The following is a 108782-nucleotide window of genomic DNA, read 5'->3' as shown; positions in this document are numbered from 1 at the left end:
TACGGTAACCCGCCCCGAACACGGCACCAGCGCGTAGGGTGGATGACGCTCTTTTCATCCACCTGCGATAACCACGGTGGATGGCTACGGCCATCCACCCTACGGCACTGGCATCCGCACCCTGTAAGGCGCCTGTCGCACCAGCTTTGCCGGGCACACGAAAAAACGCGACCGAAGCCGCGTTAAAGATCACTCACCGACGCACTGGAGCGGGCGCGCCGGGGCCGACAACCGGGTGCAAGAGCCTGCTCAAGGTCTAGCGAGCTAGAGACCTACAAGGCAGAAATAGGCGAGAAAGCGGAGTGTACTGTTGTACATGAGCATTTCGAGCCTGTTTCTAACGCAGTAGGGCCGACGCGCAGCAGACCTTGAGCGAGCGCTTAGAAGAAGCCCAGCGGATTGATGTCGTAGCTCACCAGCAGGTTCTTGGTCTGCTGGTAGTGGTCGAGCATCATCTTGTGGGTTTCGCGGCCGACGCCGGACTTCTTGTAGCCACCGAACGCGGCGTGGGCCGGGTACAGGTGGTAGCAGTTGGTCCATACGCGGCCGGCCTTGATCGCCCGGCCCATGCGGTAGGCGATGTTCATGTCGCGGCTCCACACCCCGGCGCCGAGGCCGAATTCGGTGTCGTTGGCAATCGCCAGGGCTTCGGCTTCGTCCTTGAAGGTGGTCACGCCGATCACCGGGCCGAAGATTTCCTCCTGGAACACGCGCATTTCATTGGTGCCCTTGAGCAGGGTCGGCTGGATGTAGTAACCGCTGGCCAGGTCGCCTTCCAGCTGCTCCGCCGCGCCGCCGGTGAGCAGCTGGGCGCCTTCCTGCTGGGCGATCTCCAGGTAGCTCAGGATCTTGTCGAACTGCTGCTGCGAGGCCTGGGCGCCGACCATGGTTTCGCTGTCCAGCGGATTACCGCGCTTGATCTGCTTGATCTTCTTCATCACCTCGGCCATGAACGGCTCGTAGATGGATTCCTGCACCAGGGCGCGGGACGGGCAGGTGCACACCTCACCCTGGTTGAAGAAGCCCAGCACCAGGCCCTCGGCGGCCTTCTCGATGAACGCCGGCTCGGCGCGCATGATGTCTTCGAAGAAGATGTTCGGCGACTTGCCGCCCAGCTCCACGGTGCTCGGGATGATGTTCTCGGCGGCGCATTTCAGAATATGCGAGCCCACCGGGGTGGAGCCGGTGAAGGCGATCTTGGCGATGCGCTTGCTGGTGGCCAGGGCCTCGCCGGCTTCGCGGCCGAAACCCTGAACCACGTTGAGCACGCCTGGTGGCAGCAGGTCGCCGATGATTTCCAGCAGCAGGGTGATGGACAGCGGGGTCTGCTCGGCCGGTTTGAGCACGATGGCGTTGCCGGCGGCCAGGGCCGGGGCCAGTTTCCAGGCGCCCATCAGCAGCGGGAAGTTCCACGGGATGATCTGCCCGACCACGCCCAGGGGCTCGTGGAAGTGATAGGCCACGGTGCCGTCGTTGATCTCGGCGGTGCTGCCTTCCTGGGCGCGGATGCAGCCGGCGTAGTAGCGGAAGTGGTCGGCGGACAGCGGCACGTCGGCATTCAGGGTTTCGCGCACGGCCTTGCCGTTGTCCCAGGTCTCGGCCACGGCCAGCAGTTCCAGGTTGGCTTCGATGCGGTCGGCAATCTTCAGCAGGATATGCGAGCGCTCCTGCACGCTGGTGCGGCCCCAGGCATCGGCGGCGGCATGGGCGGCGTCCAGGGCCAGCTCGATATCGGCGGCAGTGGAACGGGGGAATTCGGCGATCAGCGAGCCATCCACCGGGCTGGTATTGCTGAAATACTGGCCACCCAGCGGCTCGACGAACTGGCCATTGATGTAGTTGCCGTAACGTGGTTTGAGGTTGACGACTGAGCCTGGGGTACCGGGTTTGGCGTAGATCATGATGCAGCCCTCTAGTGTTGTCGGAGCCTGCCCCCTTGGGTGGAACAGGTCATGACTCGATCTTAGGAAGGGCTTGGCGGCGCCGGTATGCACCAATGGCACAGGTCGACTCGTTATTTGGTAGTAGAGAAATCTGTAGGGGGCGCCGTGCGCAGGGCAGCATCGCCGGTTGGGTAAAGCCCGACGAGCGGTGGATGGGTAAAGCGCCATCCACCCTACGGGCTGCCATCAGTGCAACGTTTTGCGTAGGGTGGATGACGCCCTTTTCATCCACCATTGCGGTTACTTGCCCCACCCAAGCCACAGACAGCACAAAGCCGGCACGCGGCCGGCTTTGTGTTCAGGCGCAGGGGATCAGCGCTTGGCGACCAGATCCTTGGGCAGTTTGAAGGTCCAGAGCATGCCGCCCTGGTTGAAGTTTTTGACCCGCTTGGCCACCTCGCCGCCCCACAGCGGTACCGCGCCGCCCCAGCCGGACAGCACCGAGACATACTGCTCGCCGTCCATCTCCCAGGTCACGGGCGAGCCGATCACGCCCGAGCCAGTCTGGAATTCCCAGACCTTGTCGCCGGTCTTGGCGTTGAAGGCCTGCAGGTAGCCCTCAGGCGTGCCGGTAAACACCAGGTTGCCCTTGGTGGTCAGCACCCCGCCCCACAGCGGCGCGTAGTTCTTGTGGCGCCAGACTTCCTTGCCGGTCTTCGGGTCGATGGCGCGCAGCACACCGATATAGTCCTCGTTGAGCGGCTTGATGGTGAAGCCGGCGCCCAGGTAGGCGGCGCCCTTCTTGTAGGCGATGTCCTCGTTCCAGATATCCATGCCCCACTCGTTGGAGGGCACATAGAACAGGCCGGTGTCCTGGCTGTAGGCCATGGGCATCCAGTTCTTCGCGCCGAGGAAGGCCGGCGCGGCGAACACGCTCTTGCCCTTCTCGCTGGCACTGGGGGCGCCGGGACGGTTGCTGTCGTCGAAGATCGGCCGGCCGTTCTTGTCCAGCCCCTTGGCCCAGGTGATCTTGTCGACGAAGGGGAAGCCACGGATAAACTTGCCGTTGGTGCGATCCAGCACATAGAAGAAGCCGTTGCGGTCGGCGGTGGCCGCCGCCTTCACGGTCTTGCCGCCTTCCTGGTAGTCGAAGGAGATCAGCTCATTGACCCCGTCGAAGTCCCAGCCATCGTTGGGCGTGGTCTGGAAGTGCCACTGGATGCTGCCGTCATCCGGGTTCAGGGCCAGGCGCGAGGACGAGTAGAGGTTGTCGCCAGGGCGCAGGTGCGAGTTCCAGGGTGCCGGGTTGCCGGTGCCGAAGAACAGCAGGTTGGTGTCGGCGTCGTAGTAGCCGCCCAGCCAGGGCGCGGCGCCGCCGGTCTGCCACAGGTCGCCCGGCCAGGTCTTGCCGGCCTCACCGCCGCTGATGCCGTTCTCGACTTTCTTGCCGTCCTTGTAGACGTAGCCCATATGGCCTTCCACGGTGGGACGGGTCCACAGCAGTTCGCCATTCTTCGGGTCGTAGGCTTCGATCTTGCCCACCACGCCGAACTCGCCGCCGGACACCCCGGTGATCAGCTTGCCGTTCACCACCAGCGGCGCGGCGGTGATGGAGTAGCCGGCCTTGTGGTCGGCCACGCTCTTGCGCCACACCACCTTGCCGGTGTCCTTGTGCAGGGCCACCAGCTTGGCGTCCAGGGTGCCGAAGATCACCAGGTCGCCATACAGGGCCACACCGCGGTTGATCACGTCACAGCAGGGGCGGATATCCTCGGGCAGACGTGCATCGTACTGCCACAGCTCCTTGCCGGTGCGTGCATCCACGGCGAATACCCGCGAGTAGGAGGCGGTGACATACATCACACCGTCCTTGATCAGCGGCTGGGCCTGCTGGCCGCGCTGCTTCTCGCCACCGAAGGACATGGTCCAGACCGGGCGCAGCTCCTTGACGTTATCCACGTTGAGGGTGCTCAGCGGGCTGTAACGCTGGCCCTGCAGGCCGAGGCCGTTGGTGACGATCTCGTCGGTGGTGCTGGCATCGGCCAGGATTTCCTTGTCGCTGACAGCCCAGGCGCTGGCGCCGGCCGAGAGCATGGCGGCGCACAGGGCGCTGAGAAGAAGGGGCTTGCATGGACCAGAGTGTTTCATTGCGGCTACCTCTGTGGGTTCATTGTTATCGCCGGGAACTTTTCCCGATCTAGCGCCGATTCTTCGGTGCCGGCCCCTGCGCAACAATTGCACGCAGTGCCGATTTCCCTAGTTCCTTGGTAGCAATACCGCCCCCTGCCACGGCCCGACAGGGCCTGCGCCGTTGCCCGCCAGCGCCACCCAAGTAGCACCCAGGCGCCACCAAAAGCCCATACCGCCGCAACGCCCCAGTCCGTAGAAAGGCACTCCCCTACCTTTCAAGGAGAATGCCCATGCCCCGCGCCCTGTTTGCCCTGCTGCTGGCCGCCCTGCTCGGCCAGGCCCAGGCCGAGAGCCTGAAGATCGGCCTCAACTATCCGCGCACCGGCAATGCCAAGGATGAAGGCCTGGAGCTGCGCCGTGGCGCCCTGCTGGCGGTGGAGACGATCAACCAGGATGGCGGTCTGCTTGGCCGGCGCCTGGAGCTGCTCAGCGCCAACACCGACTCCAGCGCCGCCCAGGCCGCGGCCAATGTCGAGCACTTTGCCCGCCAGGGCGTGCGCATGGTGTTCGGCGGCACCAGCAGCGAGGAAGCCATGGCCGCCGGTCAACAGGCCCGCGCCCACGGCCTGCTGTACTTCGCCACCCTGAGCTACGCCAACGAGGTCACCGGCCAGGCCGGCCAGCGTTACCTGTTCCGCGAATCCAGCAGCGCCTGGATGAGCGCCCGGGTACTCGGTGAATACCTGGCCTGGCACCTGCCGCGCCAGCGCTATTACTACATCCTCAGCGACGATACCTGGGGCCGCAGCCTGGAGCAGGCCCTGCGCCTGGCCACCGGCAGCAGCGACCGCGCCCGCCATGGTCGCAGCGTGCTGCCCCGCGGCCCGTTGCGCCGCGAGCAGTACCGCGCCGCGCTGGACAAGGCCGCGGCCAGCGGCGCCGATATTCTGGTGCTGGCCCTGCTCGGCGACAACCTGCAACACAGCATGCGCCTGGCCCATAACCTGGGCCTCAAGCAGCGCCTGCAAGTGATAGTGCCGAATCTGAGTAAAAGCCTGGTGCAGCAGACCGGCCCACTGGTGATGGAGGATGTGATCGGCACCGAGACCTGGACCTGGGACATGCCGCGCCAGGAAGACAGCGCGGCAGGCCTGCTCTTCGTCGAGCGCTATATTGCCGCTCACCAGGAGTATCCCGGCAGCACCGCCGCCTCGGCCTACACCATCGTCCAGCAGTGGGCCGACGCCGTGCGACGCACCGGCAGCAGCGACAGCGAGACGCTGATCAGTACCCTGGAAGATCACAGCTACCAGCTACTCAAGGACCGACAGCAGTGGCGCGGCTTCGACCACCAGAACCTGCAGAGCATCTACGCGGTGCGGGTACGCAAGCGTGAACAAGTGATGCGCGACCCGTTCAAACAGCACTACTTCGAGATCATCCACCGCATGAGCGGCGAACAGGCCGCCCCCAGCCATGATGAGTGGATTCAGGAGCGCGGCGAGGTCCTGACGCTGCAGTGAGTGCCAGGGCCGTTCTGAACGTCACTCACGCGCAGGCGGAAACCCAGAGAGTTCGCCGGCTCTGGACTCCAAAGACGACTTTTTCTGAGTTTCCCTACTGATCGATGCGCTGCAGCACGCTGTGCTCATAGCGCGGATACAGATGACTGACCGAGCGGATCAGCTCATAGCGGCTCAGGCTGATGGTGGCGAAGCGCTCGGGAATCGGCGTGCGGATCAGCTCATTCATCTCCGCGCCCCGCTCGGCGCCGCTGCGCATCACTTGGTCGAGCCAGCCCAGGTAGTCGCGCATCTGCACGAAGGGCGCGGCATCGCGGGTAATGGGCCCATGCCCTGGGACGATCTGCTGCCAGGGCAGCGCCTGCAGGCGCGCAAGATCCTCCAGCCACACGTCCAGCCCCGGCGTGCCCGGGGTGGTCAGGGCGCGCTGATGGAACAGCAGGTCGCCGGCGAACAGCACGCCGCTGCGCTCATCGAAGATCGCCAGGTCGGCACCGCTATGACCGCTCAGCGCCAACAGCCGCAGACGCCGCTCGCCGATATCCAGCTCACCGGCCTCCAGGGTCTGGGTCGGCAGCCGCACTTCGGTGCCACGCATCCAGTCGCCCACCAGGCGGTACATGTTCTCCGCCATGGCCTCGCCCTGCTCGGCCAGCAGGCGCCGGGTGCCTTCAAGGGCGGCGATGGGTACATCGCTGAAGGCCTGGTTGCCCAGGGCATGGTCGGGGTGATGGTGGGTGAGGATCAGCAGAATCGGCGGTTTGTCGGTGACCCGCGCGATGGCCGCCCGCAGCGCCTCGCCAAAGCGCTTCGACGGGCCGCTGTCGATCACCAGTACGCCATACTCGGTGACGATAAAGCCGGTATTGAGGATAAAGCCGCCATTGTCGCGGCCAAAGTTGTCGGTACTGCCCTCCACCAGCCAGACATCCTCGGCGATCTGCCGCGGCTCCAGTTGGTAGGTCAGCTCGGCCTGGGCCGATCCGGCCAATAGGGCCAGGCACAAGATCATCCAACGCATTCCATCCCCCTAGTAATGGCCGATGGTGCGCATGGCGCACCCTGGACTGGCTTAAAACGCCGCCTGAAACTCGTTGCCGTTGTTGTCACGCAGCCACAGCTCGGCGCCCTGCGCCTCGCGCAGCTCGAAACTCAGGGTGGGGTTCTCGCTGACCGAGGGAAACAGCTCCAGGCTGGCCAGGCGCTGGCCGCTGGCATCGCGCAGCTCGGCCTGTTCGATAAAGAACTCGGGAATGCCGCCCACCAGGCCGTTATCCATGGGATGGGCCACCTGCAGACGCAGCCGGTCGCTGTCCTCAAGACGAAAACGCCGGCCCAGCACCTGGCCAAAGCGCTCTTCCCAGCCGGCCTCGGCGCGCACCACGCTGGGCGCCGTGCAACCCCCGCCGGCGGCGTCCACCCGGGCCGAACCCACGTGCCAGAGGCCGTCTTCCGTCAGCACCGCGGCGCGGATCGGCGTGGCCTGCTCGACGCGGATACGCAAGGCGAGAAAGGGCAACACCTGCTCGCCCGGTTGAAAATCCACCACCTGGGCGATGGGATTGAGCTCGGCCCAGACCAGCAGCCGCTTGACCCTGGCCCCCAGGCTGCGGGCATCGATCTGAATCGGCACCTGGCGCGCATCCTCGGCAAAAGGCGGCACCAGCACCTGCACCCGCTTATCGAAGGTAAAGGCGGCACTGTCCAGCAGACGCTGGTGGTAGTAGTCCCACATCACCGAGCTGACCGGGTCGCTCTGCTCTGCGGCCCGTGCCTCCCAGCCCCAGGCAAACAACGCCAGGCACAGCAGTCCACGCCAGTCCATCGCTTATCCCCTCTACTGATACTGCTCCGGTTTCTCGAAACGCAGGCCGTAGCGCGCATACAGGCGCTGCAGGGAGCCATCGAGGATCATCGCGTCGACCTGCTCTTCCAGGGCATAGGCCAGCTGCCGGTTGCTTTCGTGCACCGCCATGCCGATCTCCCAGATCTGCCGCCCCATCTCCGGGTAGGCATTGTCGGCCAACACCAGGTTGGGGTCGGCGGCCTGCTGCAACAGCCAGTCGACCTCGCCGCGCATGGCCATCACCGCATCCACCTCGGCGCCCTGCAGGCCGGCGAAGGCCGCCGCCACGCTGGGGTAATGACGCAGTTGCTGGCGCAGCATGCCCTGCATAAACAGCGACAGGTAAAAGGACGGCACCCCGTCTACCTCGACGCCAATGGGGTGTTGACGCAACACCGCCAGACTCGGCAGCGCCGGCAAGCGGCGACGGTCGAAGGCCAGCTGCCAGCGCTCACGCTGATAGGGGCCGAACAGCACCACCAACTCGTTGACCAGCTCGCCCAGTTCGTTGCGCTTGTAGGCGAAATCGCGGTCATAGGGCACCCGCAGCATCACATCGGCCAGCTCGCCGGGCTGGGTCAGGCGCCCGCGCCAGATATAGTCACGCAGGTCGGCATCGAGGTTTTCCCCCGGCGGCGCCCAGATCACCTGCAGCTCAAGGCCCAGCCCCTCGGCCAACTGCCTGGCCAGCTCATAGTCGACGCCACGGGGCTGGCCCTGCTGGCGGAAACTGTAGGGGGCGAAGTCGTCATACAGCGCCACCCGCAGCACCCCGGACGCAACCATGGTGTCGAAGTCGCGCACCTGGGCCTGGGCCGTGTTCAGGCCCAGCACCAGCAGGCACAGCAGGAGCAGCCGCGACATGGCGTTACTCCTCGATGGCCACGCTTTCCAGGTAGCTGCGCACCGCCCACAGGGCTTCCTGGCTGAGGTAGTCGGCCATCTTCGGCATATACACCCGGCCATCACGCACCGCACCGTTGATCACCCGCTCCTTGTACCACTCATCGCCCATGGCGCCGGTTTCCAGCAGGCGCAGATCCGGGGCGATACCGCCGGACTTGGCCTCCAGGCCATGGCAGGCGGCGCAGTTCTGGTTATAGGCCGAGGCGCCGATCTCGATGGCGCGGGGGTTATCGCGGTAGGGGTTCTCCTCCAGCCACTCCTCGCCCAGGGGCTCCAAGCCATCAGTCTTCACGGCCTGGGGCACCACATCGCCGTGGGCCCAGAGTTGGGTGGATGCGCCGAGCAGCAGCATGGCCAGGGTGGCATTGAGTTTCTTGTTCATGGCTAGGACCTCATCGAGTGCACGCAAACAGCCCGTTCAGAGCTTGAGGCGTTCATCTTAGAAAGGCCGCAGCAAGGGCCGAATGCTGCTTTGGTGGCCGCGCCCTAGTCCCTTGGTAGTAGAGCTTGCGAGGGAGCCGCCCCGCTGCTTTGGCAGCAAGGCCAATTAAGCCCGGAACTGGGCAATCTTCCCGGCAAGCGCGGGAGTTTTTCCGTAGGCGGGAAACGAGGCGGGTTTCACCATCGAACTGCCACGGTAGGGCATCTCTAAAAACGTCGGCGAGGCAGTCAGCGCAAGGCGAGAACAGGCGAAGAAGCGCAGTTTACGAATTGTAAATGAGCATTCTGAGCCTGTTTTTAACGCAGCGATGACAACGCAGACAGTTTTTAGAGGTGCCCTGCGGCGACCTACCACCTCCAACGGGAAGCACAACGATGACAACAACAGCCTTCACCCCGCGTCCCCTGACGCTTGCACTGCTGATGGCCAGCGCGCTGGGCCTGAGCCAGGGCCTCCAGGCCAAACCAGTGACCTGGGACGATATCGCCAACGACCACCTCAGCACCCACAACGTGCTGCAATACGGCATGGGCACCAACGCCCAGCGCTGGAGCCCGCTGGCCCAGGTCAACGCCGACAACGTATTCAAGCTGACGCCGGCCTGGAGCTACTCCTTTGGCGACGAGAAGCAGCGCGGCCAGGAATCCCAGGCCATCATCCACGACGGGGTGGTCTACGTGACCGGCTCCTACTCGCGGGTGTTCGCCCTCGACGCCAAGACCGGCAAGCGCCTGTGGACCTACAGCCATCGCCTGCCCGACAACATCCGTCCGTGCTGTGATGTGGTCAACCGCGGCGCCGCCATCTATGGCGACAAGATCTACTTCGGCACCCTCGATGCCCGCGTCGTGGCGCTGAACAAGGACACCGGCAAGGTGGTGTGGAACAAGAAGTTCGGCGATCACGCCGCCGGTTACACCATGACCGGCGCGCCGACCATCGTCAAAGATGGCAAGAGCGGCAAGGTGCTGCTGATCCATGGCAGCTCCGGCGACGAGTTCGGCGTGGTCGGCAAGCTGTTCGCCCGCGACCCGGACAGCGGCGAGGAAGTCTGGATGCGCCCGTTCGTCGAAGGCCATATGGGCCGCCTGAACGGCAAGGAGAGCACCCCGACCGGCGATATCAAGGCGCCGAGCTGGCCGGATGACCCCAACCACCCGACCGGCAAGAAGGAAGCCTGGAGCCAGGGCGGCGGCGCCCCGTGGCAGAGCGCCAGTTTCGATGCCGAGACCAACACCATCATCATCGGTGCCGGCAACCCGGCGCCGTGGAACGGCTGGGCGCGCACCTCAGACGGCGGTGATCCCAAGGACTACGACAGCCTGTACACCTCAGGGCAAGTCGGCGTCGACCCCACCACCGGCGAAGTCAAGTGGTTCTACCAGCACACCCCCAACGATGCCTGGGACTTCTCCGGCAACAACGAGCTGGTGCTGTTCGACTACAAGGACAAGAACGGCAAGGTCACCAAGGCCACCGCCCACGCCGACCGCAACGGCTTCTTCTATGTGGTCGACCGCGCCAACGGCAAGCTGAAGAACGCCTTCCCCTTCGTCGACAAGATCACCTGGGCCAGTCATATCGATCTGGAAACCGGTCGCCCGGTGGAAGTCGAAGGCCAGCGCCCACCAAAGCCCAAGCCCGGCGAAAGCAAGGGCGCGTCGGTTGAGGTCTCGCCACCCTTCCTCGGCGGCAAGAACTGGAACCCCATGGCCTACAGCCAGGACACCGGCCTGTTCTACGTGCCGGCCAACCACTGGAAGGAGGACTACTGGGCCGAGGAAGCGCAGTACAAGAAGGGCTCCGCCTACCTGGGCATGGGTTTCCGGATCAAGCGCCTGTATGACGACCACGTCGGCATCCTGAGGGCGATGAACCCCACCACCGGCAAGATCGCCTGGGAGCACAAGGAGCGTCTACCGCTATGGGCCGGGGTACTGGCGACCAAGGGCAACCTGGTGTTCACCGGCACCGGCGACGGCTACTTCAAGGCCTTCGACGCCAAGAACGGCAAGGAGCTGTGGAAGTTCCAGGTCGGCACCGGGATCATCTCCCCGCCCGTCACCTGGGAGCAGGACGGTGAGCAGTACATCGGCGTAACGGCCGGCTACGGCGGCGCCGTACCGCTGTGGGGCGGCGATATGGCCGAGCTGACCAAGCCGGTGGCCCAGGGCGGCTCCTTCTGGGTGTTCAAGCTGCCGAGCTGGGACAAGGCCAGCGCCCAGCGCTAAAGGCCAAGCCCCATGGCGCACCCACCCGGCTGCGCCATGGGGCTTTTTGTAGGAGCGGCTTTAGCCGCGAACCCCACGAATCCCACGCCCCCACGAATCAGGCCATCACTGCCCGAGGACTCACCATGAACTATCTGCCCCTGCTTATCCCGGTCCTGCTGCTGGTCATCGGCAGCCACGCCATCGGCGCCGAGAGCGACGGCGTGCCACAGATCAACGGCTGCCGCATCGAACCCGACAGCCAATGCGCCAACGCCAACCTGCGCGGCGCCGACCTGCGCAACCTGGACATGCGCCGTATGAATCTCACCGGCGCCGACCTGTCCGGCGCTGACCTGCGTCACGTCAACCTCGACCTGGCCCAGCTGGAAAAGGCCAAGCTGCGCGGCGCCAACCTGACCCGCGCCAGCCTGCAACAGAGCAACCTGCGCGGCGCCGACCTGTCCGGCGCCAGCCTGGTGGCCATCAGCGGCTGGGGGCTGTTCGCCCAGGCTGCGCAATTCGAAGGCGCCGACATGCGCGCCGCCAATCTGGAGTTCGCCCGCCTCTCCGGCGCCAAGCTGCACAATGCCCAGCTGCAGGCCGCCAACCTGGAAATGACCTGGCTGAGCAAGGCCGACCTCAAGGGCGCGCACCTCGCCGATGCCAACCTGCAGGAAGTGAAACTGGGTGGCGCCAACCTGGAAAACGCCAACCTCAGCGGCGCGCGGGTGCGCTTCGGCAATTTCCAGGGTGCCAATATGCCGGGCTGTATGGAATGTCCGAAGGGCTGGGATTGAGGACTCTGGTTCGCGGCTAAAGCCGCTCCTACAGGTTCAACACGATCCGTAGGAGCGGCTTTAGCCGCGAACCACCTCACAGGCTCACAACCAAACCGCATCCCACAGCGGATAATCCCCAACCCGCCTCACCAACCCCGCCCGCAACGGATTGGCCACCACATAACGCGCCACCGCCTGCACATCCTCTTCGCGGCGCAGGGCATGGTCGTGATAACCCGACTGCCATAAGGCTCCCTCGCGCCACAGTTGCCGATTGATCGTCCGTGCACTGCGGCCTTTCACCCGCCGCAGCAGCGCCGCCAGAGGTTGCTCTCGCAACTCGACCAGCCAATGGAAGTGATCCGGCATCACGACCCAGGCCAGGGAGTTCACCCAGCCCGCCTCGACCGCCGAGCGCAGTTCGGCCACCAGCAAACGCCCTACCGCAAAATCACCGAAGAGCGGTGCGCGATCACGGACGACGACGGTCAATAAATAGATACGACCTGGCTCGGAGCAGCGGCCCAGGCGCAGGGAGCGTCCGTGGTAAGAAGTGGGAACAGGCATTCCATTGCCTCGATAAATAGGATGTTAGGGATATAGCACAGGGAGCGCGGTTGGTTACCCCAGAGCCTGCACGGCTTGGTTGTGCCCCTACGGCCCGTTCGCGGCTAAAGCCGCTCCTACAGGATATGAGTGCTGTGTAGGAGCGGCTTTAGCCGCGAACCCGCTTCCATTCAGGCGCTCTCCAAGCCCACCCGCACCACGCCACTGTCGATGGCCAGATGCACCAGCTCGGCCTGGGAGCTGATCTGCAGTTTGTTCTTGATCAGGGTCTGGTAGTTGGACAGGGTCTTGGAACTGATGCACAGCTTCTCGGCAATCTGCCGCGGTGGCAGGCCGCGGGCGAACATGACGAAGATCTCGAATTCGCGCTGGGTCAGTTCGCGCAGGCGCGGGTCGGGCCCACCGCTGCCCGGGTTACAGGCCAGTTGGGTGGCCAGGGACTGCTCGATATAGGCATGACCGGATGCGGTACGGCGCACCGCCTCAACCAGTACATCCGGAGACGAACTCTTGGTCAGGTAGCCGATGGCGCCAGCCTCCAGCGCCTGGCGCACCAGGGGCAGCTCGTCGTGCATGCTGAAGAACAGGATGCGCAGCTGCGGCAGGCGCTGACGCAGGCGACGGGTGGTTTCCAGGCCACTGATGCCGGGCAGGCCGATATCCATGATCACCAAATTCGGTATCTCTTCCTGCACTCGCTGCAAGGCCTGCTCGCCATCGCAGGCCTCGCGCAGCTGCACCTCCGGCAACAGGGCGCGCAGCAGGCTGGCGTAGCCCTGACGCACCACCGCGTGATCGTCCACCAGTAGCACCTTCATGGCATCGTCTCCAGAGGAATGTTCAGGCACAGCGCCCAGCCCGCTTGCGGCCGACTGTGCAGGCGCAGCTCGCCGCCCAGGCTGCGGCTGCGTTCGCGCATCGAGCGCAGGCCAATACCGGGGCGTAATGGCAGTGCCGTGCCACGGCCGTTGTCACGCACCAGCAGACGCAAGCCGCGGCCACGGCGCTGCAGACGAATGCGCACTTCGCTGGCATCGGCGTGGCGGGCCACATTGGTCAGCGCCTCCTGCACCAGGCGGTAGAGATGGGCCTTGCTGGCCAGCGGCAGATCCGGCAGCCGCTGGCCCAGTTGCAGGCGGCAACGAATGCCTTGCGCCTGCTGCCAGTCGGCGGCCAGCTGCTGCAGCGCAGGCCCTAGTTGCAAACGTTCCAGCACCACCGGATAGAGTTCGCGGATCAGGCGACGAAAGCCCTGCTGCAGGCGCTCGCAGTTGTCGTCCAGCAGGCATGCGGTGTCCTGCACCTGCTGCGGTCGGTCGGCGATCACCTTGAGCAGGCAGGCCTGGGCACGGATGCCGCTGAGGTACTGGCCCAGGTCATCATGCAGGGTCTGGCCCAGGCGTGTGCGCTCGCGCTCCTGCAACTCCAGCAGCGCTTGAGTCAGCTCGGCATTGTCCGCCTGCACCTGCTGCAGGGTGGTGGCCATGGCGTTGAAGTGCCCGGCCAGGCGCTGCGCCTCAGCCAGGCCGTGGTGTTGCAGGCGGGTGTCGAAATGGCCGGCGCCGACCTGATTCAGGGCGGCCAACAGCTCGTCGAGCACGCGCAGCCCACGGCGCACGGCAAAGCGAATGGTCAGCAGGCTCAGGGCCAGGGCGAAGGCACTGAGCAGCAGCAGCTGTAAGAGAGAGTCCTGGACTTCCTCGATCTCGTCATAGGGATCGAGGGCAATCTGCAACTGGCGACCATCCTCCAGCGTCCAGCTGCGCACCCGCAACAGATCAGGTGCCAGTAACTGGGCGGCGAGCCAGTACTCAAGGCCACTGGCTGCCGGCGCCGCGGAAGACTCGCCGGCCCCCAGCCAGCGCACGCGAATATGCCGCAGGTTATCGGTCAGCTCCGGGCGCAGACTGGCCGGGTTACGCTGCACCACTTCCCCCAGGTACTGCACCACTGCCTCGGCGGCCAGCAACTCACGGCGTACATCGTGGCTTGCCTGGCGCGCCAGCAGCAACAGCCCCAGCAGGGTTACCAGGGCGAACAGCAGGCTGACCCCCAGGTTGATACGCCCCAGGGCGCTCATTTACTTGACCACAAAGTGGCCGAGCATGCCCTTGTTCTCCAGGCCCTTGGCATAGAAGCGGTACTTGCCCGGTTTGACCGGGAGGAAGAAGATCTCGGCCTCGCCGGCATCCTCGAACTCCAGCTCGGTCAGGGTCACCGCCTTGATCTCCACGCCGCCGGCCTCGACCTTGCGCAGGTAGATGGCGGTGGCGAATTCCGGGGCCTGGAAGGCGTACTCCTTCTGCCCGCTGGCGATGATCTTGAGCTGATAGGCCTGGCCGGTTTCCAGTTGGTACTCGCGCTGCGACATGGCGTAGTCGCTGTCGTCGCTGCCCAGTAGCAGATCCGGCAGGGCCACTGGGCGGCGGGTCATGTCACCGGCGGCGTGCAGGTTGTCGAAGCCAGCCAGGCTGCCGAGCAGAATCAGGCCAAGGCCCAGGTGTTTGAAGGTGTGCATGGGGATGTCCTCTTGTTGTTCTGGCACGACTGCCATCCTAGAGCCCCAGCCTGCCCAACCCGCTACTACCTTGGTGGTGCCGAGCTGCTACTTTGGGCCCCACCCGGCAGACCGAGCTTGCCAATACAGGCCAACGCCCTGCCGGGTTTACGGCCCTTTCGCGGCTAAAGCCGCTCCTGCGCCAAACGTGGAGCCCATGCAGGAGCGGCTTTAGCCGCGAGCCTGCACCGCCGCATTACCAAGGCAAAACTACGACCTTGGTACTGACCGACCGCGACCAAGGGCATATTTTCCCGGCCATGCCCCCTTCCTATGCTGGCAGCACCCGTACAGGAGTTGCTGCCCATGCGCCCGATCCGTCGCCTTCTGCTGCCCTGCCTGCTGATCTGCCTGGGCGCCTCTGCCGCCTGCCTGGCCGCGGCGCCTGCCGCCGAACTGCAGGTGCGCATCGGCTACCTGGCCTATATCCCCGCGACCGGGCCGCTGCTGTCCAATGTCATCCCCGAGCCCACGGACGCCGGCCTGCGCGGCGCCGAACTGGCGATTGCCGACAGCAACAGCACCGGGCGTTTTCTCAAGCACAACTACAGCCTGGAAGTCAGCCAGCAACACGACAGCAACGCCCTGCTGCAGGCGGCGACCGACCTGCACCAGCAGGGTGTGCGCCTGTTTGTGGTCAATGCCCCCGCCGCGACCCTGCGTCAGCTCAGCGAGCAGCTGAAAGACAGCCTGCTGCTCAATGCCGGCAGTGCCGATGACGCCCTGCGCAGCCAGCAGTGCCTGCCCAACGTGCTGCACACCCTGCCCAGCCGCGCCATGCTGGCCGACGCCCTGGCGCAGTTTCTGACCCTGCGCAAATGGACGCGCTGGCTGCTGATCACCGGCCCCACCGAGGACGATCAGGCCTACGCCTCGGCGCTGCGCCGGGCGGCCAAGCGCTTCGGCCACCGGATCGTCGCCGAGAAGCCCTGGAGCTTCGACAACGACCAGCGCCGCAGCGCCCAGGCGGAGATGCCGCTGTTTACCCAGACCAGCGAGTACGACGTGGTGCTGGTGGCCGACGAGCGTGGCGACTTTGGTGAATACCTGCCCTACAACACCTGGTATCCGCGCCCGGTGGCCGGCACCCAGGGCCTGACCCCGACGGCCTGGCACAAGACGGTAGAAACCTTCGGCGCCGCGCAGCTGCAGAAGCGCTTCGAGGCCCATGCCGGGCGCTGGATGAACGACCGCGACTTCGCCGCCTGGATGGCCGTGCGCAGCCTGGCCACGGCGGTCACCAAGCAGCGCGCCAGCGACCCCATGACCACGCGCCACCTGCTGTTAAACGAACAACTGCCGCTGGATGGCTTCAAGGGCCGCAAGCTGAGCTTTCGCACCTGGAACGGCCAGCTGCGTCAGCCCATTCCCCTGGTGCATCCGCGCGCCCTGGTCAGCACCTCGCCCCAGGACGGCTTCCTCCATCCACACAACGAGATGGACAGCCTGGGTTACGACCGCCCCGAGGTGAGCTGCGACCTGGCTGGCAGCAGCAATTGATGGTGCGCACGGCGCACCCTACCCCGCCCGTAGGGTGCGCCGTGCGCACCGGCAAAACCGAGCCCGTAGGGTGGATGGCCGCAGCCATCCACCACCCACCGATAACAACAAGAGGATCGACCCCATGCGCCTTAGCCACCTCGCCTGCGCCATCACCCTGGGCCTGGCCTGCCACACGGCCCTGGCCGCTACCGCCTATGTATCCAACGAAAAGGACGACAGCATCAGCGTGATCGATCTGGATACGCTGCAGGTCACCGATACCCTGGCCGTCGGCATGCGCCCCCGGGGCCTGCTGCTGTCCAACGACAACAGGCTGCTGTACATCTGCGCCAGTGACTCCGATCGGGTTCAGGTGATGGACCTGGCCACCCGCCAGATCATCAAGGAGCTGCCCTCCGGCGCCGACCCCGAGCAGTTTGCCCTGCACCCCAATGACCGCTGGCTGTATATCTCCAACGAAGACGATGCCCTGGTCACCGTGGTCGACACCCAGACCGACGAGGTGCTGGCGCAGATCGATGTCGGCGTGGAGCCCGAAGGCATGGCGGTCAGCCCCGATGGCAAGTGGGCGGTCAATACCAGCGAAACCACCAACATGCTGCACTGGATCGACACCAGCACCCAGCAGCTGGTGGACAACACCCTGGTCGACCAGCGCCCGCGCCATGTCGAGTTCGACAAGGACGGCCAGCGCCTGTGGGCCTCGGCCGAGATCGGCGGCACGGTCACGGTGATGGACGTCGAGGCGCGGGAGATCCTCAAGGTGCTGCGCTTCGAGATCAAGGGCGTACACCCGGACAAGGTTCAGCCGGTGGGGGTCAAGCTGACCGATGACGGCAAGTACGCCTTTGTCGCCCTGGGCCCGGCCAACCATGTGGCGGTGGTCGACGCCAAGACCTACGAGGTACTCGACTACCTGCTGGTGGGCCGGCGCGTCTGGCATATGGCCTTTACCCCGGACCAGAAACGCCTGCTGACCACCAACGGGGTCAGCGGCGATGTCTCGGTGATCGACGTGGCCAGCCTCAAGGTGAGCAAATCGATCAAGGTCGGCCGCTACCCCTGGGGCGTGGTGGTCACCCCATGAACGCCCTGGAGGTGAGCGAACTGGCCTTTGCCTATGGCCCACGCCAGGCCCTCGATGAGCTGGCGTTCAGCCTGAGGCCGGGGCGCTTTGCCGCCCTGCTGGGCCCCAACGGCGCCGGCAAATCTACCCTGATCGCCCTGCTTACCCGTCTCTATGATCTGCAGGCCGGCGATATCCGCATCTTCGGCCACAGCCTGCGCCGCGCGCCGCGCCAGGCCCTGCGCCAGCTCGGGGTGGTGTTCCAGCAAAGCACCCTGGACTTGGACCTGTCGGTGCAGCAGAACCTGGCCTACCACGCCGCCCTGCACGGCCTGCCAAGGCGCGAGGCGCAAGCACGCATCGAGCTGGAACTGGCCCGCCAGCAGCTTGGCGAGCGCCGCCACGACAAGGTGCGCGAACTCAATGGCGGCCACCGCCGCCGGGTGGAAATCGCCCGTGCCCTGCTGCATCGCCCACGTCTGTTGCTGCTCGATGAAGCCAGCGCCGGCCTCGACCCGGCCAGCCGCCTGGCCCTGGGCCGGCATGTCCGCCACCTGTGCCAGGAGCATCAGCTCACGGTGCTGTGGACCACCCACCTGCTCGATGAAGTGCAGGCCGGCGACCAGTTGCTGATGCTCAGGCAGGGCCGCCTGGTGGCCGAGGGCCGCGCCGATCAGTTTGGCGATGACCTGGGCGCCAGCTTCGAGCGCCTGACCGCGGCGGCCCCATGCCAGCCGTAGGGTGCGCCGTGCGCACCGATGCCTGTGCCCCCAAAAAACCGGTGCGCACGGCGCACCCTACGCGGGAGTCTCGCCCATGATCGTCTACTGGGAATGCCTGCGCGGTATCGTGCTGCGCGAGTGGCTGCGCTTTGTCCTGCAGCGTTCGCGTTTTCTCAGCGCCCTGGTGCGCCCGCTGCTGTGGCTGCTGGTATTCGCCGCCGGTTTTCGCGCCGCATTGGGCATCGCCATCATCGCCCCCTACGACACCTATATCACCTACGAGACCTATATCGTGCCGGGCCTGGCCTGCATGATCCTGCTGTTCAACGGCATGCAGGGTTCCCTGGCCATGGTCTACGACCGCGAGATGGGCAGCATGCGCGTGCTGCTCACCAGCCCGCTGCCACGGGCCTTTCTGCTGGCCAGCAAGCTGCTGGCCACGGCGCTGATCTCGCTGCTGCAGGTCTATGCCTTTCTCGCCATCGCCTGGGTCTATGGCGTACAGCCGCCGCCCTGGGGCTTGCTCAGCGCCCTGCCGGCGCTGCTGCTGGTGGCCCTGCTGCTCTGCGCCCTGGGCCTGCTGCTCTCCAACGGCATCCGCCAGCTGGAAAACTTCGCCGGGGTGATGAATTTCGTCATCTTCCCGCTGTTCTTCCTGTCCTCGGCGCTTTATCCCTTGTGGAAGATGCGCGAGGCCAGCGAATGGCTGTACTGGCTGTGCGCCCTCAACCCCTTCAGCCATGCCGTGGAGCTGGTGCGCTTTGCCCTCTACCAGCGCCTGAACCTGTCCGCCCTGCTGGTGTGCCTGGGCCTGACCGCGCTGTTCGCCCTGCTCGCGGTGCTGACCTTCAACCCCCAGCATGCGGCGCTGCGCAAGGCCGGGTAAGCCAGGGGAAAGCCCCGATGCGCACCGCGCACCCTACGCCAATCGTCCGTAGGGTGCGCCATGCGCACCGCCCCTCTCATTCGCCACTGCCAGTAACCCGCAAACATCAAAGGCGTAATTACTACTTTGGTACTGCCTTTGCTCTCCATCGTAGAATTTCCAAGGCCGCGACCCGGGTCTCTAATAGCTGCATAAAAAGAACCGAGACCTACGCCCATGAAACCCTGCCGAGCTCTACAGGCAGGGCTGCTCCTAGGCTCCAGCCTGCTGGCAAGCGCAGCGCTGAGCGAAGTGGCCCTGTACAGCGCCGAAGGCTACCGCCAGGCGCATTACCGCAGCCCCACCCCGGCCGAGCTTGCCGGTGCGCGCAGCCTCGACACCGCCGCCCTGCAGCGCCTGCTGGCCGAGCAGCCGCATACCCGCCTGATCGATGTCTACCGCCGGCCCTGGCGCCATGGCCAATTTATCGAAGACGAGCCCCACGCCAATCTGCCCGGCAGCCTGTGGCTGGCCAATGTGGGCGACGGTGAACTGGAGCCACGCTGGCAGCGCTACTTCGAGCAACAGTTGCTGCGCATCAGCCGCGGCGACCCGGACTGGCCGCTGGTGTTCTACTGCCGCGCCGACTGCTGGCTGGGCTGGAACGCCACCCGCCGCGCCCTGGCCCTGGGCTACCGGCGGCTGTACTGGTACCGTGAGGGCATCGACGGCTGGCAGCAGGCCGGCCTGCCCCTGGTACCGGCCCAACCCGTTCCCCTGCCGGACGCCGCCGCCACTTTCGCCACCCCCACCGCCGCACCATAGCAGGCCGTTGAAAAACGTAGGCGAGGCAGGCAAGACAAGGCAAAAACGGCCAAAAAAGCGGAGTGTACGAGTTGTACATGAGCATTTTGAGGCCGTTTTTAACGCAGGATTGCCCACGCAGGTAGTTTTTCAACAGCCTGATAATCACAAAAACGAGGTGAAAGGCCATGTACAAGATTCTGATTGCCGACGACCACCCACTGTTTCGCGAAGCCATCCATAACGTCATCAGTGACGGCTTTGCCGGCAGCGAGATCATGGAAACCGCCGACCTGGACAGCGCCCTGGCCCTGGCCCTGGAGCACGACGACCTGGACCTGATCCTGCTCGATCTGAACATGCCCGGCATGCATGGTCTGGGCGGCCTGATGAACCTGCGCAACGAGGCGCCGAGCATACCGGTGGTGATCGTCTCCGCCGAGCAGGACAAGCAGGTGGTGCTGCAGGCCATCACCTACGGCGCGGTGGGCTTTATCACCAAATCCTCACCGCGGGCGCAGATGACCGAGGCCATCGCGCAGATCCTCGACGGCAATGTCTACCTGCCGCCGGATATCATCCGCACCCAGAAGAGTGGCGGCCACCGCCAGCATCACGACAGCCACAGCATCGCTCCAGAGCTGCTGCAGGCCCTGACGCGCAAGCAGCTCCTGGTGCTGGAGCGCATGACCAAGGGCGAGTCCAACAAGCAGATCGCCTACAGCCTGGATATCGCCGAAACCACGGTCAAGGCCCATGTCTCGGCCATCCTGCGCAAGCTGGGCGTGCATAACCGGGTGCAGGCCATTCTGTCGGCCGGGGATATCGACTTCGCCGCCTACCTGCGCCGGTGATGCTGCGCGTCGTCCTGCTGACCGGCCTGGCCATGCTGGCCTTCGCCGGCAATTCCCTGCTATGCCGCGCTGCCCTGTCCGGTACTGCCATAGACGCCAGCAGCTTTACCGCCCTGCGCCTGCTGTCCGGTGCCCTGGTGCTGAGCCTGCTGGTCGGCCTCAGGCAGGGAGCACGCGTGGGCGGCGACTGGTATTCGGCCCTGGCCCTGTTTGGCTACGCCGCGGCCTTTTCCTTCGCCTATCTGCAACTGGATGCCGGCGCGGGAGCCCTGCTGCTGTTCGGCGCGGTGCAGGCCGGCATGCTCGGCTATGGCTGGTGGCGCGGCGAACGCCTGAGCGCCCTGCAGCAACTGGGCCTGGCCAGCGCCATCGGCGGCCTGCTGCTGTTGCTGCTGCCCGGTGCCAGTGCGCCAGCGCCCGGTTCGGCGGCGCTGATGCTGCTGGCCGGGGCCTGCTGGGCGATCTACTCGCTGCGCGGCCGGGGCAACCGCGACCCGCTGGCGGCCACCGCCGGCAACTTCCTGCGCAGCCTGCCGGCGCTGCTGCCGTTGCTCTTGATCTTTCACCGCGAGCTCAACTGGGACAGCCTCGGCGCCTTCTACGCCCTGCTCTCCGGTGCCCTCGCCTCGGGTATCGGCTACGCCATCTGGTACGCCGCCCTGCCCCAGCTGCGCGCCCTGCAGGCCGCCAGCGTGCAACTGAGCGTGCCCATCATCGCCGCCCTGGCCGGCAGCCTGCTGCTGGGCGAAGCCCTGACCCCGCGCCTGCTGCTGGCCAGCCTGGCCGTACTCGGCGGCATCGCCCTAGTGCTGCGGGTCAAGGCCAGGGGCACGGCGGCCTAGAGCAGGTCATGGGGTAACTTGCCCAACGGTCCCAAAGTGGTCAACGCGAAGTTTCCTCCAGGCCAAGGTGGAAAACGCTGCGCGGTTTTCCACCCTACCAACCATCACAGAGTGCGTAACCCCGCACATCCACGGCGTAGGGTGGACAACGCGAAGCTTGTCCACCGAACACCAGGAGCACACACAACGCTTGCCACCCGATCTGGCGTTTCACTGGCAGCTGGCCACCATTGGCCTTATCCTCGGCGCGCGCAGTGCGCTGATCTGATGAAACCGCCCTGCGCAGCATTTCTCCAAACATGCCCAAGCATGCGCGGAGCCAAGTCGTACCAGCATGGAGCTTAAAATGCGTCTTCTCGCCCTATCCCTTTCACTGGCCTTGTTAACCGGCTGCAGCATCAAGCAAACCGTCACGCCCGCCAGCATCGCAGCCTCGCCCAGCAATGAGATCTGCATGATCCCGGCACAAGGTCTGCGCGAAGGTTTCCACACCACCTACAGCAACCTGCTCACGCAGAAAGGCTTCAGCGTGCGCAAACTGAGCCCCAGCGCCAACCCCACTCAATGCCCGCTGGCTACCACCTATGTCGGCAACTGGGCCTGGGATCTGGCGATCTATATGGTCTATGCCGATATCAAGGTGTATCAGGATGGCAAACAGGTCGGGCACGCCAACTACGACGCCAAGTGGGGTGGTGGCCGGCCGGACAAATTTATCGATGCCGAAAACAAGATCACCGAGATGGTCAACAAACTCTTTCCAAACGGCGCGCCCGCACCGGTAGCCCAGGTGCCTGTCGCGACATCCGGCGCCACGCTGAGCAAGGCCGAGCGTCTGCAACAGCTGATGAATGACAAAAGCCTCAGCTATGAGGAATACCGCCGCCAACACCAGCTGATCGAAGCGGAGTAAGGCTGGCAGTCCATCGCTGTTGCCTAGGGTGGAAAACGCTGCGCGGCTTTCCACCTCGCCCCTTATCCCCGCCGCGCCAATAGATGACTGAGGCTGGTCTTGAGCTTCATCGGCTTGACCGGCTTGTGCAGCAGGGTGTGGCCCAGTTCGCGCAGGGTTTGCTTGAGTTCATTGCTGTAGTTGGCGGTGAGCATCAGCGCCGGCAGGGGTTCGCCGCGGCGGGCGTTGATCGCGGCGATGGCCTGGACGCCGTCGCGGCCATCGTCCAGGTGATAGTCGGCGATCAGCACGTCGGCGTCGGCGTGGTAGTTGTCCACCTGGCGCGCCAGATCATCCTCGCTCAAGGCGGTGACCACCTCACAGCCCCAGCCTTCGAGCAATGTGCGCATGCCGGCGCAGATCGCCGCATCGTTATCCAGCACCCAGATGCGCGCGCCCTGCAGGCATTCTACGGCCATGGGCACGGCCTTGCCCTTGTCCGGCAGCACATTGGCGCGGCGGGTCAGCGGCACCTCGATGGCGAATAGCGAGCCCTTGCCCGGCTGCGAGCTGACGCGAATGCGGTGACCGAGCATACGGGCGATCTTTTCCACGATCGCCAGACCCAGGCCCAGGCCGCGGTCCTGATGGCGCTGACCCTCACCGCGTTTGAACTCCTGGAAGATCTCCTGCAGCTTGTCCGCGGCGATGCCCACGCCGGTATCCCAGACCTCGATGGACAGGCTCTGCCCGCGCCGCCGGCAGCCAAGCAGGATGCGCCCGCTGGCGGTGTAGCGGATGGCGTTGGTCAAGAGGTTGCGCAGAATCCTGGCCAGCAGCTGGATATCGCTGCGCACCCAGGCGCTGCTCGCCACGAAGTCCAGCTGCAGCCCTTCAGTGGCGGCCAACTGGCGGAATTCGGTGGCCAGGGTGCCGAGCAGGTCGGCGATGGCGAAGCTGCCGATCTCCGCCTTGATCACCCCGGCGTCCAGCTTGGAGATGTCCACCAGGGTGCCGAGCAGACTTTCCACATCCTCCAGAGAGTTGCTGATATTGCGCACCAGGCCCTGCTGGCTGCAGGTTTCGCGCTCCAGCAAGGCGCTGGTGAACAGCCGCGCGGCGTTGAGCGGTTGCAGCAGATCATGGCTGACCGCGGCGAGGAACTTGGTCTTCGACAGGTTGGCCTGCTCGGCCTCGGCCTTGGCCTCACGCAGACGCGCTTCCATGCGGGTGCGTTCGTCGATCTCGCGGCGCAGCTGCTGGTTGACCGTGGTCAGCTCGGCGGTGCGTTCGCGCACCCGCTGCTCCAGATGCTGATAGGCCTGGTGCAGGGCCTCGGCGGTGCGTCGGCGCTCGGTGATGTCGCGGATCAGCACGAAGATGCCGAGCACCTCGCCATTGGCCTGGCGGTTGGGCACATAGGAGCGCAGCATGTAGCGCTCCTGACCGCTGTGGTTGGTTTCGGCGAACTCGAAGGTGACGCTCTCGCCGGACAGCGCCCGCTCGATATAGGGCTCCAGGCGCCGGCAATGCTCCTCGCTGTGCACCACGCGCAGGCTCTGGCCGAGCATGGCGCCGCTGGGCCAGCAGTACCACTGTTCGTAGACCTTGTTGGTGAACTGGTAGACCAGATCGGCCGACAGATAGGCGATCAGCGCCGGCACATGGTCGGTGATCAGACGGATCCAGCGCTCGCTGGCACTCAGGGCCTCGGCATGGCGGTGACGCTCGGTGATATCGGTAAAGGTGTTGACGAAGCCGCCGGTGGGCAGCGCGTGGGTGCGCACCTCCAGCATGCGCCCATCGAACAGGTGCAGTTCCAGCTCCTCGATGGGTTTGCCGTTGGCGTCGCGGCTGTCCGGGGTGAGCAGGGTCAGTTCGCTCTCGGCCATCACCTCGGCGAAGGGCCGATGGGCATTGATCGGCGCCAGGCCGCAGAGGTCGAGAAAGCGGTGGTTCCACAACTCCAGCTGGCCCTCGGCATTGACCATGGCCATGCCCTGGGACAGGTTGTCCACGGCGCGCTGCAGCAGGCGCGACTTCTGCGCCAGGGCCTGCTCGCGGCGCAGGGTTTCGTTCTGCTTGACCTCGGTGATATCGGTGTAGAGGATCACCAGCCCGCCCTCGCGGGTGGGCCGCTCGCTGACCTGCACCCAGCGCCCGTCGCGCAGGCGATAGAGCATCTGCTCGCCCTCACGGCTGCGCTGCTCCTCCACCACCAGGCCGGTGCTCTTGCTCAGGCGCTTGATCTCCTCCAGCCGGGTGCCCGGGGTGATGCGCGCGCGGCTGTGACGCCAGAAGGACTTGAAGCGGCTGTTGAACAGCACGATGCGCTGCTCGCGGTCGAACAGGACGAAGCCGTCGCTGATGCTTTCGATGGCGTCGATCAGGTGCTGGTGAGCGGTTTCCGCGCGCAGGCGCGCATCGCTGAGCAGCTGGTTGCTGGATTTCAGCTCGGCCATGGCCTGGTTCAGGGCATCGGTGCGTTCGCGCACCTGCTCGGCCAGCACCACCGAATGCTGGAAGGCGGCGTAGGCATCGTCGCCACGAGCATGGGCCGATTCCACCCGCTCGATCAGCGCGGCGTTGATCCGCTTGAGCTTGAGGTTGTCGCGCTCAAGCTGCGCCAAGCGCGCCCGCAGCTCGGCCTCATCAGCCTCGGCCGGGGCGGCCAATGGCGACTCCGGTAAAGGTCTGGTTGATATGCATGCCATTGAACTGCTCCCCGTAGGTGTTGAAGCCAATCACCGGCTGCTCGCGCAGAAAAGCCGATACCGGCTCGCTGCCACCGTCGTTCTCGATCTCCAGGCGGCGCAGAAAACAGTCGCAGCCGATGGTCAGCAGCAGGGGGCCGAGGCGCTGGCGCAGGCCGTCGAACACCGTCTGCAGGTTGGGCAGCAAGGGCCCGGGCTGCATGGCGGTAAGGACGATGCCGTTCTCCACCGCGCAGTAGAAGGTCAGGCTCAGGTCCTCGTTGACCCGCTGGATGGAGCGCACGTAGTGCTGCTCGCTGATGCGCACGGCCAGGGGGTTGGCGGCGAACAGCCGATGATCCAGCTCGGCCAGTGGCACGCCGATCAGCTCCGCGTATTCCTGGGCGGCCGGCGCGGCATTGAGCTCATACACCCGGCGGCTGGCGCTGTCGGCGCGGGTGACCACCAGTTTGTCGGCGCGGGGCTCGATGTGGTGGGTGCTGAACACCTCGAAATCCAGCCAGGTGTTGAACAGCACCACCACTGCGGCGCCGGTGTGGAACTGGCCGCCATGGTAGACATGGGTATGGGTCAGATGATTGTCGTCGCCGGCCGAGCCGCCAAAATGCGGGATGCTGCCCAGGGCCGCGCTAAGCACGCCGAGCACCACTTCCTCGCGGCTGGACAGGCCATCGAGCAGGGTCAGGGCAAAGCTGTGGCCCTTAATCGGCGCCAGCTCGTTACTGCGGCAGTTCTTGACCAGACGCTCCACCAGCTGCTGCGCATCGATCAGGCTGAAGCGCTCCATCTCGTCGATCAGGGCGCTGGCGATGGAGAAGCTGCGGTGATCGAAGCCCACCGCACTGACGCAGCCGCGACCATAGCCCTGGGCGGTGATTTCCCCGGCCGTGGTACAGCCGACCAGTTCGATACCGCCAAAGTGCTGCTCCAGAGCCTGACCGAGACCGCCCAGGTCGTATTCGGCCGAACAGAAGAACAGCACAAAGCCCAGGTGCGGGTGGATCAACTGACGCGCCAGCTCCTGGGCCACCAGTTCGACATCCGTGGCGCTGGACATGGCGGTAATCACGCCTTCGTTTATTTCCCTGTGCATGGCCGGCCCCACTCTAAAACATCGCGTACAAACACATTCTACGAAGCGCCCCCGCCCTGCCCCATGCCACTTGAGTAGCGAGGCTCTAGTCCCTAAGTAGCGGGTGCCAACCCGTAGAGCGGACATACCGCCAGGCTTGTCCGCCACATCGTCGGTGGACAAGGCTTCGCCATGTCCACCCTACCCGGGGCGCAGAAAGCCCTGCAGACACAACGGCAACACCAGCAGCACCAGGCTGCCTGGCAGCAGTACCAGCAGTTCCAGGCCATGAAGTTCCATGCCTACCTCGCATTTGCAATGCGGCCATACAGACGACAATGCCGCTCACCGGCAACCAGTGAGCGGCATCCCGGGTGTAGCGGCTTACCAGCTCAGCACGGCACCCACGGCGAAGGTGTCGGTGTCTTCGTTCAGGCCGCTGCCGCTGGCGGCGTCGATCTGGTACTGGTTGTACTCGGCCACCAGCTTGAGGTTGTCGTTGATGGTGCGGAAGTAGGCCACGCCACGGGTTTCGTAGTCGGCCGCCACGCCCAGGCCGTTGCCGTCGTCCTCGGTCTTACCATAGGACAGGGCCACGCGGTTCTTGCCAAAGGTGTAGGAGCCCTGCAGCAGGTAGCCGTCGCTGTCGATATCGCGCAGGGTGGCTTCACCGGCGTTGTTGGTGAAGAAGGGGTTGATGCCCTGGGCCTGGAAACCCGAACCGGTCAGGGACAGACCGCCGATCTTGGCCTGCACGCCATAGCCCAGCCCCTTGCTGGTGACATCGTCGACCGTGCTGTCGGTGTTTTCCGAAGTCTGGTAGGCGCCATTGAGCCAGGTGTAGATGGTCGAAGGGCCCAGGTCGAACTGGTAGCTGATCTCGGACTCGAAGCGCGGTTTGTCCTGATAGGCCTTGCCCACCAGGCTGTCATCGTTGGTATCCACCGGGTCCATGATGCCCACCGCCACACGCAGGCCTTCGGCCAGGTTGTTGTTGCGGTAGGTGATCTGCGAGGTGGGGAACGGGTACGGGTAGCCGCTGCCGATATTGCCGAAGGACACACCGGTACCGTCGACCAGGCCCAGGGTATCGCTGACATTGCCGTAACCGGCCAGCAGTTCGTCGAGGAAGATATTGGAACGGGCGAACAGGCCGAAGTCCTTGCCCACCAGTACCTCGCCCCACTCCGGGTTGGCCACGGTGCCGTAGAACTGGCGCACGTCGATGGCGGTGCTGGTGCCGTTGGCTTCGCTGTCGTTGATGGTCACCCAGAAGGAGGCGCGGCCGCCGAGCTTGAGGTCATCGACCTGCTTGCCGAAGTTGAAGCCGATCCAGTTAGGCAGAAAGCCCATCTTCACCCGCGACTGGGTGCGATCGAACTGCTCGCCCTCGCGATCCACGCTGCTGTTGACGTAGAAGGCGTTGATATAGCCGTCGGTGGAGAAGGTGGTGTCGTCCTGATCGTAGAGGACGATTTCCGCGGCGGCCTGCTGGCTGGCCACCAGGGCCACGGCGCTGGCCAGGGCCAGAGGCAGGAATCGGGTGCTGGCGATTTTCTTGTTGTACATAACGCTCTCCACTTGAGGAACGACTGAAGCAGTCGGGTCGGAGGCGATTATCAAAAGTGCGGCGCAGCCCTGGTATGCGGCCTTGGGCCTGGTTGAACGCTGCTTTGGCGCGGGCCCGCGGAGCAGGCGGATAGACCCAAGACCCGATGCGCCACCAAGGTCGTACACCCGGGCGCGACCTGCGGAGCAGGAAAAAGGTGCTTTGCCGGCGCTGTAGGAGAGTGCTGATTAAGACTGGACTGGCAAGTACATCTTTGTTGCTGATGACTGGGCACTATCCAATGGCGTGTCGCCTGACCTGATGGGTTTCGCCCTTCACGGGCGAGTGACTTTTTCTTGCTTGGCCAAGAAAAAGTCACCAAAAAGAAGGCCACCCGGCATCCGGGTTTCGCTGCGCGAAACTCCCCTCGCTCAGGTGCCGCTCCGGGGGCCGGCTTACAAGGGCCGTCCCTGGCCCTTTAAGCCTCGACCGGCCATCCGGGCCGGTCGTCCCCCTGCACAACACCTCCACTCGGCCTCCTGACGGGACTAGGGTCGCGAGCCTGAAAGATCTTTCCAAGAACAAACTGAGTGGAGTCTGAGCTTTTGCTTTTGAACTGCGGCGTTACAGGCGACGCCCAAGTCCCCACCAGAAGGCCGAGTGCAATCACTGCGTAAGGGGTTGAGCAGCATGGATGCTGCGAGAGCCGCGACGGGCCAGGGATGGCCCTTCGCGGCGTGCCCTTGGAGCGGTGATGGAACGAGGGAACCCTGGCAAAGCCGGGGCCGGATGATGGGGTGTGTTTCTTTGCCCACTTTCTTTGCACAAGCAAAGAAAGTGGGTCGCCCGTGAGGGGCGAAACCCATCAGAACAGGCGACACAAAAATGAACCATGCCACGACACCAGTGGCGCCGCAGAAAATCTTGCCAGTCCGGTATTAGACAAAGTTGCTCAGCGCGGTGCCGGCTGATTGGCCAGAATCTGTCGCGGGGCCTGCTCAAGCTGCTGCAAGGCCTCACGCCAAGTTGCCCTATCCAACATGGCACAGGCCTGGATCACGGCCTGGGGGTGCTCGGCTGGCAGGCCAGCCAGCCAGGCCTGCCAGTGCTGTTGGGCCTGTTCCAGGGGCGCCTCGCTATGCAGGCGCTGGCCCAGTTCGGCGGCCGCCTGACGCAGTTGCTCAGCCGGCCAGTCGCTAAGGATCGCCACCTGTTCGGCGAGCAGGGCCTCGATGTGAGCCCGCAGCTGCGCCGTATCGACCTTGGGGCTCTGCACCGCGAAGAGAATGCCGCGCCGCCCCTGCACCTGGCGATAGCCACAGAGCAGCGCATAGCCCAGCTGCAACTCGACCCGCATGCGCTGGTAGAAGGCCTCCTGCAGTGGCTGCGCAAGCAGTCGCCAGGCCGCTTCCATCTCCGGCGTGACCCGCATCATGGGGCAGAACAGCAGCAGCGCCGCCTCCTGCCCAGGCTGCCCGACCTGCTGCCAGCCTGTGGGCACGGCACCCAGTTGCGGGGCGGCCGGCGGCGCGCCGGGGGCCAGCAACTGCTGGATTTCGTGACGGGTATGCACACTGCCGCCAAACAGCTGGCCCTGATGCCGAACCATCCAGAAGTGCCCAGCACCATGATCTGCCGCCAATTCGTCAGCCATGGCAAAGGACGCCGGCCAGGCCTCCAGCAGCTGGCGAATCGGCCACTGCCCACCTGCCTCGGCGACAGGCTTCACCTCAGCGCCCTCGGCCTCGTTCAACATCTGCAGGGCCTGCCCCAACAGCGCCGGCAGCAGCGCCTCGGCGCCGCTCAGCTGCAACTCCAGCCAGCGCTCTCCGGCACTGGCCTGCAGACTCAAACCCGCCTCTGCGGCCAGACTCTGCAAGCTCTGCAGGCGCTCGTCCAGCAGCGCCTTCAGCCCACTCAACGGCAGGGCCTGGCCCAGCCCACAGCGCCAGTGGATCTGCGCCTGATCATTAGCCAGCAAGATCTGCGGGCTATCGCGAAAACTCACTATCCCGGTCAATTGCAGATCCGGCACCCTCGCCAGTTGCCGCGCCAGCCAGGGATTACGCGCAGGCAGGCGCCAGGGCTGCCGCCAGGCCGGCAGCTTCGGCGTCTGCAGCGCTCGCATGGCCAGGGCAAAACCTGCACTGGGCCAGGCCGGGGCCGGCTCGGTGCTGCTGCGCAGATAAATCCGCCGCGCCAGCTGCTGCATCTGCTGCAGCAAATCAGGCAACAGGGCCAGGCTGGCGCTGGACAGGCCACCACGGGGATCGCCTTCGCCCAGCAGGGCGGCCTGCCAGGTGCGGGCCAGCTCTAGAGGCCCCAGGCCGGCCAGCTGCCGCTGGCGTACCCGCCGATACTCGGCCTGCTGCTCGGCCCAGGGCGCCTGCCCGGCCAGCCAACGCAGCCAGTCGAACAAGGCCGCGGCCAGGCGCTCGGGCTCCGGGGCCTCTTGGCCGCTAAGCAGCCAAAGGCCCTGGCCCTGATGCTGGTAGACAAGCTGTCCCCGCAGCTGGCGACACAGCCCGGCCGTACGCAGCTGCTCCAGCACCCCGCCCGGGTTCTGCCGAGCCAGCATAAACTGCAGGAAATCCAGGGCCTCGACCAGCGCCTGGGGCGAGTCGTAGTCCAGGGCAAAGCCCAGGTGCAGGGCCGGCGGGCTATCCGCCAGGCACAGCTGCAACGCCTGCTGACGCAGGGGCAATAGCCCGGGCGCAGGCGCCATGGGTCGGGGCGGTTCGCGCTCAAATCTGTACTGGCCAAAGGGCTGCACCAGCGCCAGCAACTCATTCAGGGGCTGCGGCCCCACCAGGGTCAGCTGCATGCTGGTCGGCTGGTAATACTGCCGATAAAAGGCCCAAAGCGCCTGTTGAAAGGCGGGCTGCTCAACGACCAGGGTCTGCCGATTGCCGGCATAAAAGCCGCCCAGCGGATGCCCCGCGGCCACGGTCTGGCCCAGGGCGGTCTGGATCAGGGTCTGCCCGTCGCCGCTGCGGGCGAGAAACTCGGCCTGCAGCACCTCGCGTTCGGCACGCTGAGCCGCCGGATCCAGCAGCGGCTGCCAGAGCATATCCAGCAGCCGCGCCAGGGCGCCTTCCAGCTGCTGCGCCGGCACCTCACAGAAGTAGTCGCTGTGATGGGCCTGGGTGCTGGCATTGAGCTGCCCGCCACAGGCCCGCACAAAGGGCATCAGGCGCTGCTCGCCGGCAAAGGCCGCGCCGCCCAGGAACAGCAGGTGTTCGAGAAAGTGCGCCAGGCCGGCAAAGGCCACCGGCTCGTCATGGCTGCCCGCCGCCACCCGCACGCTGAGCGCCGCCCGCGGCAGATCCGGGCGGCTGAGCAGGGCCACGGCCAGGCCATTGGCCAGGCGCAGCTGCAGCGGCTCGCTGGGGGCATCGACAGGCGCACAAGGGGCCATGGCCAGGGCTTCGCATCGGTCCAGGGAAGCTACGAGCATCGCCCTCACCCGGGCCCGGGGCAATTAGCCTTTGGCCGGGGTTATCTAGTGCAAAAGTCGCAAGGCTACTGCACCGCGCCCCGCCGATAGGCCACCGCCAGCCCGGCCACGATTACCAAAGCCATACCCAGCAGGGCTATGGCATCGGGCAACTGGTCAAAAAACAACCAGCCGAACAGTCCGGCGATCACCAACTGGCCATAGCTGAAGGGCGCCAGCAGCGCCGGTGTGGCGTGGCGGAAGGCCAGGGTCAGCAGCTGGTGGCCGCACATGCCCATCACCCCGAGGCTGAGCAGGGCCAGCAGGTGTTCCCACTCCGGGGCCTGCCAGAACAGCGGCAGCAGCAAACTGACCAGCGACAGGTTGATCAGCCCAGCCAGCAGGTTGCTGGTGGCGGCGCTGTCGTGGGGGGCGCTCAAGCGGGTGAGGATCTGGTACAGGGCAAAGCAGAAAGCTGCCCCCAACGGCAGCAGAATGGCCGGCTCGAACAGCTCGGCGCTGGGCCGCACGATCACCAGCACGCCGACAAAGCCGAGCAGCACCGCCAGCCACTGGACCGGGCGCACCCGCTCGCGCAGGAAGATGGCCGAGAGCAGGGTCACCAAGAGCGGCGCCAGAAAGATCACCGCCGTGGCTTCGGCCAGGGGCACATAGCGCAGGCCGGTGACAAACAGCAGGCTGATGCCCAGCAGCGCCAGCGCCCGGCACAGCTGCAGCCCCGGGCGTTTGCTGCGCAGTGCAGCCAGGCCATGGCGCGGCAGCAGCAGCGAGCCCAGGAGCACAGTGTGGGACAGGTAGCGAAACCAGGTCAGCAACAGAATCGGATACAGGTCGGCCAGGTACTTGGCCATGGCATCGTGGCTGGCAAAACACAGCACCGCCAGCAGGGTCAGGACAATGCCGCGTATCGAAGGGCTGCTGGCGAGGGCGCTGGGCATGACAAGGTCCTAAAGCGCCGCAAACGGCGAGGCAGTTAAGAAAGGCTATCTACCCGTTTTGCATGGTTGTTCGTAGGAGCCAGCTTGCAGGCGATCCAGCTCACAGCAAAAAGCATCGCCAGCAAGCTGGCTCCTACAGGCCCTGTGAATGGGCCTGAACCAATGGGCATATCGCCTAAAGATAGCCGCCTATGCTGCGCCAGCGGCCAGGGCCTGGCCAGTGGCAAACAGCCGCAGGCTTAGCGCAACAGAAATGCCAGCACCGGCGCGGTAAAGCCCTCCCCCGCCTCCACATTGGACAGGTGCGCGGCGCTCAAATCCAGCTGCCGGGCGCCGCGAATGCGTTCGGCCATAAACTGGCCGTGGGCCACCGTGGTGACCTGATCGGCGGTGCCGGCGACGATCAGGGTCGGCGCACCGATGGCCCCCAGCTGCTCACGAAAATCCGCATCGCGCACCGCCGCACAGTTGCCGGCGTAGCCCTGTGGTGAAGTGGTGGCGAGCATATCGGTGATGCGCTCCACCTCGCCCGGCTCGGCGGTGGCAAAGCCCGGGGTAAACCAACGGGCGATGGAGGCATCGCGCAGCTCGCCCATGGCCTGCTCGCCGCCCTGCAGCACAGTGTCGATACGGCTGTTCCACACCTCGTCATTGGCGATCTTCGCCGCGGTATTGCACAACACCAGGCGGGTCAGGCGCTCGGCGGCGTTAAGCGCCAGCCACTGACCGATCAGGCCGCCCATGGACAGGCCGCAGAAGGCGAATCGCTGGATATCCAGGGCATCGACCAGGGCCAGCACATCGCGGCCCAGTTGCTCGATGCTGTAGGGCCCGGGCGTAACCAGTGAGCGGCCATGGCCGCGGGTGTCGTAGCGCAGCACGCGAAAGTGCTGGCTGAACGCAGGCACCTGGGCATCCCACATCTGCAGGTCGGTGCCCAGGGAATTGGACAGTACCAGCACCGGCGCATCGGCCGGGCCATCCAGTTGGTAATGCAGGGCGCCATCGGCGAGTTGGAGCATGGGCATTGCAAATCCTCAATCAGGGATACAGCCCATATCAGGGCTGTCCTACAGCTTAAAACCAGCCTCGGCGCTTGCGTAGGGTGCGCCATGCGCACCGGAAAAACCGAGGATTATTCGTGGTGCGCATGGGGCACCCTAGATTTTATAGGTGCGCCGCTGCGATCCATGGACTTGCCTTTCCGACCAGACCGCAGCAGCGCAAAACGTCAAACCCGCTCGATGGCCAGCGCCAGGCCCTGGCCGACGCCCACGCACATGGTCGCCAGTCCGCGCTTGCCGTCGGTTTTTTCCAGCTGATGCAGGGCGGTCAATACCAGGCGCGCGCCGCTGGCGCCCAGGGGATGGCCCAGGGCGATGGCACCGCCGTTGGGGTTTACCCGGGGGCTATCGTCGGCCAGGTCGAGGTCGCGGGTCACGGCCAGGCCCTGGGCGGCGAAGGCTTCGTTGAGTTCGATCACGTCGAAGTCATTGATGCCCAGTTGCAGGCGCTGCAGCAGCTTGCGCACCGCCGGCACCGGGCCATAACCCATGATGCGCGGGGCGACGCCGGCACTGGCCATGCCCAGCACTTTTGCGCGGGGAATCAGGCCATATTTCTGCACGGCCTCGGCCGAGGCGAGGATCATGGCCACGGCGCCGTCATTGACCCCCGAGGCATTGCCGGCGGTGACGCTCTTACCCTCGCCATTGACCGGTTTAAGTTTGGCCAATGCCTCGGCCGTGGTATCCGGGCGCAGATGCTCGTCCTGGTCGATCACGACTTCACCTTTGCGGGTCTTGATCCGCACCGGGACGATTTCCTCGGCGAAGAAGCCTGCGGCCTGGGCGCGGGCCGCGCGCTGCTGGCTGCGCAGGGCGAAGGCGTCCTGATCGGCGCGGCTGATGCGGTAGTCATCGGCGACGTTGTCGGCGGTCTGCGGCATGGCATCGACGCCGTAGCGGGCCTGCATCAGCGGGTTGATAAAGCGCCAGCCAATGGTGGTGTCCTCGATCTTTTGCCCACGACCAAAGGCGCTGTCGGCCTTGCCCATCACATAGGGCGCGCGGGACATGGACTCCACGCCGCCGGCGATGGCCAGCTCCATCTCGCCCAAGGCGATGGCGCGAAAGGCCGTACCCACCGCATCCAGCCCCGAAGCGCAGAGACGGTTAAGGGTCACCCCCGGCACACTCTCAGGCAGGCCCGCCAGCAGCAGGGCCATGCGCGCCACGTTGCGGTTGTCTTCGCCGGCCTGGTTGGCGCAGCCGAGAAACACCTCGTCGATGGCCACCGGGTCCAGGCCGGGATTACGCTCGATAAGCGCCTTGAGCGGAATGGCCGCCAGGTCATCGGCGCGCACCGCAGCCAGGCCGCCGCCAAAGCGGCCAATGGGCGTGCGCACGGCATCGCAGATAAACACCTCGCGACTCATTCCTCACCTCCGGCCTGGCCGTGGGCGGCGGCGGTGCGTGCTTCCAGGGCGCGCAGGGCCTCCAGCTCATGCTTCTGGGGTGCCTGGGTTTCGGCCACCTGCTCGGCAAAGCGGATCGGCCAGCCGGTGGCGGCGATGATCTGCTCGCGGCTCACCCCCGGGTGGATGGAGGTGACCACGAACTCCTTGGTGCCGGCCTCCGGCTCCATAATGCACAGGTCGGTAATGATGGCCACCGGGCCGGCGCCGGGCAGGCCCAGCTGCTGGCGATGCTCGCCGCCCTCGCCATGGCCCACCGAGGTGATAAAGGCCAGCTTGTCGACAAAGGTGCGGTGGCCCTGCTTGAGGATTATAAACACCCGCTTGGCGCTGCCTGCGATCTCCGGCGCGCCACCGGCACCCGGCAGGCGCACTTTCGGATTGTGGTAGTCACCGATCACCGTAGTGTTGATATTGCCGTACTTGTCGACCTGGGCCGCGCCGAGAAAGCCCACATCGATGCGCCCGCCCTGCAACCAGTAGCGGAAGATCTCGCCAGTGGGCACCACGGTGTCGGCGGTTTCGGCCAGTTCGCCGTCGCCGATGGACAGCGGCAGCACGCTGGGCTTGGCGCCGATCGGGCCGGACTCGTAGATCAGGGTCACGTCCGGGGCGTGGGTCAGGCGCGCCAGGTTGGCGGCCTTGGACGGCAGGCCGATGCCAACAAAGGTCACGTCGCTGTTACCCAGGCGGCGGGCGGCGGCCACGGTCATCATCTCGTTGGTGCTGTAGGCGCTCATTGCTTGGCCTCCTGAAGCTTGGCCTGATAGGCGGCGAAATCGGCGGTGCCACGGATGTAGGTATCGATCCAGGCGTTAAAGGATTCGCGATCCCGGGCGATCGGGTCCCAGGCCTGGTAGAAGCGGTTGTCGCGCTCGTAGTAGCCGTGGGCATAGGACGGATGGGCGCCGCCGGGCACCAGGCAGACAGCCGTCAGCGCCCAGTTCGGCAGCACGCAGGCGTTCATCGGGGCATTCAGCTCGTCGACGATTTCCTCGACCGTAACGATGCAGCGCTGGGCCGCCAGGGCCGCCTCCTTCTGCACACCGAGGATGCCCTGGATCAGCACATTGCCCTTGCGGTCGGCCTTCTGCGCATGGATCACGGTGACATCCGGGCGCACGCTGGGCACGGCGGCCAGCTGCTCGCCGGTAAAGGGGCAGGTCACGCTCTTGATCAGTGGGTTGACCTTGGGCAGATCGGAGCCGGCGTAGGCGCGTAGCACCGCGAACGGCAGGCCGGAGGCGCCGGCCACATAGGCGTTGGCCATATCGGCGTGGCTGTGTTCCTCGATCTCCAGGGGCTGCGGCCAGCCCTTCTCCACCGCATCGCGCAGGCGGTGCAGCGAACCCACGCCGGGGTTGCCACCCCAGGAGAACACCAGCTTCTTCGCGCAGCCGGCGCCGATCAGCAGGTCGTAGACCAGATCCGGGGTCATGCGGATCAGGGTCAGGTCGCGGCGGCCCTGGCGGATAAGTTCGTGGGCCGCAGCAGTGGGGATCAGGTGGGTAAAGCCTTCGAGGGCGATGCTGTCGCCGTCGTGGATAAAGCGGCTAACCGCTTCACCAAGGGAAAGAATCTCAGCCATTGCTCTGTACTCGCTGGGTGGTCGTCGGGGGTGGCGATGGCTTCAGGTTATGACTGGTGCTAGCGCCAAACAATCCGATAATCGCCATAGTGTTCGATAATCGAACTAGTTAGTTGCTTTGCAGCAGGCCGCCCATCTGTTCGGCCAACTGCTGCTGGGTGACCAGGCGCTGCATGATCCGCTGCACGATCTGCAGGCGCGCCGCGGCGCCTTCGCGCATCTCGGCCATGCTCTGCAGGGCCTGGCTGGACTGGCCCAGGCTGCTGTGGGTGGTGCCGGCCACCTGTTGCAGGCCACTGCGCGCCTCGGTGGCAGCCTGCTGCAAGCCGCTGACGATCTGGCCGATCTGCTGGCTGGCGGCCCCGGCGCGACCGGCCAGGTTGCGCACCTCGTCGGCCACCACGGCAAAACCACGACCCTGCTCCCCGGCCCTGGCCGCCTCGATGGCGGCATTCAGGGCCAGCAGGTTGGTCTGTTTGGCGATGTCCTGAATGCTGCTGACGATGCTGCCGATGCGCTCGGCCTGCTCGCTCAACTCATCGAAGACCCGGCCAATCGGCGCCATCTGCTCGGCCAGTTGTTCGATACCGCGACTGGCGGCCTGGATGCTACCGGCGCTGTGCTGCACCTTCTCGCCGGCATGCTGGGCCAGTTCACTGGCGTAGTGCATATCCGCCTGGCTGTGCTCGATGGCCTCCAGCAGCGCCGCCAGTTGCTGCTGCAGTTCGGGCCATTGCGGCACGGGTGCGGACTCGATCAACGGCGGCTCGGGTTGCCTGGGCGCGGGCGCTTCAACGGGCGCCAGGTCGGGGTAGCTGATTTCCAGCGGCTGGCTGGGGGCCTGGGGCCGTGGGCAAAGCGCGGCCATGCCCAGGCTGAACACCAGCACCAGCAGGGCCAGGGCCTGCTGCAGTTGGCCTTCGGCGAAAAACAGCTGCACGCAGCCCAGCAGTGCGGTGGCCAGGGCCAGCAGGGTGGCGGGGAAACTTGATTGCATAAAGGTCTCCGATTACGTGACCACGGTTGTGTGTCACGAGGCGGCAATGGGTAGGGTGCGCTGTGCGCACCAAGGCATAGGTGCACAGCGGTGCGCACGGCGCACCCTAGGGCTCGGTGTGGCGCCCCGCTTCAGAGCGCCATAGCACTTAGAGCAGGTTCCAGCTGTAGCTGAGGATCAGCCGGTTCTCATCGATATCAGTGCGGTAGTTGGAGCGCGCGGTGACGTTGCGCACGCGCACGCCGAGGCCCTTGAGGGCGCCGTTCTGCACCGTGTAGCCGATATCCAGATCGCGTTCCCAGTCCTTGCCCTCGTAGCGTGGGCCGCCCCGGTTGGTGGCCTCGGCATCGACGTTGTCGCCACGGATATAGCGCACCCCGGCCACCAGGCCTGGCACGCCCAGGGCGGCGAAGTCATAGTCGTAGCGCAGCTGCCAGGAACGCTCATCGGCCGAGGCGAACTCGTAGGTCGGCACCTCGTTGCCCAGGGGGCTGACGTTGGCAAATACCCGAGGGAAGGCGTGGTCGCCAAATATCGCTTGGTAACCCAGGTAGAAGGTGTGGCCACCGTGCTTGGCCGAGAGCAGGGCAAACAGCGCCTGGTTGTCGATATCACCCAGCAGGCGCTTGCCGTTTTCGGCCGAGTCAAAGAAGCCGAGATTGGCGCCCAGGGTCCAGTCGCCCACAAGCTGGCTGTGCTTGAGGCTGACAAAACGCTGGTCGTAGATATCTTCAAGCTGGGCATACCAGGCGCCTACCGAGGTGCGTCCGGCATTGAAGGCGTAGTCGGCGCCGGCATAGTTGAAGGCATCGCTGGTCGCCGCGCGCTGCGGCAGATGGCCAAGCATGGCCAGCATCTTGTCGTCACCGGCCTCATTACGCAGGCTGGTGGAGTTGAGGTGACCGGCCTGCAGGGTCAGCCCGGCCAGCTCGTTGGAGACGACACTGACGCCCTGGTAGCTGGGCGGCAGCAGGCGGATGTCCGAGTGCACCAGCACCGGCAAATTGGGCTGCAGCTCGCCGACCTTCAGCTCGGTCTTGGAGACGCGCATCTTCGCCGCCAGACCCAGGCGGCTGTAATCGTCGGCGGCCTCGCCATCCTCCTGCAGCGGCAGCAGGCCGGTATTCACCCGGCCGCGCCCGCTGTCGAGCTTAAGGCCCAGAACACCGATGGCATCCACGCCAAAACCGACCGTGCCCGGCGTATAGCCGGATTTCACATTGAGGATAAAACCCTGGGCCCACTCCTCGGCCCTGGATTGCTGATTGGGCCCGACGATATCGGAGAAGTCTCGGCTGAAGTAGTAGTTACGCGCCGTCAGGGTGGCAGTGGCGTCTTCGATAAAGCCGCCCTCCCCGGCCTGGCTCAGGTTCGGCAGGCAGGCGGCAATGGCGGTGGACAGCAGGCAAAGGCGTGGACGGTGGTTCATGGTTGGTGTGCTCTTGTTGTTATCGAGGTTGCAGAAACCCGCCCGGCAGCCCCAGGGCGGCCGGTGCGGGGGTAAATAAATGGGTTAATCCCGGGCGGGGTGACTGACCGGGCTGGCCAGGGCGGCCGGTTTGCGCAGGTGCAGCAGCAGATGCGCAGCCAGACCGAACAGCAGCCCCCAGAACACCGCCGACAGGCCGATAAAGCTCACCCCCGAGGCCGTGACCAGAAAGGTGAACAGCCCGGCGTCTCGCTCGGCCGGATCACTCAGGCTGCGCGCCAACGCTTCGCTAAAAGCGCCGTACAGCGCCAGGCCGGCCAGGGCGGCGATCAGCGCGGCGGGAAAGGCAGCGAACAGCGACACCAGGGTGGCGCCGGCACTGCCCAGCAGCAGGTAGGCCAGGCTGCCGGATAGCGCAGCCATATAACGGCGCCTGGGATCCTCATGGGCCTCGCGGCCGGTACAGAGGCTGGCGGTGACCGCCGCCAGGTTCAGGCCGTGACAGCCAAAGGGCGCCAGCAGTGCCCCACCGATGGCGCTGGCGCCAATGATCGGGCTGGCCGGGGTGGCATAGCCGGCATTGCGCAGCACCGCCATGCCCGGCATAAATTGCCCGGTCAGCGCCACCAGTACCAAGGGCAAGGCCAGGTTGAGGGTGGCGGTAAGACTGAACTCGGGGGCGATCCACTGCGGCGTGGCCCAATCGAGCACCAGCGCCTCGCTGCGCAGCTGGCCACCGAACAGGGTCAGCGCCGCGCCCACGACCAATACGCCGGCCACCGCATAGCGGGGCGCCAGGCGCCGCAGCAGCAGGTAGGTGACAAACATGCTGGCGATCAGCACGGGCTGCTCGGGCAACGCCTTGAACACCTCGATGCCGAAGGCGAACAGAATACCGGCCTGCAGGCCAGCGGCAATCGAGCCGGGCAGTTTGGCGATCAGCCGGTCGAAGCTGCCGCTCAGGGCGATCAGCAGCAGGATCAGGTTGGCCACCAGGTAGGCGCCGATGGCCTGGTTCAGGCCCAGGTTGGGCAAGGCGCCGACCAGCAACGCGCTGCCGGGGATCGACCAGGCGATCACCACCGGGGTGCGGTAGCGCAGGCTAAGGACGATGCCCAGCACACCGCTGCCGATGGAAATGGCCCAGACCCAGGACGACAGCAGGGCCTGGCTCAGGCCGGCGCTGTCCGCGGCCTGGAAAATCAGCACCAGCGGCCCGGCATAGGAAATGGTGGTGGCCAGCAAGCCGGCCAGCAGTGCAGTCAGGCTGAAATCGTTAAGCAGGGCTTTCATAGTCCCTCGCAAGGTCAGGCTGGCGTTTCTTGGAAAACGCTCTTGTAGTGACCTATTCCATAAGGAAAGGCTCTTGAGAACGAGGGTGGCCGGCGACACCGCATTGCCTGCCTTGCCCTCTCCCCAACCCTCTCCCAAGGGGAGAGGGAGCTGGATGCAGCGTTCACATCCGCGCGCTGCGCTTGTCTCCCCTCGCCCTCCGGGAGAGGGGCTGGGGGAGAGGGTGTCAGCGATCACGCACCCTGCAAGGCCCGCGGCCGGGCGCTGCGCTGTTCGGCCTTGGCGCTTGGCGCCTGTTGCAGCACGAAGTCGAACGTCAGGGTGGCGAAGCGCTTGCCGTCGACGCCACGGTCACGGGCGGCCGCTTCATCCTCGACAAACTGGATATCGCCGACCAGGCCGTCGCGGGTGGCGTAGGCGAAGTCGTCCCACAGGTACTTTTCACCGGCCAGGTTGATCTGGGTGGTCAGGTGGCGATGACCCAGGGCGGAGATAAAGAAGTGGATATGCGCCGGGCGCTGGCCGTGGCGACCGAGCAGGTCCAGGCATTCCTGGGTCGGGCCGTCCGGGGCGCAGCCATAGCCGCAGGGCACGATGCTGCGGGCGCGGTAGCGACCCTCGGCGTCGGTGACGATGCGCCGGCGCAGGTTGTAGTCGCTCTGGCTCTTGTCGAAGTAGGAGTAGTTGCCTTGGGTATTGGCATGCCACAGGTCGACTACCGCACCGGCCACAGGCTGGCCCTGGGTGTCGGTGACCACACCGTCGAGGAACATCACGGTGGCCTGATCCAGTTCGGTGCCATCGTCCATCCGTGCTTCGCCTTCGACCACCGGGGCGCCGGCCACATAGAGCGGGCCTTCGATGGTGCGCGGGGTGCCGCCGCTCAGGCCGGCCTGGGCGTCCTTGGCATCCTGCAGCACGTCGAGGAAGTGCTCCAGGCCCAGGCCCGGCACCAGCAGGCCGACTTCATTGCGACCGCCCAGGCGGTTGAGGTAGTCGACGGTCTTCCAGAATTCGTCTTCGGTTATTTCCAGGTCTTCGATCAGTTTGGCCGCATCATTGATCAGGCGCAGCATGATCTGCTTGACCCGGGGGCTGCCCTGGTCGTTGTTGAGGCCGGCGGCCTCCTTGAACAGGTCTTGCATGGCGGCAGTGTGGCTAACTTTAACGGTCATGATGGTTTCCTCGTTGTTGTTCTGAGTGGGATCAGCGGTCATCGCTATGGATCGACGAGGGATGCCGGCACAGCGGCGTGACCTCGATATCCATGTAGGGGAACAGCGGCAGCTGCAGCAGGGTGTCGTGCAGGGCCTCGACGCTGGCCACGTCGAATACGCTGTAGTTGGCGTAGTGCCCGGCAATGCGCCACAGGTGGCGCCAGGTGCCCTCGCGCATCAGGCGCTGGGCCAGTTCCTTCTCCTCGGCCTTGATACTCGCGGCCACTGTCGGGTCCATATCGGCCGGCAGCTTTACGGTCATCTTTACGTGGAACAGCATCAGGATTGCCTCCGTTTCACTTGCGGGCAAAGAACGCCAGGCGCTCTTCGTCCAGGGTCAGGCCCAGGCCCGGGGTACGCGGCACCTGCAGGGCGAAGTCGCGATAGAGCGGCGCCTCGGTGACGATTTCTTCGGTGAGCAGCAGCGGGCCGAACAGCTCGGTGCCCCAGGTCAGCTGCTTGAGGGTGAGGAAGGCGTGGGCCGAGGCCAGGGTGCCGATGGCGCCTTCGAGCATGGTCCCGCCGTACAGGGCGATACCGGCCGCTTCGGCAATCTGTGCGGTGCGCAGAACGGCGCGCGGGCCGCCGTTCTTGGCGATCTTCAGGGCAAACACTGAAGCCGCACCGGCGGCCGCCAGGCTAAAGGCGTCCTCCACGCTTTCGATGGATTCGTCGGCCATGATCGGTGCCGGGCTGCGCTGATTGAGGCGCACCTGGCCGGCGCGATTGATCCGCGAGATGGGCTGTTCAATCAGGTCGATGCCGTTGTCGCCCAGCACCTGGCAGGCGCGGATAGCCTGGGACTCATCCCAGCCCTGGTTGACATCGACCCGCACGCTGGCGCAATCGCCCAGCGCCCGCTTGATCATGATCACGTGCTGGAGATCGCGCTGCAGCTCGCCGGCACCGATCTTCAACTTGAAGATGCGGTGACGACGCAAGGCCAGCATCTGCTCGGCCTCGGCGATGTCCTTGACGGTGTCGCCCGAGGCCAGGGTCCAGGCCACTTCCAGGCTGTCGCGCACGCGGCCGCCGAGCAGCTCGCTGACCGGCAGCCCCAGGCGCTTGCCCTGGGCATCGAGCAACGCACTTTCGATGCCGGACTTGGCGAAGGTATTGCCCTTGGCGATCTTGTCCAGGCGCTGCATGCAGGCGTTGATATTGGCCGCGTCCTGATCCAGCAGCGCCGGCGCCAGGTGGCTGTCGATATTCTGCTTGATGCTCTCCGGGCTCTCGTTGCCGTAGGCCAGGCCACCGATGGTGGTGGCCTCGCCAATACCTTCAACACCGTCGCTGCAACGCAGGCGGATAATCACCAGGCTTTGTTGCTGCATGGTGTGCATGGCCAGCTTGTGCGGGCGAATGGTCGGCAGGTCGACGAGGGTCGCCGTCAGGCTTTCGATCAGGGCGTGGCTCATTTCAAATTCCAGTCAGTTACCTAGTACTCCCCTCTCCCGCTTGCGGGAGAGGGGCCGGGGGTGAGGGCTAAAGCTCAGGCCTTGGCCGCCGTCAGGGCTGCGCTCGCCGCCTGGCGCCGCTGACCGCTGAGGGTGAATACCGCCATGGCCAGGGCGGCGATGGCCCCGGGTACGGCAAAAGCAATGAAGTTCAGTTGCAGCGGCAGGTTGATGGCCATCAGCGCACCACCGAGCAGCGGCCCGACGATGGCGCCGTTGCGACCGATGCCCGAGGCCCAGCCCAGGCCCGTGGAGCGGATCGACAGGCCATAGAACTGCGCGGCGCCGGCATACAGGAGAATCTGCGTGCCGATGGTGGTGGCGCCGGCGATAAAGATCAGCAGATAGAGCACCGGGGTCGGGCTCTTGAAGCCCAGCAGGCTGATCGACACGGCAGCAGCGACAAAGAAGGCCACCATCACCTTGCCCAGGTTGAAGCGATCACCCAGCCAGCCGCCCACAATGGCCCCGGCCATACCGCCAAAATTCAGCGCCAGCAGGAACGACAGGCTGGAACCCAGGCTGTAACCGGCGCTCCCCATCAGCTTGGGCAGCCAGGAACTCAGGGCGTAGACCATCAGCAGGCAGCAGAAGAACGCCAGCCACAGGCACAGGGTGCGCAGCGCACGCTGCTCGCGGAACAGCTCGAACACGCCGACGCCCTGGCCCTTGGTATCGCTTAACTGCAGTTGGTCATTGGCATTGATGGCCAGCGCCGGTTCGACCTTGTTGAGAATTACCCGGGCCTGTTGATGACGGCCCTGACGCACCAGGAAACCCACCGACTCCGGCAGCTTCCACAGGATCAGCGGCAATAGCAGCAGCGGCACGGCGGCGGCGAAGAACATCGACTCCCAACCGAAACGCGGCAGCATATAGATGCCCACGCCGGCGGCGAGCATGCCGCCCAGGGAATAGCCGCTGAACATCACCGCCACCAGGGTGCTGCGCAGGCGCTTGGGCGCGTACTCGTTCATCAGCGCCACGGCGTTGGGCATCAGCCCGCCACAGCCCAAGCCCGCAATAAAGCGGAAGATGCCGAACTCGGTGGGGTTGCTGGCAAAGCCGTTGAGAATGGTCGCCGTGGAGAACAGCACAAAGCAGATGGCGATGCCCTTCTTGCGCCCGATCTTGTCGGCCAGGGTGCCGAAGGTCAGGGCGCCGAACATCATGCCGAACAGCGCATAGCTGCCCAGGGCGCCGGCTTCCATGGGCGTAAGGTTCCACTCCTGCATGATCGACGGCAGCACCACGCCGAAGATAAACAGGTCGTAGCCGTCGAAGATCAGCAGCAGCGCACACAGCGCCATGACCATCCAGTGAAAGCGGCTAAAACGCGCGTTGTCGATAACCGGGTGAACGTCTATCTGTCGCATGGCAGGGGTTCTCTCTGTTGTTTTTGTTGTGAAAAGCTCGGTTGCTTGTGTAGGAGCGGCTTTAGCCGCGAACCTGGGAAGCCAGACGCTTCGCGGCTAAAGCCGCTCCTACGAGGTTGTGCTTAGCCCAGATCGCCGCCGCCCACCGGCAGGGTTACGCCGGTGATATAGGAGGCCTCATCCGAGGCGAGAAAAAGGATGGCGCCGACCTGTTCGTCGATGCTGCCGTAGCGCTTCATCAGGCTGCTGTGCAGGGTCTGGTCGACGATCTGCTGGTACCAGCCCTTCTCCTCGGCGCTCTGTTCAGCGGCATTGCGCGGGATACGCCGTGGCGGCGCCTCGGTGCCGCCGGGGGCGGTGGCATTGACGCGGATGCCGCGCTCGGCGGTCTCGAAGGCCAGGCAGGCGGTCAGGGCGTTGACCCCGCCCTTGGCCGCACCGTAGGGCACGCGGTTAACCCCGCGGGTGGCGATGGAGGAGACGTTGACGATGGCGCCGCTGCCCTGCTCCAGCATCTGCGGCAGCGCGGCATGGCAGCACCACAGGGTGGGGAATAGCGAGCGACGCACCTCGGCCTCGATCTGCTCCGTTTCATAGTGCTCAAACGGCTTGGCCCAGATGGTGCCGCCGACGTTGTTGATCAGGATGTCGAGGCGGCCGAAGCGCTCCACCGCCGCCTGCATCACGCCCTGGCAATCGCCGGCCTGCTCCAGGTCGGCGGTCAGGCACAGCACGCCGGGCTGCTCGGCCAGTTCGAAGACCAGTTCGGAGCGATCCACCGCCACCACCTGCGCGCCCTCCTCCAGCAGCCGCTCGGCCACGCGGCGGCCGATGCCCTGGGCAGCGCCGGTGACTACAGCAACCTTGTCTTGGAAACGCTTGTTCATCTGCTTCACCTCAATTTCGACTCGTAGGAGCGGCTTCAGCCGCGAAGCTCCTGGCTGTTCAATTCGCGGCTAAAGCCGCTCCTACAAAAGCACCGGGCTGTGTGCCTCAAGCGCTGGCGGCAAATTTCTCGTAATAGAAATTGGCCGGTGCGATGCCCTGCTCGCGGATATAGCCGCTGACCGCCTCGACCATCGGCGGCGGACCGCACAGGTAGATGTCCACCTCGCCGTCGTTGAGATGCTTGGGCTCAATGTGCTGGGTAACGTAGCCCTTGTGCGGGTAGCTGCTCTCGGGGCTGGCCACGCAGGCACTGAAGCTGAAGCCGGGGATACGCGCGGCGAAGGCTTCCAGCTTGTCCAGCTCGACCAGGTCATGGTCGTGGGTCACGCCGTAGATCAGGTGCAGCGGGTGCGCGCTGCCCTCGGCGGCGATCTTCTCCAGCATCGCGGTAAAGGGCGCGAGACCGGTGCCGCCGGCCAGCAGCAGCAGCGGGCGCTTGATATCGCGCAGGTAGAAGCTGCCCAGCGGCCCGGCCAGGCTGATGCTGTCGCCGGCCTTGGCCAGGTTGGTCAGGAAGCTGCTCATCAGCCCGCCCGGCACGTTGCGGATCAGGAAGCTGACTTCGCCGTCCTTGGGCAGGCTGCTGAACGAATAGGCGCGGGTCTGCTCGCTGCCCGGCACCTTGAGGTTGACGTACTGGCCCGGCAGGAATGCCAGCTGGTTGAGCGCCTCGCCCTTGATCGACAGGGCGATGGTGCTATCAGAGAGCTGGCGCACCGCGCTGATGGCCGCCTCGAAGCTGGCCTGCTGGGTCTTGCACAGCTGCGAGGAGGCCGGCACGCGGATCACGCAGTCGCTTTCGGCGCGCATCTGGCAGGTCAGCACATAGCCTTGCTCGGCCTCGGCCTCGCTCAGGGCGTCCTCGATATAGTCCTCGCCGAGGTCGTACTGGCCGGCTTCGGCAAAGCACTTGCAGGCACCGCAAGCGCCATCGCGGCAGTCCAGGGGGATATTGATGCCCTGGCGATAGGCCGCGTCGGCAACGGTTTCGCCGATCTTGGCGTCGATAAAACGGGTCACCCCGTCTTCAAAATTCAGTGCGATCTTGTGGCTCATGGCACACCTAGCTAGGCAGTTTTGGCATGCAGCGACCCGTGACGGGAGCGAAACGCTCCCGCCGGCAGCGCTGCAGCGGACTTAAATGTGGTAAACGTCGATGACTTGCCTGACGTAATCGTTCTTCAGGATCACCTTCTTGGCCTTGATCAGCGGGTTTTCGCCGTGGGTATCGAGGCTGTAGAAGCTGGTGCCGTAGAAGTGGTCGACGGTCTTATAGCGAAAGCTCAGGGTGTGCCAGTTAAAGCGCACCCGGCACAGACCCTCTTCCTGCTCAACAATCTCGATATTGTTGATGTTGTGCGAGGTGCGGGTGTCCGGAATGGTGGCGCTGGAGCGCTCGGTGCGGATGCGGAACACCCGGTCTTCCAGGCCGCTGCGGTTGCCGTACCAGATCAGCGAGATCTCGGTCTGCGGGTTTTCCACCAGCTGGTCGTTATCGTCCCAGGCCGGCATCCAGAACTCGGCGTCCGGGGCGTACAGCTCCAGCCACTCATCCCACTGCTTGTCGTCCAGGTAGCGCGCTTCGCGGTAGAGAAAATCGCGCACGGCGTCATAGGAAAGGCTCATTTACGCACCCTCCACGTGAATCAGTTGTTCCTGCTGTTCTTTCAGCGCCTTGATCATCTGCTGCTGCCAGTAGTGGTGCTGCAGCACAAACAGCCCCTCGTCCTCAGTACGCGCACCGCTCATCAGCGGGTGCAGGTCGATTTCCTTGGCCGACTCGTCGGCGCCGTCGATCCAGTGCTTGGCCCCGCGAGACATGTCGTTCCACTCCATGGCGCGGCCGGCGAAGCCTTGCTGGCAGGCACGGAACTCTTCCAGGTCGTCGGGGGTGGCCATGCCGGAGACGTTGAAGAAGTCCTCGTACTGGCGGATGCGCCGGGCACGGGCATCGCTACTCTCGCCCTTGGGCGCGATGCAGTAGATGGTCACTTCGGTCTTGTCCACCGACAGCGGGCGGGCGATGCGCAGCTGCGAGCCGAACTGGTCCATCAGGTACAGGTTGGGGTACAGGCAGAGGTTGCGCGAGTGGCCGATCATCCAGTCGGCGCGGGCTTCGCCGAACTCGGCGGCGAGGCGCTCGCGGTCGGCGAACAGTGGGCGGTCTTCCGGGTTGTCCCAGCGGGTCCAGAGCAGCAGGTGGCCGTTCTCGAAGGAGTAGAAACCACCGCCCTTCTTGCCCCAGCCGCCGGCGCTCATGGCGCGGATATCGTCGCCGGCTTCCTTGAGCTTGCGCTGCTGCTGGGTGGCGGCGTAGTTCCAGTGCACGGCAGTGACGTGGTAGCCGTCGGCGCCGTTCTCGGCCTGCAGTTTCCAGTTACCCTCGAACACATAGGTGCTGGAGCCGCGCAGCACTTCCAGGCCTTCGCTGGACTGGTCGCAGATCATGTCGATGATCTTCTTCGACTCGCCGAGGAAGTCCTCAAGCGGCGCCACGTCCTCGCGCAGGCTACCGAACAGAAAGCCGCGGTAGGACTCGAAGCGGGCGACCTTCTTCAGGTCGTGGGAGCCGTCGCAGTCGAAGCTGTCCGGGTAGCCGGCTTCCTTGGGATCCTTGACCTTGAGCAGCTTGCCGTTGTTGTTGAAGGTCCAGCCATGGAAGGGGCAGGTGTAGGTGGCCTTGTTGCCACTCTTGAAACGGCAGAGCATGGCGCCGCGATGGCTGCAGGCGTTGATAAAGGCGTTGAGCTCACCGTCCTTGTTGCGCGCGATAAAGATCGGCTGACGCCCCATGTGGGTGGTGTAGTAGTCGTTGTTCTGCGGGATCTGGCTCTCGTGGGCCAGATACAGCCAGTTGCCCTCGAAGATGTGCTGCATCTCCAGGTCGAACAAACGGGGGTCGGTGAACATCTCGCGCTTGCAGCGGAAAATGCCCTTGTCTTTATCTTCTTGCAGCAGGCCGTTCAGGTAATCGAGTCCCAGGTTCATCGCCATGGCTCCGTTGTTATTGTTTCAACGGTTCCAAGACTATGGCGTAGGACTGTCCGACAATATCCAGTTACTGCACGACCTTTATCCGTTTTCTGCAGGGTGCGACCAAGGTTGTAGAAACCCCGTCAGTCGTAGACTTGAGCAAAGTCCGTAGGGTGGAAAACCGCGCAGCGTTTTCCACCTGTGGCCCAGCGGGGAAATTAGGCGCAGGCCCGATCGGTGGACACGCTTCGCGTTGTCCACCCTACACGGTCAAAAGACGGGATATCAGGCTTCGCGACGACGCAGGGTATCGGACGGCAGCTCGCCAAAGGTGCTCTTATAGCACTCGGAGAAGCGGCCCAGATGAAGGAAGCCGTAGTCCAGCGCCACCTCGGTGATATTGCGCACCCGCACACTGGGGTCGCTGAGGCAGGCATGCACCTTCTCCAGCTTTTTCTGCCGGATAAAGTGCTTGGGCGTGCTGCCCACATGCTTCTCGAACAGGCCATAGAGCGTGCGTGGACTGACCCGGGCCAGCTCGGCCAGCTGTTCCAGGCTGATGTCCTGCTGCAGGTTGCTGTCGATAAAGTGCAGGATGCGCTCGAAGGACGCCGAATGCTCGTCCTGGGGCAGGCGCTTGACGTTGTTGGCCACCTGGGCCAGCAGCTTGGTGGCGATGATGCGGGTGAAATGCTCGGCGATCTGCGGCACCGCCTGCTCGCTCTCGGCCTCTTCGCAGATCAGCGCCAGCAGATTGCCGAAGCCCTCGATGTCGTCGAGGTTATAACGCGAGGCAAAGCGCACCCCTTCCCGGGGCATGCTCCACTGATTGTCGCGGCAGACCTGCTCGATCAGCCGCGCCGGCAGCTTGAGGATAAATTTCTCGCAATCGTCGGAATAGGTCAGGTCGACCGGATCGTCCGGGTTGATCAGCAGCAGCTCGCCGGGAGTCAGATACTGCTCACGCTCCGGCCCGCCGCGCCACAGGCAATGCCCGCTAAGCAACAGCTGCAGGTGATAGATGGTTTCCAGCGCCGGCGAGGTGACCCGCACACTGCCGCCATAGCTGATCCGGCACAGGTCGAGGTCGCCGAAGGTACGATGACTGAGGCTGGCCTCAGCACCATAGGTTTGCGGCAAACGAATGCAGTGGCTGCCGACATGCTGGTTGACGTAGTCGGACACGGCATAGGGATCTGCATGGGCGAAGATCCGGCTCTTTTCATTCAGCAGGCGAAAAACCATCACGCAGGCACTCTTATCGTTATAGGCCGCGACAATCGACCACAGTGCGGCACTTGGCTATCGCCAACTAATACACCAGTTGACGACAACCCGGGCCAGCAGACGATCAGTGGTCACCCGCAGGCGACGGGGTCGAGACGGCTGCCGGGCATTATGCGCCATGTCAGTCGCCCTGCCCTTACGACCATCCGATAATCGAACGCTTTAGAAGGCCGTTGAAAAACGTAAGCGAGGCAGCCAGTGCAAGGCAAAAACAGGCGAAAAAGTGGAGTTTACGTGCTGTAAATGAGCATTTGTTCGCTTCGCTCACCCCTTCGGGGCCGTGCTAAAGCACGTTCAGCCTTCGGCTGTGAGCCTGTTTTTAACGCAGCAATGGCAACGCAGGTAGTTTTTCAACAGCCTGTCAACCAATCTGCTGACCCAATTCCTGACTGGCCGCCAACAGCTGCGGCAGAAAACGCTTCTGCAGTTCCGCACAACTGCTGCGCGCCGCATGGCTGCTGACATTCAGCGCCGCCAACACCTGCCCCGAGGCATCGCGCACCGGTACTGCCAGGGAGCGCAGGCCCGGCTCCAGTTCCTGATCGACCAGGCACCAGCCCTGGGCCCGCACCTGCTGCAGGCACTCCCAGAGCGCCTCGGGCGTGTGCAGGGTGCGGCTGGTCTTGGCCTGCAACTCGGCGCCCTGCAGGTACTCGGCCAGGCTCTCGTCATCCAGCGCCGCCAGCAACACCCGGCCCATGGAAGTGCAGTAGGCCGGCAGCCGGCTGCCCACGCTCAGATCCACCGAAATCAGGCGCTGCGGCACCGCCGAGCGGCAGATATAGAGCACCTCGCTGCCTTCCAGGGTGGCCAGGTTGCAAGCCTCGTGCAGCTGCTCGCTAAGGCAATCGAGAATCGGCTGGGCAGTCACTGCCATGGGCGTCGACGACAGATAGGCATGGCCCAGGGTCAGCACCTTGGGCAGCAGGCTGTAGGTGGTGCCCTCGCAGCGGGCATAGCCCAGCTGCATCAGGGTATAGAGGCAGCGACGCACCGCCGCCCGGGGAATCCCGGTGCGGTGGCTGACCTGGGCGATGGTCAGGTGCCGCTTGCGCTCCTTGAACGCCTGAATCACCGCCAGCCCCCGGGCCAGGGAGCTCATAAAATTGGGATCCCCGGCAAAACCGTCAATCCGCTCGGCAGGTGACGCCACCGGCGCAGGCGGCAGAGAGGAAAAGCGCTGAGGGGTATCGGTCATGGAGGCGGCCCTGGCAGAGATAGGCCGATTATCGAACAGATGGGCGATTTGTGCACTTGCCCGACCTTAGCTCATCAAGTCCACCTGCAGGCAATCCCTTACCGATCTTGCCGGCCTGAAAAACAAAAACCCCAGAAGCCAAGGCTTCTGGGGTTTTTCTATATGACTGGAAAATACTTTCAGGACGCGTGCGCTTGAGGCGTTCCAACCTGAATAGCTGGCACGCCCATCAGACAACTACTGGCGGGGGGTCAGCTCGATATCGTGGATCTGATCTCGACCTACGCTCTTGGTGTAGATGTTGTAGCCAGGTGCATTAACAAAAATCACATGCTGGGGAATGAACGGGCCTGTCACGCTATAGGCCCCCATAGCATTCGTAGTAGCGCTGACATTGTTAATGGTCACTGAAGCTGACGATATGGGATTACCTGTCGGCTTGTCTCGCACCACTCCGCTGATAGTCATGCACCCACCGAGGGTAGCGATCAGAGGAAGGGTTAAGAACAGGTGTTTCAGGTTCTTCATACGACTCATCCTTGGCTTTAAATTGCGCTAATCATTAGCACTTTGCCATCGTCTGTCCACACCTAGAACGGACTTTCGACACTTCTTCGACACCTTGCATGCCGCAGACAGCATAAGCCCCGTAACCCATTGAATTACGGGGCTTTTTAATATGGCGGGAAGATAGGGATTTGAACCCTAGGTACCCTCGCGGATACAACGGATTTCGAATCCGCTTGCCGCTCTTTTCCGACAACTGGCAAAACATTAAAATCCAATAAAATCAATGCTTTGACTATAGCACCCCATAGCAGCATTCAGCATCATTGGGGGCACTCACTGTCCCAGAATTGTCCCACGATCCTGGCGCATTGGTCAGCTTTTAAGGCTGCTCGATCAGCTCACTCCGCACGATGTTCAAATCACGCGGCGCATCGAATGAGATACGAACCTGCCGCCCAAGCAGGCCGACAACATGAACCTCGATGCCGTCACCGGTCAGGCTCTGCAATAAGCGTTCGGGGTTGCCGTCACCGGCAAGGCGCAGGAAGAAGGATTCGCCGGGGCGGCGCGATATGATGAGGTGTCCCATTGGGGTACCGTCCTTGGTCAGTTAGTTGCTGGGCAACTATAGACCATCGGGAGGGTTTGCAACTTCACGCACCCACGCCTGCAACGCCGTCAACCGCGCACGGCACTGATCGGCGCGGGCGGTTACTCGGATAACACCTGCTGCAGTTGCTGGGTGTAGGTCTGCTCGGGCTCCGGCTGCATCATCCACGCCGGCGGCTGAGGGGGCGGCAGGCAGGCTACTGGCACAGGTTGCAGGGTTGACGCGGACTGACAACCGGCTGCGAGCAGCAGCAAGGTCAGCAGACAACTGGTCAGCAGCGGCCTGGGCATGGGTGATCTCCTGTTGATGGGTGGTGTCGAGTTCGGCCAGGCGCTGCTCCAGGGCCAGGCGCTGGGTTTGCTGGGTTTGCAACTGGCTGGCGGCGGCGCGGGCGATCTCGCCGAGGGTGTGCTGGTGGGCTGCCTCGGCCTGGGCCAGCTGTTTGCCCAGGCGCCATCCGTTGGCCTGCCACCCTGCCCACCCGGCGAGCGCCAGAGCCGAGATAGCCAGCAGGGCCAGGGCCGCGGCGCGGTATTGAGCGGGAATCATGCGCGCACCTCATCCATGGCCTTGGCGTAGTTGAGGCCCCACTTGCGGCGCAGGGCCTGTCGTTGGGCGGGGGTGCCGCGCTCCCAGGCACCTGGGCGCCAGTTGTGCAGGTAGTACTGCCAGGCGCCTTCCACGTCGCCAAGGGCGGGCAGCGGGTTGCGGTCTGTCCAGTACAGCAGGCGGGCCAGGGCGGCATCGAGCACATCGCATTGGCTGGGCAACGCGTCGAAAATGCCATCGAGCGTGGGCACCACGCCCAGCTTGGCGCATACGGTGAACACATGCGGCCGACTGGCCGGGTGGCGCAGCACGCCGGCCACACCGCCGCCGCGCTCAAACTGGAAGATGCCCCGGGCCGGGCCGCACTTGCCGGGGCGCACTGGCAGCTGGCACTGCTCGCGGTTGGGCGCCTCCTGCAGGTGGGTGGTGAGCAGCAGCACCTCAACAGCCGGGCGATGCTCAGACATGCGCCCAGGCAATAGCGCGAGCGCAGGCGCTATGGCCTGGGCCCGTATTTCGGTCAGGGTCATGGGGTGCTCCAGATAGGAAAAAGCCCGCGAAGGGCGGGCGCATGGCTTAGGCGGCAGGTCTAACAGCCAGGGTGCGGCCGGTATACCCCGCCGTGTTTGAAACAGAAAAAGTAGCGGGGTCCAGCGTCTCCACTTCTTGGCTATCAGCGCACATGGCCGTTGAGATGTTTGAGCTGGTTGTTCCGCTTCTGGCATGGAGCTGGTTGTTTGGCAGCGGATAACTACTAACCGTTGAGCCATATGCCTGAATGTAAGTGGCGATCCACAGTGTTTTGGCCGCACCCCAGGATGGGGTCAAAGGCGTCGGGTTAGGCGAACCGCTACCAGTAGATGTAGCATTTTCTACCGCCCCCTGGTGGGTGCCGGCCTCTATGACGATTACTACTGCTGCACAATACTGCGGCGGAAGCCCAGGGGTAATTGTCAGCGTGCCGCCACCGGCGACCACTTTCGTAAAGACAAAGCTGGGCGCATTTGCGTTGCCATTACCTATAAGTAAATCCCATCCGGTGTCATCAAGGGATGGCGGGAAAGAGGCGGATGCGCGCTGCCCAAAAACGACAATAACCAGGTCGCCCGCGCTAGCAGAATAGTTAAGCGTGAGCGTTTCATCTGCACCGGTTGAGGCTACGGCCTGGGCGTTGCGGATAACTGGAAAAGCCGCTGGCGCCCCACCCCCATGCCGCCGCTGGGCCAAAATACCTGGGATCATCATGCTGCCACCAGTCGGCCGATCAGGCTCCAGTCGTCATTACCATCGCGCACAGCTGTGACCGAAGACACTGGGCCATCTGTTACGTTGGTGTCGCTTGAGTGTGTCGTCACGCTGAATCCATCACCGGTAATCGTTACCGCGCCCGCTCCAATCTGCCGGACATGAAACATCGGCAGGATGCCGGCAATCGCCCAGCTCTCGGTGGCCTCTGCGCCGATGGTGAGGGTGATGGGGGTGGCGCTGTCGCAGATCAGCCAGTGGCCGGCATCGGCTGGGGTGACTGCGCCGCTGGCGGTGATGGTGCGCGAGGGCAGACCCTCGATCAGCGCTGCGGGTCCTTGTGGCCCCTGAGGGCCCTCCGGGCCGGTTGGCCCTGTTTCCCCTTGGATACCCTGAACACCCTGGGGGCCTTGCGGGCCGACCAGGCTGGCGAGCCAGGCGGCCTCATCACCCACAAAGCCGCCAGCCACCGCCACTGCATAAGCACTTGCGCCGTCAGCGCCGTCTGCACCCGGTGCGCCCTGCTGGCCGGCGGGGCCCTCTGGGCCTTGAGGGCCTGCAGGTCCCTGGATCTGGCCGGCATTAACCCAAGCAGTGCCAGACCAAACCCAGAGATCACCTGCAATCAAATACCCTTCGCCTGGGTTACCAGTGGCAGGCAGTTCGGCTTGGCTTGCCAAGGTGCCGAGGATGTTGAGGCCGGCACCAGGGTCGCCTTGAGGGCCTGTGGCCCCGGTGTCGCCTTGGATACCCTGCACGCCTTGCGGGCCTTGCGGCCCGACCAGGCTGGCGAGCCAGGTAGCCTCATCACCCACAAAGCCGCCGGCCACCGCCACTGCATAAGCACTTGCGCCGTCTGGGCCTACAGGGCCTTGCGGGCCTTGAGGGCCTTGAGGCCCCACTAAGCTTGCGAGCCAGGCGGCCTCATCACCCACAAAGCCGCCAGCGACTGCAACGGCATAAGCGCTGGCGCCATCAGGGCCAGTGGGACCTTCTGGGCCTTGCGGCCCTACCGCACCGCGCAAATCCTCCAGCGTACCCTTGGTCACGCGCAAGCTGATGCCCTCCCCGGCTTCCCAGTCGAGCGCGGTGGTGCCCTCTTGGCCGCGCTCTACGGTCAGCACGCCGCCGGTAATGGCGGTGATGTGCACCACTTCCCAGGCCGTTTCGGCGCCCTCCACTACCCGGGCCAGGGTGGCAGCGTAGTGGTCGCCCGGGGTGAGTGTGCCCAGCAGGGCGGCTTTGGCGGGCTCGATGGTTAACTCGGGGGCGGCCGCAGCCGCTGGTAGCGCCAGGGTGGCGCTCCAGTTGTTGAGGAACTGTTGTGTCATGGCAAAACCCTTAGAGGTAGTAAAGCCGCATGGCTACCGGGTTATCGGGGAGTGATGGCCGCACGTCGCTCGGCACCAGGTCTTCGGCCTTGGGGTCGTAGTGCGCTGCAAAGTCGCGGAGCTGGTAGATAGAGGGCGCTGGGGTCGGGTTGGGGTGGCGGTCTGCGATGCTGATTGAGGCAATAGCGGTGTCGTTGATCTGCACTGCACCCGTTTCCGAGCAGTTACCCCAGCGGATATGGGCTGAGTGGTTGGTTTGCGGGCGGGCATCAACCGCCCAGGCCTGGTCGTTTACGCCCAGGCCGCTGCTGTTTTTGTTGTAAATCTCGCGCACGGCAAACGAAACCGACTGTGGCCGAGTGAGCGTGGTGCCCAGTGGAGGGTTAAGGCCGCGCACGGCCGGGGCGCTGCGCACGTTTGAGTCCACCGTTACACCGTTTACCTTGAGGGTGGTTTCCCACTCCGTTGTACCGGTGACGATGTTGGTGCTAAAGGCCGAACCATTAACCGATATCGGTAGGTTGAAGTAGCGCCCCAGCGGGCCATTCGGGTCGGTTGAGCCGCCGCCGAGTATTGACCTATCCGCGGTTGTAATCCGGGAGTTGCGGGTGATGAGCGACCTGTATTCGATGTGGTCCACCACCACACCGCCGGCCTTGAACTTCATTTCGCCGGTTACCAGGCTCTCACCACTCACGTTAGCGCCTATATCGACGATGCCACCACCAAAGATGTTGCCTCCATCATCTACCCGGTATTCACCCTCTATGCTGCCGCTTGCGGTTAGGTCGCTCCAGCTCTGTGTCACATAGCCCTGCCAGGTTACGTCGCAGGTAAGCTCTGCAATGCTGCCGTCTGGCCTGAACGCCAGGTTAATAAGGCGGCCGATGTTCTCTGAGCTGTACTCACGTTCGTGCACACTGGTTATGGGCGGCGTGGGTGGCGCGGCGGGGCCTGAGAAGGTGCACGTCACATCAAACCGGCCTGGGGCCACCTCGGTTTGGGTAAAGGTGGTGGTGGCAAACACTACCAGGGCGTCACCGGCCAGCTCCGGCCCAAGGGGCACCTCGGTATAGTCGCCCAGGGTCGCCTCGCGGCTTTTGTGCACGGTGAGGGTGGCCGCCATGCTGCCGGGCTCGTCGCCGGTAATGTCCAGCAGCAGCCAGCCCACGGGGCAGTCCGCCAGCGAGGCGCCAGCAGTGCTGGCGTAGAGGGCCAGCAACGCCTGGCGGCCATCGGGCTTGATGCTGTGCAGGGTGACCACCAATTCATCACTCAATGGGCCCACGCCATCAAACTGTGGCACGGTGCTGTGCCGCTGCTGCAGATCGGCGCAGGTGGCGGTGATTTCCACCGGGTCCACTGCCCGCCCGTTGCGCTCGAATACGGCGAAGGGCCGCACCTGCAGCGTTACGGTAAAGGGGGCGTTGCGGTCGGTGATGATGCTGTTGTGGAACACCTGGCCGATATGCCACACGGCGCCACGGGCCACCGGCAGCGGCCAGCCGTCCAGCCACACGCAGCCGTAGCTTTGGTGGTAGCCGCTGAGCACGGCGTAATCGCGCCAGCCCTTGCCCTGCTGATGCTCGGCATCGAGCTCTTCGGGGGTGAAGGGCAGCGGCGGCGCATCGGGCACTTGAATCAGGTGCGTGTAGGTGGCCAGCAGGCTGCCCTTGCGCACGTTCTCAAACTCAACGGCGTGCTGGAGCAGCTGCTCGGCCTGGAGCGGGAACGGTGGGATAGAGCCCGACACGCTGTAGTCATCATCCAGCGGCAGCTTATGGGCGCCAACCGTGAGGTAGGCAAAGTCGTATTGCGGGTCGCTACTGAACACGCCGGGTTGGTAAACCCCGTTTAGGGTGACGCCCCACAGCTGCAGTTTATCCAGGGGTGTGCGACCGATCACTCAGGCACCTCGGCATAGTTGATTGCAACTGCAGCGCCATCGGCATCGGTGAATTTTGCTTGCTTGATGGCGGCCAGCTTGAAGGTCATCAGCCCATCGGATGAGTACAGGTTGATGCTGGGCCAGTAGTCCCGATCCGGCACCACCTGCCCGCCCTCGGTGCGGGTCACCTCTGTCAGCGGGCTGGCGATTCCGCCCCCGCCGGGCGTGGTGGCGGGCGGGGCTTTGTAGTTGCCCTGGCCGCTGGTGGGCGGCAGGGCGCCGAGCGGCGTAACGGGCCGCAGGGTGCGACGCGGGGCCGGTTGCTGCACCAGGCGGTTGAGGTCTTCCACCACGGCGGTGCCGCGGCGCTCGGCCTCCAGGCGTTTGCCGATGGCTTTGCGCTCATCCCCGGCCGTGGCCTGCCGGCTGGCAGTGATGCCGTCACGGATGGCGCGGCGTTGCTCTGCAAGGGTGGGCATGGTTACAGCTCCAGCAGATCGTTGGGGATGGCCACGCTGTAGGTGGCTGCAATCGGCACCGGCAGTTCGTCGCGCTGCTCGGCCGGGATCTCATCTACGGTGAGCTTGAACCGGCGCGGGTAGCGGATGGGGTCGGCGATATCGCTGCTGCCGTAGTTGCCGGCAAAGCCGGGCAGGTCTTCGTCGTACTCCGGCACACCGCTGCGCCCGCCCAGTTGAGTGGGCAGGCTGGTGGGCGATATGCCCGGCGGCTGGGGCTCGTCTACCGAGGCAGGCGGTACCAGGGCGTCATTTACGGCGCCACCGCCGCGCATCACGGCCAGCTCCAGGGTGGTGATGGCCGTGCCGCCGCTGTGGTCGTACACATCGCGCACCCGGGTGACGCGGCCCTGGGCGGCAATGCCTTGGTCATCCAGCTGCAGGGTGTGGGTCAGGTCAATGCCCGCCGCCATCGGCGTGGGCAGGCTCAGGCTGATGCGGGTGGCGCGGTGGGCGTCCACCAGCTGGGCCAGGGCCTGGCGCAGCAGCACGGCGAAGAACGCCTGCCGGCGGGTTTCGTCGCGGCTGTCGGTGTGGCCGTTGAGGCCGCTGTCAAACGGCGTGCTGCCCCAGGTTTCGGCCTGGGCGCTCTCCACCTCAAAAGCACCCCCTACCCTGGCCACTACAGGCCCGGCCTGGGCAATGCTGGCGGGCGCTTCAACGGTGAGGGTGTAGCGCTCGGTGATGCTCTGCACCCAGCGGCGCCCGGTGCGGAACTGGGCGCCCAGGAGCAGGTCGGTGAAGTTGTTTACCCAGGGCTGGCCGGTTAGGCATGGGTCTATATCGCTGGGCGGCAGCAGATCCCAGCTCGGGTCTTTGAGCAGCTGGCTGCCGGTGGAGCTCACCGCATCCTCGATCATCTCGATGGTGGGCAACTCTTTGTTATCCGGGAAGTACCAGCCGCAGAAGCCACCGCCCACCCAGCTCCAGCTCTCGTTCTTTTGCCGTAGACGGCTGTAGCGGTAGTCCGCTTCGATGACCACATGGTTGGTGAGGCGGCTGAGGTCGGGCAGCTGCAGGCTCACGCTGCCGTCCAGCGTGGTGCCGGGGCCGAACACATAGTGCGGGGTGGCCATGGCGTACCAGCTGCTCACGCGCAACTCACCGGTTGGCGAGCAGTCGAGGCTGGCCGTGCGTGTGCTCATGCGCTCCAGGGCGTAATCCCAGCGCGAGCGGCCTTCTACCGGTTCAAACACATCGGCCGACCAGAAGCCGCCGGTGAGCGCGTCGATCTCGGCCACGCTCAGGGCCTCAACGCGCTGCTGCAGGTTGTCGCTCAGCTCGCAGGCCAGAATGCGGTTGGCGGCGTCCCAGCTGGGCGCGAGGATCTGGCCGGTGTAGCGGCGCTCCTCATGCGTGACGCCTTCGGTGGTCCAGATAAAATCGAGGGTGACGCTGCGCCCTACCCAATCGCTGGGCACCACAGGGCCGGGCGGCAGGTACAGCTCCAGCCCGCCCACACCAGCCGCCCCGCCTTCGCGGTCGGTATCGGTCACGCCCAGCACCTGGTCGCTCAGATCCACACCTCCAACGGTCACCCGCAGGCGCCAGCGGTAGCTGATGCCCGCCACCACATACTCGGGCTCAGGGGCTGCTACTGCGCCGGACGCGCCATTGATCGGCGCGCTGTTGATTGGTCCGCCGTTGATGAGCATTTAGGTTTCCACCCAACTGAATTCCCAGCCGTGAAGGCCTGACTGGCTCTTACGAGGGCGCGTGGCTTTAACCTGATAAACAGGCATCCACCAAACCTGATAAAGAGTGGCCCCAGGTACCGGGGTTACGGTGGCGACACGCTCCAGCGTGCTGCAGGGGGTCGCGTGCCACTGTCCGTTAACCAGGGCGAAGGCCCAGGGGGCCTTATCTGGACGCGGGGTGCTAGTGAGGTTGAAAACCAGCCCCGTGCTTTGCGCGCTACTCACCTGGGTGCTGTGGAATTCGTGGTGGGCACTAAAATCCAGGCCGTCCAGGCCGGGCGGCATAAACCCTCGGGCACTGACCGTTCCTGCGGCCTTCTTCCAGCGTGACATGGTGACCAGATCACCATTACTCAGGCGCATACTCGCTTCGCCACCGATCTCCTCGTCACCTAACTCAAGTGCGCCGGCATGGAGCGGAATCTCGATGCCGCCGAGCACCAGTGGGGGTCGCTGCATGGGGCAAACTCCGGGCGTTAAAAAGCCCGCACTGGGCGGGCTGGGTTATGGGTGGGGCTGATTACTTCTGCGTGCGGCCATGCTTGGCGGCCAGACGCTGAAGGCTTAGCGCGCCGTCCTTGGTGGTGTACACATCAACCTGATCGCCGCCGCCGAAGTCGAACGCAAACTTACCCATGTACGGCAAGTCAGGCTTATCCAGCTGCTGCTGCAGCGCCGGGGCCAGCGGCGGGATGCTGGGCAAGGCCCGCGAGGCGGTTACCAGGCCGCCTTCGGCATAGCCCCGGAAGCGGGACTGCAGGGAGCGCATGGTGTTCTGGAAGCCATAACGCCGAATACGCTCAAGAAAGCTGAGCGCCCCTGGCTCGTTGACCACTTCTTTGGGCTGCACGTGCTCATCGGCATGGACAATGCCCGCCGGCTGATACTTGCTGCCTGGGCCCGTCCAGCCACCGCGGGCAAAGCCGTCTGCGCTTGGAAGATTTGGCACAAACTCATAACCCTCTGCATCCAGCTCGCCACGCTTTGGCATTACGGCCGTAACCGGAATGGTGAGAATGATTCCAGCCTTCTCTGCAAGCTTGCGCAACTGATCAAGCAGCGCCTGCTCATCCTCTGCACTGAGGGTTGCGCTGACCTTGACGTTTTTCAGCTCTTCAAGCGCCTGCTTTGTTTCGGCGGCCGCCTCTTTTGCGCGCCCCAGCGCCGCCTCGGCATCCTTCACCGATCGCTGATCGGCGGACTGCTCGATCTGTTGCAGCTCCTTGATAAAGCCAGCAAAGCCGTAGGTGTTCTCGCCGGCGCGCGCCAGCTCATCCAGCACAGCCAGCGCCGCCTGCGCCTGACGTTTTGCGCCCTCTATGTCGCCCTCTTGCAAAGCATTACGGGCCGCCACTTTTAGGGCTTGGGCCTGGCCATAATCAGCCGCACCTGTGGCGCCAGAATTAAGCCTGGCCAACGCTTCCTGGTAGCGCTTCTGGGTATCAAGTTGGGCTTGCTTGGCTTTCTCCAAGCCCCGGGCTGCGTCACGCTCAGCGTCTACCTGGGCATCAAGGCGTTCCTTGGTGTCCTTAATCTGCTGATCAAGAATGGCTTTGCCATCGTCCGCTGCCTTTTTCTGGATACCTCTAACCTTGGCCTGATGAGCAGCAAGGCGCTCCGCGCGAAAGTCGTAGACCTTCACCTCTTCCTCGGCAGCCGCTTTCAAACGATCAGAGAAAGTCTGAATGCCGGCCATCGCCATCAAGCGCTCACTGGTGCTGAGGACAAGATTCATGGTCGGCACCAGCTTCGCCATTTCCAGGCCGAGGCTAGCCAGGGCCGGGCCAGCCTTATCCTTTGAGCCGGAGGCCAATCCATCCACCACAAAAGTGAGCGTATTGATTGTTTCAATAAGGCGCCCCGATATACCGGTGAACTCGTCAAACTTGCCGAGCGCGCCCTGCAGGCTGTTGGTGAGCTTAATGACGGCACCACCAAAGGTATCAGGCAGGGTGGCAGCCTCTTCTGTCAGCTTTGATAGCTGCCCGATCAGCGCGTCGCTGATAACGTCCGCAGTCAACTGACCCTCTGCCGCCATGGCGCGCAGCGCGCCAACATTGACACCCAGGCCATCGGCCAGCGCCCTCAGAAGCCGAGGCGAGCTTTCTGCAAGGGTGTTGAATTCTTCCCCGCGCAGCACGCCAGAACCAAGCGCCTGACTGAACTGCTGGATAGTGGATGCTGTTTCCTGGGCTGTGGCGCCGCTAATCCGGAGCGACTTGGTAACCGCATCAATGATTTTGACTGCATCACCTTGGCCTCTGCCAACATCGCGCAGGGCAGGTGTAAGGCGCGAATAAAGGGTGACAACATCCTCAAGTGGCGCCTGGTTTTCTTGAGCAATTTTGAAGGTTGCGGCTTGTGCTCGGGCGAACTCTTCCTGGCTTTCGGTAGCCAGCTTCAACTGCGCCTCCATCTTCTTGATGGGGTCAACTGCTGAGGCGTACTGCACAGCTATAGCCGCCGCACCGGCCACTCCGGCTGCCGCACCAGCGCCGGCGCCAATACGGCCACCTACCAGCGCGCCAATACCGCCATCAGACGAAGCGCCAGAAAGAGACTGCAGCTCGGTCTTACTCTCACGAATCCGCTCAGTTAACTGCCGCTGAGCCACCGCCAGTTCCTGGGCGGTCAGCTTTCCGCTGCGCCGGAGCTGATCGTATTGCTGGGTTGCCAGCTTGATCTCAGCTTGCAGCGCCCGAAAACGATTGACGCCCAAATTGTCGCGGGCGGCCTCAGCGTTTGCTTGGCGTTGGGCTATAGCTTGCTGCTTTAGAGCGGCGGCCCGCTCACGAATACTGCGGGCGGCGGCATCCTGGCGCCCCGCCTGCAGGGCCTTGCTCATTTCAGAGGCGAGCCGACGCTGCTCAGCAGCAAGCCGAGTAGTGTCAACACCGGCGCCCGCCAATTCGGAGCGCAAGCGCTTCAGCTGGTTTGCCTGTAACGCCTCGGCCCGCTCAAGCCTTTGCAGCTCCTTGGTTGCTTCCTTGAAGCTTTCTTTCAAACGGGCAGTTGGGCTGTCGGTATTGATCAGTTCACGCTGAAGCTCAAGCAGCCTCTGGCGCGCTTTGCGCACCTGCTGGCCAGTTTCCTCAAGGCCAGCCTCAAGCTCGCGCGTACCCTTAACTTGGCGCAAGGGCTTCTCAACCGCCTTCACCAGCTCCTGGTATTCCTTTCGGAACCCCGTGACCTCTTTGCTAGCCTGGGTAAGGTCGGCCGTAAGGCGCAGCTCAACGTCGCTCATAACTTAGCCCTTGAGGGATTGCTTGAATAAAGACCATGGGTACTGCAAAACCTGGTGGTGACCAAGCCTGACCAGAGCGCAAACGTTTTGATCAAGCCCCGCTAAGACGCTCTCCCGGCTGCATCCAGGCGCGCCAGCATCTTGAAAAAATCCGGGTTTGCCTCCTGGCAGGCCTCCACAACCGACTGCAGCTGGCTCGGGCGCAGCTCGGCGATCTGCTCTGCAGTGAGATTGGTCATGCGCGGCAGGTCAGCCAATCGCACCTGTTCAAACAAAAAATCACCAACAACCTCGCCATCACCCGCGCTGCCGATCAGGCCACGCAACTGGCCAACCGTCAGCTCACGACACACCACATCAAGCTCGCCTATACGGCGAACCACTACCGCTCCCATCTCACTCATACGTTCTCCGGGCAATAAAAAACCCGCCGAAGCGGGTTTGGTTGAACGGTGTTATTAGCACGCGACAGGCACTTTGATAATTTCTGAGCTGCCAACGCGCTGGCCGGCAGAGTTTACGTAAGACCTAGACACCCTTTTCTCGACAACTTTAATGCATGGCTGGTTTGCCGGCCGAGCCACACCTGGCGCCGCCCCTTGTGGTTGAGCAGGCGGCGCGACAGGCGCCGCTTTTGGCTGCTCTCCAACCACAACAAAAGACTGCCCCTTTGACTTTACAGGCTTAGGCTTGTTCGGGTCGGCCAGCTGTACAGGCTCAGATGAGCCGGATGGGGCGGCGTTCTTGGCGCTTACAACGCCTGCCAGCCCGGAATCCCCGGGGCAATTTGCATTTTGCACAAATGTCACTTTGCCTGCCGCATCAACACACTTCATTACGGAGGCAGCGTTAACCTGGAGCGCAGACAGCGCTGCAAAGAGAACGATCAGATATCGCAGCATGTGGAGTCCCTCCCAATAGATGATGAAGAGACTCTAGCCGATCAGCACCAACACGGAAACCCAGCCGATACCAGGCTCGCCGTAATCAATGGGTAGAGCCATCCATGGCCCGCTTGCTTAAGCCACGTCCTTAATGGTCATGTACTGCGAGAGGCCAGTGCCCTGCTTGGTCTGGTCCTTCTCGGCCTTGGCGGTGAATTCCATGCCCTGGAACTCGTCACCGATCAGGCTCATGGACGCCGGGGAGTGGTTCACGCGGAAGACCTCGATCACCATCGGCTTGCCGGAGCGCACTTCGTTAAGGCCCAGGAACTTTAGGCGGAAGCGCTTACCGCTGGCCACCAGGGCCTGCACCGAGGCGTGGGCGGAATAGCTGTAGTTGACCTCTACGGCCAGGCCGGCCCCAGTGACCGCGCCACCTTCCAGAATCTCCGGGTAGCCAGCGGCGTTGATGATGTAGTCAGTATCCAGCACCAGGGCAGCACCGCCACCTGCAGGGGTGATGACTACGGACGAGGCACCCGGGTAGCGCAGGTCAACCAGGGCGCCGGGGTACACGGTGTGTTCTTCACCGGTGACGGTGCCAGCGGCTTGCTCGGTGCTGATTCCGTACACCGCGCGGGCGATGTTGTCGGCTTTGAAGTGCCGAGCGTTGTAGGTGATGTTGAGCGCCTGAATGCGCAGCACCGATGCATCGAGGCCGCCACCGGGGGTGGTGTAGTCCTGCTCCTCGATCTCTTGGGTTTGCGCCTCATAGCTGAAGCTGTTGCAGTTGCCGATATGGATCAGGCCCTTGGGGTTGTCCAGATCCTCCAGGTAGATCTTGCCGGTACCGAGGTACGCGCCGCGTAAATCAGCCATTGCTCTGTTCCTCTTGTTTGCCGATTACGCCCTGGGCTTGCAGCCAGGCCTTTTGCTCGGCGGTGACGGTGATGGTTTGGCCGGGCTGACAATCGGCGCCGGCATGCTTGTGAGGTTTTTGCAGGACGACAGAGATCGTCCCGCCCTTGCTCGGGGTAGGTGCTTTGCTCATGCGGGATCAGCCTTGCCGGGAAATAACGGCGGTCAGTTGGATGGGGATCAGTACGGTGGAGGCGGTTTGCCCGTCACCAGGCGGGAACACTTCTGGCGCGCCGATCTTTAACCCGGTGCAGCCCTTGGGCAGCCAAGGAACATGGACGCCCTCTTCCGTGAGGAGGCAGGTCAGCAGGTCGGTTTCCAGCGCCTCAAGACCGGCCTCGTAGTTTTCCAGGCCAGCCTCTACGGCCCCTACCACGGAGAAGCCCAGGAACGCCTTGATAGCCTCACCACCATCAACTGGCGGCGCTGGCGCCTTGGCCCGCTGCAACACAATGAGACCAGTACCAATGGGCTGGTCCTTGATGACCTCGTTGAACCAGCCCGACAGCACGTTGCCGCCCGCATCGGTCAGGTAGCCGCCGGCCACCTGGATACTCTGCAGGCGGGCAACAACGGCCTGGCGAACTTCGGTGATTAAGGTCATGGCTGCACCATGCAGGCGGCGGTGATCATGTGGCCGTCATCCGTGATGGTTTCTTCGACCACATAGGCTTCATCGCCAAAGGCAAACACCCCGCCCCGCTGCGCGGCCGCAAGCTGGGCCTTGCGCCAGGTGATGCCAACCGCATCGCTGCGGAAGACACCCTCCGGCCCGTTCTGCATGAGGTTGTGGTCAATAATGACCTCAACCCCAGACACCACCGCCCCACCAGCGGGGGCGGTGTACTGGGCGGCGCCGTCTTTCAGGTGCGCGACCACGCGGCTGTGCATGCGGTCGCGCATGTCTGCCCAGGCCATGGCTTAGGCGGTTACCGGGTGGCCCAAGGAGCCATTGAGGCGCACGCGCCCGGTGGCAGATGGGTTGGCCGCGGCGGCCACCGCAACACCGGCGAGGTAGTTACCGGTGCCGGGTACGTTGGTGAGCAGGCCGCTGGCGCTGATCATGTACACCGGCTGCCCTACCTCCCAGGCTTGCGCGCTGGTTTTTGGCAGGTCAAACACGCCGGAGGTTTTGACCTCAAAGGCCTCGCCGGTGGCGGCATCGGTTGCGGCTACGCCGATCAGGCTACCGGCGCGAACCAGTTCACCAGAGCCGACTGCGGCGGCGGCAATGAGGGTGATCATGTCGCCCTGTTGTACGAAGTTTTTCATGGGTGCTTCCTCGAATTGGCAATGCAGAAACGACAAGGGCGCCGTCAGGCGCCCTTAGTCGATTTTGGTGGCGTTAGGCGCCGGCGTTCTTGTAGGCGCCGCGGTAGTCGATCCAGGCGGCACCGAACACCAGGCGGGCCTTGATCTCCATGCCATCCACTTCGAAGCCCTCGCGGGTCTCGGTGAATACGCCCTGCTCCCCCTCCAGGTAGGCATATTCGAAGGTGTCGACCATGCCCGGCGCTGCATAGAGGTACCACTGGTTGCCAGTGATGCGCGCATCAACGATCACCCCCAGCGATGTGTTGCGGCTGTCGTTGATGTCGGCGTTCTTGGCCGGCACGTAGTTGGAGCTGGTGAACTGGAAGGCCTCCAGCTCTTTGTCCGGGCCAACCACCAGGAACTGCGGGCCGAGGTTGAGGTAATGCCCCGCCTTGGACTTCTGCTTGCGCATCGCGGCGCGGGCGGCGCCCAGGGTGGTGGTATTGATGGCGCCGGCAGCGGCGGCCAGGTTGCCGTGGTCGGCATGGAACACCGCTTTGCCGTCCACAAAGTTGGGGTTGGTGAGCAGCAGATCCCATACCAGATCGGATTCGGTCTGCGCAGCAGCAGCGCCCAGGGCTTGCGGCACGCGGGTGAGCGCGGCCAGATCGTCGTTGACGATGCTTTCCCATGTGATGGCGATGATCTTGCCGAACTTGGCGACCTTGATCGGGGCGCCTTCCTCACCCATGGTGCCGTACTTGTACTCGCCGTGTTCGTTGACCTTCTCCAGTGCGGAGATATCGCCAAGGGCGACACGGGTCACTTCACGGAAGTCAGGCACGGTGGTCTGACGGCCCAGCGGGCGCCAGGTTTGCGGGGCCAGCTCATAGCCTGCGCGCAGGGTGCGGTTGACGGTGCTGCCCAGCAGCAGGGGGAAGTCGCTGGTGGTGTGCATACCGGCAGCGCGGAAGGCCTGGCGGTCACAACCCAGGGCAGCGCGGGCGACCTCTTGCGGGGTCATGCCGCGCACAGCGCCACCGGCCAGCTCTACGCTTTCGCGGGCCATGTCGATCAGGCGCATGCCACGGAACTCGCGGCCGCTTTCTTCCAGTTTGACGCTGGGGTCACAGCGGTGCAGGAGTGCATTGAGCATACCGTTGCGCTTGGCAGTGACTACCGCCTGATCAACGGCACTGGTCACGTTGGTGGGCTGGGCGCTGCGGGTGGTGGGCTGGGCGGCAGCGTGGGCTTCGGCCAGCTTGTCGATCATGGCAGTGCTGGCGTCCTGAGTGGATACGCCGCGCTCGATCAGGTCTTCGGCGAAGGCCTCATCAATGCCGACCTTCTTGGCCATTTGGCGAATGTTCAGGCAGCGCTTGCGCTCTGCATCCTGGGCCTCACGGCGGATATTATCCTCGGCCGCGCGCTTTTCTTCTTCGGTCATGGGTGTTTCCTCTTGGGTGATGGCCACGGCGGCCGGTTGCTCATCAGGCTCAGGCGCCTGGCGAGTTTCGAAAATGGTTTGGAATCGCTGGCCTTGGTAGTCAGCGGGAGCTGTTGCACTGCGCACCTTGGCCCCATCGTCAAAACCGATGGGCACCAGTGACAGTTCGGTGGGCTCCCAGTCGGTTGCCCGGTAGATCGGGGTGGTGTCCTCGCCGTCTTCGACCAGAACATAGCGGTGAACGATGTAGCCCACGCTGATGTTGCGCAGGATGCCGTCCTTCACGTCCTTGAAGATGGGCTCAACCTCTGGGCGCTGGCTAAAGCGGATGAGGGCGCGGCCTTCGCCGCCCTCGATCCAGGCGCGCTCAACCACGCCGATCACGTCTTCCAGATCCCACTGGCTGTGGGTGTTCAGGAAGGGTGCGCCATTGTTTAGGCGCTCAAGCCGGATGGCGGTTTCATCTACGTCCAGTTCTTCCTGGTACTCACCAATCGACCAGGAGTAGCGCTTACCTCGCGCACCGGTGGTCCAGGTGATTTCTACGGTTCGGTCTTCAATGTTGACGGTGCCCGGGCGCACGGCGGCGCGCATGCATTGCAGCGGCGTGTCATGGGTTTGATTCAGTGTCGTCATCTTCCTGGCTCTCTGATGGGGCGGCAGTGCCCTGGCCGCTGGTGGGGTCACGGCTTAGGCCGGCACCTGTGGTTTTGCGGGGATCGCAATCCAGCACCAGGCCGAGCTGGTCAAACATGGCGTTGGCCTTGGCGATTTCCTCGGCATGCTCTTGCGGGTTGGTGATGCCCAGCTCGCGCAGGGCGTTGGGCCAGGTCAGCAGCCCCTGACGCAGGCGCTCTTTAACGTTGTCGGTTTCAGCTTTGGGATCGACCATTTCACGGCGCGGCGGCACCCACTCGGCTTTCACATCGCCAAGCTCGCCACCCGGCAGCAGGGCCTGGGCTTCCATAAACCACTGCCATACGCGCTCACAGAGCTGAGGGATGAGCATGCGCCACTGCCATACATCCACGCGGCGGGCGAAGTGCAGCCAGCCCATGCGGCCACTGGAGAAGTTGACGCCCTTGAGGTCGCCCACCAGCAGCTCGTAGGGCAGGCCGAGGCCGACCGCGATGGCGTGAAGGGACTGCCAGCTGTAGGGCTGGTAGCCATTGAAGGTTGGCGGTGCGGCAAAGCTGACGCTCTCCCCCATGGCCAGTTCTTGGATGATGCCGGGCTCAATGCGCTCAATGAGCGGTGGCCGCTTGTTGGCGGTGCCGCCGCTGCCATCCTGTGTGATGAATGCAGCAAAGCAGGCAGCAATCTTGGCCTGCTCCATCACGGCATCTTCCATCTCGTCGAAGTTCTTCAGGCGCTGCATGACGGGCGCGAACCAGGTGTAGCCGCGAGCCTGGCCAGCCCGCTTGGGCAGGAAGATGTGGATCACGTCATCTGCCGGGATGCGGCGCGAGTCGATACTGCGCATCGAACTGCTTGAGCCTGGGTGCTCATCGAACAGCCAGTAGGCTACGCGCTTGCCAAGGGCGTCGAACTCCACGCCCTGGATGATCTGGTTTTGCCCAGTGGCGCCGGTCTTGGCGTCGTCCAGAAAGTCAGGCTCCAGCACCTGGAGTTGCAGCGGCACGGGCAGGCCGTCCGAGCTGTAGCGTCGGCGGCGGCGAACCAGGCACTCACCGCTTTCAGCTACGCACTCCATGATCTTGTGCTGCAGGCCGTAGAAGTTCTCCAGGCCATCGGTATCGCACAGCAGGGTCTCGGCCCAGTCAGCCCACAGACTGCCAAGGCGCTTGTTGCTGCGATCTTTCGATGCCATGGGGCGCGGCACGATGCCTGCGCCCACTACGTTGTCGGCAATGCCGGCGATGGCGCGCTCGGCGTAGGGGTTATTACGTCGCAAGTCGCGGGCCCGGTTGCGCAGTACAGAGAGCGCGGGGGCGTTCTCGGCGTTGGCGTCAGCGCCTGCTGCGCGCCACCCATCGTTGCGGCGGCCGCCGGCGGCACCTTCGAATCTGCGCGACAGCGCCGCGTGCATCAGGTCGGCCTTGATTTTCTCGACGCGAGCCTGGGCGCGTTTCGCGGCAAAGCCGGGAAACAGGGTGTCAATCACTCGCATGTCAGTAGCCTTTGGAGAAGGAGGTGAGGCGCCGGCCACGGTTGGCGTCTGCGTTGATGCCGAGTTCGCTTTCCATCAGCCGCAGGATCTGCAGCATTTCTGCGACACTGCGGTAGGTCACACTGCGGTCTGCATAGCGCACGGCCAATTCACCGCCCGCGATGGCCTCTTTCAGGGCCTGGTACTGTTCGTGGGTGTAGGCCATTGCTATCGCTTCCAGTATTTTGATTTGGCCCTTGGGCGTTCTTGTGTGCCGGTTGCGCTATCGCCGCCCGTGCTCGGCTCAACTGCGAGCAGATCAAGGTCTAGGCCAAAGCGCTGCTGGCTTATCCGCAGTGCGGCCAGGGCACCTACAAGGCAGTCCAGAGCTTCGTTGCGACGCCCTCGGGCATCCCATCGGTTCACCCGGCGCCCGTTCACGAACTTGGCCACCTTTGATTCGGCGGTCATCTGTCGGACTTCGCTTTCGTCGCAAATCTCATCATTGGCAGGCAGGTGGATCACACCGGGCTGGGGCTCTGCAATCTGCGAGCGGGCGGTATCCAGTTGCAGCTTGAGCCGGCTGTAGATCAGCTCTTTGGCGTTGTCGGTGCCAATCTCGGTCAGGTAGACCTTTGACTTGTTGCGGGCGCGCGGCATGTTGGCGATGGGCTTGCCGTAAACGCTGGCGCCCTTTGTGGGCACGACCCACATCACACCATGCCGGATGCTCTCGCCATAAACCTCGTCGGTGTAGTGCCCGCCCGAGTCCCAGGCCCAGCGGTCGACCTTCATCACCAGGCCATCGGCGCGGGTGAACTGCCGTTGCAGCTCAACGCCAACCTTGCGGCGCAGTTCTTCGCTGGCGGGGTCACCCATGAGCACAAAGCGATGGATCAGCCAGGCTTCCTCACCCGGGCCCCAGGCCCACACGCGGCCTTCATATCGGTCGTCCTGGGTATCGATGCCACCGGTCAGCACGGCGCCAAGCAGTGGCACTTCGCCCGTCCAGACCTCGCGGCGCCCATAAAGCGCTTCCCAGTCGAGTTTCTCGCCCTGGTCTTCTTCCCAGGTCTCACCAAGCGTGGTGTTGGTAAAGGTCTTGAGCTTGCTGTAGTCGTCCTTGGCCTTGTAGAAGTCGAGGACAATACGGCCCCAGGTGGTGAATGGGCTGTAGGCCGTCCACACATGGAAGGTCAGCGACTCCGGGGTTGGGATCGGCTGGCGTTCTTCGTCGAAGAAATCAATGCCATCCTGCGTCCAGATGCCGGTGCGCTCACATATCCAGCGGCCTTTGGCGTGCCGCTCCTGCATTTCGTGCTGCTGCACTTTGCAGTGGTTGGCCGCGCACTCGTACCAGGCATTCTGTGGCGCGCTGGGTTCCCACTTGATGCCGTAGGCGCAATCCTTGCCACCCCACACCAGATGCTGCTCTGCACCGCAGTGAGGGCACGGCACATGCAGGCGCAGCAGGTGCGGCGATTCGCTGGCGGCGGCCTCGATCTGGCAGGTGCCTTTGATCTTGGGCGTACTCCCCCTGATCGACTTGGGGAAGGTTGAACCTTCGATCCGCTTGTCACCCAGAAAGGTCGGCGAGCCCTCTTTCTCTACGTCCGGCTCAAATGCAGCCAGTTCGTCATAGATGATGGTGTCGACCGACTTCTCACGGTAGTTCTTCGCCGCCGCACCGCCGAGGCACCAGAGCTGCTTTGAGTGACTGAAGCGCTTGGTGTCGAGCGTGTTGTCGCGGTGCTTCTTGCCATACCAGGGGGCCAGCTCATAAACGCTGGGCACGTCCCTGATCATGGTTTCGACCTGGGACTTCATAAAGCCTTGGGCCGCGCCATCGGTTGGCAGCAGGATCAGGATGTTTCGGCGCTTGTGCTCGATCTGGTAGGCCGATGCCGCAATCAGCATCTTGGAGTAACCCACTCGGGCAGACTTGATCACGTTGACAGTGCGGATCTCGTCATTGCCCATGGCGTTGAGCATGGCCACCTGAAACGGCAGCGTTTCCCACCGACCTTCCTGGTAGCTCGACTCACTGGACAGATAGAAGTTTTCATCAGCCCACTCGACAGGTGTCTGAGGCACTGGCCGCATAAGCGGCACCAGGCCATGACGAACCGCTGCCGCCAGTTCTTCAATCTGTGGCGTCGAGATACTCATTCAATAATCCAGGCAGGCGATCATCCAGGGTCGCCGACCTGTTGCGAGCTTTTGCCAGCTCGCGCTGTACTGATTCAATGTGCCTGACCTCAAGGTCAGGGTGCCGGCGTTTCAATGTGAGCGGCAGGGTGTCGAGGATCGACCCGATTTCAGCGGCAAGGCGCGACAGAACGAAGGTGGCAAACGTGACCGGCACCGACTGGCGCTTGGTCACCTCGTTCTTGAGTTCCTGCCCTTCGGCCTGGGCTGCCGTGAGCCTCAAGCGCTCCTGAGTCAGCCGCGCCTCAAGCTGCGGATCAACCGCGCCAAACTCGATGGGTACTTCCGGCCGCACCTGGCCGCTGCTCAATCCGCGCAAATAGCGGATATACGCCAATCGGCAGGCGTCAAGATCAAGGCCACCCGCACCCTTTGAGGCAGGCAGGACGCCATCTGCAACCAGAGTGCGCACCTGACGATCACTCAGATCAATGTGCTGCGCCACTTCGACTTGCGTTGCCATGATTACCCCAGCCGGAACCGGAAGCGCCTACCCCGGAAAAAGTTCATACGAAGCGAAAAATCGGGGCCCGAATTACCCTCCAGGCACCCCCACCCCAGGAGGACCCAAAGCCGCCCCATGGTGGTGCATCATCGGCGACGGGTGCCGAGGGCTCTGGCCAGCGCGAGTTCGAACTGAACCGGCAGCTGATCTTTCGCGATCTTCTCGGCCACACCGAAGAAGTCGAGACGCTGGCTGTAGGTTGGGCGCCGAACAAATGCCAGAACAATCCGGATGTTGTTGCGACTACCCTGTCCGCGCCCAAGCCGCTCGGCCACACCGATAGGTCGGCTGCCCTTGCGGATCAGGAAGTAGCGGCGGTTGCCCTTTCTGCGAGAACGAACGCTGTCAGTTGCGTTGGCGTTGTAGCCCTCTTGGGTGAAGAGCTGGGCGCCAGATAGGATCTTGTTGAGGTTGCCGCGGCCAATGTTTCCATACTGGTCAAGGCCCAGCTTTTCGCCTGGCACAACATACTGCCCAGGTCCAAGCGCGCCCTTGCGCCGCAACATCTTCTCAAAGCCCTTGTCACCCCGGCCGCCGCCATATACCTGCGGGTTAAGCCATGTTGATGCCGCCCTGCCCTTGCCCCACTGCCCCTCTTTGCCTACCAGATTGCCGGCGGCGTTCGTGCTGCGACCGTCCTTGATCCAGACCCGCGCTTCCATCTTCTCCTTGGTGGCCGGCTGCAGGTATAGGCTGTTGAGCGTGGCCCTTGTTGGCCGATCGAAGACCGTCTCGATCTCAGATCGAAGGCCCTTCTGGATCTCCTGGGCAGTGCGAGTAAGAGCCAAGGCGGCGGCAAATGGCAGCTGTTCGCGCTCAAGGCGGTCCAGAGTCTGCAGCCGTTCGCGCAGGCCGGTGAACGTCACCTTAACTGTCACGCTGCACCCCGCTATTTAGCTACTTGCCAGCCTCAATGCCGGCGGCGCTCAACCCCCGCCCAAGTCCATCCCCGGTCGAATATCTCGCACCGATGAACAACGGCGTAAATGATCAGGCTCAAGTGGAAGAGGACAGCCCAGGCTGATGGGGCCATGCCTGCCAATCGATCGAACAGCAGGCCAAACGCAGCAATGGCCAGCAGGAAAAAAGCGGCACACTGCCAGGGGCGCTCAACAAACTGATTGACCCTCAAGTAGTCGAGGGATGCCAGCATGATCAGGCAGATCATCATGGCGTCAATCGCAATAAGCAGTGTCGACATATCAGGCACTCCGGGTAGCGAGCAATCGCTCCAGGGCTGCCTTCACGCCTGGGATCAGGTTCATCGCCAGCAGCCCGACAAGAAAGGCCACTCCATAGCGCGACTCAACGTCAGTCGGCAGGCTGAAAAAAGCCACCAAGAACGGAGTCAGGAAAACCGAGCAAGAGAAGCCCGTCAGCACCGCGCAAAAGGCCTGCCAACGGCTTAATCCCTTGAGGAAACTCAAGGAAAGGATGGCGCCGACGAACCCAGCAAACGCGACACCAAACTTCGCCGCCAGGGCGCCGCCGGCTGTAGTAGGGTCCATATGCACACCTTAATAAAAAAGCCCGAAGGAGAACGGGCAAGGCTGTCGGTGACAGCTAGGGATCAGAAACGAAAAAGCCCAGCGCGAGGGCTGGGCTTTTGATCGGCTTGGCTTTACGCACCAAACCGCAGATTGGCAATAAATATGCTCACTTGCTCACTGCATGTCAAGCAGCATCACGCTCAATTAAACCGCGCGCTGCCATGATCTCCGCAGAACGCCGAAATGCATCCTCCAGCTGATCTTCCAGCCAACGCTTGGTCACACTGCGCCACCTACGCAAGGTTCCCTCTGGCGTGCCTTCCGCATCCCAGGTCTGCAGTTGATAGAAGGCGGGGCCAAGGCGGCGAGGGATAGCCCAAGCTGTGACGCACTTCATTTTGAAAAGATGGTGACCCGGTGAAGCAACGCGCGGCACAAGCCAGTGCACGGCCTGGGCCACCTCAATGTCATTGATGCTGTATTTGGCCACCAGCACCCGCCAGGCCAGCTCTGGAAGCTCTCGATGCAGGGCGGCGCGGGTCATGCTGTCCTGCGTCAGCCGCTCTTGCTCTGAAAGCCCCGAGCCACTTCCGGTAACCTCTGGGAACCCCGCCTGATACAGCGCCTGCCACCCCGGCTTCTTTGTACCGTCGATAGTGTCAATGCTCATCACCCGAGCAATCACATGGCTCACATCTCTATATGTCGTCACGGCAGCCCCCTCAGTCGCCAGTTAAGTGCGCCCCGCCGGCGCCCTTCTTGTTGTTGCCCTGGTAGTCCGCTGCAGCGCCTGTAATAGGCAGCAAGTCAGCACGCCCCAGTTGTTCTCTCTGCTGCTCGATCTGCCGATTGGCCCTGTTAAGCCGCACCCGCAGCTGCTGCACCATTGCCGCGTGGCTCAGTGCCTCGCACGTCGCCTGATCGATCAAGCCCGCGCCATTGCAGCCGGCGCACTCCATCACATGGAATATCCCCTGGATCACTCCCTGGCCCTGGCAGATCTCGCACTTGGCCAGCGGGATCACCGCAACCTGCCGGCGACTCATCAAAATTCCTCGAATAGCCAGCCGGTGTTGCGTTTGCCACGCTGCACACCGAAGAACTTGAACGGGTACATGCTGGCGGCCACCTTGGTCTTCACCCGGGCGTCATCCGTCCAGAAGCCCTTCACCTCATGCACCTCCAACACGCTCTCGGCATTCATCACGAAGAAGTCAGCGGTATAGAAGGTGTTGTCAGCCAAGCGAAGCTTCACGCCCTCGAAGCGATACCACTGGATCTCGCCGGCATGCAGGCGCTGCCTCAACAGCAGGTCATAGGCCGCCTCGGTCTTGTTCATCGCGCCTGGCTTAAGGCGGCCAAGGGCTTGAAGGTTGCGCACGGCACTCACCTCCAAGGCCCAAAGCAGAGGTAGTAGGAGCCATCGTGATCAATCAGGTTCATTTCGCGCAGTTCAAGAGCATGAATAGAGAGATCAACCATATCTCGAAGGTGGCGCGCGGCCTCGATACCACGGTGATGATCGATAAGAGGGATCAGGCGACCAGGCTCCCTGATCGCATCTGCAATAGCCTTGAGGGCAATTGCCGTTGTGCGGCCGGTTCTCCTTTGCTTGTTGGCCTGGTAGCCGCCTGGCTCGCAGCGATCCCACCACTCAACAATCCGTTGTGAGTGGAGCGGGTGAAGGGTTGTTTTCGACTCTAAATTGCCCATCTTCATCCTCTCCAATTGAAAATTCAGGAATTCGCCGCAGTGCCCGCAGGCTCTGGCGTTTCGGTGATTTGTGAAGATGCAGCAACAGCCATATCCAAGCCGTGCGCGAGGGAAAAACCGCACTCATCAAGACGGGAGTGCCAGCGCTCAAGCGCCTCCCGGCAACGCTCCATCACGTCACGGGTCAGGTAGGTTTCAGACACCTTGCCGAGGCTGTGATTGATCAACCGCTCGCCAATGAAGAAGTCCACGCCTAGGTCGGCCAGGCAATCGCGCATCAGCTTGCGCAGGTCATGGCTCGACCACTTACCGCCCGACACTGAACGGAACATGGCGCTGGCACTGGTGGGCGACAGCCGAGCACCACCGCGCACCGGGAACACCCAATCGATCTGGGCGCGAGCATCCGGCAACGCCTGGCGATAGCGGGCCAGCAAGGCCAGCACCTGCGGCGTCAATGGCAGGATGTGTTGTCGGCGCGACTTGCAGTTCAGCTCAGGCAGCACCCACACCCGCTCAACCAGCGAGATGTGCGACCACTGCGCCTGCAAGGTTTCCCCGATGCGTGTGCCATGGGCCAGCATCAACAGCGGCAGCAGGCCATTCACCGGGTCGCTGTTGAAGTTCTCAGAGAGCTGCTGCACCAGTCCCGGCAGATCAATCCGCGAAAGGCTGGCCGGCTTACTGCCAATGGCACCACGGTGGAAGCTCTTGAAGGTCAGCGCAGCCATCGGGTTGCTATTAATGCGGCCCGTTTCTTCAGCCAGCAGAAAGGCCTGGCGCAGTGCCTGGAAGGCCTTCTGCTGGGTACCAGCCTTCTTGCCGTCCTGGGCCATCGGCCACACCAGCTTGTCATCCAGCAACCGGCGGTCCAGCTTGGCGATAGACACCCTTCCCAAGGCCGGCATGATGTTCTTCTTCACCATCGAGCGCGTGCTGCGCTTGTAGCTGTCAGAGGTGGCCCGGTTACCCTCAACCCGGGCCAGCCACCACAACAGCACTTCGCCGACCGTGCGCATGCCGCCCTTCTTCGCCGCCATCAGGCCTTAACCTCGCCTGCGGCCTGCAGGTCAGCCCGCACCAACCTGTTCACATCACCCTTGCGGTCGGTGTAGGCGAATGGGGCCGAGCCGCCGGGGCGGGTCAGGGTAAAGCGTGGCTCTGGCACATAGGCGCTGGCCACGGTGTAGCCCGAATCGCTGATAAAGCAGCCAGGGATCTCTTTGCCGTCGCGGTCAAGCTTCGGCCCCCAAGTGATCGTCATCGCTTTGCTCCTACGCCACGCCGCACGCGGCCTGTTGAACTCACAACCCGGTAATCGTTGCCCTTGGCCATGCCGATGCCCGCCCGGGTGATCTCGGCCTGGGCAAAGCCCTGGGCCTCCAGTTGCCGCACGGTGGCGGCCTGGGCCGGTGTCATGCCCGGCGCCCCAGCTTTGCGCGCAAGCTGGCCAGGGCAGCACGCCCAACCTCCGGCGTGCACGGGCCAGCCCTCTCAGGCAGAGCAGCGATGGGCGCCGGCGCCAGTTCCTCGCCCCGGGCCATGCGGCGGCGCTGCTCCAGGTACTTCTCGGCAAACAGCTTGAAGCCCAGCTTGCGCTCCAGGTTCTGCAGGGCCAGGTAACCGCAGGCCACTGCGGCGTGGTACACCGATGCATGCGGCCAGCGCGCCATACCGGCCTGGGCGGGGTGGGTGTTGCGCATCGCCACGCGGTAGGCGGCATCCTCGCTCGGCAGGCCAAAGGCATCAGGGGCCAGGCACCAGCTCACAAACTCCCCAGGGGTAGGCGGGAAAGGCCGACGATCCCGGCCGGCTGTGCGCATGCCGTGGTCAATCAAGCCCTGGCTGAGCACCCCGGAGCGAAGGCACTCGCCCAGGAACTCGTCCTGCCAGGCGAACTCTTCCTGCTCGGTTGGCCAGGCTTGACGCCAGCCGGTGTAGTTGCCCTTGAGCCGGCGCATCAGGTCGGCCAATGCGGTTTGGGTCGCTTCGTCCACCACCACCTGCTGCGGCGCAGGCGCGCCGGGGATGGCGCGGGGCTTGAGATTGGCCGCCACCTGGGCGGCGTTGCGTGGGCCGTTCATACGGTCACCACTCGGGGGCCTGCAGGCGCTGCCTGGCGAGCGCCGCGCAATGGGGTGACCTTCGCGGCGCCGTGCGTTGCATCCCGCTTCGCCCACGCCACCAAGCCGGCCTGCCACTCGGCGCTGGTCTTGGCCAGGCCCTTGGCTTCGTGGTGCACCACAAAGGCCCCCAGCGCCTCCAAGCAGGCGGCAAGCGTCACGCCGGCCCGAAAGGCCACGGCCTTCAAACGCTGGTGATCAGGTTGCCAGTCCAGGGTCATCGCGTAGGGTGCGGCATCCGCAGGCTGCTCACCCGATGGCTCAACAGGCTCATGCGCGTCTTGAGAGAGAGTATTTATATTCTTCTCTTCTCTAGCTCCGCACGGTGTCTGCTTATTGTCCGCATCGCATGCGGACACATTGCGCGAACCCGCTTTGCGCTTGGCCTCCGAGCAACGGCGCTTGGCTGAAACCCCGTTGTGCTCGGCAAAGTTCACCACGGTCACACCGGCCTCGGCATCGGTCAGCCAGCCGATCTGCACCAGGGCCAGGCCCATGCCCGGCACGCCGGTTTTGCGGTCGATGGTGCGCAGGGTCAGCCCAGGCAGCAGGCCATCCTCAGAATGCTCATCGGCCATGGCCCACAGCCAATACAAGGCGCCCACCACCATGGCCTCGGGCTGGTCTACCAGGTCACACAGGCGCGACACCCGTGGGTCATCCCACAGGTTGGTGCGCATCTTGATCCACTCACCGGCCATTGCTGTGCACCCCCATCTTCTGCGCCAGCACAGCCAGCCCCTTCGGGGTAATACGCACCTGGCTGGCCAGGCGCTGATCACCCTCATCATCCAGGCCCAGCACGGTGACTTTGTGCTCAAGCAGACTGGCCTGCATGCGCGGCTGATACGCCAACCAACGGGCGCAGCCTTCGCGGCGGTAGATCCAGCGGTTGGCCTTCATCCAGTCGATCAGCTTGCAGCGCTGCACGCCCAGGTGCTTTGCCGCATCGGTCAGGCACATGGAGCCGCGGGCATCGGCAATGCGCGCCAGCGCTTCCACCTTCGGCGCCTGCTCGGTCACCACCAGGCGCAGGTGGTTGTTCTGCTCGGCCAGGTCGGCCGCAAGGCGCAGGGCCTCGGGGAGTGTTTGAGGGATGGCCGGATCTGCAGCGGCTTGCTCCAGCTCATGCCAGCGGCGGATCACCTTCATGCGCATCGGCACGCTGTAACCGGCCAGTAGGCAATCGGTGTGCTCACGATCCAGCAGGTACTCGGTTTGCTCGCGGTTGAGCCCATCCAAATAGATGCGCTCAAAACTGAGCGCATCTGCTTTCAGGTCACTGAGCATGGCCGCAATGTCGCGCTTCACATTCTTGTGCAGCTTGCCGGTCAGCTCTGCAATCTCGCGGCTGCTCATCGTGCGCGCCACGTTTTGCGCAACCTGAAAACGTGGCGCGCCACTGGTGTTGCTTGGGTGATTGTCTGTGTGCATAATCGACTCCGTGCATAGTTGTTGAAGAAGCCCGGTTGCCCCCGGGCTTTTTTGTGCCTGCAAAAAGGTCGGAACCGCCTGCTACGCTGTGAAGCTCTCACCCAACACAGCGAACCAGGAGGTTCCGATGACGCTTGAAGTAACCGAGGCCCTGCTCGATTCCGTCTTGCAGCAAATCGCCGCCAACCCCGGCACTACGGCAATCTGCAACCTGGCGGGCGAGCGACAGCTAAACCTGCTCGCTGTTCGCGAGCTCAGGCGCAGGGGGTTGATCAGCGGGGTGTTCATGGATGACTCGACCGAGCCGGGTGATCATCACGGCCGCTTTCTGCTGGATGCCGCACGGCTGAAGCAGGTGTAAGGCCCGCAAGGCCCGCAAGGCGCGGGGGCTGAGCGGTGCCAAGGCCGTACAGCCGAGCGCGGCACCAGAACAAATCCCGAATAGCGATGCACAGGCTGTTGTGCGGCTCCAGCAGCCGGATGCCGTGCATCGCCTCCTGCATCTGCAGCCCGCGATTGGTCATATGGATCAGCTCAATAAGGGCATTCAGCTCAGTGCGAATGGCTTCGATATCATCGGGCGTGGGCGTGTAGCGCTCTGCTGGCATGCCTTGGGTCGGCTGGCTCATGCGGTAAACCCTCTCTGGGTGGTGTTGTGGTTCAAGCAACCTTGACCGAAGCCAGCAGCACTTCCATCGAAGTCCTGGCCTCTCCGATCGCGCGCCTGATCTGCTGTTTCTCGTGCTGGCTCACGTGGCCATCCTCAAGCGCCTCCACCACGGCCTTGGTCACATCGGCAATCTCGTCATGCATGTGCAGCACGGCTGCCTGCAGGCCGGTCGCCTTAACGGGCTGCTTCGCCACCAACTCAAAACCGAACTCATGCGCCAGAGCGGCCAGAACGCGGCTGTCACGGCTGTGCAACATGATCTGCAGCAGGTGCTCGACATTCAGGCGGTGCGTGTCGTCATTCGGGTTACAGCGGTTCAGCAGGCTCGTATGAGACATACCCATCAAGTGCGCCAGCTGCTTAGGGCCGGCATCCAGCACCGTCTCGTGAATCGCGCGGTGTACTTCTTCCATTTCGGGAAACCTCTGCTCTTTTATCGTGGTGCCGGCTCTGCGACGGCGTGATCATGGCGGCCAAGGGAAAGATCGCCGGGTATCGCTCAGGCTGCTGGCTTCTGGTCGGCACGAAGAGCCCCCTTGGTCAGCACCTCAATTTGGTACTGGCGCAGCTCTGGTATCTCGTCGCCCCACTGGCGGATTGCCTCGTAGGACGTGCCCAGCGCTTTTGCCAAGTCCGAGATCGAGCCGAAGTACTTGATAGCTTCTGTTTTAGTCATGGCTGGCTCCTATCGACTGCCAACAATTCAAGCATGCTTGTATTTACAAGGCAAGCATACTTGGCAAGCCTGCTTGTATCGTCGCGGAATGAATGTGATCGATAGAATCCAAAGCCTATTGCAAGCGCGGGGTGTGCCGCGCCGTTCTGTTCGTAGGGAGCTGGCGAAGACCTGCGAGATCAGCTATGAGGCCGTGCGCCAGTGGTTTTCTGGCGACACTGCAAACATTCGTAATGAGCACTTGGTTTCGATTGCGCGAAAGTACAAGGTGACCGTTGACTGGCTGCTCAGTGGTGATCTCGCCGAGCTGAAGACTGGCGCGGAAGCAAAAACAGGCGAAATCGATACCAAGCCAGCCAGCGCCCAACAAGCCGATCCAAAGTCAAAGACCGAGGCCGCCGCTGCCCTGCTTGAGGCCGTGGCCGCGCTTCATGCGATACAGGCTGGCCTGTTCAGCGGCCAGCTAACTGACTCCCAAGTCGAGCAGCTGATGCAGATCCGCAACGACATCGTTCACAGCCAGGGTAAGGCCCGCGCCAAGGGCCAGCGCTTGCAGGGCTTGGCGCAAGCGGCGTTCCAGGCAGAAGAGAACGGCGGCTCCCCGGATGACTTGCTGAAGATGTACCAGCGCGGCATGGAAAAAGAATTCGCAAAGGAAGGTGCAGCAGCCCGTGAGCCAGGAAAAAAACCCGCTCGCCGAACCTGAGGTCGGCATGTATCTCGGCGGCGACGCCGTTGAAGATCGAGACGTACGAGGCAAGAACCCGCTGTTCTATGGCATCGTCAAGTTCTCCGGCGGCCGCAAATATCACGCCTATGTCAAGCTGCTGCCGCCAAAGCAGATGTACGCCGAGATGTTCAGTGCGGCGCTCGGGCGTCACTTCGGCTTGCCCGTGCCCTACACATCAGTGGTCGCTGCACGCGGTGCAGACGTAGGCATGGCGGCACCCATTGCGCCCTGCCTGGCCAGCGTCGACACCGGCGCGCACCCCATCTCCAGAATGGTGCGCCTCGACGAGGTGAACGACCTGCTCAACAAATGGTCGCATAGGCGCACAGCCATTGTGTTTGATGAACTGATCGCCAACTCAGACCGCAACATGCGCAACATGCTGCTGGGCGGCGATGGCAAGCTCTGGCTGATCGATCACGAAGAAGCCCTGGGCGACCCGCTCAGCGTGCCGCACCGCACCATCTGCAACCACCTGCTCGAACGCCTGCTTACCGATGTGCAAAAATTCGAAAGGCGCCGCAGCGGCCAGCTCCTTGCTGAGCAGGCCGAGGCCATCGGTGATTGCGACTTCCGGGCGCACGCACTTAAAAGCCTCCCCGGTAATTGTCAGGTAGACCAAAAACATGTGAATGAGGTTGTGGAATTTCTACAGGCTCGCATCCATCATATGCCGGGCCTGATCGCTAAAAGCGTAGACCCCAACCAATCACACCTGGACCTTGGCACGTGAGCAGCCCAGTCGCTAATTTCTCCGACTTCCCTGCCCTGCCCTCATACGAGGCGCAGTGGGCGGCGATTTACATGGAGCCCATAGTCCAATCCGGCGAGAGACTGACCATAGGCGTAGTCGCCTTCGATGGCCAAGAGGCAGCCGGCCAGCTGGCCATCAGCCGTAAAGCGCTGGAATGCCTCTATGGCGATACCGCTGCCGGCCTTGAAAAGATGATGACCCTGGCGCTTGACCGCGCCCTGCGGTTTGCCAAGGGCGGCTTCCGCGGCGAGTTCTCCTCGGGCATGCATGGCATAAGCCTGGGCAAGAAGCGCGTTGCGATTGGCGAGGATCTTCAGGACGTGATCGAGCAAGGCATAAGCCTGACGTCAAGCCTGAGCACTGTGCACGCCGGCGAAGAAGGCCGTGGCGATCACGACCGCACCATGTACTGGAAGCGCTTCAAGCGCGCGATGGAGAAGGTTAACCCGACCCTGGTCGAGCACTTCGGCCGCTCGGTGGATGTTCGGGTGCGCGGGGCGGTAATCTCCCTGCCCTGCGACTATTTCTCTTCCCGCGTGGCGGCCAACATCTGCAGCGTAACGGCGGGCTACCGTCAAAGTAACCTTTTCGACGTTGCCAGTTCGCGCATCCTGCGCCTTGAGCAACTGCGTGAGCATGACGGCTTGATCGAGCATCACCAGCAGCCGACCATGATGCTCGTAGTGCCTACGGATCAGCACCTCTCCCAGCTCAAGCCAAACAATCAGCAGTCCTACCGCGAGCGCCTGCTACTCTTGCAGGACATGGCGGACAAGAAAGACTTCCCACTGGTCACCATCAACGACCCGCTGGAAGGTGCAAGACGCCTACAGGATATCGAGAATAGCCTGAAGGTAGGCACCTAAAGCCGCATTCAGCTGGACAGATGGCCAGTATTGAAGGCTTTTCAATTCTGGCTATACAGTGTGTTGTGCCTTACAATTCTGGCCCTTTTCAGAAACGCCAATAGGAGTGCGCAATGTCTGCAAAAGCCGCCGCTCCTGCGCTCATTGTCGCGGCAATGGCGCTGGTTGGAGACTACTCGGCAGCAGCCGAGGGCGCCAACCAAGCGCGCCCAACGCAGCATCAAGCGGCACCTTTCAAGCAGGAAGATATTCGCTCGGTCATTGCAAAGATGGTCAGCGACTGGACCGCTCTGGATGCCGACTACGTGAAAATCGTCTCCAGCCTGGTTGAGTTCAGCCGCTTCGACGAAGAGCAATTCCTAAAGAACATGCAGCTGCTCAAAGCCACTCGCCAACTTGAGACAGCGCTGCAGCAGGCAGCTGTCCCCGAGATCCTGAGCAGCGAGCACATGGCCTTGCGCCGGGCTATTGCCAAAGTCAGGGGTCGACTGGTTACCGTTGATCACCTGTTTAGGCAGCACTTCGTGGTACCCGATGAATACCAGAGCGCGCTCCCCGGCAAGGCGCTGAGCGACCTGGCCGATCACACCAATCGGCAGCTGGCTAAGCTAGCTTAAGGGAGCCAATGGCGGTTGAAGTTAGCTTCCATCCGGAAACCTTTTCGCTTTTCTTCAAGCCAGTAGACGCCAAGCACCCCGGCCTATCAAGCACGCTGCGTGCCGAGTTCTCGCGCTACATGGAATCCGGACGCCTGGAGATACCATCCATATTCGGTAAGGATGTGCCCTACATGCAGCCCGTGCAAGCTGCCCAGGCCTGCATGATGCACATCCATATCAAGATCCCGCCCGCCACTTTCCCCAAGAACGTCCCGCAGAACAGCCGCGTATGCCGGCGCGGCAACCCAGGCGAGGATGCTGCCTTGATATACGTGCCAGGCGAGTTGTACGAGGAGCGCTTTCTGATTTTGGCGTTCTTCTGGCCTGATGCGCACGGCAAGGCCAGAGACCGCACAACCATGAAGAAGCTTGCAAGGCTGGCCCAGGCCTGGCGCGACCAGAACTGACCATCAGGATAAAAACGAAGCCCGCCGAGCGCGGGCTTTTTTATGCCCGCAAGAAAATAAACAAGCTAACTTGCATTGGAAAGACAAGCATGCTTTTATAAATGCAAGGCCGCTTGTATTTTGGCCAGCCGAAAGGCACTGCTCTTTACACAATTCCGAACCTTCCGCAGTCCCGACAGCTTCGGCTGAGCGACGGAAGCAAAACACGACTGCTATTGCCGGCGAACCGGCCCACGCATGGCTCTGGTCACCATGCCGACTCGACCTGTTGACCCCTGGAATCAGCAGCCCACCGAGGCGCACCCACCCGCTCCCTGCAGGATGCCTGAGAAGAAGGCGCACCACCTGCACAGCGGCTAAGTGAAGCAATGCCCGGCCTGATGGCGAGTAATCAGGCACCGACAGCCAGACGCAACAAGCGCGCAAGAGGCCAGTAGCTGAGCGCGAGGAACACGCAGTTTTCACTGATGCGCCTTGGCAACAGGGCGCATTGGGAAAACAACCGGAGGGAAGCGATATGCACAAAAAGCAAAAAGGCGAGGCAGCGGTAATTACGCTGGTGATTGTGATGATTCTGGTGATGGTCGGGGGCCTGTTCTTTGGCTTGCCGCTCTGGAATCGCTGGAGAGCTGGTATCGGTGGTGAAGCTGAGCTTCGTCAAGCCGAGTTCAACCGCCAAATTGCAACGCTTGAAGCCAAGCAGGAGCTTGAGTCTGCCGAGTACCTGAACCAGGCAGAAGTACTCCGGGCTCGCGGCGTGGCGGAAGCGAATCGAATTGTGGCGGATGGGCTTGGCGGCCCGGACGGATATCTGCGCTACCTGTGGATTCAGGGCCTTAGCAAGGGTTCCACGCCGCAAGTGATTTACATACCAACGGAAGCTGGCCTGCCGGTTCTTGAGGCAGGAAAGCGGTAACCCAATCCCCCACCGACAAATCGGGGGCGCCACCCAGCCGACGCAGGAGCGGACGCTGGGCGCTATGCAGGTTGGCCACCTGGGCGGTTCGGCCATTGAACAACGATTTTGCTGCTGGGCTGGCAACGTACTGCCGTTAAAACAGCATTTCCGCCATGAGTCAGCTAACGGGCGGACGGGAACCACACCTGTAATGAGGCGCCAACGCTGGGCGCGAGACTGGTGGTTGACTGTGCCGGGCGGTGCTGCTGCCTGGTTCACTGGCGAGACAGCCGGAGAGACGGCCCGATCACCTGCAGTGCGTTGGGAGAACCTGGCGGGCAGGCTGCATCGGAGTGTGATCAGTGCCAGGGGATGCTGGCAGCCATGCAGGCAAGAGGCGGTTCGAGTCCGCCCACAGATCACACCCCGATGCAGAATGGTCTGCATCAACTCGTCGTCCTGGTTATTCCAGGGCCGGGAAAGGACAACGCCGGGAGGCGTCAAGCAATCGGGCCAGGCCGAGCAGGAGCAAAGCCGCCAGGGGCCACTACTCCCCGAAGGTCAGCCGGAACAGGCGCACGCCGGCACTCATTCAACTCCATAGGTGGCCACTGCCTGCCCAGTGAGCGAATCAGCGGAGGACAAGCCCATGTAAAAGCACACGCAATACCGCGTGGCGCAGTAAGCCTGAAGGCTGCGCCCAACACCTGCCAGGCAGCGGCCAAGCGGGGCGCCGATGTAACCGCGCATCATTGGACAAAGCCCAAAGCCCCACCTGAAGCATAGTGCGCAACACCCCGGCATTGGTTATCCGATGCCGGGCCTTATCCCCCACCTACCCCGCACCCATAAGCAGCCCCGCTGACCCGCACCTTGCGGAAGGTCTGGTGGCGAAGCGTGGCTGGCTTATGGGTGCAGCACAGGAGCAACGCCATGAACGCACTGCAACAAGCCAGCGCCAGCGTCACCGAGCTGGCCGACCTGATCAACCTTGCCGGCAAGGCCCGCGAGGCGTTCGCCCAACGCCAGCAGAGCCCAGGGCGAGCCGCTGGCAGCACCCGCGTCATCATCAAGGGCCGCGGCATGGTCCAGGTAGTAGACGCAGCCGGGCGCTGCCTTGGCTTTCGCCAGAGCTACCGCGAGGCCCGGTGGCTGCAGCAAGCCCTGGAGAACGGCACCCACCAGCAAAGCGCCTGACCGGAGCCCGCCATGCAAAGCCAACCCACCTACAGCAGCCACCAGCACCAGCAAGAGCTGCGCGGTCGCGCCATCGATCTGGACCCGGCCAAACACCCCCGGCGCGCCGCCAAAGCCATGGCCCGCGAGCGCTTTGAAAAAGAGGCGCGGTGGCTGGAGCGCGAAACCTCTCCGGAGGGCATCGCCAGAAACCAGCAACAGCTCGCTCAGGTGCGCCAGGCTCTGGCAGAAAAGAGGGAGCAGCAGCTGCGCGAGCTGGCCGCCAGCGGTATGAGCATCATCAGCATGGCCAGCGCACTCAAGCTCAGCCGGCGGCGCGTCATGCTCATGCTCGCGGATCTCAAGATCGAGCGCGGCCCCAAGATGCAAATGGAGGCGTGATGGCCAAGAACACCCAGCAGCGCTCAGAGAAGTCGGCTGCCAAGGCATTAGCCGCAGGCGAGGAAGAACTGCGCCACAAGGTACGCCCTGGCACCCGCGCCATGCTCGCCGAGCTGATGCAGTGGCACGGCATCAATATGATCTCGGAAGCCATACAGCTGATGATCATCAACCTGCATGCAATGGGCCCGGATGGCTCGTCCCATGCGCTCAAAGTGCCGCGCCACAAAATCGAGATAACCGAAAACGTGGCGCGCAACCTCTACCAGCAAGGCGCCCGCCGGGCGGCCGCACTTGATATCAGCGAGCAGGCATAACCTCGCAGCACAGGATAGGCGTATGAACCCCAGCCCAAGCCACAATAAGCAAGCAGAAACCCTAGCCGCGATCCGCGACTTCATAGCAGAAAACGGCTATTCGCCATCGGTCGCCGAGCTGGCTGCCAGGTTCAAGATCAACGAAAACGCAGTCCAGGGGCGCCTACTCACCTTACTCCGCAACGGCAAGATTGCCCGCACCCCAGGCATCAGCCGCAGCATCCGCATCACCGACCCGTAGCCGGAAAATCATTACCCGTTTCCGGCAAAACTTTTCCGAACCAAATCAAGCCCAGCGCCAGCAGCGCAACGGGCTGGTATTGCCTGGAGAAAGCTGATGCCAACTGAACCCAAGCGTATGTACGAGTGCAGCGCCTGCGAAGCGGTGCATGAGCTGCACCACCTGGCAGAAGACTGCTGCGCTCCAGAAGTAGCCACTGTCTGGCTCTGCGGCGTGTGCGAAGAGGTCCACTACAAAAAAGCTGACGCCGAGAGCTGCTGCGCTGACTCGCTCCTAAACAGACCTGAGACGTGCACTTGCCCTGGATGCTTGCGCCATTTCGAGGAGGCGCCCATGCAGCAGGCCGCCATATCCGTGGCCGGACACTGCACGACCTGCAACCCCATCTACACCATCGACCAGCAGCTTGCTATCGAAGACCTTCACCAGCTCGTAACCGGGCAGCCGGAAAGGCTAAACGTATGACTCGCGAAGAAGCTTACGAAGCAGTCGCCAAGATAGCCGCTGAGCACGCCCTGATCGCCCAGGCATTCGGCGGGGTGATCGTCATTGCTCACCCAGATACGCAGCGCGAACAGGGCATTGAGGCCAACTGCTTGTACATGGCAGGCCAGGGTGAGCACCCGACGACTATCGCGCAGAACAAGCAGATCGCAGAAGAGGCAGCAGCACGGCGCAAGCAGGGCGAACAGCTCGACATATTCAACGAACCCAAGGAATCAGCCGCATGACCTCAATGAAGAAGCCAGCTCCGTTCGACTTCAACACCCAGTACGGCCTGCCGCTGGCCGAGATCGATGATGAGATCAACGTAGACCTCTTCGCGGGCGGCGGCGGTGCCAGTACCGGGCTTGAGATGGGCCTTGGACGACCGGTTCACATCGCCATCAACCACAACCCTGCAGCCATCAGCATGCATGAGGCCAATCACCCGGGCGCGCTGCACCTTCAGACGGACGTGTGGGCGGTTGATCCTGTTCAGGTGCTGGCAGGTCGTCAAATCGGCTGGTTCCATGCCTCGCCGGACTGCACCCACCACAGCCAGGCCGCCGGCGGGCAGCCGCGTAAGAAAGAGATCCGAGACCTCTCCTGGGTGGTGATTAAGTGGGCCGGCATCGGCCAGCCCCGCATCATCAGCTTGGAGAACGTGAAGCAGATCCGCCAGTGGGGCCCGCTGATCGCTAAGCGCTGCAAACAGACTGGCCGAGTCATGCGCCTGGACGGCACCGTGGCCAAGCCATGCGAGCGTGTGCCGCGTGCCGAGCAGTTCCTGGTGCCAGACCCGAAGCGCAAGGGCACCACCTGGCGCAAGTTCCTCGCCTGCCTGGAGGCGCTTGGGTATGAGGTCGAGCATCGCATCCTCAAGGCCTGCGACTTCGGCGCGCCAACCAGCCGTGAGCGTTTGTTCCTGGTAGCGCGCCGCGACGGACAGCCCATCGCCTGGCCGGAGCCCACGCATGCGGCCAGGCCGGCGAAAGGCCAGAAACCATACCGCACGGCAGCTGAGTGCATCGATTTTAGTCTGCCGAGCCAGAGCATCTTCGACCGCAAGAAGCCGCTTGCCGACGCCACGCTGCGCCGGGTGGCCAAAGGCATCAAGCGCGAAGTGCTGGAGAAGAAGCAGCCCTTTATCGTGCCGATCGCCAACTGGTCGCGGGATACCGTGCTGTCGACCGATCTTCCACTCAACACTGTCACGGCCTGGCCGCGCGGCGGCTCGTTTGCGCTGGCCGCGCCAAGCCTGGTGCAGGTTGGTTATGGCGAGCGCGAAGGGCAGTCACCGCGCGTTCCCGGTATTGGCAAACCCCTGGGCACCGTTGTTGCTGGCGGCATCAAGCATGCTGCGGCCGTTGCCTTCTTGGAGCAGGCCAATGGCGGTTTCAACACCATGCACTCCCGCGGGCTGGACGATACGGTTTCCACCCTGACCAACACCTGTAGCCAGCAGCGCCTGGTGACGGCCAACCTGGTGACCCTGCGCAAGAACAGTTCCGGGCGGGGCATGGATGAACTGGTTCCAACCCTAACGGCAGGCGCCGAACACCACGCCCTTGTGGAGTGCACTCTCTCGCCAGAGGTTGAAGCCGGCGCGCTGCGCTGCGCTGCCTTCCTGATGAAGTACCACGGCATCGGCGAGAACGTGATCGGGATGGACGAGCAGGTCAGCACAGTGACCACCAAGGACCGCCTGGCCCTGGTCACGGTCTGGATCGGCGGCGACCCGTATGTGATCGTCGATATCCACCTGCGCATGCTGCAGCCACATGAGCTGTACGCTGCCCAAGGATTTCCGCCGAACTACATCATCGACAAGGGGCACGATGGCCGAAAGTTCACGAAGTCGGAGCAGGTATTCATGTGCGGCAACAGTGTAAGCCCACCTCCAATGGCGGCAATCGCAGCCGCAAACAGCCCGTACAAAAAACCTGAACGGCAGGCGATGGCGGCGTGATGCACCCGCGCCGGCCACAATCATTGCTAGACGTGTGACCGGCAGGCAAATAGATCAGGATAGGCGGCTTTTCAGGTGCTCCAAATACTCGGCTGCCTCTGATTTCTGCTTTGGTCCGCCTGGGCCATCGCTACCCATTAGCGACCCATGTGCGTCTTCGAAAACTTGATCGGTCTGAAGTGTCATCTTGGTCCGCTTAAGCACTGCAATCAGCAAGTGCTCCAACGCATCGATCTGCGCCTGATTGGTCATTCATATCTCCTTGATCCGGCCACATGCCGGGCCTGAACAAATACCCCACTTCAACGAATCACGCCACTGGCGAGGTATCCCTTATGAAAATGGCACGCGCAAGCGAGCAGGATCTGGAGTGCGCCAACCAAGTGGCGAGCTGCCTTGATCAACTCATCGACGGCTATGTACCGGAGTGCATGACCACCGGAGACGACTTCGAATGGTTGGATGTGGACGACGCCGAGCAATGCCAGCGCGTGTTGCTGAAGCTGATCGAGATAGCTAAGGGCGGCAGCATGAGCCGCGCCACCTTTGGCATGGCTGTGCTGCTCGATCCGCGCAACAAAATCCTTGATCCGGCAGACGATTGCTTGGCCCTGCATCCAACCCTGGCGGGCCTGCTAAACAACTTGGCGCCGACACCATGACCGCTCATACCTACTGCCGCACCACCCGCAAGCCTGCTGCCGAGTGCCAGTGCCTGCGCTGCAAACCCATCCCCCAGGAGTAACCCATCATGCTCAGCCTCATCTGGCGCTTCCTTGCGAAGCAGCTGGCTCGGCCAGCTATTGCCGATCGGATCATCAGCCGGGCCATGCGCACCCCCTATGACCACCTGGCCATCATCGGCGGGCGCGAGATTGTCCGGCTCGCCGCAGATACGGTGCTGCTGGAGGGTGACCGCTGGTACATGCGCCGCTACTGGCTACTCAGGCTCGGCCCGCTGCAGATCCGCCTTCACCACATCATGGCCGAGGACGTAGGCCGCGACATGCACGACCACCCCTGGCCCTTCCGCACCTTCGTGCTGCGCGGCGGCTACCTGGAGAAGCGCGAGCGCACCGGCAGCACTCTGCGGCTCGCCGGCCACACCGCTGGCATGGGCCGGGGCGAGTTCCACCGCATCGCTAAGGTATCCCCCGGCGGCGCCTGGACCCTGTTCGCCACTTGGGGCCAGCGCCAAGGCTGGGGCTTCAAGCAGCCCAGCGGCCACGTCATCCCTCACCAGGAGTACCAACCGTGAATGGCCTAAGCACCAGCGCCACCCAGCGGCGCATCGAGCAGCAATGCCTACAGCGCCAGCGCTACCGCCACAAACCAACCGGCCGGCGCTATGTGCTCAACCTGGAAGCGGGCGGCACCTGTGAACTGCAAGGCCTCGATGGCCGCTGCACCTACGTCCAGCGCCAGCACCTGGACAACACCGAAGTGTGGGAGAGATTGCCGTGACCTTATCGCTGATTGAAGAGCTTGAACTGCAGGTGATCGCCCTGCGCGGCAATTCCTTATTCAATTGCTCGCTGCTCGTACAGCGGGCCATTGACGCCATTCAATCGCTTGAGCAGCAGCTTGCCGCCCTGAAAGCCCAGCCGGGCAGCGGTGGCGAATACGGCGACGCATACCAGGGCGCACGCGAAGACCTGGCTATCTGGAAGCGCCGCGCACTGGAAGCCGAGGCAAAGATTCGTGAGCAAGACCAGATCATCGAGAACTTGGGTAATGCGCTGAACGATGAGAACGGGCCGACCTTCATGGGCGAGCCGGTTATCCGCGCTGGCGGGGTGGACGAGCGGGCGGCGCATGTTCCTGATGAGGTCTTTGAGGCTGAATTTCTAGCGTGGTGGGAGAGCGATGGCCAGTTCTGTCGTGCTGGGGGTGGCAACTATGAGCGAACTTTCGCATTCCAGGCATGGCGTCACCTGTACCCGATGCTGATGCAAGCCCGCGCCGCCCTGGCGCAGAGTGAGCGCGTGCCGGATGTGTCTGCGATGGCCCGCGTGCTTTCTGATCGCTCGGCGGACGCTTGCAACATCGACCGCACCGACAATTGGGCCATGTACGGACAAGAGTACATCGAGGATGTGCAGGCCATGCTCGCCGCCGCCCCATCGCCAAGCAAGCAGGGAGGGGTGAGCCATGATTGAACAAATTTTCTGGTGGACGGGCGCGGTAGTCGCTATTTGCGCGTGCGTAATGATCGCCTGCCTTTTCCTGTGCGGTGCGGCATGGGCAGTCAAAAAAGCCTTCAATTACTGGTGGGATCGAACGCTGACCATCTACCGGTTTGAGTCTCTGCGGTACTACTTCGGAATCATGGTTGAGAACGGCAGGACAGGGCTTCTCAAAGAGGTCGAGAAGTCTAAACAGGAAGCCCAGCAGCAGGAGCGCGACCAGTGAGCGAAGTTCCAGACGCGGGAACAGGCATGCTTGATCGCCAGTCATACGGCGCGCCAGGCCAAATATATAAGTGCCCAAGGCATAGAGGCGAAGACTGCAGCCTGTGTGGCGGGTCAGGCTATCGGACAGTCTGCAATCGCACCGCCTGCCACGAACACGGCTGCTCTTTTCACAACTGCGCCAGCACAAAGGATGACTTCGATATCCAGCAGCGCCGCCTTGAGCGCAACAAACAGCGGGGTGAGCAGGAATGAGCGAGGTCGAAATCAGCCCCGAGGACGAAGCCCGCTATATGGAAATCATGGCAGCTTACGACGAAGCCATGCGGCGAGAGGCTGAAAGGATAAGCAAGCGCAGGGCCGCTGATCACCACACGAACTGTCGTGATTGCGGGAAGTTCACAGGGAAGGCTAGATGGGTGCTCAAGGACTCAGCGCTTGCAAAAGAGCGCAACCATCGCCCGCTATGTGAGTCGTGCTTTGACGAATATGACGACAATTTTTATTGATGCAAGCGGGGTGATGTATGAGCGAAAAGGTATTGATTGACCGCAAATTGCTCGCTGACTTGCTAAGTCAAGACCGAGAAACACGAATTAACGCAGAGCGCAGCCTATACGCTCATCTAGCAAATACCACCCTCCCCCAGCCAGCAGCGGTGGAGGTTAGGCGCTACTGGTTTATAGGTGATGCAGGGCTTCAAAAGGGGCAGCGCACCTGCAAGAAATCCCTAGCTGACGGGTCGCTAGCATTTTTTGAATCGGAGTTCGATGCAAAGCGAGCGTGTCGGCGCCACCCTGGCACGGAGGTTTACCCTGTTGAGTTCGTTCCACTAGACCAGCACAACCGCATCATGGCCGCCACCGCGCCAGCAAACACAGTAGAGGTGCCCATCTGCAGGCTGGGAGCACTCGGCCGCGCATACGACACCCCGGCAGTGTGCCGCGCTTACACCTACAAAGAGCAGCCGCTCAACGATCACGCATGGAAGCTGGGCCAGGCGGCCAGCTCCGTGAAGCCGGGCGGCGACTACATCGACACCGGGCTTAGCCTGCTCCAGCAGCTCGAAGAAGCCGGCTTTGGGGTGTTTGAGCTGCGCGCCCTGCGGGAGGTGAAGCCGTGAGCGAGGTTATGCGGTTTAACATGATCCCAGCAGGCCAGCCAAACCCATCGGCTAGCGGGCTGTATGTGCGCCACGACGACTACGCCGCCCTTGAGACCGAGCGCGACGCCGCCCTGGCTGAGTGCGAGCGGTTGAGGGATCACGCCGCAATGTTCGTTTGGATTCGTGACAAATGCCATCTGTTCGACCACTACAGGTCAATGAAGCACAGGCCGAATGCGTTTGAGCAGGAAGTCCGCGACGCTATGGCGAAGGACGCCGCCCTGGCAGAGATAAACCCATGACCGCCAAGGATCGCGCCCGCATGCGCCGCCTGGAGCTGGAGAACGAAGAACTGCGCCGGCACAACGCAACCCACATCAGGGTGTTCCGCGACCAGGCGCTAAAGCTGGTCGAGCTGCGGGCAACCTTGCAACTGCTGCGCGAGATACTTCAGGAGCCCGCACATGATCCTTCGACTACTTGAGGGCAAAACCGGCACCGGCCCCATCGACAACCTGCACATGCACGCCACTCAGCTTGAGTGCCCACAGTGCGGATCGTTCCAGGTCTGGCACATCCCCGAGCAATCAGGCCCCTGTCACAGCGGCGACTTTATCAACAGCTGCATCGAGCATCACTGGTGTGAGTCCTGCGAAGACACGCTGACGGACAAGTAACCCCCGATCAAAACCCAATCAAGAAACTGTGCCGGCGCAAGCTGGTGGAGAGCGATATGAGCGAAGAAAGCGAAGTGATCTATGTGGCCGGGATGGCCAAGATGCTCGGCAAAACCGAAGCGGCAGTGCGCGACGGCATCCGGCGGGCGGCGCCCTGGCTTCCCAAGGGCTTCAAGGTGGGCACGCAGCATGCGTGGTTGCGGGAGGATGTTCGGCAGTTCCTGCGCGGGTGCCGGGACGGCGAAAACAAGCCGGTCAAGGTGGGTCGCAAGCGGCAGGTGCCGCCTACCCTGCGCCAGGTGTCCTAGCCCAGTTTCTCGGCTAGGTCGTCCGGGCTGAGGTGCGTGTAGCGCTTCAACATGGACAGCGTTTTATGGCCGGTGATGCTGGCCACCTCCATCATCGAAAACCCCCGCTCAAACAAACGGCTGGTCGCCTCATGGCGCAGGTCGTGATAACGCAGGTCTTTGACTCCGGCGGCCGCGCAGGCCCGCGGGAAGTAGTTGCTGACTGACTGCGGCGAAAGACTGAAATATCTCCCATCCAACCGAGTCGGCAGGCCTTTGAGCAATTCCAAGGCCCTGGAAGAAAGCGGCACCGCACGGCGCTCGCCGTTCTTGGTGTCCTCCAGATACGCCACCTTTCCCCTCACCTGCGCCCGGCGCAGCGTCACCAGTTCGGTGCGGCGCATTGCCGTATCGGCGGCCAGCTCGATGATCGTCGGCAGCTCTGCATGGATATGCGCCGCCTCGGCGTAGACCTTGCTCAGTTCGTCGGCGGTCGGGCGGCGGTCGCGCTCCTTGCTCCCCTTTGGCATCCGCAGGTTCTTGCATGGATTCGCCAGCCCTTCTATCCCCCACTCCTTTGAAGCAATGGTGTACAGGTGGCTGATCACGGCCAGGTCCAAGCGGACGGTTGCTGTAGAGGCACCAGCCTTTATGCGCGCATCACGGTATTCGGCCAGATCGGATGACTTGAGCGCCGCCAGGGATTTGCTGGCCAGCGGGTGCGCCAGCCACTGCTCGATCCTTACGCCCTCTTGCCGGGCGCCCTTCTTGTGGTCGCTGACCTCACGCCTATAACGGCGAAGCGCCTCGGCCAGGGTGGTCTGCTCGGCCTCGCGGATATCAACGAACCGTGCACGCGACATATCGCCCTCGATTTCAGCCGACCAGCGTTGTGCCTCGGCTTTTGTGTCGAAGGATGCAGAGAGTGCCGGGTAGCCCTTCTTGCGGATCTTGGCTCGCCAGGTTCCGTTGGGGCGCTGCTCGATAGTGGCCATGGGTAGATTCTGCGGGGACAGTTAGTGTCCCTGCAAGATTTTCAACTGTCCCAAAATTGTCCCAAATGAAAAAGGCCCCAGAGGCGTAAACCTCTGGAGCCCTTATATATGGCGGGAAGATAGGGATTTGAACCCTAGGTACCCTCGCGGATACAACGGATTTCGAATCCGTCCCGTTCGACCACTCCGGCATCTTCCCAAGCGGCGCGCATCATATCAGCTTGAAGGGCATTGGCGAAGCCCAATGCGGGATTTTTTTCATCTGCTTTCAGGGGCTTGCGCGCTTTGAAAGTAAAAAGGCGCCCGCAGGCGCCTCAACAGATCAGCGCTAGGTCCGTCACTGGGTCAGGCGCGTCAGAGCTTCGCGGTATTTGTCGGCGGTTTTTTGCGCCACCTCGGCCGGTACGGCTGGGGCCGGGGCCTGCTTGTTCCAGCCGGTGGACTCCAGCCAGTCACGCACGAATTGCTTGTCGAAGCTCGGCGGGTTGCTGCCTTCGGCATAGCTATCGGCTGGCCAGAAGCGGCTGGAGTCCGGGGTCAGGGCTTCGTCCATCAGCACCAGGGTGCCGTCTTCGTCCAGGCCGAACTCGAACTTGGTGTCGGCGATGATGATGCCGCGGGTGGCGGCGTACTCGACCGCCGCGCTGTACAGGGCGATGGCGGTGTCGCGCACCTTGGCCGCCAGCTCGGCGCCGATGATGGCTTCGCACTGGGCAAAGCTGATGTTCTCGTCATGGTCGCCCACAGCGGCCTTGGTCGAGGGAGTGAAGATGGGCTGCGGCAGCTTGGCGGCTTCCTTGAGCCCGGCTGGCAGCTGGATACCGCAGACGGTGCCGCTCTTCTGGTATTCCTTCCAGCCGGAACCGACGATATAGCCACGCACAATGGCTTCCACCGGCACCGGCTTGAGGCGCTTGGCGACTACGGCGCGGCCTTCCACCAGGGGCAGTTCGGCGGCCGATACCACGTCTTCGACCTTGTCACCGGTGAAGTGGTTGGGCACCAGGTCCTTGAGTTTGTCGAACCAGAAGTTGGAGATGGCGGTGAGGATCTTGCCCTTCTCCGGGATGGGTTCTTCGAGAATCACATCAAAAGCCGAGAGGCGGTCACTGGCGACCATCAGCATGCGCTTGTCGTCGATTTCGTAGAGGTCGCGGACCTTGCCCGAGTAGAGCTTCTTCAGGCTGAGGGAGGTGGCTGTGGTCATCTGAATTTTCCGCCTTGGTAAACGAAACAGGCGAAACCCGCTGGGTTTCGCCTATTGAGTGTGTCGCCGGACCAACCTTGGCGTTAGCCGAGGTTGTCCTGGATCAGGGTCAATACGCGGCGCGCCACATCAGCCGGGGCCACGGTGTTAAGGTCCTTCTCCACGCTGACCTGTATGCTGTCGCCCACCGGGGTCAGACGCACCTGATAACGCTCGGCACGGGCGTCGATTTCTTCCTTGCTTGGTGTGCTACCGAATACCTTGCCGAAGAAGCCCGGCTTGTCTTCCGGTTTCTGCGCGCGCTCAGCCAGGTTGACGTAGTACACGCCGAGGCTGCGGTTGATATCGTCGATGCGCACATCGGCCAGCTCCAGGGAGCGCCCTACGCCCGACCAGGCGCGATCAAAGTCGGCGCCCAGGCTGAGGACGGGATTACCGTTGCCGTCTTCGGCCAGGCTCACGCGGCTTGGTGCATCAAAGTCGCGGGCCGCCAGCAAGGACACCGAACCACCGCGCTCGGCGCTGCGGGCCAGGCTGACCAGCATCTCGTCGAGCAGGGCAGCATCCAGACCGGGGTTGCTGCTGCGGCTGGTAAAGGCCACATCGGCGCTGCTACCGGCCGGACGTTCGGCGCTGACCACGAAGATTTCGCTGGTATTGCGCGTGACACCCGGCTCGATGCGTACCCGCACGCGGGTTTCGCCATCCGGGTTGACGCCTGTGACACGGCTGCTCAGGCGCCGCGCCATGCTGGCCGACAGTGCATCGAAACGCTGCCAGGCGGTGCTGAATTCACCGGTCTGCGGGCGCTCGTCGACAATCTCGAAACCGTTATCGGCGAAGAACTGACGCGCCAGCGGCCAGACCTCTGCCGGCACACGCTGGGCAATCACCCAGCGCGAATCGCCGCTACGCTGCAGGCTGAACTCGCTGACGTCGGCGCTCACGCCCAAGGGCTGCGGGCGCGGCACCTCAAATTCGCCGGTGGCGGTGCTGCTGGCCACCTGCTGCGGTACCGGCAAGAGCGGATCAAGACGCTTGGCATCGACATCCGCCGGCAGTTGCATCGGCGCGACCTGGCGGGCTTCGAGGTAATCACTGCCGCGATCACGGAAGTAACCGTTTTCCCCGTACAACCAGCCGCAGCCGCTGGTACCGGCGATGATCAGAGCGAGGGTGGAGAGTCCGGCGAGTCGCTTCATGCGTAACATTTCCTCAATTAAACCAGTACGCCGCACTGGCGCATGGCCTGACGCAGCGGTTCATGGCAACGCTCGCTGAGCCAGGTCAGCGGCAGGCGGATACCTTCCGGCATCATGCCCATCTCATGCAGAGCCCACTTCACCGGGATGGGGTTGGACTCGATAAACAGATTCTTGTGCAGCGGCATCAGACGATCATTGATGGCCCGGGCGATGGCTGCCTCGCCACGCATGGCCGCAGCACACAGATCACTCATGGCACGCGGGGCTACGTTGGCGGTGACCGAGATATTGCCCTTGCCGCCCATCAGCATCAGCTCCACGGCAGTCGGGTCGTCACCGGAATAGACGAGAAAGTCCTTGCTCACCCGATCCAGCACTTCCTGGCCGCGCTGCAAATCGCCAGTGGCTTCCTTGATGCCGATGATGTTGTCGATCTTCGACAGGCGCTCGACGGTCTCCGGCAGCATGTCGCACACGGTACGCCCCGGTACGTTGTAGAGGATCTGCGGGATGGCCACCGACTCGGCGATATGGCGGAAGTGCAGGTACAGGCCTTCCTGAGTCGGCTTGTTGTAGTAGGGGGTGACCAGCAGGCAGGCATCGGCGCCTACGTCCTTGGCGGCACGGGTCAGCTCAACCGATTCGCGGGTGGAATTGCCGCCGGTGCCGGCGATCACCGGAATGCGCCCGGCCACCTGATCGACCACGAACTTGATCACTTCGATGTGCTCGCTCACGTCAAGCGTGGCGGACTCACCGGTGGTGCCGACCGCGACGATGGCGTTGGTGCCCTCCTGCAGGTGGAAATCCACCAATTTGCGCAAGCTGTCCCAATCGAGACCACCTTGTGCATCCATGGGCGTGACCAGTGCCACCATACTGCCCGCAATCATGCAACCACTCCTGCCGGTAAAATAGACGCGTAATGGTACTGGGGCCACCTGCCTTGCACAAGCGAAGTGCAGCGCCCCGGCACCAGCAATCTTTCTTGGCAAAGCGCAGCCCGCCCCCACTGCGAGCATTCCCCTAAGCGGTGCTTTTCGCTACCCTTCTGCCTCTTATTCGGCGCTGCTTGTAAAAGCCGACCGCCCATCGTTTTAGGAAGGCTGCATGTCCACCCCTGCCGTTCGTGAACAATTCCTCCTTATCAGCGCCCTTGGCCCCAACGCCATGGAGCTGACCAATGTGCTGTGCCGCGCCAGCCATGAAAATCGCTGCGCCGTGATCAGCACCCGCTTGAGCCGCCACGGCGAGTACAGTGCCCTGGTGCTGCAGATCTCTGGCAGCTGGGATGCCCTGGCACGCCTGGAAGCCCTTCTACCGGGCCTGGCCAAGAAACATGATTTCTCGGTCAACCTGATTCGTAGCGGCGCCTCGGAAAGTCGCCCCCAGGCCCTGCCCTATGTGGCCTACGTCAGCTCGGTATATCGCCCTGACATTCTCAATGAACTGTGCCAGTTCTTCCTTGATCACCAAGTGGAGCTGGAGAGCCTGACCTGTGACACCTACCTGGCGCCGCAGACCGGCGGCACCATGCTTAATGCCACTCTGACCGTAACCCTGCCAGCCGGCACCCAGATCAGCTGGTTGCGCGACCAGTTCCTCGACTTTGCCGATGCCCTGAACCTGGATGCGCTGATCGAGCCCTGGCGCCCGCAAAATCCTTGATGGAGAAGATCATGGCCGTAGCACTCGACACTCCTGTAGCCGACTTCCAGGCCCAGGCCACCAGTGGCCAGACCGTCAAACTATCTGACCTCAAGGGCCAGCAAGTGGTGCTGTACTTCTACCCCAAGGACAGCACCCCCGGCTGCACCACCGAAGGACAGGGCTTTCGCGATCACTACCCGGCCTTTCAGGCGGCCAACACTCTGGTGTTTGGCGTCTCCCGCGATGGCTTGAAGTCCCACGAGAACTTCAAGTGCAAGCAGGCCTTCCCCTTCGAGCTGATCAGCGACAAGGACGAAACACTGTGCCAGCTGTTTGACGTGATCAAGCTGAAAAAACTCTACGGCAAGGAGTATCTGGGCGTGGATCGCAGCACCTTCCTGATCGACAAGGATGGCGTGCTGCGTCAGGAGTGGCGCGGGGTCAAGGTACCCGGCCATGTCGAGGCCGTACTGGCCGCCGCCCAGACGCTGCACCAGGGCTAAATCCCCTGCAATGAAAAAGGCCGCAAATGCGGCCTTTTCTTCACGTGCAACCCCTACTCGCCCAAATAGGCCGGCTCGCTACGCGGCCAGGCATTAAGCACGGCCTTGAACAAAGTGGCCAGGGGAATGGCAAAGAACACCCCCCAGAAGCCCCACAGCCCTCCAAACAGCAACACCGCACAGATAATGGCCACCGGATGCAGGTTGACTGCCTCGGAGAACAGCAGCGGCACCAGCACATTGCCATCCAGAGCCTGAATAATGCCGTAGACCACCATCAGGTAGAGGAACTGGTCACTGAAGCCCCACTGGAACAGGCCGATCAGCGCCACCGGCACCGTCACCACCACGGCGCCGATGTAGGGCACCACCACCGACAGCCCCACCAGCAGGGCCAGCAGCGCTGCGTAATTGAGGCCCAGTACGGCAAACGCAATGTAGGTGACCACACCCACAATCAGGATTTCGATAAATTTACCGCGGATATAGTTGGCAATCTGCTGGTTCATCTCCAGCGCAACCTGGCTGATCAGGGCCCGCTCCGTCGGTAAGAGCGTGCGAAACCAGTCCCCAATCACCTGACGGTCTTTCAGGAAGAAAAACACCAGAATCGGCACCAGCACCAGATAGATCATGATGCTCACCAGCATCGGCAGACTGGACAGGGAGAAGGACAGCGCCCACTGACCGAACTTGCCCACCTCGCCACGCAGGGTATCGATAATCTGGAGAATCTGGGCATCGCTGATCAGATTCGGATAACGCTGCGGCAGCAGCAGAAACAGGGACTGCCACTCACCCAGCATGCGTGGCAGCTCATTGAACAGGGTACTGAGCTGCTGCCAGACCAGCGGCAGCAACACCAGCAAGAACAGGCACAGCAGCCCGATAAACAGGGCAAACACCAGCCAGACCGCCGCAGCCTGGGGCAATCCCAGGCGCTCACAGGCATTGACCAGCCCCTGCATCAGAAAGGCCAGCACCATCCCCGTCAGCACCGGGGCCAGCATCCCACCGAAGAGCAGCACCACAGCAAAGCCACCCACCAGCAACACGGCCAACACCACGGCCTGCTCGTCGGAAAAGTAGCGATGCAGCCAGTTACGCAACACCTTGACCATCAATATTCCTTAGATTCGATTCGCCATTGAGTCAGGCTTTACGCAGCCAATAGCTGTATACACCGCCACTGACTTCTTCATGCAGCAGACTATGCCCGGACAAGGTGGCAAAGGCACGAAAATCGCGCTGCGAGCCGGCATCGCTAGCCTTGACCAAAAGCACCGAGCCACTGGTCAGACGGTTGAGCTCAAGCTTGGCCTTGAGCAAGGGCAAGGGACAGCTCAGGCCGCAGGCATCCAGTTCAACGTCATGGACCGGCACAGCAGGATCAGGATCAGTCATATATCACTCCAAAAAGGCCGACAAGAATACCCAAGCCCCTACAACCCTGGCCAGCAATGCAAGCAGGGGGCTAAAGTAAGCCCTTCATTCACCGAGAGCCCGTGCATGCCCTTTCTGCGCCCCGCCCTGCTGACCCTCGCCTGCCTGCTGACCAGCCCCGCATTCGCCAGCGACCTGCCCGCCCTGGGTGATGCCAGCTCGGCCCTGGTTTCCCCGCAACAGGAACATCAACTGGGCCGCGCCTGGCTGAGCCTGGTACGCGGGCAGATCAGTCAGCTGTCCGACCCCTTGCTCAAGGACTATGTGGAAACCAGCGTCTATCGCCTGAGCGAAACCAGCCAGCTGCAGGATCGACGCCTGGAATTCGTGCTGCTCGACAGCCCGCAGATCAACGCCTTTGCCGCTCCAGGCGGGATTATCGGGGTCAATGGCGGCCTGTTTCTCTATGCCCAGACCGAAGCCGAATACGCCTCGGTGATGGCCCACGAACTGGCGCACCTGTCCCAGCGTCATTTTGCCCGCGGCCTGGAAGCTCAGCAGCGCATGCAGATACCGGTGATGGCCGGCCTGCTCGCCGGCATCGTTGCCGCCGCAGCCGGAGCCAGCGACGTTGGCATCGCCGCCATCGCCTCGACCCAGGCTGCCGCCATCCAGGAACAACGGCGCTTCTCCCGGCAGAACGAGCAGGAGGCCGACCGCATCGGCCTGGTCAATCTGGAAAAGGCCGGCTACAACCCGCGCGCCATGCCGAGCATGTTCGAGCGCCTGATGCGCCAGTATCGCTACGACCGCAAACCGCCCGAGTTTCTGCTCACTCACCCGGTGTCGGAATCGCGGATTGCCGACACACGCAACCGTGCCGAGCAATACCAGGACGCGGGCATCACCGACAGCCTGCGCTACCAGCTGATGCGCGCCCGGGTCCAGCTGAACTATGAAGATACGCCCGGGCTGGCAGCCAAGCGCTTTCGCACCATGCTCGACGACAACCCCAAGCTGGAGGCAGCCCGCTACGGCCTGGCCATGGCGTTGATCAAGGGAGGCCAGCACAAGGAGGCTCGGGAAATTCTGCAGGCCCTGCTCCAGGCAAATCCTGGTGACATCATCTACAACCTGGCCCAGGTTGAACTGGATATGCAGGCCAACCAGCTGGACGCTGCCCAGAGCCGGATCCAGCGCCTGCTTGAGCTGTATCCGGGCAATTATCCGGTGCAGCAGGCACGGGTCGAGGTATTGATCAAGCAGCGGCGCCTGGCAGAAGCAGAGCGCGCCCTGGACGAGCTGGCCAAACGCCGCAGCAAAGACCCCGACATCTGGTACCTGGTAGCCGAAGTGCGCGGGCTGACCGGCAATACCATCGGCCTGCATCAGGCTCGTGCCGAATTCTTCGCCCTGGTTGGTGACTACCAGCAAGCCATTGAGCAGCTGGACTTCGCCAAGCGCCGGGCCAGCAACAACTTCCAGCTGGCTTCACGCATCGACGCGCGTCAACGCGAACTGATGGACGACAAACGCATTATCGAACAGATACTGCGCTAGACAGCAAAAAGCCCGGATCACCGGGCTTTTTGCTGTCTGTACCAAGGCCTCAGGCGTTGCCGCTGAGTTTCAGGCGCGCCGCCTGGGTAAAGTCGAGCATGCGCTTGAGCGGCTTGATGGCCTTGGGAATCAGCGCCGGATCAACGAAGATCTCGTTGCTGCCCTCACGCAGACACGCCAGGGTGCGCTGCAAGGTGTTCATCGCCATCCAGGGGCAATGGGCACAACTGCGACAGGCCGCACCATTACCGGCGGTCGGCGCGGCGACAAATTCCTTGTCCGGGCACAGCTGCTGCATCTTGTAGAAGATGCCGGCGTCGGTGGCGACGATAAAGGTCTTGTTCGGCAGGCGCTGGGCCGCTGCAATCAGCTGGCTGGTGGAACCCACAGCATCGGCCAGCTCGATCACCGCCGTCGGCGATTCGGGGTGCACCAGCACCGCCGCATCCGGATACAGGGCCTTCATATCGGCCAGCTGCTTGGCCTTGAACTCCTCGTGAACGATACAGGCGCCATCCCACAGCAACATGTCGGCACCGGTCTTGTTCTGGATATAACGCCCCAGGTGCTGATCCGGCGCCCAGATGATGCTTTCGCCGTTGTCCATCAGGTGCTCGACAATTTCCACCGCGCAGCTGGAGGTCACCACCCAGTCGGCGCGCGCCTTAACCGCCGCCGAGGTATTGGCATACACCACCACGGTGCGCTGCGGGTGCTGATCACAGAAGGTGGCGAACTCCTCAACCGGGCAGCCCAGATCCAGCGAGCAGGTCGCCTCCAGCGTCGGCATCAGCACGCGCTTTTCCGGATTGAGGATCTTCGCCGTCTCCCCCATGAATTTGACCCCCGCCACCAGCACGGTCTGCGCCGGGTGCTGGTTTCCGAAGCGGGCCATTTCCAGGGAATCGGAGACGCAACCGCCAGTCTCCTCGGCCAGGGCCTGGAGCACCGGATCACAGTAGTAGTGAGCCACCAGCACGGCGTTCTGCTTCTTCAGCTCGGCGGCGATCTCGGCGCGATAGAAGGCTTCCTCGGCGGGCGTCAGCGGCTTGGGCTGCTTGGCATCGAGATGGGCTTGTACCAGAAGGCGTTCGGAAATCTGCGTCATGTCATCAAACCTGTGGCGCTCGTGCGCGAGCTGCGAGTATACCACTCGGCTCTTCGCACTCACCGCCACGGAGGGGCGCGACATCGGCCAAGGGGCTTTTTCGAGAGCAAAAAAAAGCCAGTCTAGTGACTGGCTTTGCGATTTGGTGGGTCGTGTAGGATTCGAACCTACGACCAATTGGTTAAAAGCCAACTGCTCTACCAACTGAGCTAACGACCCAACGCGAGGCGCATGATACTGATTTAATTCAGGAAATCAACACTCCTCGAGAAAAATATCAAAAATAGCGAGTCGGGTCGGCGACCCCGGCAGTGGCAAAGCCGGCTGCTCGCAGGCGGCAGCTGTCGCATTTGCCACAGGCACGGCCATCTTCATCGGCCTGGTAGCAAGACACCGTCAATGCATAGTCCACACCATGCCCCATGCCGACCTGAACGATCTCGGCCTTGCTCATATTCTGCAGCGGCGCCTGGATACGAAAGCCCTGCCCCTCCACGCCTTCGCGAGTCGCCAGATTGGCCAGGCGCTCGAAGGCCTGGATAAATTCCGGCCGGCAATCCGGGTAGCCGGAGTAGTCCACGGCATTGACCCCGATAAAGATGTCCTGCGCCCCCAGCACCTCGGCCCAGCCCAATGCCAGGGACAAGAACACCGTATTGCGCGCCGGCACATAGGTCACAGGAATGCCCTCGGTGGGGCTTTCCGGCACATCGATACCAGTATCGGTCAGGGCCGAGCCGCCGATGCCGTTGAGATTGAGACCGATCACCTTGTGCTCGACCACGCCCAGCTGCTGCGCCACCCGCTCGGCGGCCTGCAACTCGACGCGATGACGCTGGCCGTAGTCGAAACTCATGCTGTAACAGCTGTAGCCCTCGGCCTTGGCCATGGCCACCACGGTGGCCGAATCCAGCCCACCGGAAAGAAGAATCACCGCTTTCTTGTCACTCATCTCAGTGCCCCGGCTCGTCATTCCAGAGAATCTTGTGCAACTGCATCTGCAGACGCACCGGCAGGTTGTCCGCCACTATCCAGTCGGCCAGCGAACGGGCATCCAGTTCGTGATGGCTGGGCGACATAAGCACCTCGCCGGCACGCTGGTCCAGCTGATACTGGATCAGCTTGGTCACCGCCCAGTCGTAGTCTTCGCGGGAGCAGATGACGAACTTGACCTGATCATTGGGCGTCAGCAGCTCGATATTTTCATAGCGATTGCGCGCCACTTCGGCCGAGCCTGGCGTCTTCAGGTCGAGCACCTTGCTCACCCGTGGATCAACGGCGGCCACATCAAGGGCGCCACTGGTTTCCAGGGACACTTCATAGCCGGCGTCACACAGACGCTTAAGCAGCGGTATGCAGTTGGGCTGGGCCAGCGGCTCACCACCGGTGACGCAGATATAGCGCGGTTTGTAGCTCGCCACCTGATCGAGGATGGCGTCCAGGCTCATGATCTCGCCACCACTGAAAGCATAGGCGGTATCACAATACTGGCAGCGCAGGGGACAGCCGGTCAGGCGAACGAACACAGTCGGCAAGCCGGCGGTGCGCGTCTCGCCCTGCAGCGAGTAGAAAATCTCGGTAATTCGCAGGGTTTCTTGCATATCAGCCACGGGCGTGACAGCTAAACAGGCTGTCCGCCTCCGTTGCGGGAAAAGGGCCGCGAATTGTATACGAAAAAACTGCCGGGAGCAGTTTTTAACGTTGCGCAGCAACGGCCCGAAGGGTGGCTGCCAGGGATGGCAGGCCATAAAAAATTTCCGGGAGAAATTTCTAACGTCGCGCAGCGACAACCCGCAGGGTGGCCGCCAAGGATGGCAGGCCATCAAAAACGCTAGGAGCAGTTTTAACGTCGCGCAGCGACAACCCGCAGGGTGGCCGCCAGGGATGGCAGGCCATCAAAAACGCCGCGAACCGTTTCTAACGCTGCAGGAGCACCACGACAAGGCAGACACAAAAAACCCGCGCCAGGCGCGGGTTTATCGAATCAAGGCTGGCGAATCAGGGAAGACGCTGCAGGTCACGCTGCGCCAGCTGGGCGGCAGAACTACCCGGATACTGGGCGATGACCTGACGCAGGATTCCTTTCGCCTTATCGGTATTGCCCAGGCGCTGCTCCACATCGGCCAGCTTGAACAGGGCATCCGGCACCTTGGCATGACTCGGATACTGCTGGGCGACCTTGGCGAAGGCCTGACCCGCGCCCTGCACATCACCATTGGCCAGGGTCACCTCACCCAGCCAGTACTGGGCATTGCCGGCATACTGGCTGTTTGGGTACTTGTTGAGAAACCCGTTGAAAGCCTGGGCGGCCCGGGTGAAGTCCTTGGCTTTGATCAGGTCGAAGGCAGCGTCATAGAACAGCTTTTCCTTCTCCGGATCAGCCGGCGCGGCAGCACTCTGCTCGCTCGGCGGGGTTGGCGCGGCGCTGGCATTGATTGCCCCGCCGGCCACGGTATTCTCTGGGGTCGCAGCTGGCGCTGCACCACTCAAGCGCTGATCGAGGCTCTGATAACGCTCCAGGCTCTCTTGCTTCAGGCGCTGAATTTCATTCTGCTGTTCTTCCAGCATGCCGCGCAGCTGGGCAATTTCCTGCTGCATCTGCTGCAACTGGTTGAACAACATGCCCTGCGCAGAGACAGGGGCCGAAGCCCCTCCCCCCGCATAGGCACCAGACGCGCCATAACCGGCCGGCGGGTAGCCGGCTGTGTTATCCACCACGGGAATCTCAGCCCAGGCCGCAAGCGGCAGGCTGAGCACCAGAACGGTTAAAGCGCGACGGCACGTACGCATATCGAATTACTTACGCAGTTCGACGCGACGGTTCTGAGCCCAGGAAGACTCGTCGTTGCCAGTGGCGATGGCACGCTCTTCACCGTAGGAAACCAGCTCCAGCTGAGCTGGGGAAACGCCCTGCAGTACCAGGTAACGCTGCACGGCCTTGGCGCGACGCTCGCCCAGAGCCATGTTGTATTCACGGGTACCGCGTTCGTCGGCGTGGCCTTCCAGGACTACGCGAGCACCGTTGCCCTGCAGGTCACGGGCGTGAACGTCCAGAGCGCGCATGGCTTCCGGCTTCAGGTCGGAGCTGTCGTACTCGAAGTAGAAGGTGGTGATTGCGCGCAGAGCTGCTTCTTCGCTCAGGCTGCCGTCAACTGCGCCAGTGTTGGCACCGTAGCCAGCGTTCGGGTCAACAGCGCCTTCGCCGCTGTCATCACCGCCCTTCGAGGAACAACCTACAGCCACGGCCAGAGCCAGGCTCAGTGCAGCAAACTTACCGAATTTCAGCATTTCCATCATGTAGCTCCTAATGAACCCCAGTGTGTTAAGCAGTATTTACAGCAATAAAGGTGAAGCGCCGCATCAGTTCAGGTAAGGGGACCAAGAAGGCTCTCGAACTTCGCCTTGAGCGGTAGGAAGAGGGAGCCTCACGCGTCCGTTGGTCGACGCTAACATCAAGACTCCCCGGCCCTGCTGGCGGGTGGCGTAGATTAGCATTGTGCCGTTGGGCGCAACAGTGGGCGACTCATCCAAACTTGTATCAGACAGTATGCGCAGACGATTGGTCTGCAGGTCCTGCGCGGCCACCTTGAACACAGTGAAACCGTCCTGACGATGGATCATCACCAGGGTCTTTTCATCGGCCGACAATTTCGGGTTGGCGTTGTAGTTACCGACAAAGGTCACCCGCTCTACAGCCCCACTGTTGATATTGGTCTTGTAGATCTGCGGCTTACCGGCGCGATCCGAGGTGAAGTACAGGGTCTGACCATCCTTGCCCCAGAAAGGTTCGGTATCGATGGCGTAGTGATTGGTCACCCGGCGCAGCTGCCGAGTGCCCATGTCCATGACATAGACTTCCGGATTGCCATCCTTGGACAGGACAAATGCCAGGCGATTGCCATCCGGCGACCAGGCCGGCGCGCCGTTGAGGCCTTCGAAGTTGGTGATCTGCTCGCGGCGACCGGTGTCGATATGCTGCACGAAGATACGCGGCCGCTTCTGCTCGAAGGACACATAGGCGATACGCCGACCGTCCGGAGCAAAGGACGGCGACAGGATCGGCTCGCGGGACTGCAACAGGGTCACTGCGCGGGCACCATCGTAGTCGGAGCGCTGCAAGGTATAGCGGGTGTTGTTGACGCCAAAACGCTCGGCGGTGACATAGAGCATACGGGTCGAGAACGCCCCCTTGACCCCGGTCAGCTTCTCGAACGACTGGTCAGCAATATAGTGAGCCATATCGCGCAGCTGGTCGGTGCCACCGGCCACGTTACCGGTCAGCACCTGCTGTTCGGTGGCCACATTGAACAGCGCGTACTGCACCTGCAGGCGACCGGCATTGGGCAGGATATTACCGACCAGCACATACTGGGCGCCCAGGGCCTTCCAGTCACGGTAGATGACTTCGCTGGCCTGGGTCGGCAGGCTGATCATGTTCTGCCGCGGGATTGGCTCGAAATAGCCGGAATTGCGCAGGTCGTTACCGATGATCTGCGCCATGTCATCGGGCAGCACGGTGCCGCTGGACCAGCCAAAAGGCACCACGGCAATAGGGGTGGCGCGGTCGGTGCCGGAGCTGATCACCAGTGGATCATTGGCTTGCGCGCTGCCGACCAACAGGGCCAGGCCAAGCAAGGCTATACGCATCAGGGTATTCACAGACCTAGGTCCTCCGGTTTGAAGACAGCGCGACGCTGCCGGTATAGCCGATCGAATGTGGCGCGATCCAGCTGCTGCATTTCTGCGATGCGCCCCACGTTGCGCACCGCCTGTACTGCCGAACTGTCGAAGGGGCCGTCGCCGCTGGAGCGGGTCACGCTGGCATTAATAATGGTGCCATCGGGCAACATCTCGATCAGCACTTCCACGCTCATGCCATTACGCGCCGAGGGTGGTCGACGCCATTGTTCGCTAACCAGTTTGACGATCAGATCATCCAGACTGCCGGCCACCTGATCGCCATGGGTTTCAGCCAGGGCCTGCTGACGTTGCACGCTGTCGGATAACAACTCGGCCAGGGCGGCCGCCTTCTTGTCCTCGACAGCCTTGCGCTGGGCGGCCTCGGCCGCTGCCTTCTTCTTGGCCTCTTCGGCGGCTTTTTTCTTGGCTACCTCTGCGGCCGCCTTCTTCTTCGCGTCCTCTTCGGCCTTTTTCTTCGCTGCCTCGTCAGCCGCTTTCTTCTTGGCGATGTCGGCCTGGCGTTTCTGCTCGGCCGCTTTCTTCTCGGCTTCGGCCTTCTTCACCGCTTCGGCCTTTCGAGCCTCCTCGGCCTTCTTTTGTTCCGCGGCCTTGGCGGCGGCAATCTTCTGGTCGTCGGCCTTCTTCTGTTCCAGCTGCTCAACCTCGAATTGCGGCGCCGCAGTCTTCTGCGCCTCTCCGGCAATTTTCTGATTGGTCTGGGTAGTGGCCTGGCTCTGCGACTGCAACTGATACAGGGTGGCCTGCACCACCGGCCGCGCCGGGGGCAGTTCCGGGGTAAAGGCAAAGCTGACGAACAGCATGGCGAACATCAGCGCATGCAGGGCCACGGCCCAGATCACCGGCCAGAAGTAGCTTTGCGAAGGAGCCTGCTCACGCTCGCGCATCAGGGGGCCTCGGTAATCAGCCCGACGTTGCCCACGTCAGCCTGCTGCAAGCCACCCATGGCGGCCATGACGGTGCCATAGTCCACCGACTTGTCGCCACGTACGAACACCTGCACCTGCTTACCCATGCTGCGGTTCTGGTTGATGATGGCGGTCACTGCCTGAGTCATCTGCTCCAGAGTCATGGCCTGGTCCTGCACGGTGTCCACATCCACTTCCGTGCCCATGTTCCAGTAGTAGGTCTTGTCGGCCTTGATCGAAATGGTCAGCACCTGGGCATCGTTGTCCTGGGGCAGCACTTCGCTGCTGACCTTGGGCAGATCGACCTTGACCCCCTGATTGAGCATGGGCGCGGTGACCATAAAGATCACCAGCAGCACCAGCATCACGTCGATATAGGGCACCACGTTCATCTCGGCGACCGGCTTGCGTCTATTGCGAATTCTCGCCATGACTGGTTCTGCCCTTTAGTCGTCCGAGGTATGCACCTTGCGGTGCAGGATCGCCTGAAACTCGTCGGCGAAGGTGTAGTAACGGCCGATCAGCATTTCGCTGCGAGCGGAGAAACGGTTGTAGGCAATCACCGCCGGGATGGCCGCAAACAGACCGATGGCGGTGGCAATCAGGGCCTCGGCGATACCCGGCGCCACAGTGGCCAGTGTGGCCTGCTGCACCTGGGCCAGACCGCGGAAGGAGTTCATGATGCCCCACACGGTACCGAACAGCCCGATATAGGGGCTGGTGGAACCCACGGTGGCAAGAAACGGCAATGCGGCTTCGAGCTTTTCTTCCTCGCGGGAGATGGCCACACGCATGG

The 108782-nt window shown here is 63.1% G+C and carries 124 protein-coding genes, 2 tRNA genes and 1 pseudogene (1 of these 127 cut by a window edge); 41 read left to right on the top strand and 86 right to left on the bottom strand.

Annotated features, from left to right (window positions below; genetic code table 11):
• Positions 1-380: 380 nt before the first annotated feature.
• Both exaC and GJV18_RS08970 read right to left on the bottom strand, forming a co-directional pair.
• On the bottom strand, positions 381-1901 hold the full coding sequence (gene exaC / locus GJV18_RS08975) for an acetaldehyde dehydrogenase ExaC (RefSeq protein ID WP_160344598.1): 1521 nt from the start codon (positions 1899-1901) through the stop codon (positions 381-383).
• Between the two features lie 354 nt (positions 1902-2255).
• On the bottom strand, positions 2256-4031 hold the full coding sequence (locus GJV18_RS08970) for a methanol/ethanol family PQQ-dependent dehydrogenase (RefSeq protein ID WP_160344596.1): 1776 nt from the start codon (positions 4029-4031) through the stop codon (positions 2256-2258).
• A 272-nt stretch (positions 4032-4303) separates the two neighbouring features.
• Between GJV18_RS08970 and GJV18_RS08965 the strand changes: the two genes are divergently transcribed.
• On the top strand, positions 4304-5536 hold the full coding sequence (locus tag GJV18_RS08965) for an ABC transporter substrate-binding protein (RefSeq protein ID WP_160344595.1): 1233 nt from the start codon (positions 4304-4306) through the stop codon (positions 5534-5536).
• Between the two features lie 94 nt (positions 5537-5630).
• On the opposite strand, the gene GJV18_RS08960 is transcribed toward GJV18_RS08965, so the two are convergent.
• From GJV18_RS08960 to pedF, 4 genes are read right to left on the bottom strand one after another with little or no spacing between them, the layout of a single operon-like run.
• Complete coding sequence (locus GJV18_RS08960; RefSeq protein ID WP_160344593.1) at positions 5631-6557, bottom strand: quinoprotein relay system zinc metallohydrolase 1; 927 nt, start codon at positions 6555-6557, stop codon at positions 5631-5633.
• A gap of 51 nt (positions 6558-6608) precedes the next feature.
• Complete coding sequence (locus GJV18_RS08955; protein ID WP_160344591.1) at positions 6609-7361, bottom strand: quinoprotein dehydrogenase-associated SoxYZ-like carrier; 753 nt, start codon at positions 7359-7361, stop codon at positions 6609-6611.
• Positions 7362-7373: 12 nt separating this feature from the next.
• Complete coding sequence (locus GJV18_RS08950) at positions 7374-8246, bottom strand: substrate-binding periplasmic protein (RefSeq protein ID WP_160344589.1); 873 nt, start codon at positions 8244-8246, stop codon at positions 7374-7376.
• A gap of 4 nt (positions 8247-8250) precedes the next feature.
• The gene (pedF, locus tag GJV18_RS08945) at positions 8251-8670 is read right to left on the bottom strand and encodes a cytochrome c-550 PedF (protein WP_160344587.1); all 420 of its coding nucleotides are present in this window, start codon (positions 8668-8670) and stop codon (positions 8251-8253) included.
• Positions 8671-9104: 434 nt separating this feature from the next.
• Here pedF and exaA point away from each other — a divergent pair, with 434 nt between their 5' ends.
• Positions 9105-10961 (top strand): quinoprotein ethanol dehydrogenase, encoded by a 1857-nt coding sequence (gene exaA / locus GJV18_RS08940; protein ID WP_160344585.1) that lies wholly within the window; start codon positions 9105-9107, stop codon positions 10959-10961.
• A 125-nt stretch (positions 10962-11086) separates the two neighbouring features.
• Complete coding sequence (locus GJV18_RS08935) at positions 11087-11740, top strand: pentapeptide repeat-containing protein (RefSeq protein ID WP_160344583.1); 654 nt, start codon at positions 11087-11089, stop codon at positions 11738-11740.
• A gap of 84 nt (positions 11741-11824) precedes the next feature.
• Here the strand turns inward: GJV18_RS08935 and GJV18_RS08930 are convergent, their stop codons facing one another.
• The 4 genes from GJV18_RS08930 to GJV18_RS08915 all read right to left on the bottom strand — a co-directional run bounded on the left by GJV18_RS08930 (position 11825) and on the right by GJV18_RS08915 (position 14807).
• Positions 11825-12289, bottom strand: coding sequence for an REP-associated tyrosine transposase (locus tag GJV18_RS08930; RefSeq protein ID WP_160344581.1), 465 nt, complete (start codon positions 12287-12289; stop codon positions 11825-11827).
• Between the two features lie 170 nt (positions 12290-12459).
• On the bottom strand, positions 12460-13107 hold the full coding sequence (locus tag GJV18_RS08925; RefSeq protein WP_160344579.1) for a response regulator transcription factor: 648 nt from the start codon (positions 13105-13107) through the stop codon (positions 12460-12462).
• The gene (locus GJV18_RS08920) at positions 13104-14369 is read right to left on the bottom strand and encodes a HAMP domain-containing sensor histidine kinase (protein ID WP_160344577.1); all 1266 of its coding nucleotides are present in this window, start codon (positions 14367-14369) and stop codon (positions 13104-13106) included. The genes GJV18_RS08925 and GJV18_RS08920 overlap by 4 nt, the downstream gene beginning before the upstream one ends.
• Positions 14370-14807 carry a cupredoxin domain-containing protein gene (locus GJV18_RS08915; RefSeq protein ID WP_160346058.1) on the bottom strand — a complete coding sequence of 146 codons (438 nt, stop codon included), beginning with the start codon at positions 14805-14807 and terminating at the stop codon, positions 14370-14372.
• Positions 14808-15152: 345 nt separating this feature from the next.
• Between GJV18_RS08915 and GJV18_RS08910 the strand changes: the two genes are divergently transcribed.
• From GJV18_RS08910 to GJV18_RS08875, 8 genes are all read left to right on the top strand, one after another.
• Positions 15153-16346, top strand: coding sequence for an ABC transporter substrate-binding protein (locus GJV18_RS08910; RefSeq protein WP_160344575.1), 1194 nt, complete (start codon positions 15153-15155; stop codon positions 16344-16346).
• A 124-nt stretch (positions 16347-16470) separates the two neighbouring features.
• Entirely contained in the window at positions 16471-17436 is a 966-nt protein-coding gene (locus tag GJV18_RS08905) for a YVTN family beta-propeller repeat protein (RefSeq protein ID WP_160344573.1), read from the top strand.
• Positions 17433-18155: an ABC transporter ATP-binding protein gene (locus GJV18_RS08900; protein ID WP_160344571.1), complete on the top strand. Its 723-nt coding sequence runs from the start codon at positions 17433-17435 to the stop codon at positions 18153-18155. Before GJV18_RS08905 ends, GJV18_RS08900 begins: the two co-directional genes overlap by 4 nt.
• A 76-nt stretch (positions 18156-18231) precedes the next feature.
• Positions 18232-19023 (top strand): ABC transporter permease, encoded by a 792-nt coding sequence (locus tag GJV18_RS08895; RefSeq protein ID WP_160344569.1) that lies wholly within the window; start codon positions 18232-18234, stop codon positions 19021-19023.
• A gap of 216 nt (positions 19024-19239) precedes the next feature.
• Positions 19240-19827, top strand: a complete 588-nt coding sequence (locus GJV18_RS08890; RefSeq protein ID WP_160344567.1) for a PQQ-dependent catabolism-associated CXXCW motif protein — start codon at positions 19240-19242, stop codon at positions 19825-19827.
• A gap of 167 nt (positions 19828-19994) precedes the next feature.
• On the top strand, positions 19995-20660 hold the full coding sequence (locus GJV18_RS08885; RefSeq protein ID WP_160344565.1) for a response regulator: 666 nt from the start codon (positions 19995-19997) through the stop codon (positions 20658-20660).
• Positions 20660-21502, top strand: coding sequence for a DMT family transporter (locus tag GJV18_RS08880; RefSeq protein WP_218571977.1), 843 nt, complete (start codon positions 20660-20662; stop codon positions 21500-21502). The genes GJV18_RS08885 and GJV18_RS08880 overlap by 1 nt, the downstream gene beginning before the upstream one ends.
• A gap of 346 nt (positions 21503-21848) precedes the next feature.
• The gene (locus GJV18_RS08875; protein ID WP_160344561.1) at positions 21849-22415 is read left to right on the top strand and encodes an Sbal_3080 family lipoprotein; all 567 of its coding nucleotides are present in this window, start codon (positions 21849-21851) and stop codon (positions 22413-22415) included.
• 62 nt (positions 22416-22477) lie between these two features.
• Here GJV18_RS08875 and nahK read toward each other — a convergent pair whose 3' ends face one another.
• The 25 genes and pseudogenes from nahK to GJV18_RS18860 all read right to left on the bottom strand — a co-directional run bounded on the left by nahK (position 22478) and on the right by GJV18_RS18860 (position 51855).
• The gene (gene nahK, locus GJV18_RS08870; protein ID WP_160344559.1) at positions 22478-25108 is read right to left on the bottom strand and encodes a hybrid sensor histidine kinase/response regulator NahK/ErcS'; all 2631 of its coding nucleotides are present in this window, start codon (positions 25106-25108) and stop codon (positions 22478-22480) included.
• Complete coding sequence (nosP, locus tag GJV18_RS08865; RefSeq protein WP_160344557.1) at positions 25047-26201, bottom strand: nitric oxide-sensing protein NosP; 1155 nt, start codon at positions 26199-26201, stop codon at positions 25047-25049. Before nosP ends, nahK begins: the two co-directional genes overlap by 62 nt.
• A gap of 363 nt (positions 26202-26564) precedes the next feature.
• Positions 26565-27749, bottom strand: a complete 1185-nt coding sequence (locus GJV18_RS08860; RefSeq protein ID WP_160344555.1) for a porin — start codon at positions 27747-27749, stop codon at positions 26565-26567.
• Positions 27750-28681: 932 nt separating this feature from the next.
• Positions 28682-31186, bottom strand: coding sequence for a pyrroloquinoline quinone biosynthesis protein PqqF (gene pqqF / locus GJV18_RS08855; RefSeq protein ID WP_160344553.1), 2505 nt, complete (start codon positions 31184-31186; stop codon positions 28682-28684).
• 65 nt (positions 31187-31251) lie between these two features.
• Entirely contained in the window at positions 31252-32124 is an 873-nt protein-coding gene (locus GJV18_RS08850) for a DMT family transporter (protein ID WP_160344551.1), read from the bottom strand.
• A gap of 239 nt (positions 32125-32363) precedes the next feature.
• Positions 32364-33152 (bottom strand): 3-oxoadipate enol-lactonase, encoded by a 789-nt coding sequence (gene pcaD, locus GJV18_RS08845; protein ID WP_160344549.1) that lies wholly within the window; start codon positions 33150-33152, stop codon positions 32364-32366.
• A gap of 203 nt (positions 33153-33355) precedes the next feature.
• A complete protein-coding gene (gene pcaF / locus GJV18_RS08840; RefSeq protein ID WP_160344547.1) occupies positions 33356-34561 on the bottom strand; it encodes a 3-oxoadipyl-CoA thiolase in 1206 nt (401 codons plus the stop codon).
• A complete protein-coding gene (locus GJV18_RS08835) occupies positions 34558-35340 on the bottom strand; it encodes a CoA-transferase subunit beta (protein WP_160344545.1) in 783 nt (260 codons plus the stop codon). Before GJV18_RS08835 ends, pcaF begins: the two co-directional genes overlap by 4 nt.
• Entirely contained in the window at positions 35337-36188 is an 852-nt protein-coding gene (locus tag GJV18_RS08830; RefSeq protein ID WP_160344543.1) for a CoA transferase subunit A, read from the bottom strand. Before GJV18_RS08830 ends, GJV18_RS08835 begins: the two co-directional genes overlap by 4 nt.
• Before the next feature lie 109 nt (positions 36189-36297).
• A pseudogene (locus GJV18_RS18865) lies at positions 36298-36702 on the bottom strand (methyl-accepting chemotaxis protein); the annotation flags it as partial.
• A gap of 631 nt (positions 36703-37333) precedes the next feature.
• Positions 37334-38614, bottom strand: coding sequence for an OprD family porin (locus GJV18_RS08820; RefSeq protein ID WP_160344539.1), 1281 nt, complete (start codon positions 38612-38614; stop codon positions 37334-37336).
• Positions 38615-38698: 84 nt separating this feature from the next.
• Positions 38699-39907 (bottom strand): benzoate/H(+) symporter BenE family transporter, encoded by a 1209-nt coding sequence (locus GJV18_RS08815; protein ID WP_160344537.1) that lies wholly within the window; start codon positions 39905-39907, stop codon positions 38699-38701.
• 233 nt (positions 39908-40140) lie between these two features.
• Positions 40141-41082: a catechol 1,2-dioxygenase gene (gene catA / locus GJV18_RS08810; RefSeq protein WP_160344535.1), complete on the bottom strand. Its 942-nt coding sequence runs from the start codon at positions 41080-41082 to the stop codon at positions 40141-40143.
• A gap of 31 nt (positions 41083-41113) precedes the next feature.
• Positions 41114-41404, bottom strand: coding sequence for a muconolactone Delta-isomerase (catC, locus tag GJV18_RS08805; RefSeq protein ID WP_160344533.1), 291 nt, complete (start codon positions 41402-41404; stop codon positions 41114-41116).
• Between the two features lie 16 nt (positions 41405-41420).
• Positions 41421-42542 (bottom strand): muconate cycloisomerase family protein, encoded by a 1122-nt coding sequence (locus tag GJV18_RS08800; protein WP_160344531.1) that lies wholly within the window; start codon positions 42540-42542, stop codon positions 41421-41423.
• Between the two features lie 74 nt (positions 42543-42616).
• Positions 42617-43957, bottom strand: a complete 1341-nt coding sequence (locus GJV18_RS08795) for an MFS transporter (RefSeq protein WP_160344529.1) — start codon at positions 43955-43957, stop codon at positions 42617-42619.
• A 122-nt stretch (positions 43958-44079) separates the two neighbouring features.
• On the bottom strand, positions 44080-44844 hold the full coding sequence (locus tag GJV18_RS08790; RefSeq protein ID WP_160344527.1) for a 1,6-dihydroxycyclohexa-2,4-diene-1-carboxylate dehydrogenase: 765 nt from the start codon (positions 44842-44844) through the stop codon (positions 44080-44082).
• Positions 44845-44950: 106 nt separating this feature from the next.
• The gene (gene benC, locus GJV18_RS08785) at positions 44951-45961 is read right to left on the bottom strand and encodes a benzoate 1,2-dioxygenase electron transfer component BenC (protein ID WP_160344525.1); all 1011 of its coding nucleotides are present in this window, start codon (positions 45959-45961) and stop codon (positions 44951-44953) included.
• 81 nt (positions 45962-46042) lie between these two features.
• A complete protein-coding gene (gene benB, locus GJV18_RS08780) occupies positions 46043-46531 on the bottom strand; it encodes a benzoate 1,2-dioxygenase small subunit (protein WP_160344523.1) in 489 nt (162 codons plus the stop codon).
• Positions 46532-47893: a benzoate 1,2-dioxygenase large subunit gene (benA, locus tag GJV18_RS08775; protein WP_160344521.1), complete on the bottom strand. Its 1362-nt coding sequence runs from the start codon at positions 47891-47893 to the stop codon at positions 46532-46534.
• A 270-nt stretch (positions 47894-48163) separates the two neighbouring features.
• The gene (locus tag GJV18_RS08770; protein WP_160346057.1) at positions 48164-49123 is read right to left on the bottom strand and encodes an AraC family transcriptional regulator; all 960 of its coding nucleotides are present in this window, start codon (positions 49121-49123) and stop codon (positions 48164-48166) included.
• Positions 49124-49526: 403 nt separating this feature from the next.
• Positions 49527-50363: an IclR family transcriptional regulator domain-containing protein gene (locus tag GJV18_RS08765; RefSeq protein WP_160344519.1), complete on the bottom strand. Its 837-nt coding sequence runs from the start codon at positions 50361-50363 to the stop codon at positions 49527-49529.
• 237 nt (positions 50364-50600) lie between these two features.
• Positions 50601-50891 (bottom strand): carboxypeptidase-like regulatory domain-containing protein, encoded by a 291-nt coding sequence (locus GJV18_RS08760; RefSeq protein WP_160344518.1) that lies wholly within the window; start codon positions 50889-50891, stop codon positions 50601-50603.
• A gap of 361 nt (positions 50892-51252) precedes the next feature.
• On the bottom strand, positions 51253-51462 hold the full coding sequence (locus GJV18_RS08755) for a carbon storage regulator (RefSeq protein WP_160344516.1): 210 nt from the start codon (positions 51460-51462) through the stop codon (positions 51253-51255).
• A 36-nt stretch (positions 51463-51498) separates the two neighbouring features.
• Positions 51499-51855, bottom strand: a complete 357-nt coding sequence (locus GJV18_RS18860; protein WP_407692353.1) for a lysis system i-spanin subunit Rz — start codon at positions 51853-51855, stop codon at positions 51499-51501.
• Between GJV18_RS18860 and GJV18_RS18645 the strand changes: the two genes are divergently transcribed.
• Positions 51772-52062 carry a hypothetical protein gene (locus GJV18_RS18645; RefSeq protein ID WP_233280084.1) on the top strand — a complete coding sequence of 97 codons (291 nt, stop codon included), beginning with the start codon at positions 51772-51774 and terminating at the stop codon, positions 52060-52062. The two genes, GJV18_RS18860 and GJV18_RS18645, sit on opposite strands and share 84 nt — an antisense overlap.
• Here GJV18_RS18645 and GJV18_RS08745 read toward each other — a convergent pair.
• The 25 genes from GJV18_RS08745 to GJV18_RS08625 form a co-directional block, all read right to left on the bottom strand.
• A complete protein-coding gene (locus GJV18_RS08745; RefSeq protein WP_160344512.1) occupies positions 52029-52562 on the bottom strand; it encodes a hypothetical protein in 534 nt (177 codons plus the stop codon). The two genes, GJV18_RS18645 and GJV18_RS08745, sit on opposite strands and share 34 nt — an antisense overlap.
• A 46-nt stretch (positions 52563-52608) precedes the next feature.
• Positions 52609-53277, bottom strand: a complete 669-nt coding sequence (locus GJV18_RS08740) for a hypothetical protein (RefSeq protein WP_160344510.1) — start codon at positions 53275-53277, stop codon at positions 52609-52611.
• The gene (locus tag GJV18_RS08735) at positions 53274-54608 is read right to left on the bottom strand and encodes a collagen-like domain-containing protein (protein WP_160344508.1); all 1335 of its coding nucleotides are present in this window, start codon (positions 54606-54608) and stop codon (positions 53274-53276) included. The genes GJV18_RS08740 and GJV18_RS08735 overlap by 4 nt, the downstream gene beginning before the upstream one ends.
• Positions 54609-54618: 10 nt before the next feature.
• Positions 54619-56514 carry a hypothetical protein gene (locus GJV18_RS08730; RefSeq protein WP_160344506.1) on the bottom strand — a complete coding sequence of 632 codons (1896 nt, stop codon included), beginning with the start codon at positions 56512-56514 and terminating at the stop codon, positions 54619-54621.
• A complete protein-coding gene (locus tag GJV18_RS08725; protein ID WP_160344504.1) occupies positions 56511-56975 on the bottom strand; it encodes a hypothetical protein in 465 nt (154 codons plus the stop codon). The genes GJV18_RS08730 and GJV18_RS08725 overlap by 4 nt, the downstream gene beginning before the upstream one ends.
• A gap of 2 nt (positions 56976-56977) precedes the next feature.
• Positions 56978-58669: a hypothetical protein gene (locus tag GJV18_RS08720; protein WP_160344502.1), complete on the bottom strand. Its 1692-nt coding sequence runs from the start codon at positions 58667-58669 to the stop codon at positions 56978-56980.
• Entirely contained in the window at positions 58670-59170 is a 501-nt protein-coding gene (locus tag GJV18_RS08715; protein WP_160344500.1) for a hypothetical protein, read from the bottom strand.
• 61 nt (positions 59171-59231) lie between these two features.
• Positions 59232-61955, bottom strand: coding sequence for a tape measure protein (locus tag GJV18_RS08710; protein ID WP_160344498.1), 2724 nt, complete (start codon positions 61953-61955; stop codon positions 59232-59234).
• Between the two features lie 101 nt (positions 61956-62056).
• Positions 62057-62359 carry a hypothetical protein gene (locus GJV18_RS08705; protein WP_160344496.1) on the bottom strand — a complete coding sequence of 101 codons (303 nt, stop codon included), beginning with the start codon at positions 62357-62359 and terminating at the stop codon, positions 62057-62059.
• A 615-nt stretch (positions 62360-62974) separates the two neighbouring features.
• The gene (locus GJV18_RS08700) at positions 62975-63718 is read right to left on the bottom strand and encodes a phage tail tube protein (RefSeq protein ID WP_160344494.1); all 744 of its coding nucleotides are present in this window, start codon (positions 63716-63718) and stop codon (positions 62975-62977) included.
• The gene (locus tag GJV18_RS08695; protein WP_160344492.1) at positions 63711-63890 is read right to left on the bottom strand and encodes a DUF7210 family protein; all 180 of its coding nucleotides are present in this window, start codon (positions 63888-63890) and stop codon (positions 63711-63713) included. Before GJV18_RS08695 ends, GJV18_RS08700 begins: the two co-directional genes overlap by 8 nt.
• A gap of 6 nt (positions 63891-63896) precedes the next feature.
• The gene (locus GJV18_RS08690) at positions 63897-64361 is read right to left on the bottom strand and encodes a hypothetical protein (RefSeq protein WP_160344491.1); all 465 of its coding nucleotides are present in this window, start codon (positions 64359-64361) and stop codon (positions 63897-63899) included.
• A complete protein-coding gene (locus GJV18_RS08685) occupies positions 64358-64660 on the bottom strand; it encodes a head-tail joining protein (protein WP_160344489.1) in 303 nt (100 codons plus the stop codon). The genes GJV18_RS08690 and GJV18_RS08685 overlap by 4 nt, the downstream gene beginning before the upstream one ends.
• Before the next feature lie 18 nt (positions 64661-64678).
• Positions 64679-65029, bottom strand: coding sequence for a DUF2190 family protein (locus tag GJV18_RS08680; RefSeq protein WP_160344487.1), 351 nt, complete (start codon positions 65027-65029; stop codon positions 64679-64681).
• Between the two features lie 73 nt (positions 65030-65102).
• Entirely contained in the window at positions 65103-67094 is a 1992-nt protein-coding gene (locus GJV18_RS08675) for a prohead protease/major capsid protein fusion protein (protein ID WP_233280083.1), read from the bottom strand.
• Positions 67069-68589 (bottom strand): phage portal protein, encoded by a 1521-nt coding sequence (locus tag GJV18_RS08670; RefSeq protein ID WP_160344485.1) that lies wholly within the window; start codon positions 68587-68589, stop codon positions 67069-67071. Before GJV18_RS08670 ends, GJV18_RS08675 begins: the two co-directional genes overlap by 26 nt.
• A 1-nt stretch (position 68590) precedes the next feature.
• Complete coding sequence (locus GJV18_RS08665) at positions 68591-68794, bottom strand: phage head-tail joining protein (protein WP_160344483.1); 204 nt, start codon at positions 68792-68794, stop codon at positions 68591-68593.
• A 2-nt stretch (positions 68795-68796) separates the two neighbouring features.
• A complete protein-coding gene (locus GJV18_RS08660) occupies positions 68797-70737 on the bottom strand; it encodes a phage terminase large subunit family protein (protein ID WP_160344481.1) in 1941 nt (646 codons plus the stop codon).
• Positions 70712-71239: a terminase small subunit gene (locus tag GJV18_RS18640; protein WP_160344479.1), complete on the bottom strand. Its 528-nt coding sequence runs from the start codon at positions 71237-71239 to the stop codon at positions 70712-70714. Before GJV18_RS18640 ends, GJV18_RS08660 begins: the two co-directional genes overlap by 26 nt.
• 128 nt (positions 71240-71367) lie before the next feature.
• Positions 71368-72159 (bottom strand): hypothetical protein, encoded by a 792-nt coding sequence (locus tag GJV18_RS08650; protein WP_325065248.1) that lies wholly within the window; start codon positions 72157-72159, stop codon positions 71368-71370.
• Between the two features lie 32 nt (positions 72160-72191).
• Entirely contained in the window at positions 72192-72482 is a 291-nt protein-coding gene (locus GJV18_RS08645) for a hypothetical protein (protein ID WP_160344478.1), read from the bottom strand.
• Between the two features lies 1 nt (position 72483).
• Positions 72484-72789 carry a peptidase M48, Ste24p gene (locus GJV18_RS08640; RefSeq protein WP_160344476.1) on the bottom strand — a complete coding sequence of 102 codons (306 nt, stop codon included), beginning with the start codon at positions 72787-72789 and terminating at the stop codon, positions 72484-72486.
• Positions 72790-72955: 166 nt separating this feature from the next.
• Entirely contained in the window at positions 72956-73465 is a 510-nt protein-coding gene (locus GJV18_RS08635) for a hypothetical protein (RefSeq protein ID WP_160344474.1), read from the bottom strand.
• Between the two features lie 28 nt (positions 73466-73493).
• Positions 73494-73817 carry a hypothetical protein gene (locus GJV18_RS08630; protein ID WP_160344472.1) on the bottom strand — a complete coding sequence of 108 codons (324 nt, stop codon included), beginning with the start codon at positions 73815-73817 and terminating at the stop codon, positions 73494-73496.
• Complete coding sequence (locus tag GJV18_RS08625) at positions 73817-74152, bottom strand: DUF1064 domain-containing protein (protein ID WP_325065247.1); 336 nt, start codon at positions 74150-74152, stop codon at positions 73817-73819. Before GJV18_RS08625 ends, GJV18_RS08630 begins: the two co-directional genes overlap by 1 nt.
• A gap of 44 nt (positions 74153-74196) precedes the next feature.
• Here GJV18_RS08625 and GJV18_RS08620 point away from each other — a divergent pair, with 44 nt between their 5' ends.
• Positions 74197-74442, top strand: coding sequence for a hypothetical protein (locus tag GJV18_RS08620; RefSeq protein ID WP_160344470.1), 246 nt, complete (start codon positions 74197-74199; stop codon positions 74440-74442).
• Positions 74443-74507: 65 nt separating this feature from the next.
• On the opposite strand, the gene GJV18_RS08615 is transcribed toward GJV18_RS08620, so the two are convergent.
• The 6 genes from GJV18_RS08615 to GJV18_RS08590 are packed head-to-tail and all read right to left on the bottom strand — an operon-like array spanning position 74508 to position 77966.
• Positions 74508-75524: a tyrosine-type recombinase/integrase gene (locus GJV18_RS08615; RefSeq protein ID WP_160344468.1), complete on the bottom strand. Its 1017-nt coding sequence runs from the start codon at positions 75522-75524 to the stop codon at positions 74508-74510.
• Positions 75524-75748, bottom strand: a complete 225-nt coding sequence (locus GJV18_RS08610) for a hypothetical protein (protein ID WP_160344467.1) — start codon at positions 75746-75748, stop codon at positions 75524-75526. Before GJV18_RS08610 ends, GJV18_RS08615 begins: the two co-directional genes overlap by 1 nt.
• The gene (locus GJV18_RS08605; RefSeq protein WP_160344466.1) at positions 75745-75903 is read right to left on the bottom strand and encodes a hypothetical protein; all 159 of its coding nucleotides are present in this window, start codon (positions 75901-75903) and stop codon (positions 75745-75747) included. Before GJV18_RS08605 ends, GJV18_RS08610 begins: the two co-directional genes overlap by 4 nt.
• Positions 75900-76568 carry a replication protein P gene (locus GJV18_RS08600; RefSeq protein ID WP_160344465.1) on the bottom strand — a complete coding sequence of 223 codons (669 nt, stop codon included), beginning with the start codon at positions 76566-76568 and terminating at the stop codon, positions 75900-75902. Before GJV18_RS08600 ends, GJV18_RS08605 begins: the two co-directional genes overlap by 4 nt.
• Positions 76565-77287: a DnaT-like ssDNA-binding domain-containing protein gene (locus tag GJV18_RS08595; RefSeq protein WP_160344464.1), complete on the bottom strand. Its 723-nt coding sequence runs from the start codon at positions 77285-77287 to the stop codon at positions 76565-76567. The genes GJV18_RS08600 and GJV18_RS08595 overlap by 4 nt, the downstream gene beginning before the upstream one ends.
• Positions 77288-77297: 10 nt before the next feature.
• Complete coding sequence (locus GJV18_RS08590) at positions 77298-77966, bottom strand: phage antirepressor KilAC domain-containing protein (RefSeq protein WP_160346051.1); 669 nt, start codon at positions 77964-77966, stop codon at positions 77298-77300.
• A 202-nt stretch (positions 77967-78168) separates the two neighbouring features.
• On the opposite strand from GJV18_RS08590, the gene GJV18_RS08585 reads away from it, so the two are divergent.
• Positions 78169-78402 (top strand): hypothetical protein, encoded by a 234-nt coding sequence (locus tag GJV18_RS08585; RefSeq protein ID WP_160344463.1) that lies wholly within the window; start codon positions 78169-78171, stop codon positions 78400-78402.
• Positions 78403-78701: 299 nt separating this feature from the next.
• Here GJV18_RS08585 and GJV18_RS08580 read toward each other — a convergent pair whose 3' ends face one another.
• Positions 78702-79124 (bottom strand): phage regulatory CII family protein, encoded by a 423-nt coding sequence (locus GJV18_RS08580; RefSeq protein WP_160344462.1) that lies wholly within the window; start codon positions 79122-79124, stop codon positions 78702-78704.
• An 86-nt stretch (positions 79125-79210) separates the two neighbouring features.
• Positions 79211-79387 carry a Cro/CI family transcriptional regulator gene (locus GJV18_RS08575; RefSeq protein WP_160344461.1) on the bottom strand — a complete coding sequence of 59 codons (177 nt, stop codon included), beginning with the start codon at positions 79385-79387 and terminating at the stop codon, positions 79211-79213.
• Between the two features lie 88 nt (positions 79388-79475).
• Here GJV18_RS08575 and GJV18_RS08570 point away from each other — a divergent pair, with 88 nt between their 5' ends.
• The 13 genes from GJV18_RS08570 to GJV18_RS08515 all read left to right on the top strand — a co-directional run bounded on the left by GJV18_RS08570 (position 79476) and on the right by GJV18_RS08515 (position 88289).
• On the top strand, positions 79476-80093 hold the full coding sequence (locus tag GJV18_RS08570; RefSeq protein ID WP_160344460.1) for a helix-turn-helix domain-containing protein: 618 nt from the start codon (positions 79476-79478) through the stop codon (positions 80091-80093).
• Entirely contained in the window at positions 80059-80850 is a 792-nt protein-coding gene (locus tag GJV18_RS08565) for a HipA family kinase (RefSeq protein ID WP_160344458.1), read from the top strand. Before GJV18_RS08570 ends, GJV18_RS08565 begins: the two co-directional genes overlap by 35 nt.
• Before the next feature lie 71 nt (positions 80851-80921).
• Positions 80922-81737: a hypothetical protein gene (locus tag GJV18_RS08560; protein WP_160344456.1), complete on the top strand. Its 816-nt coding sequence runs from the start codon at positions 80922-80924 to the stop codon at positions 81735-81737.
• A gap of 113 nt (positions 81738-81850) precedes the next feature.
• Positions 81851-82354 carry a hypothetical protein gene (locus tag GJV18_RS08555; protein ID WP_160344454.1) on the top strand — a complete coding sequence of 168 codons (504 nt, stop codon included), beginning with the start codon at positions 81851-81853 and terminating at the stop codon, positions 82352-82354.
• Between the two features lie 8 nt (positions 82355-82362).
• A complete protein-coding gene (locus GJV18_RS08550; protein WP_160344452.1) occupies positions 82363-82803 on the top strand; it encodes a type II toxin-antitoxin system YafO family toxin in 441 nt (146 codons plus the stop codon).
• A gap of 517 nt (positions 82804-83320) precedes the next feature.
• Positions 83321-83719 (top strand): membrane protease subunit, encoded by a 399-nt coding sequence (locus GJV18_RS08545; RefSeq protein WP_160344450.1) that lies wholly within the window; start codon positions 83321-83323, stop codon positions 83717-83719.
• Positions 83720-84634: 915 nt separating this feature from the next.
• A complete protein-coding gene (locus GJV18_RS08540; protein WP_160344448.1) occupies positions 84635-84898 on the top strand; it encodes a hypothetical protein in 264 nt (87 codons plus the stop codon).
• Positions 84899-84910: 12 nt separating this feature from the next.
• Entirely contained in the window at positions 84911-85279 is a 369-nt protein-coding gene (locus GJV18_RS08535; RefSeq protein ID WP_160344446.1) for a hypothetical protein, read from the top strand.
• The gene (locus GJV18_RS08530) at positions 85279-85596 is read left to right on the top strand and encodes a hypothetical protein (protein WP_178113424.1); all 318 of its coding nucleotides are present in this window, start codon (positions 85279-85281) and stop codon (positions 85594-85596) included. The genes GJV18_RS08535 and GJV18_RS08530 overlap by 1 nt, the downstream gene beginning before the upstream one ends.
• 22 nt (positions 85597-85618) lie before the next feature.
• On the top strand, positions 85619-85837 hold the full coding sequence (locus tag GJV18_RS08525) for a LexA family protein (RefSeq protein ID WP_160344440.1): 219 nt from the start codon (positions 85619-85621) through the stop codon (positions 85835-85837).
• 333 nt (positions 85838-86170) lie between these two features.
• Complete coding sequence (locus GJV18_RS18730) at positions 86171-86302, top strand: hypothetical protein (RefSeq protein WP_267904545.1); 132 nt, start codon at positions 86171-86173, stop codon at positions 86300-86302.
• Positions 86299-86568: a hypothetical protein gene (locus GJV18_RS08520; protein WP_160344438.1), complete on the top strand. Its 270-nt coding sequence runs from the start codon at positions 86299-86301 to the stop codon at positions 86566-86568. Before GJV18_RS18730 ends, GJV18_RS08520 begins: the two co-directional genes overlap by 4 nt.
• Positions 86565-88289, top strand: coding sequence for a DNA cytosine methyltransferase (locus tag GJV18_RS08515; protein ID WP_160344436.1), 1725 nt, complete (start codon positions 86565-86567; stop codon positions 88287-88289). The genes GJV18_RS08520 and GJV18_RS08515 overlap by 4 nt, the downstream gene beginning before the upstream one ends.
• Positions 88290-88343: 54 nt before the next feature.
• Here GJV18_RS08515 and GJV18_RS08510 read toward each other — a convergent pair whose 3' ends face one another.
• On the bottom strand, positions 88344-88541 hold the full coding sequence (locus tag GJV18_RS08510) for a hypothetical protein (protein ID WP_160344434.1): 198 nt from the start codon (positions 88539-88541) through the stop codon (positions 88344-88346).
• An 83-nt stretch (positions 88542-88624) separates the two neighbouring features.
• Here GJV18_RS08510 and GJV18_RS08505 point away from each other — a divergent pair, with 83 nt between their 5' ends.
• The 11 genes from GJV18_RS08505 (at position 88625) to GJV18_RS08455 (ending at position 92790) form a co-directional block, all read left to right on the top strand.
• Positions 88625-88951 (top strand): hypothetical protein, encoded by a 327-nt coding sequence (locus tag GJV18_RS08505; RefSeq protein ID WP_160344432.1) that lies wholly within the window; start codon positions 88625-88627, stop codon positions 88949-88951.
• A gap of 89 nt (positions 88952-89040) precedes the next feature.
• Positions 89041-89547: a hypothetical protein gene (locus GJV18_RS08500; RefSeq protein ID WP_160344431.1), complete on the top strand. Its 507-nt coding sequence runs from the start codon at positions 89041-89043 to the stop codon at positions 89545-89547.
• Positions 89544-89753: a hypothetical protein gene (locus GJV18_RS08495; RefSeq protein WP_160344430.1), complete on the top strand. Its 210-nt coding sequence runs from the start codon at positions 89544-89546 to the stop codon at positions 89751-89753. Before GJV18_RS08500 ends, GJV18_RS08495 begins: the two co-directional genes overlap by 4 nt.
• Entirely contained in the window at positions 89750-90448 is a 699-nt protein-coding gene (locus tag GJV18_RS18505; protein WP_178113423.1) for a hypothetical protein, read from the top strand. Before GJV18_RS08495 ends, GJV18_RS18505 begins: the two co-directional genes overlap by 4 nt.
• Positions 90441-90701, top strand: coding sequence for a hypothetical protein (locus GJV18_RS08485; RefSeq protein ID WP_160344428.1), 261 nt, complete (start codon positions 90441-90443; stop codon positions 90699-90701). The genes GJV18_RS18505 and GJV18_RS08485 overlap by 8 nt, the downstream gene beginning before the upstream one ends.
• 250 nt (positions 90702-90951) lie before the next feature.
• Positions 90952-91209, top strand: a complete 258-nt coding sequence (locus GJV18_RS08480) for a hypothetical protein (protein ID WP_160344426.1) — start codon at positions 90952-90954, stop codon at positions 91207-91209.
• A 17-nt stretch (positions 91210-91226) separates the two neighbouring features.
• Positions 91227-91823: a hypothetical protein gene (locus tag GJV18_RS08475; RefSeq protein ID WP_160344424.1), complete on the top strand. Its 597-nt coding sequence runs from the start codon at positions 91227-91229 to the stop codon at positions 91821-91823.
• Positions 91820-92107, top strand: a complete 288-nt coding sequence (locus GJV18_RS08470) for a hypothetical protein (protein ID WP_160344422.1) — start codon at positions 91820-91822, stop codon at positions 92105-92107. Before GJV18_RS08475 ends, GJV18_RS08470 begins: the two co-directional genes overlap by 4 nt.
• The gene (locus GJV18_RS08465) at positions 92104-92289 is read left to right on the top strand and encodes a hypothetical protein (protein ID WP_160344420.1); all 186 of its coding nucleotides are present in this window, start codon (positions 92104-92106) and stop codon (positions 92287-92289) included. The genes GJV18_RS08470 and GJV18_RS08465 overlap by 4 nt, the downstream gene beginning before the upstream one ends.
• Positions 92270-92482, top strand: coding sequence for a hypothetical protein (locus GJV18_RS08460; RefSeq protein WP_160344418.1), 213 nt, complete (start codon positions 92270-92272; stop codon positions 92480-92482). Before GJV18_RS08465 ends, GJV18_RS08460 begins: the two co-directional genes overlap by 20 nt.
• A gap of 56 nt (positions 92483-92538) precedes the next feature.
• On the top strand, positions 92539-92790 hold the full coding sequence (locus GJV18_RS08455; protein ID WP_160344416.1) for a hypothetical protein: 252 nt from the start codon (positions 92539-92541) through the stop codon (positions 92788-92790).
• Here GJV18_RS08455 and GJV18_RS08450 read toward each other — a convergent pair.
• From GJV18_RS08450 to dapA, 5 genes are all read right to left on the bottom strand, one after another.
• A complete protein-coding gene (locus GJV18_RS08450) occupies positions 92787-93764 on the bottom strand; it encodes a tyrosine-type recombinase/integrase (protein WP_160344414.1) in 978 nt (325 codons plus the stop codon). The two genes, GJV18_RS08455 and GJV18_RS08450, sit on opposite strands and share 4 nt — an antisense overlap.
• A gap of 109 nt (positions 93765-93873) precedes the next feature.
• Positions 93874-93963: transfer RNA gene (locus GJV18_RS08445), tRNA-Ser, on the bottom strand.
• Between the two features lie 138 nt (positions 93964-94101).
• Positions 94102-94971 (bottom strand): phosphoribosylaminoimidazolesuccinocarboxamide synthase, encoded by an 870-nt coding sequence (locus GJV18_RS08440; protein ID WP_160344412.1) that lies wholly within the window; start codon positions 94969-94971, stop codon positions 94102-94104.
• An 83-nt stretch (positions 94972-95054) separates the two neighbouring features.
• On the bottom strand, positions 95055-96173 hold the full coding sequence (bamC, locus tag GJV18_RS08435; protein WP_160344410.1) for an outer membrane protein assembly factor BamC: 1119 nt from the start codon (positions 96171-96173) through the stop codon (positions 95055-95057).
• Between the two features lie 17 nt (positions 96174-96190).
• Positions 96191-97069 (bottom strand): 4-hydroxy-tetrahydrodipicolinate synthase, encoded by an 879-nt coding sequence (dapA, locus tag GJV18_RS08430; RefSeq protein ID WP_160344408.1) that lies wholly within the window; start codon positions 97067-97069, stop codon positions 96191-96193.
• Between the two features lie 217 nt (positions 97070-97286).
• On the opposite strand from dapA, the gene GJV18_RS08425 reads away from it, so the two are divergent.
• Positions 97287-97844, top strand: a complete 558-nt coding sequence (locus GJV18_RS08425; protein WP_160344406.1) for a glycine cleavage system protein R — start codon at positions 97287-97289, stop codon at positions 97842-97844.
• 11 nt (positions 97845-97855) lie between these two features.
• Entirely contained in the window at positions 97856-98329 is a 474-nt protein-coding gene (locus tag GJV18_RS08420) for a peroxiredoxin (protein ID WP_160344404.1), read from the top strand.
• Between the two features lie 53 nt (positions 98330-98382).
• On the opposite strand, the gene GJV18_RS08415 is transcribed toward GJV18_RS08420, so the two are convergent.
• Together GJV18_RS08415 and GJV18_RS08410 are read right to left on the bottom strand one after the other, a co-directional pair.
• Positions 98383-99450, bottom strand: a complete 1068-nt coding sequence (locus GJV18_RS08415; RefSeq protein WP_160344402.1) for an AI-2E family transporter — start codon at positions 99448-99450, stop codon at positions 98383-98385.
• 31 nt (positions 99451-99481) lie between these two features.
• Positions 99482-99733: a sulfurtransferase TusA family protein gene (locus GJV18_RS08410; RefSeq protein WP_160344400.1), complete on the bottom strand. Its 252-nt coding sequence runs from the start codon at positions 99731-99733 to the stop codon at positions 99482-99484.
• Between the two features lie 105 nt (positions 99734-99838).
• Here GJV18_RS08410 and GJV18_RS08405 point away from each other — a divergent pair, with 105 nt between their 5' ends.
• Entirely contained in the window at positions 99839-101272 is a 1434-nt protein-coding gene (locus GJV18_RS08405; protein ID WP_160344398.1) for a M48 family metalloprotease, read from the top strand.
• Positions 101273-101321: 49 nt separating this feature from the next.
• On the opposite strand, the gene nadA is transcribed toward GJV18_RS08405, so the two are convergent.
• From nadA to tolQ, 10 genes are all read right to left on the bottom strand, one after another.
• A complete protein-coding gene (nadA, locus tag GJV18_RS08400) occupies positions 101322-102380 on the bottom strand; it encodes a quinolinate synthase NadA (RefSeq protein ID WP_160344396.1) in 1059 nt (352 codons plus the stop codon).
• A 143-nt stretch (positions 102381-102523) separates the two neighbouring features.
• A tRNA-Lys gene (locus tag GJV18_RS08395) sits at positions 102524-102599 on the bottom strand.
• 58 nt (positions 102600-102657) lie between these two features.
• Complete coding sequence (queC, locus tag GJV18_RS08390; RefSeq protein ID WP_160344394.1) at positions 102658-103332, bottom strand: 7-cyano-7-deazaguanine synthase QueC; 675 nt, start codon at positions 103330-103332, stop codon at positions 102658-102660.
• 1 nt (position 103333) lies between these two features.
• On the bottom strand, positions 103334-103981 hold the full coding sequence (queE, locus tag GJV18_RS08385; protein ID WP_160344392.1) for a 7-carboxy-7-deazaguanine synthase QueE: 648 nt from the start codon (positions 103979-103981) through the stop codon (positions 103334-103336).
• A gap of 397 nt (positions 103982-104378) precedes the next feature.
• Positions 104379-105170: a tol-pal system protein YbgF gene (gene ybgF / locus GJV18_RS08380; RefSeq protein ID WP_160344390.1), complete on the bottom strand. Its 792-nt coding sequence runs from the start codon at positions 105168-105170 to the stop codon at positions 104379-104381.
• A 6-nt stretch (positions 105171-105176) separates the two neighbouring features.
• Complete coding sequence (gene pal / locus GJV18_RS08375) at positions 105177-105674, bottom strand: peptidoglycan-associated lipoprotein Pal (RefSeq protein ID WP_160344388.1); 498 nt, start codon at positions 105672-105674, stop codon at positions 105177-105179.
• A 66-nt stretch (positions 105675-105740) separates the two neighbouring features.
• On the bottom strand, positions 105741-107039 hold the full coding sequence (gene tolB, locus GJV18_RS08370) for a Tol-Pal system beta propeller repeat protein TolB (protein ID WP_160344387.1): 1299 nt from the start codon (positions 107037-107039) through the stop codon (positions 105741-105743).
• On the bottom strand, positions 107036-107965 hold the full coding sequence (tolA, locus tag GJV18_RS08365) for a cell envelope integrity protein TolA (protein ID WP_407692337.1): 930 nt from the start codon (positions 107963-107965) through the stop codon (positions 107036-107038). Before tolA ends, tolB begins: the two co-directional genes overlap by 4 nt.
• A complete protein-coding gene (gene tolR / locus GJV18_RS08360; RefSeq protein ID WP_160344385.1) occupies positions 107965-108417 on the bottom strand; it encodes a protein TolR in 453 nt (150 codons plus the stop codon). Before tolR ends, tolA begins: the two co-directional genes overlap by 1 nt.
• 15 nt (positions 108418-108432) lie before the next feature.
• Positions 108433-108782, bottom strand: partial view of a protein TolQ gene (gene tolQ / locus GJV18_RS08355; RefSeq protein WP_160346047.1) — the 3' portion only. The gene runs 322 nt beyond the window's last position; the window shows 350 of its 672 coding nt (coding positions 323-672); its start codon lies off the right edge, out of view; its stop codon occupies positions 108433-108435.

The organism is Pseudomonas xionganensis, assembly GCF_009763245.1.
Classification (GTDB): Bacteria; Pseudomonadota; Gammaproteobacteria; order Pseudomonadales; family Pseudomonadaceae; genus Aquipseudomonas; species Aquipseudomonas xionganensis.
Note: the sequence above shows the minus strand (reverse complement) of the source record. Positions and strands in the feature narration are given on the sequence as shown.

What these genes read in the sequence shown, in the direction of transcription:
- pcaF (WP_160344547.1), bottom strand. Translation starts at nt 34,561, where the DNA reads ATGAGTCGCGAGGTGTTTATCTGCGATGCCGTGCGCACGCCCATTGGC.
- GJV18_RS08530 (WP_178113424.1), top strand. Translation starts at nt 85,279, where the DNA reads ATGGCCAAGAACACCCAGCAGCGCTCAGAGAAGTCGGCTGCCAAGGCA.
- GJV18_RS08505 (WP_160344432.1), top strand. Translation starts at nt 88,625, where the DNA reads ATGAAAATGGCACGCGCAAGCGAGCAGGATCTGGAGTGCGCCAACCAA.
- GJV18_RS18640 (WP_160344479.1), bottom strand. Translation starts at nt 71,239, where the DNA reads ATGGCAACGCAAGTCGAAGTGGCGCAGCACATTGATCTGAGTGATCGT.
- GJV18_RS08615 (WP_160344468.1), bottom strand. Translation starts at nt 75,524, where the DNA reads ATGGCGGCGAAGAAGGGCGGCATGCGCACGGTCGGCGAAGTGCTGTTG.
- GJV18_RS08950 (WP_160344589.1), bottom strand. Translation starts at nt 8,246, where the DNA reads ATGTCGCGGCTGCTCCTGCTGTGCCTGCTGGTGCTGGGCCTGAACACG.
- nahK (WP_160344559.1), bottom strand. Translation starts at nt 25,108, where the DNA reads ATGGCATGCATATCAACCAGACCTTTACCGGAGTCGCCATTGGCCGCC.
- GJV18_RS08795 (WP_160344529.1), bottom strand. Translation starts at nt 43,957, where the DNA reads ATGCGACAGATAGACGTTCACCCGGTTATCGACAACGCGCGTTTTAGC.
- GJV18_RS08900 (WP_160344571.1), top strand. Translation starts at nt 17,433, where the DNA reads ATGAACGCCCTGGAGGTGAGCGAACTGGCCTTTGCCTATGGCCCACGC.
- pedF (WP_160344587.1), bottom strand. Translation starts at nt 8,670, where the DNA reads ATGAACAAGAAACTCAATGCCACCCTGGCCATGCTGCTGCTCGGCGCA.
- tolR (WP_160344385.1), bottom strand. Translation starts at nt 108,417, where the DNA reads ATGGCGAGAATTCGCAATAGACGCAAGCCGGTCGCCGAGATGAACGTG.
- GJV18_RS08475 (WP_160344424.1), top strand. Translation starts at nt 91,227, where the DNA reads ATGAGCGAAAAGGTATTGATTGACCGCAAATTGCTCGCTGACTTGCTA.
- GJV18_RS08800 (WP_160344531.1), bottom strand. Translation starts at nt 42,542, where the DNA reads ATGAGCCACGCCCTGATCGAAAGCCTGACGGCGACCCTCGTCGACCTG.
- GJV18_RS08830 (WP_160344543.1), bottom strand. Translation starts at nt 36,188, where the DNA reads ATGGCTGAGATTCTTTCCCTTGGTGAAGCGGTTAGCCGCTTTATCCAC.
- GJV18_RS08755 (WP_160344516.1), bottom strand. Translation starts at nt 51,462, where the DNA reads ATGGGACACCTCATCATATCGCGCCGCCCCGGCGAATCCTTCTTCCTG.
- GJV18_RS08535 (WP_160344446.1), top strand. Translation starts at nt 84,911, where the DNA reads ATGCAAAGCCAACCCACCTACAGCAGCCACCAGCACCAGCAAGAGCTG.
- GJV18_RS08415 (WP_160344402.1), bottom strand. Translation starts at nt 99,450, where the DNA reads ATGGTCAAGGTGTTGCGTAACTGGCTGCATCGCTACTTTTCCGACGAG.
- exaA (WP_160344585.1), top strand. Translation starts at nt 9,105, where the DNA reads ATGACAACAACAGCCTTCACCCCGCGTCCCCTGACGCTTGCACTGCTG.
- GJV18_RS08890 (WP_160344567.1), top strand. Translation starts at nt 19,240, where the DNA reads ATGAAACCCTGCCGAGCTCTACAGGCAGGGCTGCTCCTAGGCTCCAGC.
- GJV18_RS08645 (WP_160344478.1), bottom strand. Translation starts at nt 72,482, where the DNA reads ATGTCGACACTGCTTATTGCGATTGACGCCATGATGATCTGCCTGATC.
- GJV18_RS08910 (WP_160344575.1), top strand. Translation starts at nt 15,153, where the DNA reads ATGCGCCCGATCCGTCGCCTTCTGCTGCCCTGCCTGCTGATCTGCCTG.
- GJV18_RS08465 (WP_160344420.1), top strand. Translation starts at nt 92,104, where the DNA reads ATGACCGCCAAGGATCGCGCCCGCATGCGCCGCCTGGAGCTGGAGAAC.
- GJV18_RS08485 (WP_160344428.1), top strand. Translation starts at nt 90,441, where the DNA reads ATGATTGAACAAATTTTCTGGTGGACGGGCGCGGTAGTCGCTATTTGC.
- GJV18_RS08605 (WP_160344466.1), bottom strand. Translation starts at nt 75,903, where the DNA reads ATGACACCGGCCCAGGCCGCCACCGTGCGGCAACTGGAGGCCCAGGGC.
- GJV18_RS08725 (WP_160344504.1), bottom strand. Translation starts at nt 56,975, where the DNA reads ATGCCCACCCTTGCAGAGCAACGCCGCGCCATCCGTGACGGCATCACT.
- GJV18_RS08560 (WP_160344456.1), top strand. Translation starts at nt 80,922, where the DNA reads ATGGAGCCCATAGTCCAATCCGGCGAGAGACTGACCATAGGCGTAGTC.
- GJV18_RS08670 (WP_160344485.1), bottom strand. Translation starts at nt 68,589, where the DNA reads ATGCGAGTGATTGACACCCTGTTTCCCGGCTTTGCCGCGAAACGCGCC.
- GJV18_RS08705 (WP_160344496.1), bottom strand. Translation starts at nt 62,359, where the DNA reads ATGAGTGAGATGGGAGCGGTAGTGGTTCGCCGTATAGGCGAGCTTGAT.
- GJV18_RS08925 (WP_160344579.1), bottom strand. Translation starts at nt 13,107, where the DNA reads ATGAAGGTGCTACTGGTGGACGATCACGCGGTGGTGCGTCAGGGCTAC.
- pal (WP_160344388.1), bottom strand. Translation starts at nt 105,674, where the DNA reads ATGGAAATGCTGAAATTCGGTAAGTTTGCTGCACTGAGCCTGGCTCTG.
- catA (WP_160344535.1), bottom strand. Translation starts at nt 41,082, where the DNA reads ATGACCGTTAAAGTTAGCCACACTGCCGCCATGCAAGACCTGTTCAAG.
- GJV18_RS08510 (WP_160344434.1), bottom strand. Translation starts at nt 88,541, where the DNA reads ATGACCAATCAGGCGCAGATCGATGCGTTGGAGCACTTGCTGATTGCA.
- GJV18_RS08965 (WP_160344595.1), top strand. Translation starts at nt 4,304, where the DNA reads ATGCCCCGCGCCCTGTTTGCCCTGCTGCTGGCCGCCCTGCTCGGCCAG.
- dapA (WP_160344408.1), bottom strand. Translation starts at nt 97,069, where the DNA reads ATGATTGCGGGCAGTATGGTGGCACTGGTCACGCCCATGGATGCACAA.
- tolA (WP_407692337.1), bottom strand. Translation starts at nt 107,965, where the DNA reads ATGCGCGAGCGTGAGCAGGCTCCTTCGCAAAGCTACTTCTGGCCGGTG.
- GJV18_RS08610 (WP_160344467.1), bottom strand. Translation starts at nt 75,748, where the DNA reads ATGACGATCACTTGGGGGCCGAAGCTTGACCGCGACGGCAAAGAGATC.
- GJV18_RS08630 (WP_160344472.1), bottom strand. Translation starts at nt 73,817, where the DNA reads ATGAGTCGCCGGCAGGTTGCGGTGATCCCGCTGGCCAAGTGCGAGATC.
- GJV18_RS08440 (WP_160344412.1), bottom strand. Translation starts at nt 94,971, where the DNA reads ATGACCACAGCCACCTCCCTCAGCCTGAAGAAGCTCTACTCGGGCAAG.
- benA (WP_160344521.1), bottom strand. Translation starts at nt 47,893, where the DNA reads ATGAACCTGGGACTCGATTACCTGAACGGCCTGCTGCAAGAAGATAAA.
- GJV18_RS08545 (WP_160344450.1), top strand. Translation starts at nt 83,321, where the DNA reads ATGCACAAAAAGCAAAAAGGCGAGGCAGCGGTAATTACGCTGGTGATT.
- benC (WP_160344525.1), bottom strand. Translation starts at nt 45,961, where the DNA reads ATGAGCCACAAGATCGCACTGAATTTTGAAGACGGGGTGACCCGTTTT.
- GJV18_RS08710 (WP_160344498.1), bottom strand. Translation starts at nt 61,955, where the DNA reads ATGAGCGACGTTGAGCTGCGCCTTACGGCCGACCTTACCCAGGCTAGC.
- GJV18_RS08820 (WP_160344539.1), bottom strand. Translation starts at nt 38,614, where the DNA reads ATGAACCACCGTCCACGCCTTTGCCTGCTGTCCACCGCCATTGCCGCC.
- GJV18_RS08460 (WP_160344418.1), top strand. Translation starts at nt 92,270, where the DNA reads ATGATCCTTCGACTACTTGAGGGCAAAACCGGCACCGGCCCCATCGAC.
- GJV18_RS08680 (WP_160344487.1), bottom strand. Translation starts at nt 65,029, where the DNA reads ATGAAAAACTTCGTACAACAGGGCGACATGATCACCCTCATTGCCGCC.
- GJV18_RS08765 (WP_160344519.1), bottom strand. Translation starts at nt 50,363, where the DNA reads ATGACCGATACCCCTCAGCGCTTTTCCTCTCTGCCGCCTGCGCCGGTG.
- benB (WP_160344523.1), bottom strand. Translation starts at nt 46,531, where the DNA reads ATGAGCCTTTCCTATGACGCCGTGCGCGATTTTCTCTACCGCGAAGCG.
- GJV18_RS08450 (WP_160344414.1), bottom strand. Translation starts at nt 93,764, where the DNA reads ATGGCCACTATCGAGCAGCGCCCCAACGGAACCTGGCGAGCCAAGATC.
- GJV18_RS08690 (WP_160344491.1), bottom strand. Translation starts at nt 64,361, where the DNA reads ATGACCTTAATCACCGAAGTTCGCCAGGCCGTTGTTGCCCGCCTGCAG.
- bamC (WP_160344410.1), bottom strand. Translation starts at nt 96,173, where the DNA reads ATGAAGCGACTCGCCGGACTCTCCACCCTCGCTCTGATCATCGCCGGT.
- GJV18_RS08695 (WP_160344492.1), bottom strand. Translation starts at nt 63,890, where the DNA reads ATGAGCAAAGCACCTACCCCGAGCAAGGGCGGGACGATCTCTGTCGTC.
- GJV18_RS08580 (WP_160344462.1), bottom strand. Translation starts at nt 79,124, where the DNA reads ATGGAAGAAGTACACCGCGCGATTCACGAGACGGTGCTGGATGCCGGC.
- GJV18_RS08835 (WP_160344545.1), bottom strand. Translation starts at nt 35,340, where the DNA reads ATGAGCGCCTACAGCACCAACGAGATGATGACCGTGGCCGCCGCCCGC.
- GJV18_RS08875 (WP_160344561.1), top strand. Translation starts at nt 21,849, where the DNA reads ATGCGTCTTCTCGCCCTATCCCTTTCACTGGCCTTGTTAACCGGCTGC.
- GJV18_RS08515 (WP_160344436.1), top strand. Translation starts at nt 86,565, where the DNA reads ATGACCTCAATGAAGAAGCCAGCTCCGTTCGACTTCAACACCCAGTAC.
- GJV18_RS08915 (WP_160346058.1), bottom strand. Translation starts at nt 14,807, where the DNA reads ATGCACACCTTCAAACACCTGGGCCTTGGCCTGATTCTGCTCGGCAGC.
- GJV18_RS08640 (WP_160344476.1), bottom strand. Translation starts at nt 72,789, where the DNA reads ATGGACCCTACTACAGCCGGCGGCGCCCTGGCGGCGAAGTTTGGTGTC.
- queE (WP_160344392.1), bottom strand. Translation starts at nt 103,981, where the DNA reads ATGCAAGAAACCCTGCGAATTACCGAGATTTTCTACTCGCTGCAGGGC.
- GJV18_RS08405 (WP_160344398.1), top strand. Translation starts at nt 99,839, where the DNA reads ATGCCCTTTCTGCGCCCCGCCCTGCTGACCCTCGCCTGCCTGCTGACC.
- GJV18_RS08920 (WP_160344577.1), bottom strand. Translation starts at nt 14,369, where the DNA reads ATGAGCGCCCTGGGGCGTATCAACCTGGGGGTCAGCCTGCTGTTCGCC.
- GJV18_RS08590 (WP_160346051.1), bottom strand. Translation starts at nt 77,966, where the DNA reads ATGAGCAGCCGCGAGATTGCAGAGCTGACCGGCAAGCTGCACAAGAAT.
- GJV18_RS08660 (WP_160344481.1), bottom strand. Translation starts at nt 70,737, where the DNA reads ATGAGTATCTCGACGCCACAGATTGAAGAACTGGCGGCAGCGGTTCGT.
- GJV18_RS08575 (WP_160344461.1), bottom strand. Translation starts at nt 79,387, where the DNA reads ATGACTAAAACAGAAGCTATCAAGTACTTCGGCTCGATCTCGGACTTG.
- GJV18_RS08480 (WP_160344426.1), top strand. Translation starts at nt 90,952, where the DNA reads ATGAGCGAGGTCGAAATCAGCCCCGAGGACGAAGCCCGCTATATGGAA.
- GJV18_RS08420 (WP_160344404.1), top strand. Translation starts at nt 97,856, where the DNA reads ATGGCCGTAGCACTCGACACTCCTGTAGCCGACTTCCAGGCCCAGGCC.
- GJV18_RS08760 (WP_160344518.1), bottom strand. Translation starts at nt 50,891, where the DNA reads ATGAAGAACCTGAAACACCTGTTCTTAACCCTTCCTCTGATCGCTACC.
- GJV18_RS08540 (WP_160344448.1), top strand. Translation starts at nt 84,635, where the DNA reads ATGAACGCACTGCAACAAGCCAGCGCCAGCGTCACCGAGCTGGCCGAC.
- GJV18_RS08520 (WP_160344438.1), top strand. Translation starts at nt 86,299, where the DNA reads ATGACTCGCGAAGAAGCTTACGAAGCAGTCGCCAAGATAGCCGCTGAG.
- GJV18_RS08585 (WP_160344463.1), top strand. Translation starts at nt 78,169, where the DNA reads ATGACGCTTGAAGTAACCGAGGCCCTGCTCGATTCCGTCTTGCAGCAA.
- GJV18_RS08955 (WP_160344591.1), bottom strand. Translation starts at nt 7,361, where the DNA reads ATGGACTGGCGTGGACTGCTGTGCCTGGCGTTGTTTGCCTGGGGCTGG.
- GJV18_RS08720 (WP_160344502.1), bottom strand. Translation starts at nt 58,669, where the DNA reads ATGCTCATCAACGGCGGACCAATCAACAGCGCGCCGATCAATGGCGCG.
- GJV18_RS08790 (WP_160344527.1), bottom strand. Translation starts at nt 44,844, where the DNA reads ATGAACAAGCGTTTCCAAGACAAGGTTGCTGTAGTCACCGGCGCTGCC.
- pcaD (WP_160344549.1), bottom strand. Translation starts at nt 33,152, where the DNA reads ATGCCCATGCTCCAACTCGCCGATGGCGCCCTGCATTACCAACTGGAT.
- GJV18_RS08930 (WP_160344581.1), bottom strand. Translation starts at nt 12,289, where the DNA reads ATGCCTGTTCCCACTTCTTACCACGGACGCTCCCTGCGCCTGGGCCGC.
- GJV18_RS08885 (WP_160344565.1), top strand. Translation starts at nt 19,995, where the DNA reads ATGTACAAGATTCTGATTGCCGACGACCACCCACTGTTTCGCGAAGCC.
- GJV18_RS08410 (WP_160344400.1), bottom strand. Translation starts at nt 99,733, where the DNA reads ATGACTGATCCTGATCCTGCTGTGCCGGTCCATGACGTTGAACTGGAT.
- nadA (WP_160344396.1), bottom strand. Translation starts at nt 102,380, where the DNA reads ATGACGCAGATTTCCGAACGCCTTCTGGTACAAGCCCATCTCGATGCC.
- GJV18_RS08815 (WP_160344537.1), bottom strand. Translation starts at nt 39,907, where the DNA reads ATGAAAGCCCTGCTTAACGATTTCAGCCTGACTGCACTGCTGGCCGGC.
- GJV18_RS08960 (WP_160344593.1), bottom strand. Translation starts at nt 6,557, where the DNA reads ATGCGTTGGATGATCTTGTGCCTGGCCCTATTGGCCGGATCGGCCCAG.
- GJV18_RS18730 (WP_267904545.1), top strand. Translation starts at nt 86,171, where the DNA reads ATGCAGCAGGCCGCCATATCCGTGGCCGGACACTGCACGACCTGCAAC.
- queC (WP_160344394.1), bottom strand. Translation starts at nt 103,332, where the DNA reads ATGAGTGACAAGAAAGCGGTGATTCTTCTTTCCGGTGGGCTGGATTCG.
- GJV18_RS08715 (WP_160344500.1), bottom strand. Translation starts at nt 59,170, where the DNA reads ATGCAGCGACCCCCACTGGTGCTCGGCGGCATCGAGATTCCGCTCCAT.
- GJV18_RS18645 (WP_233280084.1), top strand. Translation starts at nt 51,772, where the DNA reads ATGGGTGATCTCCTGTTGATGGGTGGTGTCGAGTTCGGCCAGGCGCTG.
- GJV18_RS08595 (WP_160344464.1), bottom strand. Translation starts at nt 77,287, where the DNA reads ATGCGCACCAACCTGTGGGATGACCCACGGGTGTCGCGCCTGTGTGAC.
- GJV18_RS08455 (WP_160344416.1), top strand. Translation starts at nt 92,539, where the DNA reads ATGAGCGAAGAAAGCGAAGTGATCTATGTGGCCGGGATGGCCAAGATG.
- GJV18_RS08895 (WP_160344569.1), top strand. Translation starts at nt 18,232, where the DNA reads ATGATCGTCTACTGGGAATGCCTGCGCGGTATCGTGCTGCGCGAGTGG.
- GJV18_RS08500 (WP_160344431.1), top strand. Translation starts at nt 89,041, where the DNA reads ATGCTCAGCCTCATCTGGCGCTTCCTTGCGAAGCAGCTGGCTCGGCCA.
- ybgF (WP_160344390.1), bottom strand. Translation starts at nt 105,170, where the DNA reads ATGCGTACGTGCCGTCGCGCTTTAACCGTTCTGGTGCTCAGCCTGCCG.
- GJV18_RS08665 (WP_160344483.1), bottom strand. Translation starts at nt 68,794, where the DNA reads ATGGCCTACACCCACGAACAGTACCAGGCCCTGAAAGAGGCCATCGCG.
- GJV18_RS08685 (WP_160344489.1), bottom strand. Translation starts at nt 64,660, where the DNA reads ATGCGCGACCGCATGCACAGCCGCGTGGTCGCGCACCTGAAAGACGGC.
- GJV18_RS08700 (WP_160344494.1), bottom strand. Translation starts at nt 63,718, where the DNA reads ATGGCTGATTTACGCGGCGCGTACCTCGGTACCGGCAAGATCTACCTG.
- nosP (WP_160344557.1), bottom strand. Translation starts at nt 26,201, where the DNA reads ATGCACAGGGAAATAAACGAAGGCGTGATTACCGCCATGTCCAGCGCC.
- GJV18_RS08850 (WP_160344551.1), bottom strand. Translation starts at nt 32,124, where the DNA reads ATGCCCAGCGCCCTCGCCAGCAGCCCTTCGATACGCGGCATTGTCCTG.
- GJV18_RS08675 (WP_233280083.1), bottom strand. Translation starts at nt 67,094, where the DNA reads ATGACGACACTGAATCAAACCCATGACACGCCGCTGCAATGCATGCGC.
- GJV18_RS08600 (WP_160344465.1), bottom strand. Translation starts at nt 76,568, where the DNA reads ATGAACGGCCCACGCAACGCCGCCCAGGTGGCGGCCAATCTCAAGCCC.
- GJV18_RS08570 (WP_160344460.1), top strand. Translation starts at nt 79,476, where the DNA reads ATGAATGTGATCGATAGAATCCAAAGCCTATTGCAAGCGCGGGGTGTG.
- GJV18_RS08735 (WP_160344508.1), bottom strand. Translation starts at nt 54,608, where the DNA reads ATGACACAACAGTTCCTCAACAACTGGAGCGCCACCCTGGCGCTACCA.
- catC (WP_160344533.1), bottom strand. Translation starts at nt 41,404, where the DNA reads ATGCTGTTCCACGTAAAGATGACCGTAAAGCTGCCGGCCGATATGGAC.
- GJV18_RS08905 (WP_160344573.1), top strand. Translation starts at nt 16,471, where the DNA reads ATGCGCCTTAGCCACCTCGCCTGCGCCATCACCCTGGGCCTGGCCTGC.
- GJV18_RS08740 (WP_160344510.1), bottom strand. Translation starts at nt 53,277, where the DNA reads ATGATGATCCCAGGTATTTTGGCCCAGCGGCGGCATGGGGGTGGGGCG.
- pqqF (WP_160344553.1), bottom strand. Translation starts at nt 31,186, where the DNA reads ATGCTCGTAGCTTCCCTGGACCGATGCGAAGCCCTGGCCATGGCCCCT.
- GJV18_RS08550 (WP_160344452.1), top strand. Translation starts at nt 82,363, where the DNA reads ATGGCGGTTGAAGTTAGCTTCCATCCGGAAACCTTTTCGCTTTTCTTC.
- GJV18_RS08970 (WP_160344596.1), bottom strand. Translation starts at nt 4,031, where the DNA reads ATGAAACACTCTGGTCCATGCAAGCCCCTTCTTCTCAGCGCCCTGTGC.
- GJV18_RS08880 (WP_218571977.1), top strand. Translation starts at nt 20,660, where the DNA reads ATGCTGCGCGTCGTCCTGCTGACCGGCCTGGCCATGCTGGCCTTCGCC.
- GJV18_RS08860 (WP_160344555.1), bottom strand. Translation starts at nt 27,749, where the DNA reads ATGTACAACAAGAAAATCGCCAGCACCCGATTCCTGCCTCTGGCCCTG.
- GJV18_RS08770 (WP_160346057.1), bottom strand. Translation starts at nt 49,123, where the DNA reads ATGGTTTTTCGCCTGCTGAATGAAAAGAGCCGGATCTTCGCCCATGCA.
- GJV18_RS08525 (WP_160344440.1), top strand. Translation starts at nt 85,619, where the DNA reads ATGAACCCCAGCCCAAGCCACAATAAGCAAGCAGAAACCCTAGCCGCG.
- exaC (WP_160344598.1), bottom strand. Translation starts at nt 1,901, where the DNA reads ATGATCTACGCCAAACCCGGTACCCCAGGCTCAGTCGTCAACCTCAAA.
- GJV18_RS08745 (WP_160344512.1), bottom strand. Translation starts at nt 52,562, where the DNA reads ATGACCCTGACCGAAATACGGGCCCAGGCCATAGCGCCTGCGCTCGCG.
- GJV18_RS08555 (WP_160344454.1), top strand. Translation starts at nt 81,851, where the DNA reads ATGTCTGCAAAAGCCGCCGCTCCTGCGCTCATTGTCGCGGCAATGGCG.
- GJV18_RS08425 (WP_160344406.1), top strand. Translation starts at nt 97,287, where the DNA reads ATGTCCACCCCTGCCGTTCGTGAACAATTCCTCCTTATCAGCGCCCTT.
- GJV18_RS08935 (WP_160344583.1), top strand. Translation starts at nt 11,087, where the DNA reads ATGAACTATCTGCCCCTGCTTATCCCGGTCCTGCTGCTGGTCATCGGC.